Genomic DNA, 112,497 nt, shown 5'->3' with positions numbered 1-112,497 from the left:
ACATCACGGCGACGCACGAACATCACCGTTTCAGGCTTAAGCCCCGGACGGTAAACCAGAACAGACTCCGGCTCTTCCCAACCCGTCAGATAGAAAAGATTTGAGTCCTGTCGGTAAGGAAAATGACAATCATGGTTACGAATATATTCCGGATGGGAAGTCACCACCAAAGCAGCCCCTGGGATCTGCTCGCCGGCTTTTCTTCTTCTTTCGGCAAAGATGTTCATGTCATACGTGGGTTTTCTGCTCATAAAAATTCTCCTAAAGACCCCATTTACGCGTCAGGCTCTTCAACTGTTTGGCTGCGGCATCCGCACCTTTGTTCATGATTTCCCGACGCTTTTCAAAATCCATAATACCATAACCGGACGTATCAAGTGAAATGACCGTATCAACTCCCGGCAAAGGCTTATTATACAGTCCCGCCACTTCACTCCATAATACGTTGTCTGTAGCCTGAGCATCCAAGGTGAACGGCTTAGATCCGCCCGGTGACTGCAGAACATTGACGAAGACGATGTAATTCGCCCCCTTCTGGCGCAGATAATTGGCCAAAGAAGTGATGTCGCGGATGCCGGAAACGCTGTTCTGATACGGCTTAAAGAACGGCGGATACGCCATGCACAGATACATCAACTGGTCGATGCTTCCGCGGTTCATCAGGTAAACCTGATTCTTCTTCAGATTGTAAGACGGACATGCGAACGGTACTTTAAAGTCCTCGATTTTGGCGCGATTAAATGCGACCCCGACAAAGTCCTTCAACACTGTCACGTCGTTGTTTTTGTTTACCCCACCCAGCAAGGACTTCTTTAACACCTCTTCGTCCTTGAGCTTGAACATCTGCCACTCAACTTCGTTGGCAAGTTCCTTATTTGCATACAGGGCTGCCATTGGTGACCCAAACTCGACACCGCCAATGGCGTAAACTGGAACTTTGGCTCTTTGCAACTCATGCAAGAACCCGATATGAGCGTAGGTCTTTGCGCCTCCCGCCCCCAGGATCACACCGATCTTGGGCATTGTGGGAATCACAGGAGCCGGAGGTGGCGGCGGAGTGATCTCTGTCACCTCTTCTTCATCTGTTTCCATCGGTGGGGGTGTTCCGATATTTTCACGTTCCTGAGGACGCTGCTGCTGAGGAGACACAGGACGGGTTTGTGGCGTGGAGGGTGGCGTTCCCTTACGAACGTCCTCGCGAGTTCTGATGCTCTGACAACTTGCCAGGAAGAGAAACAGCAACAGCCAGCTAGATTTTTTTTGCGTAAATAAAGAACTCATTATTTCCGTCCTTTCCCTGAATCGGAGATGGGAAGTAGTCGAGAACCTTAAATCCATTTTCAGAACAAAGAGCTTTTATTCTGGTCTCGACCTCTGCATACAAAGAAACATCTTTGACTATACCCCCCTTTGAAAGGCCGTCAACGCCGACCTCAAATTGGGGCTTTACCAGACTTAAAAGACAGCCTTCAGTCTTAAGAAAGCCTGCCAGTTCCGGTACGATCAATGCGATTGAAATGAAAGAAACATCCATCACCACCAGATCAAATTTTTCTGGCGGCGTGGCCTTCAGGACTTGGTCGTCCCGGGAAAGATTTCGGGCGTTGATTCCTTCGATCACCTGCAAACGGGAATCCTTCAGAAGTTGCGGATGTACCTGCCCATGCCCTACATCCACACCCAGAACCTTTTCTGCCCCCTGCTGCAAAAGACAGTCAGTGAAACCACCTGTGGAGATTCCCACATCCAGAACTTTGAGGCCCTTCGGAGATTTCCCCACATGAGCCAACGCACCTTCCAACTTAAGCCCCCCACGGGAGACAAAGCGATTGGCCGGTCCGGACTCCACCGTGATCAGACCCACCTGCGCCGCAGTGACTGCATAACTGGATTTTTTGAGAATCTTTTTTTGCGAATTTTCAGAAAGATAAACTTGTCCCGCCTCGATCAGTTCCTGTGCATGAGTGCGCGACTGCGCCAGACCCTTTTCAACAAGATAAAGATCCAAGCGCACTTTTTCTGACATAGAACTACACCTGACGATTTTGATTGAAGCTGATAAGGAATTCCAACATGGGCGCATCCGCAGAAACCTTGCGAAGCTCTGCCAGTGTCGATGCACTAAGATCCTTCAGATAAGTCTTGGTTCCCTCCAGGCCCAAAATGCCCGTGAAACTACGCAAGTCCTGTCCCTTTTCACCGTGATCCAGCACATCGTCAGCCACTTGGAAGGCCAATCCCAAACCTTCTCCGAACTTTTTCAAGCTTTCGATATCAGTTGGCTTGGCTCCGGCAATCACAGCGGCCCCCTCGACTGCGACACGGATCAAAGCCCCTGTCTTCAGACGATGCAGATGGGTTAGCTCTTCCAATGACATCTGTTTGTCACCGGCGCGTAGATCAATGGCCTGGCCACCCACCATACCACGGATGCCTGCCGCAGATGAAAGCAGTCGGCCCAGTTGAGCCACCAGGAAACTATTATCAGCGTAGCCTTCAGCAATCAGCATAAAGGCCTCGGTCAAAAGAGCATCCCCGGCAAGCAAGGCAAAGTCCTCACCATAGACCTTATGATTCGTTGGCTTGCCTCGGCGCATGTCATCGTTATCCATGCATGGAAGGTCATCATGAAGCAGAGAATAAGTATGAACCAGTTCCACCGCTGCGGCGAAGGGAAGAATTTTTTCTTTGTTGGCACCGAAAAGCTCTCCCACCAGCAATGATAAAACCGGACGGAAGCGCTTGCCACCATTGGTGGCAGAATAAAGCATGGATTTGCGCAATTCAGCGATGGCCGCTCCCTCGGGAAGCTCCATCTCAGACAGATACTTTTCCACAAACTGATTTACAGTTTCAGTGCGTGCCGCTATTTCCTGTTCAATCTGAATTGCCAAATCCAAGATTAGTTCTCCTCAGCGGTGAAATCAGATGTCACCGGCTGACCGTCTGCGCCCACCGACATCAAAAGTTTCACTTTGGATTCAGCTTCGTTCAGACGCTGATGACATTCGCGGGAAAGCTTTACACCTTCTTCGAAAAGTTTCAGTGATTCTTCCAGGGCCAAGTCGCCCTTTTCCATTTTCTGAACGATCTCTTCCAGACGTCCCAGCTTTTTCTCGAAATCCATTTATTCCCCTTTCACGCTGTCAACAACAGCGGTCAGTGAGCCCTGAGCCAGACGGATATCCAAAAGATCACCCTTTTTAACCTGGTCAGACGATTTAATAACAACACTATCCTTGGTCACGATGGAATAGCCCCGCTCCACCACCTTCAGCGGACTGAGACTGTCGAGCATCCCCATCACTTTACCCATACGGGCCTTTTTTCGCTCAATAGAGAACAGCAACGCCTTTTCTGTGCGTGCCTTCAGATATTCCAGATCCTTTTTCTTTTCCTGGATCAGGTCCTGCGGACTTCCCAACTTTTCATTGAGCAGTTCCACCTTGTGGCGACGCTCTGCCAGGCGCCGGTTCATCGCAAACTCCAGACGGTTCAAAAGATCGTCGTTGCGCAATTCCAAATCCTGAAGGCGGCGCTGAGGATCCACCAATCGCTTTGAAAGACCCGTCATCTTTTCACGCAGATACTTCATCTTTTTTTCAAAAGAAAGTTTCAGCATGCGTTCCAAAGAAACCACTTTGTTGGCAAGCTCCCCGGAACTTTTTGCCACAAGCTCTGCTGCCGCCGACGGGGTCGGTGCACGCAGATCCGCGACAAAGTCAGCAATCGTAAAATCAATTTCGTGACCCACGGCCGAGATCACCGGAACCGGGCTGGCAGCAATCAGACGCGCCAGCTTTTCGTCGTTGAAGCACCACATGTCTTCGATCGAACCGCCTCCGCGTCCAACAATGACCACATCCACACCCGGAAGGGCGGTGGCCTTCTTAAAGGCTTCACAAATCTGTGGAGCAGCGGCTTCCCCCTGAACAATCGTCGGCACGACTGTGACCAGAATTGATTTAGCTCGACGGGAAAGTACATTCAGGATGTCCCGAATGGCCGCCCCGGTCGGAGATGTCACAATCGCAATATGCCTTGGGAAGGTTGGAATGGGTCTTTTTTTAGATGTATCAAATAGCCCTTCCGCTTTTAATTTCATCTTCAGCTGCTCGAAGGCTTTCTGCAAAGCCCCAGCACCCACAGGCTCCATCATCTCGCACATGAGTTGATAGTTTCCACGTGGTTCATACACCGTGATACGGCCGCGCACGATCACTTCCATGCCGTCGGTCGGCTTGAACTTCAGACGCGCATTGTGACCGCGGAACATCACCGCCGTAATCTGAGATTTAGAATCTTTTAAGCTGAAATAAAAGTGCCCCGACGTGTGCGCTTTGAAGTTGGAGACTTCACCCTTCACCCACACGGTCCCGATCTGACCCTCGAGAAGCTGTTTGACATAGATATTGAGCTGCTCAACAGAAAGCACGGAAGGTTCATTGCTTTTCGTCAATAGATCCGCAGCCCCCAGATTAGCCTGGGCGGAAATATCTGCTTTACGAAGAGCCTGATTAGGAGTGTCCGACATGGGAGCAGAGGCTAATGCCCTGCCCTGCCAGTGTCAATACTTCGGGAGTCAATACATTGAGAGTCAATTGCGCACTAAAGGGAGGAGTACCAGACGTTCTGCACAGACCACAGTCCGCCGACAAAAAAGCAGATCCACGCCAGGGATTTGTGCTTCGTGATATTGGCGTAGGCCTGCCCCAGGCGCTCCTGTCCGATCCTTGCCAGGACGGGGTTCTCCAACACAACAACCATCAGGAGTCCATAGAAAAAAACCACAAATGGAAAAATAAAATCTAACTTTTCTGGCGTCATAAGCAATTTATCGGAGCTTTGCCAGAAAGTAAGAGTCCGGTTTGATTGACGGCTTTAAAAGACCTGATAGAATAGTCTTCAGAAGGGTTCGACGGCGTAAAGCTCTATCGAAAATAAACCTTACAAGCATATTTTTGGGAACTGTCCCTGACAATGGTGAGCAAGCTCAGCTCGTACTGAGAAGCCTAAAGTTGTTATCATGGTTACCCACCTTAGCTAAAACAGGTTTACTTTTTCAGAGTGGCCTTCGAGCCTTTTTTTATTTGTCTCATTTCAAGACAGTCCTGCAAAAAACTTCTGCAATTTTGTCATAATTTACTCTAAGAAATCATCGGCTTCATCGTTCAGGCTCCCGCCCGTAAGTCCGATAAGTTTCTTATGAAATTAAGCCGGACTCTGGCCGCTCTTCTGTGCGGTTGTTCTCTACTTCTATCTGGTTGTGGCAATGGCAATGGCTTTGAGGGCCGTGACGACTCTTCGTCGTCAGAACCCGCCTCCAACGAACCCCCTTATTATGGCAAACCCACTGAAATCGACAATGCTGCGGCAATCACAGTCACGGCACCGGCGATCTTCCGCTATCGGGGTTTGAGTTTTAGCCCCGGGGCCAGCACCAATGGCTTAACCGGTGTTGTAAACGAAGGAATGCCCATCGCCTTTGCAGAGTTTCATATCTATGATGAAGCCGGCACACGCATCCAGCAGGGCGAAACCACAACCGACGGTCTGGCTGTTTTCAAGATTCCAAAAACAGAAGGCACCTACACTTTAAAAGTGTATTCCCGCGCTCAGAACGCCTATCTGAATGTCAGCATTCTGAATGACATCTACGCCAACAGCCCGCACTTTGCCGCGCGCACCTTCACTGTCACGGCCTCTGACATCACCAACGGGACCAAGGATCTGACCTCTACTCCCGTCATTGCCGAAGCCGATGAAAACTTGTATCCAGGCATTGAAGGCGGCGCTTTCAATATCATGTATAATATCCTGCTTGCGAACGAATACATCCGCCGCAACATCAATAAAAACGTTCTAGAAAGTGGCGTCCCTTCTACAGACCCCAATAAATGGTGGGTGGCTGAAAAAGTGACCGTCTACTGGAAAGCCGGATTTAATCCGTATTCCTATTTCGGCTCCAACTCACCCCTGTCGTTCTATTCACCTGGAGACCGAAAGCTCTTTATCTTAGGGGGCGTCAGCGGTGACGTGAAATCCTCTGACACGGATCATTTCGATGACTCGGTGATTTTGCACGAATACGGTCACTTCCTGGAGGACGTCTATGGGAACTCAGCGTCTCCTGGCGGCTCGCACAACGGAAACTTCGTCATTGATGCGCGCTTGGCGTGGAGTGAAGGCTGGGCCAACTACCTGCAGGCAGCTGTTCTGACGGGTGCCGATGCTGCAAGCCTTGGAGTTGACGAAAGCCGCGTCCCCGATCAGGTTCGCTATCACTATTACGTCGATACCTATGGTTACAAGGGCAACGCCAAATCCGGCGTCAGCATTTCGTTCAACCTTTGGGAAAATGGCGCGACGGCTTCTATGGACAGCACAGCCACCGACCTTGAAGGCACAGGAACATTCCGTGAGGTGTCCGTCTCAAGAACTCTTTATAAAACCACACGCAAGAACGATGCAATTTATTCGGGCATCAAAACCGGTGCGGGTATCGCTTTTGCTGATATCTGGAAAACGTTCTCGGGTGAAGACACTCTTGGCCACAGGAAAAACAACAACCCGGTGGCCACAAGCCTTGTGAATACAGCTTTGTATCCAATCCCCAATTTCGGTCTGTTTAACAACCTGCTTTCCCGCAACATCGCCGCTAATGCCAAATGGGATACCATTTTGGATGAGGAAAAACAGAGCAAGACCACCAAAGACTATGCGTACTACCTCAGTGCGACCGGAGGCTCCTGCCCAACAACGTTCACTGTCGGCACACCCGAGACCAGTTTGGGTGGCCTGGCGAGATCTCACCAGCAGGTCAATAATGACTTCTACCTCTTCTATTATGACGGCAGCGGTGGAAGCATCTCTATGAACTTCTCAAGCAGCAAGCTGAATTTGGATCTGATCCTTTACAAAAAAGACTACGTCTATTTCGAAGACACTCATTGGTACGCCGGCTATTCATCTTCGTATATCGCGCGACAAAGCCGTTCTGCAAGTGCCACGACAGAAACCGTCAGCTTAAGCGGGTTGTCCGCTGGCTATTACATCATCAATGTGAAAATCAACGCCTATAACAAGGTCAATTCAGACCTGAATGCCCCTGCCACTTACACCCTGACAAGAAATGGAGTCACCCCACTATGCGGAAGCGAAAGATAATCTTCACCGCGGCCTTTATGACCTTGGCTTTGGGAGCCTCCCTGTTTTCATTTTCTGGAAACTCTGAAGAGCGCAGTCCCGCGGCAGCAAGCAAAACAAGCTGGAGACCTCTTCCCATCGGAAAACATCTGGCCGCATTCCACGTAGAGCTAAAAACTGAGAACGAGATACCGGAAGATGCTGACGATGAAGTCTCTTTGGTCGCACGCATATTAGTCAATCAGGACCTGCAAAGTGATTTCACTTACTCCTGGAGTCTTCCCGAAGGAGTGTCTGTGGTTGAGGGGGAAGTGTCGGATTCTTTGGCCAACGTCAAAGCCGGACAAGTCGTGGAGCTGAAGTTGACTGTTGTGGGTTTCTCGAAAGAAAAACAGAAAATGATCTCTTTGGGAGTTAAGGCCCGTGCCGGCAATGAAATCTTGGGAAATTCCGCCTTGATCGTCAGCCGCTCGGAAGACACCCTGGAAGCGGAAGCCCCGGAACTTCGACGTTCTGCCGAAGCTCAACTGGGAAGTGACGTTTTCAAACGTCGGAGAAAATAAAAAAGGACCCGTCAGGGTCCTTTTTCTTTACAGCGGAATCACTTCGATTTCCGGATTAAACTGATCTCTCAGAATACCCTCGATAGCCATCAAGGTTCCGGACGTGGCACTTGGGCAAGTCCCACAGGCGCCCTGATAGAAGACATAAAGTTTATTGTCTTCGTATTTCACCACATCCAAGTCCCCACCATCACCCTGCAAGCCCGGACGGACCGTGTGATCCAGAATCTCTTCGATCTGCTGAACCTCTGGTGACAGACTTGCACGACGCAATTTCTTTTCATCCATCTGTGTCTGGTTCGGATTATGCGCCGGCATGCGAGTTTGAATCACGGAGCAGACATTTCGTTGAATCTCTTCAGGGTCTGCATCAAAGTTGTGAGTGATCGTGATCACATTCTGGAAGAAGTGAACCTGACGAACACCTTCAACTTGAAACAACGCGGATGCCAGCAGGCTTTGATCAGCCTCTTTTGCGTCAGCATAGGTCGCCTTGCCCTCTGTCAGGACTGGACGATCCAATACAAACTTCCACGCGTTGGGATTTGGGGTCGCTTGAATACGGATGAGTACATCTTGGGTGCTCATAACAACATCTCCCGGGCCTTTGCCACGGCTTTAACTAAAGCATCAATATCTTCATGATTATTATAAACTGAGAACGAAGCGCGAACTGTTCCTGGGACTCCCAATCGAGCCATCAGAGGCTGGGTGCAATGGTGACCCGCGCGAACAGCAACACCTTCCTGATCCAGAATCTGAGCCACATCCGAATGATGAGCCCCCTTCAGATTGAAGGAAAGGATCGCCCCTTTGTTGGAAGATGTTCCAAAGACCTTCACATCAGGAATCGCCAGCAGTTTTTCAGTCGCTGACTTTAGGATTTCCATTTCATAGGCATGGATCTTATCCAGACCGATCTTTTCAACAAAATCCAAAGCGGCATGCAAACCCACAGCCCCTTCCACATGCGGTGTTCCTGCTTCAAAGCGAGTGGGAACATCATTGAACGTGGTCTTTTCAATGGTGACTTTGGAAATCATGCTGCCGCCACCTTGATACGGAGGCATCTGATCCAGAATCGCTTTCTTGCCATAGACAGCACCGAAGCCGAAGGGACCAAAAAGCTTGTGCGCAGAAAAAACGAAGAAGTCACAGTCCATATCCTGCACATTCACCGGAAGCTGGGACACAATCTGGGCGCCATCCACCAGAACCTTGGCTCCAGCCTCATGCGCCAGACGAGTCAAAAGCTTCACATCGGTGTTTGTTCCCAACACATTAGAGGAAGCGGTGAAAGCCACAAGTTTTGTTTTGGCGGAAAGCTTGCTCTTGAAATCCTCAAGATTCAGCTCTCCGTTGTCGTGAATGTCCGCCGCCACGACCTTGGCGCCTACTTTTTCTGCAACCATCTGCCAAGGCACGATGTTCCCGTGATGCTCCATCACGGTGATCAAAATCTCATCCCCGGCCTTCAGGTTCGAAAGCCCCCAGGAGTTAGCCACTAGGTTCACGCCCTCAGTGGTTCCACGGACGAAGATGATCTCTTCAGATTGGGAAGCCCCCAGGAAATCCGCCACCTTCTGGCGAGCAGCCTCAAAATGCCCCGTCGCCACATCACCGAGGTAATGCGCTCCACGGTGCACGTTGGAGGTCTCATAAGAATAAAAATGCGAAATACGATCAATCACGGACTGGGGCTTTAATGTTGTCGCCCCGCTGTCCAGATAAACCAGCTTCTTGCCATGAACCAATTGGGTCAAAGCCGGAAACTGACTGCGAACACTTGCAAATAACTCTTCTAAATTGCCCATAACACTTACCGATTCAGGCTGAGGTGACTGAACGCCTCATCCAAATGGCGAGACAACCAGGTCTGGATGTTCTCGTCGGAAATTTTATAAATCACTTCAGAAAGGAAGCCGTAACTTAACATTGGAATCGCTTTGTCTTTCGGAATCGCTCGGGATTGCAGATAGAACAGCTCTTCGCGGTTCAACTGACCCACGGTCGATCCGTGCGCCGCCTTCACATCGTCAGCATAGATCTCCAAACAAGGCTTGCTGTCGGCTTCGGCTTTGGTGCTTAAAAGCAGGTTATTGTTCAACTGGGCGGAGTTGGCTTTCTGTGCACCTTTTTCGATCAGCACCTTGCCACAGAAGACCGCCTTGGATTCACCATCCAAAATGCCCTTGTACAATTGATTGGTGTTGCACTCGCCCACGTGGTGATCGATCAAAGACGTGTTATCCACATGCTGAGATCCACGAACTGCGTATACGCCCAGGATTTCAGAGTTGGAACCCGGACCCTTCAGCACAACATCCAAAGAATGACGGGACAAAGCAGCCCCTGTTGCCAAAGCCAGACTTTCCAAATTCGCATTCTTTTCAACCAAGATGCGTGTGCGACCGATGTTGAAGGCCTTTTCACTTTCAGCCTGCACGCGCACATAAATAACTTTTGCACTGTCGGCGATATGCAGATCAAAGACGGAATTCACAAAATAGACGGCATCCTGAAGACCATAATGGCTTTCAAGAATTTTCACCGAGGATCTTGCACCGACCTCCAGACGAATGCGGGGATGAACCATCAGGTTGCTGCCGCCCTCATTGGAAGTGAAGAAAACAAAATTCACAGGTTTTTCCACAGACGTTTCCTTTGCAATAGAAACGTCCAAAGCCTTCGTCAGGTAAGCACCGTTCAGAGCATCAAAGGCGTCGTCAAACTGCTCAGGGTACTGATGAGCCTCGCTCAACGCTATTCCGGCTGGAAGTTCTGCCGACAAGGTCTTATTCAAAACACCGTTGAAGAACACCACGTTGGTAAAATCAGAATTCAGGCGCGCCTTAATCTGCAGCAGAGTTTCATGGCTGGGCTCAAAAGAGCTCGTCGCCGAAGCGAAGGCGCCTTCACCGATCGCCTTCACACTGGTGTAGTGCCAGTCTTCATCTTTGCGGGTCGGTAGGCCCTTGTTCAGAGCGTAGTCATAACCCGCCTGACGGAAGGTGGCCAAAGCCCCTTGCGCCGGATGTGCCTGACTAAATCTGTCGTAAGTAGATAGCAAGTTCATAGTTTTTATTCCTACCGCCGACTAGTTGATCAACCAGTCGTAGCCTTTTTCTTCCAGTTTCAGAGCCAAAGAGCTGTCACCTGTTTCGATGATTTTGCCGTTCACAAGAACGTGAACGAAGTCCGGCTTGATATAATCCAAAAGTCTTTGATAGTGAGTCACCAGCACAATCGCGTTGTCCTTGCGGCGAAGCTTGTTCACGCCATCTGAAACCACACGAAGGGCGTCGATATCCAGACCGGAATCTGTTTCATCCAACAATGCCAAACGCGGAGACAATACCGCCATCTGCAGGATCTCATTTTTCTTTTTCTCACCACCAGAGAAGCCTGTGTTCACCGGACGATCCAGATACTCAGGCTTCATGCTGACAAGTTTCATTTTCTGGTAAAGGAATTCACGGAACTCCCCTTCCGGCATAGGCTCAGAACCCTGATGGGCCAACACAGAGTTGAAAGCCGTGTGCAGGAACGTGAAGTTGGAAACGCCCGGAACTTCGATCGGATACTGGAAGGCCAGGAAGATGCCTTCTTTGGCTCTTTCATCCGGTTCCAAATCCAGCAAGTTGGCCATTTGGAAGTTCACTTCATATTTCACTTCGCCTGCGGTCACTTCATACGCCGGGTGTCCCGCCAACACTTTGGAAAGTGTGGATTTACCAGAACCATTCGGCCCCATGATCGCGTGAACTTCACCTGCTTTCACAGTCAGGTTCAGACCCTTCAGGATTTCTTTTTCTTCAACTCGTGCGTGGAGGTTTTTAATTTCTAACATTTTTCTTTACCTTTATTGCTACTTCAGTTTCGCCGCCCCCAGGGCGACTGCACTCTGTGCGCTTCGCGCACTTAGCCGACAGAATTTTCCAGTTTCATTTCAATCAATTTCACTGCTTCGACAGAGAACTCCAAAGGAAGCTCTTTGAAGACTTCCTTACAGAAGCCGTTCACCAGCATTGAAATGGTCTTTTCCATATCCAGACCGCGGGACTGAAGATAGAAGATCTGATCTTCGCTGATTCGGGAAGTCGTCGCTTCGTGTTCAATCGTCGCTGTTTTGTTTTTTACTTCAATATACGGATAAGTGTGCGCACTGCTTTGATCACCCACCAGCATGGAGTCACACTGGGAATAGTTGCGCGCATTTTCCGCTGACGGCAGAATCTTCACCTGACCGCGATAGGCGTTGGAAGACTTGTCCGTGGAAATACCCTTGGAAATGATCGTGCTCTTGGTGTTTTTACCAATATGGATCATCTTCGTTCCGGTATCGGCCTGCATCAGATCGTGAGTCAGAGCCACAGAGTAGAAAGCCCCCTCAGAGCCTTCGCCCTGCAAGATGCAGCTTGGATACTTCCAAGTGATCGCAGAACCGGACTCCACCTGAGTCCATGAAATCTTGGAGTACTTACCCAACGCTTTTCCACGTTTGGTTACAAAGTTATAGATACCACCACGGCCTTCTTTATCGCCCGTGTACCAGTTCTGCACAGTAGAGTATTTGATTTCGGCATTGTCCAACGCCACCAGCTCCACCACGGCCGCATGAAGCTGATTTTCATCACGCTGAGGCGCCGTGCAGCCCTCAAGGTAATTCACATAACCGCCCTCATCACAAACCAGCAGCGTTCTTTCAAACTGACCGGTGTCTTTGGCGTTGATACGGAAGTAAGTGGAAAGATCAATCGGGCAACGAACCCCTTTCGGGATGTAGCAGAAAGAGCCATCCGTGAAGACCGCCGCATTCAAAGCGGCATAGTAGTTGTCCGTGTGAGGAACCACTGAGCCCAGATATTTTTTCACCAGCTCCGGATGCTTTTGAATCGCCTCAGAGATAGAGCAGAAGATCACACCAGCTTTATCCAAAACCTCGGTGTGAGTGGTCCCCACAGAGACAGAGTCAAAAACCACATCCACGGCAATGCCCGAGATGCGCTTTTGTTCTGTCAAAGGGATGCCCAGCTTTTCAAAAGTCTTGATCAGTTCCGGATCCAGATCATCCAAAGATTTTGGTTTTTCCGATTCATCTTTGGCTTTCTTTGGCGCGGAATAGTAACGAATCGCCTGAAAATCAACTGGCGGATAAGACACGTGCGCCCAGGTTGGTTCGACCATTGTCAGCCAGTGGCGATAAGCCTTCAGGCGGTATTCCAGCATCCACTCGGGTTCATTCTTTTTGGAAGAGATCAAACGGATGATGTCTTCGTTCAAACCCAGGGCGACCTGATCTGTTTCAATGTCGGTTGTGAAACCGTATTTGTATTCGTAACTTTCCAAAGGGTTGTTGGAATTTTTGTTGTTATCCATGAGCCACCACCTCTGTGGATTTTTTTGCTGGCATAGCCACTCTTCCTACCAATAATTCTTTCAGGCTCAGGCTCTTGTAGAATTCCGTAAGTCTGTGATTTAAATCTGTGATCGGGGATACAATGTTGCAGGTTCCTTGAATCTCACAAGGAGCTTCCTTGTGCAGGCACTTCACCAAGGCCGTCGGACCTTCAATGACTTCCACTAGGTCATGGATGGAAACTTTCGCCAGATCCTTGGTGATCTGATAGCCGCCATTGGCTCCGTATTCGGCGCGCAAAATTCCGCCCTTCTGGGCCATTTGCTGCATCACACGAGCTGTCGCATCAAACGGGGTATGAAATGCGTCAGACACTTCCTTGGCCGTTGTGAGCTCGCCGGGCATTTTTTGGCTCATATACTTTAAAGCCATCAAAGCGTATTCAAGCTTGCGGTTGATTTTATTCATAAAAAGCTTCCTTCTGCGGACACTGTATGGCCTTCTATCTAATAGAAAGCCAATTGAAAAACAAGGCGAAATACGCCTAATTTTAGCGTATTTAAGATCATGACAGGATTCTTTCCTTCGGTTTTGAAAAAATGTGCTGATTTCAAAGTCTTAGGGTGCTATACGAAGGTCCTATGAGAATCCTTTTCATTACCGTCTGCAGCTTTCTAGTCCTTGGTGTTCTTCTTCTGATGGCCCGTATTTGGGGCGATGCTCAGAACTATCCCGTCTATGAACACGCCTTCTTTTCTGGCCCCGCTCCCATTGTGATCGTTAAAGCCGACACCTTGGATAAGGTTCAAGAGGCAATTAAGCTGAAACCCGACGTGGCGATCTGGGCTGACGTTCGTCTTTCCCGCGACAAAGTGCCTTTCATTTTGCCCCCTTCCCGGGATGCTGAATTCCTGAAAATGAAAGAGGCGGAACAAAAAGCCAACCCCACCACGCCCATCATGATCGGCAGCAAGTTGTCAGAGTACCCGTGGGAGCAGATCAACGAATTTTACAAAACAACACCGGCGCTGAAAGAGTACTATGAGCAGTTCCCACAAACACGTTTTGTGTTGAACATTGTGGATAACGTGCACGACGTACATTCCGCCGTCGTGGAGGCGATCGACGGTCTGTCTGCGAAATCACGCACCATGATTCAAAGCGATGCCCTGGTCGTCATGACCTCTGTAAAAGAGTTAAAACCAGAGTGGGTGTACGGAACCAGCACACCGGATATTATGAGAATGCTCACTTTTGATTCTCTATATATATTGTCATCCACGCAGTTTAAAGGAGACGTTTTCGTTGCCCCGTTCACGCTGATGAAAAGACCGGCTTTCAACGACGACATCATCACAGAGATGCGCCGTCGCAACAAAAGAATCTTCCTGGGTCCCATCGAAACTACCGAACAATTTGCTGAGGCGAGTCGCCACAAGGCAGATGGCCTGATCACAGAGAATCTTCCAGAATTGCTCCAGCTTCTCAACCAAGGTCCTGTTCAATAGGTTGATCCCAATTGCATTTGGGCATATCTTTTTAGCTGACTGTTTGAAAAGCTGTCAGCCGGAGGTCTAGATATGTCCGCATTTAATTTCATCAACGTGGCGCAAGCCGCACCCTCTGTTTCGGTGAACACCAGCTCCATCGATGCAATCGCACAAGCCAGCCCTGTCGTTCAACTGACTTTGTTAATGTTGATCGTGATGTCCATCTTCTGTTGGGCCATTGGTTATTCCAAGTTCGTCACTTTCAAAAACATGAAGCAGTCCGACGAGCTTTTCATGAGCAAGTTCTGGAAAGTGAATTCATTGGACACTCTTTTTGAAGACATCGATCAATATAAAGATTCTTCTATCGCTCGCGTGTTTAAAGCCGCTTATCTGGAGATGAAAAAGATCTCTGAATCCCCCCTGCTTTCTAAAACCGAAGGGGAAAAGCCGATTCTGTCGGGCATCGACAACCTTGAGCGCGTGTTGAACAAAGCCACAGAAAGTGAAGTCTCCAAACTGGAATCCCGTCTGACAGTTCTGGCGACCACGGGCTCCACCGGTCCTTTTATCGGACTGTTTGGAACTGTTTGGGGAATCATGGGTTCCTTCCACAAGATCGGTCAGACCGGAACTGCCAGCTTGGCGGTTGTGGCTCCGGGGATTTCTGAAGCCCTGATTGCGACTGCAATTGGTTTGGCAACAGCGATTCCGGCGGTCGTTCTTTACAACAACTTTATTTCTAAAATCCGCAAGCAGGAGATCGCCCTGAACAACTTCAGCGCCGACTTCCTGAACATTGTGAAGCGTAACTTCTTTCAAGGAAACTAGATCATGGGAATGAGTGGCGGCGGCGGAAAAAGCCGGGCGACATTAAGTGAAATCAATATCACGCCCCTTGTGGACGTGATGCTGGTTTTGCTGATCATGTTCATGGTAACGACTCCTTTGATGCAACAAGGGATTGAGGTGGATCTGCCGAAGACCTCCTCTTCCGGTGTTGAAGTGAATGAAGAGCCTTTTGTTTTGGTGATCAATTCCGACCAGAAAATGACCATCGCCAAACAAAAGATCGCCATGAACGAACTTCGTCCGAAACTAAAAGCGATCTTCGAACATAAAAAGAATAAACAGGTGTACATCCAGGCAGACCGCAAAGTGGATTATGGCTTCGTCGCGGAAGCCATGGCCGAAGTGCGTGCCGCCGGGATCTTTAACATTGGCTTGATCACACAACCAAAAGACCAGTGAACTACTTAGAAGAACACGAACAGCAGAAAAACGACGAACAAGTGACCCGCGGCATAGGGATCTCCTTTGCCCTGCATGCGCTTGTTATTTCCATCTTCACTCTGAAGACCGTGTTCTTTACGCCCGAGACCATTGATTTCACCCAGGCTGTGCGTGTGGATATGGTGGGCCTTCCTGATAAGACACCTCCGAAGGATCTGTCAGCTCCCGCCAAGGAAAATCCCAAGCCGGCTCTTCCTGATAAAGAACCTGCCAAGGAAAAACCCGCAGAAAAGCCACCTGAAAAAGTGGCCGAAAAGAAACCTGAAACCAAACCAGAGCCCGTGAAACTTCCTCCGGCCAAAGCCAAAGAAGAAGGTATCAATCTGGAAAAGGTGAAGGCCAAACAGCAAAATGCCCTGGAAAAACTCAAAGCCATGGCTGCCCTTGAAAAGATCAAGGAAGACGTGGCAGAGGAAAAGAAGAAGGTCGCCGCCAATGCCGGAACTGGAAAAGCCGACACCGGCAGTGCGCCGATCAAAGGCAATGTCGTGTCACCTGGCAGCTCGCTGACGGGAATCGCGAAACTTCAGAATGACAGCTATATTTCTGATTTGGATCGTCACATCAAACAGAACTGGACAATTCCAGAGTGGCTGGCCAAGAAGGACTACAAAGCCCAGGTGCGTCTGTTTATTGATTCGCGTGGTAATATTTTGGGCAGAAAAATTGTTAAATCCAGTGGCAATCCCAGCTACGATGAAGAAGTGTTAGCAACCATTGATCGTTCGGCGCCTTTCCCGGCTCCACCGGAAAAGTTGATCGCCGTATTCTCTGTGGATGGAATCCTGATTGGATTCCCGGAATAACTAGGAGGACATCATGATGAAGCAGATTTTGGCCTTGATTCTGGTTTTAGGCCTGTCACCCCTTATCTCTCATGCGCAATCCAACGGCATCTATATTAAACTGGGTGAAGCGCGCACAAAAAAAAGTCTGATGGCTTTTCCGCCACTGCAATACTCCGGATCCCCATCGACGGCTTCCCGCAATCAAGGTGTGGGCATTGAGATCTTCAACACGATCACCAATGACTTGAGTGTTTCCTCTTACTTCCAGTTCATCAATCAAAGTGCGTTTCTTGAGGACACGGCCAAGACGGGATTGATGCCGGCTCCGGGTCTGCCTAATGGATTTAAATTTCAAAGCTGGTCCTCCATCGGTGCCGATTTCCTGATTCGCGCAGGCTATTCCGTTGTCGGCAACGAAGTGACTTTAGAAACCTACACTTACCATGTCCCTCGCGCTGCTCTGGTTTTGGGGAAAAAATATAAAGGCCCTGTTTCCAGCGCCCGTCGTATTGCTCACACGTTCTCTAACGATGTTCTAAAAGCCCTGACCGGCGAAGAAGGGCCATTCCTGTCCCGCGTGGTTGTTTCCAGCGACCGTGCTGGCGGTCAGAGCAAAGAGATCTTTGTGATGGACTGGGATGGCGCCAATGCCGAACAGGTTTCCCGTCACCGCAGTATTTCGATTTCTCCAGCCTGGTCACCGGATGGTAAGAAGATTGCTTACACCTCTTACGTAAAACGTGTTGGCGCTAAATTCAGAAACGCCGACATGCTGTTGCTGGATCTGACGACAGGTAAAAGATCTTTGATCTCCTACCGTCAGGGCATCAACTCCGGGGCGTCCTTCTCTCCGGATGGTCGCAATATCTATCTGACAATTTCCCAAGGCACAAATCCTGACATCTATAAAATGACTCTGGATGGAACCCTGGTTGGCAAGATCACCAACGGTCCTTCCGGCGCCCTGAATGTAGAGCCGAATGTTTCTAATTCCGGCCAATTGGCGTTTTCTTCGGACCGCGCTGGCCGTCCAATGATTTACACGGCCAATGCCGATGGATCGGGCCTGAAACGTATCACCTTTGCAGGCGTGTTTAATTCTTCTCCGTCATGGTCTCCTGATGGAAAGAAGATCGCCTTTGCCGGTCAAAGCGATAACAACTTCGATATCTTCGTAATGAATGCCGACGGCACCGGGATGATTCGCCTGACTTCCGCAAAAAAAGCCAACGGCAAGATGGCCAGCAACGAGGACCCTTCGTTCTCTCCAGATGGCCGTTTTGTGATGTACACTTCCAACCGCACCGGCAAGAATCAGATTTATATCTCGACTGTGGACGGTACGGAAGAACGCCGCGTGACCAACGACAATTACAACTACTTCAAACCGAAGTGGTCACGTAACATTGACTAACACATCCCTTGAAGATCAACTAAGACAGGAGCGCAACGAGATCTGGTCTCGTTACGCTCTGGCCGCCAAAGAGGACTCTCTTCCACCCGATCAAATCTGCCATCAGTGGAGCGAAGCCTCAGACCTTCTTCTTCGCCAAGCCTTTTCGACTTGTTTTCAGGATCAAAAAGTTGCTTTGTTCGCTCTGGGAAAACTGGGTTCTTCCGAACTGAATTTAAGTTCGGACGTGGATCTTTTGATTGTCAGCCAGGATGACTCCGTCAACGCCTTGCCCGGCCTTCGCCGCTTTCAAAAAATTCTTTCAGAAAGAACGGCGCTGGGTTTTGTCTTTCGCGTGGATTTTGATCTTCGCCCCGGTGGCAAACAAGGCCCCCTGATTCCAACTCTGGATCAATTCAAGGACTACTACGGAAACTATGGCGAAACCTGGGAACGACTGGCCTTTGTCCGCCTGCGGGCTCTGGCTGGTGAGGAGTCCCTGCAGCAGGACGTGATCAATTTCGCTCACAAGTTTTCCTTCCGCAAACATCTGGATTTCACTTTGCTGGAAGATCTGAAGACTTTGCGCTCAAAAATACAAGTCCACTACTGGGGCCGATCGCAGCACGATGTTTTCGACCTGAAGTTGGGTGTCGGGGGTATTCGCGATGTGGAACTTTTCACCCACGCCCTGCAGGTCATCCACGGCGGTCGGGACACCGGCTTGCAGGTCCGCGGGACAACCGAGGCTCTGTTGCTGCTGGAGATGAAAGAGCTTTTGCCAAAGGAAGAGTCTCAGTTCTTGCGCAGTCATTATTGGAATTTGCGCCGTCTGGAAAACTATGTTCAGGCCCAGAACGATGAACAGACTCATTTGCTCAGAACCGACGACAGCCATCCCCAGTTTATCCAAACGGCTTTAGCAACCTTGCGCTTTGATATGCTTCGTTGTGATTCCATCGTGAAGAGCCTTCTGGGTGAGGCCCCGCGCGAAAGCTCTCTGGAAGACGAGCTGAAGGGGGCAGGCCTTCCCGATGAGGATCTGAAAGAACTTTGGACTGAGATTTTGGATCAGGAGGTTTTGTCCCGCAACAAGGGACGTGATGAGCTGTCACGTAAGGCCTTTCTTGCTGCCTTCTTTGATACATTGAAAGAACAAAAGGGTGACTTGCGCCGTGGTCTTTTACTTTTAAAAGATTTCATCCGGGGCACGCGTGCCAAAGCAAGCTTCTTCAGCCTGCTGCTGCGGGAAAAAAATCTGATGCAGGAGCTGGCGTGGCTGTTTGGACACTCTCCGTATCTTTCACGAATTTTGTGCAACCGGCCCGAGTTGCTGGACAGTTTTGTCTATCGCTCACAGAACACTCCCTCGGATGATCTGGGTTCTTTGCTGGAGGAACTGGCGGAAAAGAAGCTTCTGTCGGAAGTCATCAATGGTAGTGAATACCTGCGTGAAAAGAATCTGGCGCAACTGACTCAGAACCTGACCTCCACGGCGGATTCCATTGTCAACACACTGCTGACCGCTTTGAAGAAAGACTTTCCTTCGGATCTTCGTGTTCTGGCTTTGGGCAAATGGGGTGGCCGCGAACTGGGTTTTCGCAGCGATCTGGATTTTATTTTCGTTCTCAACCATCAGCCTGGGGAGGCGGACTTCAAGCTGGCCAAGCGATTCATCACCCGTCTGACAGAAAGTCATCGCGGTGGGAATATCTACTCCATTGATATGCGTCTGCGCCCCTCAGGCAAAGCAGGCCCCTTGATCATTCACGAAGATGATCTGCGCACTTACCTGCAATCCGAAGCCGCCGCCTGGGAAAGACAGGCTTACTTGAAAGCGCGTTGGGTTGATGACAACTCCCCGATGACAAAGGACTTTGTTCAGCGCGGCCTTTCCTCTGACGAACTTCTTGAGCTTGATCGCATTCGACAGCAGTTGATCTCAACCGGATCAGACCTCAGCTTGAAATACAGTGAAGGAGGATTGGTTGATCTGGAACTGGCGGCCCAGACTTTCCTTCTGCAAAAGAAACAAACTCCTGCGGCCACAGCGACCGAGCACTTCTTGTTAGCGATGGGCCCTCGGGGCAGCCTTCTGAGTAGAAATTATGACCGGATGCGGCAGATTGAACAGATGCTTCAGCTGGTTGCGTCAGAGTCACTTTCTGAACTGAAGCTAAATCATGAGTCCTTTCATGCGCTTGCCTTGGCGCTTCATACGAGTCCGTCCGAACTTTTCAAAGAGGCCCAAAGCCTTCTTTCGCAGAATATCGCCATTTTGAAGGAACTTGACCCTCGCAGGCTGCCTCACTAATAGTGAAGGAGTTGGACAAAAGTCAGGAGACAATAATGTCGAAGAATATCGATGTTAAAAAGGTATTTTGGATCTACCTTTTTGCATTCTTGCTGGCAGCTTTTAGCTTCCGTGCAGATGCCAAGACCGATTCCAAGGCAAAGACTACGAAGAAGGGAAAAGACATGATCGCAGTATTTGAAACAAATAAAGGAACTTTCAAAGTTAAACTATTTAACGACAAAGCTCCTAAGACCGTTGAAAACTTCGTAGGTTTGGCTGAAGGCACTAAAGAGTGGACTGATCCTAAAACTGGCGAAAAAGTAAAAAAACCTTTCTATAATGGTCTTACTTTCCACCGTGTGATCAAAGATTTCATGATTCAAGGTGGTTGCCCACTTGGAACTGGTACTGGTGGCCCAGGCTACCGCTTTGAAGATGAGTTCCCGGCTGGCGCTCCAAAGCACGACAAACCAGGCATCCTTTCCATGGCGAACGCGGGTCCTAACACAAATGGTTCCCAGTTCTTCGTAACAACTGTTCCAACTCCTTGGTTGGATGGCCGTCACACTGTATTCGGTGAAGTTGTTGAAGGTATGGACGTTGTAAAATCCATCGAAAACTCCAAAACAGGAGCTATGGATCGTCCGGCTGAACCGATTGTTATCAAAACTGTGACAATCCAGAAGTAATCTGAATTAAATAATTTAAAACTAAAAAGCCCGGTGGAAACACCGGGCTTTTTTTATGTTAACTGTTGAGTTTCAAAGATAGCTTAAAGTTCTAAGGTTTCTTCCCGCAGAATTGTTCCGCCTGGATCCAGTAAGCCGGGGAGCAATAGTCCTCCCACTGGTTGTTCTTATTTGTGGAATACGCATAGAACCAAGTCAGCTTGTCACTCTGATTCTTGAAATGAACTTGATGAGGCATTTCCATCGGTTGTTTACCGTTAACAAGATAACACCAGCCGTAAACACGCATCTCTGTATCAGAAACGACCTCGATGCTGTCTAATCCGATGGGGCTATTCAGGATCGAATTCAAACCTTCTTCGGAACCCACATAGGGGATCTTATTGGCATTAAAGATTTCAAGACTGACAGCGCCCACGGACTTCTGCAGATCCGCTTCGTAGACCCCTTCATAGACCGGCTTATTGTCACAAGCCCCGAAGATCCTCCAGGAAACCGCCTGGGCATTGAAAGAAAAAAGCAGCGCTAAAGAAAGAACTATGTATTTCATCATGGCCCTCCTCTACCGCATTCTGATTGCGGATGCACTACCAAAAAACGGGTTGCCCCCTATAAAGGGTCACCCCGCCGAATCTATTAGGAGTTTTCCTTGCGGACTTCTTCCATATCGATTTCTTTGGCTTTGACAATAATCTGCTCAAAGATCTCTTCAGGAAGGGCACCCGGCTGACTGAAGATGATGTCACTTTCCTTGATCACCATCAGCGTTGGGATAGATTTAATCTGAAACTTATCAGCCAGCTCCACTTCGGCTTCTGTGTCGATCTTGCCAAAAATCACATCCGGATGCTTGGCTGCAACAGATTCAAAGATCGGCGCAAATCGACGGCAAGGCCCACACCATGCCGCCCAGAAATCCAGAACGATCATATTATTATTTTCAACAATTTCCTGAATATTGGATTTAGTAACTTCGATAGTCGCCATACAATTCCCCTTAACGACGTAGGTCCATGATTGTGTGCACTCAGGTAAAAGCTTTGATGTTCTTCTATAAATAGGCAACGATTTAATAAAAACAACGGGAGGCTTCATGAAAAAAATTATCGTTTCTCTTCTTATGCTTGCTGGGTCCCAGGCTTTTGCTGCCGGTGATGCCGGTTGCGGTCTTGGCAGCATGATCATTCAGAAAAACTCCAAAGGTCTGCAGCTTTTGGCAATGACCACGAACTCATTCCTATTCACTCAGCCCCTGGGCATCACTTCCGGAACTTCCGGATGCTCTTCCCGCGGCTTGGTTATGGCCGACAAAGAAGTGCAATACTTCGTGGAAGTGAATCAAGAAGAACTTTCCCGTGAGATGGCACAAGGTCACGGCGAAAAACTGGCGACTTTGGCACAAATGAAGGGTTGCCAGAATGAGGCTTCCCAAAAAGCATTCAGCACTTTCGCTCAGTCCTCTTATTCCCGCATCCTTCCGACGGCAAACACCTCGGCAGCTGATATGGTTCAGAACCTGAATAGCGAACTTTCCGGCCAGAAGGAACTTGTTCAGCTGTGCCATGGTTCCTAATTGTCCTTTTGCTTGCGGCCCCACTGACAACGTGGGGCTTTTCTGCCGAGCGCACTGAATCCTATATCCAACAAGCCCGGTCACTCCAAATCTGGGAGGATCCTCAATGGCTTCGCCTGGGACACTATCGCAAATCCTGGGGACGTTATCAGTCTGCCATTGAGGGCGACTTTTTCCTTTCATCCCGGGGCTCGCAAGATCCCAAGGACGAACTGCTGCAAACTCTGAAAGTTCTTTTCAGCCCTTCAAGCTCTGCCAAACATCCACAGTGCCGATATCGGGCTCGCACTCTTTGGTTGAAAAGCAGATTGGATATTGCCAGCGACGACATTCTTGCCTGCCATGAACAATCTGAGTGGAAAAAGATTCTGAATGCCGAAGAGCTGTATATTGTCTTTGCCTCCAGCGATCTCACCAGTGCCGGCTCCAGCTTCGGGCATACCTTTTTACGGGCTCACAATCCCAAAAATACCAAAGAGCGTGAGTTATTGGACTATGGAATCAACTATGCCGCCCTGACCGGCCAAGACAATGGCGCTTTGTTCGCTCTCAAGGGTCTTTTTGGATTTTATCCGGGTGCTTACTCCATGCTGCCGTACTATCAAAAAATCCGGGAATACACGAATCTGGAAGGCCGCAGTCTTTGGGAATATAAGCTCAAGCTCACCCCCGCCCAGGTCGACTTTTTGATCGATCATCTTCTGGAACTGGAAGGAAGCTATTCGCCCTATTATTTTTTGACCGACAACTGCTCTCAGCAGATTCTGGAGCTTATTGAGGTCGCTGTGCCCGAGCGGGATCTCACATCTTCGTTTCGGGATGCCACCATTCCGCTGGACACCCTGAAAGTGCTGCGTGATCAATGGCTCTTGGAGGGCGAACGCGCCCGACCATCATTGCAGGCCTACTGGCAGGCCCACTACAGAAATCTGAATGCCGCTGAAAAGCAAGTTGTTCGTGATCTCGTACACGCGGGACACAGCAGGGAGCTGCAAAAGCTGCCCTCTGCACCACAAGCCTCGGCTCTGGAAGCAACGCTCAGCTATTTGGCGGTTAAAGAATACCGTGATCAAAAGGAATACAAGGATCTTAAGTATCAGCTCTCGGTGCAACGGGCAAAACTTGGCAACGTCACCGAACCCGTGGTGCTGGGAACCCCGAAGTCCCCTTTGCTGAGTCCTGATTCGCAAGCCTACTATCTTTCCGTGGGTAGCCTGGATGAAAAAAATTTTGTATCTTTTAAATATCGTCGGGCCTTTCATGACCTTCTGTCTGACGACAGCGGGCTATCGCCGTTTTCACATTTGGAAGTCCTGGGTGTCGAGTTTCGCTATGAAACTGCAGCAGAACGATTGGATCTGGAGCAGTTAACCTTGCTTAAAATATTTAACTCACCCCCCGTCACTGAGTTTGAATCCCCTTGGACCTGGCGCTTGGATCTGGGAACCCAACCCAAGCTGGATCCTTATCTGCGCTGGGCTGTGGGATATTCACTGGATCTTCCACTGAAAAACTTCTCGCGCGCCAGTCTGCTTCTGGTGAATGACAACTTCCATCTTGGCAGTATCCCCCATCCGCTTGTGGGTGTTGAAGCTCTGTTCATGAGCAAGTGGAACAGCGGACTTCGCTCCGTGATTTCCGCGCGAATTTTACAGAACACCCGCACTGGCGAGGGACTCGGTGTGGGCTCGGCCGGAGTGTCCTGGGGCGGTCGCAGTCTTGAGTATCGTTTTGAGACAGAGCTTTACAACCGGGTTCCTCTGGTCAAGGCCTCTGTCATCTTTTAGACAGAGCGGTGCCCAGATACGACCTCGTCGCGCTTTGATACAAGCAGCATGCCATTTAATTGATATAGAAGGGTCCAAAGCTTGCTTCCTAGGATCTTGAGGTCTTTTCACCTCAAGGAGACGCTATGAAGTGGTTTTCTAAAATCCTGACCGCAATTGCTACGATCAATATGGTGCTGGCACCTGTGGCCCACGCCGTTGACTGGTCAGAAAAAGAAAAAGCACAACTGTCACAGTATCGCGACTTCCTTGAGCCCATGGGTTACACGCTTCACGTGGACAAAGAATCCAAAAAAGCCCAGGTCTATGACAAAAACACCAAAAAACTGGCGATGGAAATTCCTTTTGGCGAGGAAACTCATCTGCGTAAATTCTCTCCGAAATCCATGAATAAGATGATGATGGATGAAATGGTCCGCATCAAAAATGCCTCTAAAGCTTCCTTGTCCCACACGGTCAGGAATCTTCCGACTGAGTCTGCGATGTTCTTTATGGCTATGGGTGCTGTGGTGGCCGGTCAACTGATCACAAACTACTCGCAAAATCCCGTGGCCATGCAGCAGCACATTCAGCATCAGCTGTCTCCAATGGGTGTGTTTGGCTTCTTTGTCTTCATGTATTCCCAAGGTCTGACTTCGAACTTGCTGTCCATGTACATCAAAAATCCAAAGTTCCATCATATGATTCCGTACCTGGGGATGACCGTCGGTGCGTTCCTTCAGACCTATCTGTCGTCTGTAATTGCTGATCCCAATGTCAAAGCCTGCGCCAAATCCATGATGGGTGGAAAAATCAGTGATGCCGAAAAAGCCAATATTGACGCTGATCCATGCGGCAAGGCTTACGAGTATCTGGTGGTAAAAAAGAAGATCTGGGAATACGCGCCGGGCATCGCCTCCATGCTGATTTCCTCGGGCGTCGCGGCCTTGGGTCAGGCTCTTCTGACAAAAGTTGTTCTGCGTGTGACGGGTGTGGATATCGCGCTTTGGCTGGCTCCAGGCTCTATGCAGGTGAAGGGTCTTCGCCTACTTCTGGTAAAGGGCCTGCAAATTTCAGCTTTCGTTGCCTTGGACATGTGGTTCAACCGTCATGTCACCTTCGCTTGGAAGAATATCTTTGACGGTGCTGACTTCCACGACATGAACAAAGACATGGTCACTCAAGTTAACACCTTGAAAGCCGCCAAATGGAACAGCTCCAGTGAAGATTTGACCAAAGGCATGAAGCACTTCCATCAAAAGATGATGGACTGGCGCATGATCAATATGTCTGAAGTTTACGAAGCACACCACAACTGGTCCGAAGCTTTGAAACAGATGACGAGCATGTTTAACAGCAGCTATTCCTTCTATAGTGCTTTTGTTAATGAGATCCGCAACGCTCGATTCAACCAGTCAGCAGTCAAACCCCTGCTGATGGATACACCCCTGAACGGAGTGACTCCGCTTGATATGGCTGAAGGCCGTGAGGATTTATACCTGACGCATCCTAAGTTTGTGGAAGGCATGCAGATGGACACTGTGGCCGAAGCTGCGATCAAGGCGGAAGCTCTGGTCAAAGCCGACAAACTTAAATACTTCCCAGCACGCCAGAAGAAAACCGTGAACGATATCATCGCGGGTCTGGCCTCTGGCGATCGCGACACCATCGGCAAAGCCCTGAAGACCCTCAATGATGAAATGCGCGTGGCTGCGATGAGCACTGCCAGTCCCTATGGATACTATCACCTGCTGGCCGAAATCCGCAGCCTGATGGGTGCGCCGGAACCGATTCTTGAAAAAGGACGTGGCTTTGGCTTGGCCTTTGAGCGCTCCAGTGAAGGTGAAAGCCTGAAAGGTACAAACTACTATCGACGTGTGGGGATCTTCGCCACTCCGAAAATCACCGACTTCCTGGTCATGCAGATGGTCTGCGGGCCGGATGCTGAAATGGGAGAAAAAGTCATTAAAACCCCTCGTATCGCCGGTGCGCACACGGGCTTCCCTTCTGTCTTCCTGCCTCCACGCTTGGCCGATACTAACGACGAATTCGACGAGTGCTTCGGTATCACCCAAGGCACGACGGCGGCTCGTATCTATGGTCACCCAGTTCGCGCGGACAGCGGGAAGCAGTACAAAGGCTTCGTCGAATATTTGGTGCAGGAAGCTCGTCCCAATGTTGTGGGAACACCTTCTGAAACCAACTTCCCTCAGTGGTGGAACAAAACAACAGAATCACAAATGCAAGCCGCATTTAATGAGTTTGCAAAAAGCTATGATGAAATCGTGATCAAGATGGTGCGCAAGATCTTCAACTTAAAACGCAGCAGCTTCAACCGTGGTCCGATCTCTAACGGAATTATGAATGCCGTATTCCAGGAAGAAAGAACCTATCTGGCGTTGCTGCAGGAACTGCTGCAACCATCGGCAAAGTTCAGTCTTGATTTTGAGTCTCTGATCACGACAACCCCCACTCACCCGGCGCTGCGTGCAGTGGAAACCCAGTTCATCGTGCTGAACAACCTGTTGAAGAAGATCGAGATCAAAAAAGTCGACGGCCGCGAAGTGGTTCAATCGCCTCTTGAGAACTATCAGCTGGAAGAACAAGTGGCTAATATCCAAACGGCGCTGGCCTCTGTGGCAACATTGTTGGGAGTTGGTGATGCCGAAGGTGGAGCCGCAGTTCAACTGAACAAACAACAGCGCGACGTTGCTGTTCAGGCCTTGGAGCATCTTCAGTCTTTGGCTTCTGAAGTGATGATGTACGGATCCATGGCCAATGCCGTGAGCTGGGATAAAATCCGCAACATCAAGCGTCTCAATATGGAACAGCAGAAGTTTAATAACGAGGTTCAGGCCAAGATCTCTCAATTGAGAGGCATGGCTTTGCCGGCGGCACCCTAACTGGTACGGCCTTTGAATTATAGGTAGTTGAAACAATTAAATTAAATAGGTTGCGTCCGAGGGCAGAGAGAACCCAAAAACGGAGCCGCCTGTATAGTGTGTAAACACAGGAGAGAGAGCATGAAAAAGGCATTTATTATCGGAATGGCAGTCTTGGTTACAAGCATGTCTGTTTCTTTCGCCCACGCGGCACCTGCGGCAAAAGCCCCACGTGAGGTGTTGGTGGAATACGCAAAACAGGTGAAAGAGGCGGCTTTCGGAAAATCCCGAACCTCCAAGGGTTTGGATGCACAAAAGCTTAAGTCTGCTCAAGACAGCATCATCAATGAACTGAATCTTTCCGCAGGTAAAAACACAAGCCTGGCGATAGCTCTCAAAGCTGATCCAGCGAAATCCGCTCAGCGCCTGGACAATCTGGCAACAATCGTGGCTGCTAAAAAGATGGCTGCTGAAATTAGCAAAAGAGACTCCGCCGAAGGTCAGTCTATCGACGCGGCTGCAACAGCTTCCGCGACCTTCATGTCAAACTCTCACTTGACGGGGGCTCGCAGATCCGCAAAAGAGCTTTCCACTGCGGAACTGACTGAAACCACAGCCGCATTAACCCGCATGGAAACTTTGACGGATTCTATCCTGACTCGCTTCTCGAAAGCAGAAAGAGACTCTTACACTCAGATCCTGAAACGTCATGACGAGATTGTTGAATCCGCTCAAAAAGGCACTTCTGAAGAAGCTTTCGTTCAGGCTATCATGGAAGTTAAGGGCGTGGATAAAGCCAAGGCTCTTGAGTTGGTTCGCAAACTTAAAGAGTGCGTGTAGTTTAGAAAAAGAATTACTTTCTCCGAAAAGCCAAGGTCGTGCCCTTGGCTTTTTTTATTTTATGGGCATCAGATATCCAGTTTGGAGCTGTCGGTAACAATAAATATTTCGATACGACGATTCATGGCGCGGTGTTCATCCGTATCGTTGGGGACCACAGGTTTCTGATCTCCGTAAGACAGTGCCACAAAGCGCTTGGGGTCCATCTTGTGATACTTCACAAGATAGCGAACCACGGCAGAAGCCCTTCCCCCAGCCAGTTCCCAGTTCGATGGAAAGCTGTTGTCCGCTATTGGAATATCATCTGTATGACCTTCCACAATGATGCGCTTTTGATTGGTCTTCAGAACTTCTGCCACCTTGTCCAGAGATTCCAAAGATGACATTTTCAACTTTGCAGATCCTTCAGGAAAGAACGTGGAAGCCGCCAAGGCGATCCGCACCCCCACAGCATCGTGATAGACGTCTTGGATGGCTTTCTTTTTCTGCTCTTTATCCATGGACTTTTCCAGAGATCTTTCCACATAGTCCTCTGTCTCGCGAGGTCCCCCTTTTTTGGGGAAATTCCCGACGGGCATTTCAAGTTCGGCCATCAAAGCACCGATGCTGTCAGACGAATCACCATCTGATCCACCCCGACCCACCAAATGCAGATTCAGCTTGATGGAGTCTTCAAACTCTTTTTGCTTTTCTTCGTTCGAAGTTGAAGTGGCATACATCACGACAAAGAAAGCAAATAGCAGTGTGATAAAATCAGCATAAGAGACCAGCCATCTCTCGTGATTTTCATGCTCCTGATGTTTTTTATGCTTCTTTGCCATGCGCACAGGCCTACTTCTGATTGCTTTCAAGATAGGCGTACAGCTTTTGTTCCAAAACGACAGGATTCATCCCGCTTCCAACCAGCAGGCCGCCTTCCAGCACCATCATTTTTTCCCGGGTCAATGCCTGCACCCGACGCTTAAGTTTGTTTCCCAAAGGAAGGAACAAAAGATTGGCCGAACTCACCCCATACACAGTGGCCACAAACGCCACCGCAATCCCCGCACCGAGCTTGCTGGTGTCTGTCAGGTTCCCCATCACGTGAATCAACCCCAGAACCGCCCCAATGATCCCGATTGTCGGAGCAAAACCGCCCGCATCGATCCAGATCTTGGCACCGCCCAGAAGTTCTTCTTCCTCAGTTTCAATTTGGGTTTCAAAGATATCGCGAATTGTCTGGGCATCAACCCCATCGACGACATTTCTAAGAATTCCCTTCAGCAAGGGATCTTGAATCGTGTTCAGACGGGATTCCAAAGCCAGCAAAGACTCTTTTTTAACGAATCGTGCACAGTCGACAATTTCATTCAATCGTGTTTTGATCTGACTGTCTTCTTCACGGAAAGCTGTTTTGGCCAGCTGTAAACCTGTCTTCAGATCCTTCTCAGAGCTTGAAACCATCACAGCTCCAACAGTTCCCGCCAAGACGATAATAAATGCTGTTAGCTGCATCAGCGAACTGACGTGCCCGCCCTCCAGAAGGTTTCCAAGCAAAATCCCACCAAAACCAACCAGAAGACCTAACCATGTTGCTTTGTCCATAGACAGAAGTGTGCCACAGGGGATCACATCTGACACTTGGACCTCACGAAGACCTAGACTTTCTGCGGGCGAAAAATTAGGGTACATTCACTCTGATGCTCGACTATATTGTTTCTCTCGATAAGAGCCTTTTTGTATTGGTGAATTCACACTGGACGGCCGCTTGGGCGGATCAGTTCTTCCCGTTCATCACAGACCTTCACAAGACAGATTTCTTTAAATTTGTTCTGGTCCCCCTGATCCTGGCGATCTTTATGTGGCGGCGCGGTTGGAAGAGGGGTTTGATTATCTTCTTCTTTGCCGTCCTTTCAGTTTCCGCCTCGGATGGCTTTGGCAACTGGGCCTTTAAAAAAACGGTGCAGCGTCCCCGACCGGCAAACACACAGAATCTGGAAGTTCAGGTTCGTGCGCCCTTTGGTGGCTATAGCTTTGTTTCCAATCACGCGACCAATATGTATAGCTTTGCCAGTTTTACCTCGGCCATTTTCCCTCCGGCCACCATCCCTCTGTACACCCTGGCCACCGTGGTCGCCTACAGCCGCGTTTATAATGGAGTTCACTTCCCGGCCGATGTGGTCTGCGGCGGCCTGCTGGGAATGATCTTTGGGCTGTTGTTTGCCCGCCTTTGCAAATTCACCCTCGCACGCATCAACTCTGAAGGAACAGCCACGACATGAAAAAAGTATTAGTCACCGGAGCCAACGGATTTCTTGGAAGCTGGGTCACCCGCGCCCTGGTCGCCGAAGGTCATGATGTCTATGCCCTGGTTCGCGCCAAAAGTGATCTCTCTGAGCTGGAAGGTGTTAACTGCAAGTACATTCATGGAGATGTAACGGATGTTCATTCTCTGCTGGAAGCCGTCAAAGGCATGGACACCGTTTTTCATCTGGCGGGCGTCATCGCCTACAAAAAGTCCCAGCGTGCCCAGATGGAAAAGGTCAACGTGGAAGGCACCGCCAACGTGATTGCCGTTTGCCGCGAGCACCATGTGCGTCGTTTGGTTTACCTTTCTTCGGTGGTCGCTATCGGAGCCGGATACACTCCAGATCAGATTCTTAATGAGGAGTCCCCTTACAATATTGCCGAGTTGGATCTGGGGTACTTCCAGACCAAACATCAGGCCGAGATTTTGGTGCGTGAAGCGTGCAAAAAGAATGAAATTGATGCCGTTATTCTGAATCCCTCCACGATCTATGGTCGCGGCGACGCCAAAAAAGGCAGTCGGAAAATGCAGATCAAGGTTGCCCAGGGTCGTTTGAAATTCTACACCTCCGGCGGCGTCAATGTGGTCGCGGCTGAAGACGTTGTGGCTGGCATTTTAAGCGCTTGGAAAAAGGGGCGCACCGGCGAACGTTATATCCTGGCGGGTGAAAATATTCTCATCAAAGACCTTTTCGCTATGATCGCCCAGGAGGCTGGAGTAAAACCGCCCCAACATCAGCTTCCCAGCCCACTGCTTCATACAGTCGGCGCCATTGGCGATTTCATGGAGAAGATGGGCCTGAAGGGTCCGCTCAGCCGTGAAAATGCCTACACAGCCACGATGTATCACTGGTTTGATTCTGGCAAAGCTCAACGTGAGCTGGATTTCAAACCCAGACCGGCACGGGAAGCCATTCACAATTCAGTTCAGTGGATGAAAGATCACGGATTGGTTCGTAAATAAAGGGCGCATGAAACAGGTTTTCTTTTTCTTTCTAGGAGTTTTTTGCCTGATGGCTTTGGCCTTTGCAGCCCTGTGGACTTGGCTGCCAAGCCAAAGTGAAATCAAGGGTTGCCTGGTCACACGCATGTACCAAGTGGAACTGTGCCCGGGCTCAAAAAATTACGTACCGCTGAAACACATTGCCCCTATTCTGCAAAAGACCATCATCCTGACTGAGGATTCAAACTTTTATAATCACAAGGGCTTTGACTGGGATGCGATAGAAAAGAACGCCAAAGAAGGCTGGGAAACCGGGGTCTTCAAACGCGGTGGCTCGACCATCACTCAGCAGCTTGCCAAGAACATGTTCCTAACCAAGGATCGTACCTTTATCCGTAAAGGCCTTGAAGCCATCATCACCGATCGTATCGAACACACACTGACTAAAAAAGAGATTCTGGAAAGATACCTGAACGTTGTCGAGTTCGGGAAAGACATCTACGGAGTCAAAGCCGCAGCGAAATACTATTTCAAAAAATCCCCGGCGGAGCTGACTGTTGTGGAATCAGCCTTCCTGGCTATGGTGCTGCCAAATCCGGTGAAATATTCCATGTCTTATTACCGCAAGGAGCTGACACCTTTTGCGCGCAAAAGACTCAGCCGCATCGTCGAGGATCTGTACCGCTATCACCGTATTTCTGAAGAGGAATACAATGTGGCCATCGCGCAAGTGGCGTATTTCTTCCAACCGGAACCGCCACCAGAAGAAATCTTTGCTGAAGGCGAAGAAGTTCCCACCCTGCAGGAGCTGGAGAACATGGAGTCCCAGGAACAAATGGACCTGGGTGAGGAGAGCGAATGAAGATTGTTTCTGCCTGCCTTTCCGGCGTTCATTGTCGTTATGACTGCAAAGCACAAACCCGTTCGTCTATTGAAGAAATGGTCCAAAACGGCGATGCCATTCCGGTCTGTCCAGAACAGCTAGGCGGACTTCCGACACCCCGTCCTCCGGCAGAACGTATCGGCGACAGGGTTTTAACCAATCAGGGCGTTGATGTGACCGCGGAATATCAGAGAGGCGCACAGGAAGCCTTGCGCATCGCCCAGTTGGCAGGTGCCACTGAAGCTTTGCTTAAATCAAAATCTCCCATGTGTGGATACGGCAAGATCTATGATGGCACCTTTAGCGGAAATCAGAAGGACGGCGACGGTGTCTTTGCCGAGCTTCTAAAGAAGCATGGAATCAAAGTCACCCCGATTGATTAAGACTATTTCAAAAGTTTTTTGCGAATTCTAAAGAACGAAATGTTCATGCAGATCCAGGTTGCAAGCAACAGCACCAGTATATGCACACCGATCCAAAGTACCGGGCCTTGATGCAAGATCCCGCGCACTGCCGCCACGGCATGAGTCAGCGGAAACAGATAAGCGACATAGCGAAGACCCATCGGCAATTGTTCCAGTGGGAAGTAAGTCCCGCTCAAAAGACTCATCGGCACGATCAAACCGGACGTGGAATATATGAACGAATCATAGTTTCGCGCAAAGGATGTGAAAATCATCCCGATACAGGAAAACAGTGCGCTCAGCAGGAACAACACCGGCAACGCTAGCAGAATGCGATAGGACTCTACCAGTCCAAAGAACATCGCCACAATCGTGACACCGATCACCCCAAAGAAACCTTTGCTGGCAGCCCATAAAAGCTCGCCACCAACGATTTCCTCCGGCCCCACACGAGTCAGCATGATCGTCGCATAAGTTTTCTGATGGGTCAGCTTTGTGTAGTTTCCGTAAGTTCCTTCAAAGAACGCCACCATCATCGCCGTCGAAGACAGTAAGGCCGGGAAGAAGAACTCAATATAGGACATTCCCCCCATATTATTTACGAAAGCCCCAAGCCCGAAACCGATTGCGCCCAGATAGATCACCGGCTCCAGCACAATCCAGAACAGGGACACCAGCCACGTTTTTTTAAAATAAAGGAAATTGCGGGACCAGACTTTCAAAGCCCCGTCGTTCATCTTCGGGATAGAGAAGTAATCTTTAAACTTCATTACTCATCCCTCAACTGATGACCCGCTAACTTCAGGAACACATCGTTCAGGGTCGGTTTACGAATATAGATTTTGTCACTGGCTATAAGGTCCACCACACGGCGGCCCTCTTGATTCTCTTTTACCAGAACCGACACAGTGTCTTTAATAACTTGATAAGAGAAGCCCTCGGCCCGCAAACGGCCCAGATAATAGTTCAAATCCACCGGATTGGTGTCGAACTCAACAACCTCTTTGCCAATCAACTCACGAATCAGTTCGCGAGGTTTTCCCACAGTCAAAATACGGCCGTCATCAATGATCGCCACGCGATCACACATCTGTTCGGCTTCTTCCATATAGTGAGTGGTCAAAACCAACGTGCTTTTTTCAGACTTTAAATGTTTGAAGAAGTCCCAGATCCAGATTCGCGCCTGCGGATCCAAACCTGTGGTTGGCTCATCCAGGAAAACCACTTCCGGGGAATTAATAAGACCGCGGGCAATGGCCAGACGGCGCTTCATACCCCCGCTCAATGTTTCCACAGAGCGGTCCTGATATTCTTCCAGCTTCATCAGACGCAGCAAAGCCTGCGCGCGCAGATCCGCCTCAGCAGAAGGTATATTGTGGAAGCTGGCGTAGACACGAAGATTTTCAAGAACTGTGAAGTCAGGATCAAGGCCGTCCTCTTGCGGGACGACCCCTATGCGAGATTTGATCTCGCGGTAATTTTTCTTAACGTTCAGGCCGAGAACATAAAGTTCCCCGCTTGTAACCAGGGCTGAGCAATACATCATCTTCATCGTAGTTGATTTGCCAGCCCCGTTAGGACCCAGAAGTCCAAAACATTCGCCCTTGTAAATTTCAAGATTGATTCCATCCACGGCGACCTTGTCGTCGTATTTTTTCGTCAGATCTTTAATTTCAATGGCGACGTTCGTACTCATTATTCCTTCGCTGCTCTTGCACGTTTGTGTGGATCAAGTTCACGCAAACGAAGACGGATATGCTTCGGCGTAACTTCGATCAACTCAGAGTCCTTGATCCATTCCATCGCTTTTTCCAAAGTGAATTTTTTCACCGGAACCAGGCGTATAGCTTCATCAGAACCCGAAGCACGTACGTTTGACAATTTCTTTTCGCGTGTGATGTTTACTTCTAGATCATTTTCCTTGGCGTGTTCGCCAACAATCATGCCTTCGTACACTTCATCACCGTGTTCAACCATCATGATGCCGCGCTCTTGCAAGTTCCAGATTGCGTACGCAGTTGCCATACCTTTACGGTCAGAGATCATCGCACCATTCAAGCGGTGTTCAATCTCACCACGGTAGTCATCCCATCCGTCGAACTGAGTGTTCAACAAACCAGTACCACGAGTGTCAGTCAGGAAGTCTGAACGGTAACCGATCAAACCGCGAGAAGGGATACGGAACTCAAGACGAGTACGTCCGGAACCTTTCTGAACCATGTTGGTCATCACACCTTTACGGCGACCCAACTTCTCAGTCACAGCGCCCACGTAAGCATCTTCGATATCGATAACCGCAATCTCCATCGGCTCCAATTTTTTACCGTTTTCTTCTTTGAAGACAACAGTCGGCTTGGAAACCAGAAGTTCGAAGTTTTCACGGCGCATTTGCTCGATCAATACACCCAATTGCAATTCACCACGGCCGATGACTTTGAAAGCATCTGTGGAATCTGTTTTTTCAACACGGATCGCAACGTTGTACAAAAGTTCTCTTTCCAAACGCTCCAGGATCTTACGGGAAGTCACGTTCTTACCGTCCATACCAGCGAAAGGACCGTTATTTACAGAGAACACCATGCCCACAGTTGGCTCTTCAACACGGATACGCTCCAAAGGACGCGGATCGGTTGCGGAAGTGATGGTATCACCAATGGTGAAGTCTTCCATACCTGCAATAACAGCCATGTCACCCGCACCAATTTCCTGGGCCGGAACCTGAGAGTTCACTTTGTACTGGAACAAGGCAGAGACTTTTACTTTCTTCTGACCATTGGCCTGAACGCAAAGAACCTCGTCACCCACTTTGATAGATCCTGCGCGAACACGACCGATCGCCAAACGACCTACGTAGTCACTGTAAGAGATATTGGAAACCATTACTTGCAATGGATGATTTTCTTCGATTTTCGGAGGTGGAACCAGATTTACGATAGCATCGTAAAGAACTTCCAAAGAACCTGTATTTACATTTGGATCCAGGGTCGCCATACCTTCACGGGCAATAGCGTAGATGGTATGGAAATCACACTGTTCTTCAGTTGCATCAAGATCAATGAACAGGTCGAACAATTCGTTGTGAACTTCCTGAATACGAGCATCGGCACGGTCGATCTTGTTGATACAAACGATAACCTTTTTGCCACCCTCAAGAGCCTTTTTCAATACGAAGCGGGTTTGTGGCAACGGGCCTTCAGAAGCATCACAAAGAAGGATACAACCATCAACCATGTTCAAGATACGCTCAACTTCACCACCGAAGTCACTGTGCCCCGGAGTATCAACGATATTAACCTTGATATCTTTGTACATGAAAGACGCGTTCTTCGCCGCGATCGTGATACCACGCTCTCTTTCAAGATCCATGGAGTCCATCAAACGGTCTTCAACTTGCTCGTTGTCACGGAAAGTACCGGCTTTTTTGATCAACTGATCTACCAGGGTTGTCTTTCCGTGGTCGACGTGTGCGATGATAGCGATATTTCTAATTTTCTTTGGATCTTGAATCATATTTACCCTTCGTTATTGAAACTCTTAAAAACAAAACATTTAAACTTAAACTAAAATCAAATACGGCTTCGTCAACTTTACGTTAAGTTAGCCGTGACCACCCATCAGGAATTCTTCTTCGCTGGTGTCTTCTTGCTCTACATTACCGATCCCAGCGAAAAACTCATTCGCTAGTGCCATGATTTCGTCATTGCTTTTGGATTGGAAAAGATTCTTTCGAAACTGAGCGGCTCCAGAATAACCTGTTGAGAACCAAGCTGCAAACTTTCTGAGCTGGATCCCGGTAATGTGCTCATCACAATGCGCCACAATCTCTTTCTGAAGACCTTGGAAAAGACTCACATAATCTCTCTTCACGTCTTTAACCGCCTCACCTCGCCACAAGGACAGGGCGTCCATAAAGATAAACGGATTTTTAAGGCAGCCTCGCCCAATCATGACACCGTCACAGCCGGACTGTTGCAGCCTTAGGTTGGCCTGGCGAGGAGTGAGGATGTCTCCGTTTCCAAGAATGGGAATCTTGGTATTGGCCTTCACTTCTGCGATAAAGTCCCAATCCGCAAGTCCAGTATAGGCCTGGGCCCGAGTGCGTCCATGGATCGCCACCCAGGAAACGCCTTCGTTATAAGCGATGTTGCAGATCTCGGTGGCATTGCGGGAGTTGGCATCCCAACCCGTGCGAATCTTGATGGTCAGTGGAATTTTGATGGCCGCCTTTACGGTCGACACCATCTTTTGAACCGCAGCCGGGTCTTTCAAGATTGCAGAACCCGCGCCCTTCTTGACGACTTTGGGAACCGGACAGCCAAAGTTCAAATCCACAAAGTCACAACCATCGGCTTCGGCCACTTGGGCCGCTCGAGCTACGATTTCAGGCTCTTCACCGAACAACTGAATCCCGATCGGACGCTGGGATTCATCAAAGCTCATCAACTTCATCGTGCGTTCAGATTTGTACTCGATGCCGCTGGCACTGACCAACTCAGTGACAACAACACTGGCATCTAGTTTTTTGATAAAGGTGCGGAAAGCGTGATCCGTGATCCCGGCCATAGGGGCCAGAACAAAGGGATTTGTCTTTAAGGCTTCAACTGGATTCATAAGTCCGAGCGGTATATCAAATCCGCCCGGCAATAGATAGAGAATAATTAAAAGAAATCGCTAACTTATATGTTTTCCTTACCCTTTTACAAAGCCCCCTCCCAGGGAATGTGAGAAGGCTCCAGATATGAAACCATAAGTATCTGATATCACTAGAAATGGTTCGAACTCACAACCAGGTCACCCTTCCGTCAGTTTGGCGAGGCGCTTTGGGTGGCTGGTGGTCCGGGTAACCACAAACCATAGCGCAAAGAAGTTCCAGCTCCCCCCTTTGGTATTCCGGCAACTGATCCACACCCAGGAATTTATCCACATCCTCTTTGATTTCCAGTGGGGCTCCCATCGTGCAAGAGCCCAAACCTTCCACCAGACAGGCCAAATTCATGTTTTCCACAGCCATATACACAGAGCCAATGCTGGTGTGATAGCGCTCTTCAGAATCATTGTGGGAATACGCAAAAATAATCACCGGCGCATCCCCCAAAGTGTAAAAAAATCTTTCTGTAAATTGATAAAGCGACGGCTTCAATCGCTGCTGCAAAATATCCTTAATCCCCAGCCAGGATTTCTGAGAGTACTGCAAATACTCATCGCGTTTTTTGCCGGTCACAACAAAGAAACGCCAGTTCTGACGATTCTTGCCGGAGGGGGCTTGCATTCCCGCAGCCAAAATTCTTTCGATCACCTCTTTGGGTACAGCATCGGGTTTATACTTACGAATCGAGGTTCGTGATTCCAACAACTTGTAAAATTCATTCTTTTCCATTCGCAACTCCTCTCATGCCGCAGTGTTTATGCAAAAGGTACCAGGTACCTTCTAGGCCATTTCCTCGCTGCCTGCCTCGATAAAGCAAGAATGCAGGCGACGAATCGCCTCGGGACCCTGCTCATCAGAAACCAGGAAGCAGAAGTTGTGCTTGCTGGCGCCAAGGCAGATCATGCGCACGTTGATATCTGAAATGGCCTTGAAGATCTTTTCTCCCAAGCCGGCGGTGTGGTTGATATTGTTTCCGATCAAAGAAATCAGGGCCAGATTTTCTTCCACTTGAACATCGGCAATCTGGGAAAGATCCGCGATCAGTTTTTTATTCAGCAACGTGGAATCGTCCAGCGTCACACTGACGGAAATTTCCGACGTCGTGATCGCATCAATACTGACTTTGTGGTCATTGAAGATTTTAAAGATCTGAAACAGGAATCCATGGGCGTAAAGCATTTCCGGAGTGGACAGTGTCACGAGCACCTGTTTTTTTCTAAGTGCCATAGCGCGAATCAGCGGATGATCCTCGACATCCTTGCGCACCCAGGTCCCACGCGCCTCTGCATCAAAGCTGGAGCCGACAAAGACCGGAATGTTTTTACGAATGGCCGGAAGCAATGTCGCCGGATGCAGGATCTTTGCTCCGAAAGTTGCAAGTTCGGATGCTTCTTTGAAAGAAATTTCGCTGATGGGTTGTGCTTTTGGACACAGGCGTGGGTCCGTCGTCGCAATCCCCGCCACATCTGTCCATATCTCCAGAATGTCCGCTGACACACCTTCAGCCAGAATTGCAGCCGAATAGTCACTGCCTCCGCGCCCCAGCGTTGTGGTATTACCCTCTTCTGTCATGCCGATATAACCCTGAGTGCAGACCACCCGTTGACCTTCACGCAAGAAAGATAGGTGCTTTTGTGCCAAGGCCGCCACTTCCGCGGTCAAAGGTTTTGCCTTGCCAAAAGAATCATCGGTGCGAAGAACTTTGCGCACATCCAAAAGCTCTGCGGTCTTTTCAGAATTATGTTTTTTCAAGACCTGCGACATGGCCTGGGTAAAGAGCAAAGAGGACATGCGCTCCCCCAAACTCACCAACGTATCCAGAGCTTTGACCGAGCAGTCCTTCAGCAAATGAATACCTTTGGCCAAAGAGCTCATTTCTTCAAACAAAGTCTCCAGCAGCTTCACTGAGTCTACCGGCAAATGCAGATCCCCGGCAATTTTAAGATGCCGCTCCTGAATCTTGGTAAGAATTTTTTCAGCATCCGGCCAGCTCTGTGTTTCAGCGGTTTTTCCCAGGGCGATCAGATCATTGGTTGTTCCGGAAGTTGCCGATACCACCACCAGACTTGATCCTTGGCGATAGCTGACCTCGGCACTGCGAAGCATACAGTCGGCATCTCCCATGGAAGTGCCACCAAACTTGGAAACTACGAGCTTTGCCACATTCACTCCTTGGCCCTTAGGCCAGGGAATATCCTAATGCGGTTAGGGTTTTTCATTCAACGACTTTTATGGCAGACTTTTTTTATGACTTCGACGGCCTCTGATTCTGCATTTAAGAAAAAAGAAATCCTGCTTATGGGCGCCCTGGCCCTGATTGCCATGGCCCTGACTGTGGTGGCTGTCGTTCCCTCTTTGCGCAGTAAAGTGAAGGACGCTTTCATCAGCACCAATCGCAAGATTGTGGCCAAAGTCGACGGAACCTTGGGTAAAAATGGACCTAAAGTAGTTATTCTAAAAATTCAAAGTGGCAGTGCTCTTTCCCTGGAAGTCTATCAATCCGAAGAACAGGGCGGGCTGACCTTATTAAGCAAGCTTCCACTGTATGAAACCCGGGACGGCTTCGTGCTGGTTCAGGGAAATGCGACCAATCTGGCTTTGGTGGATGTCGATAAGGATGGAACTTTAGAGATCGTGGCACCAACCTATGATGAACAGATGGTGCCTCGTTTGAATATCTTCCGCTTTAATTCAGACACCCGCTCCTTCGATCGAGTATCTGCTCCAGCGAACTTTGAACCTTAGTTTTTGCCGGGAGTTGGCGGGCGTTTCTGCAGGTCGCGCCAGGATTTTCCTTCACGCGCTTTACGATCCAACTGGAACTTCTGAACCGCTCTTTGGTGGCCTTTGTAATCTTCAGAGAACACGTGTGTTCCATCGTTCTGACTGACAAAGAACAGATACTGACTTTCCTGCGGTTTCACCGCCGCCAGCAGTGCCTCACGGCCCGGATTGGCAATCGGCCCTGGTGGCAAACCCGGAATCACATAGGTGTTGTAACGAGTTGGGGTCAGCAGATCTTCTCGCGTAATATTGATGACAATCTTACCCAGCTTTTCTGCCTTTCCGTATATAACAGTCGGGTCTGTTTGCAGGCGCATTTTTTTTGCCATACGGTTGTGAAAGACCGAAGAAATCAAAGGGCGTTCTTCCGGCGCACCGGTCTCTTTTTCAATGATACTGGCCAAAGTCACAACTTGATGGCGGGTCAGGAACTTCACTTCCGCCTGAGGAAGAACCTCGTTGTACACATATAAGAATCTTTTTACCATATTGCTGATCAAAGCCTTGGTGTCTGTGTACTTGGTCAGCATATAGGTTTCCGGGAACAGATAACCTTCCAGGCTGTCCACCTTTTCGCCCAGCAAAGACTGAATCAATTGCGGATCGCGAGTCAAACGCATGAAATCCGCTGCCGTGCCGAAGCCCTGCTTTTCATAAAGGTCCGCGATTTCGTAGGTGCTCAACCCCTCGCTGACTGTAAAGCTGCGGGCGATGCTTTTTCCAGAGGTGATGGTTTCCAGCACCTCGGAAGGGGTCATGTTCGTGCGAAGCAAATATTCACCGACTTTGATTTTGGAGCGTTCCCCTTTAAATCGAGCATACAGATTGAAGAAGGTTGCGTTCTTCACAAGACCTTTTTCTTCAAGCTCTTTGGCAATGGTGGCAAATCCTTTACCGGGTGTGACTTCGTATACCACATCCATCGCGGTGTCGCTGGGACGGGAATGCGAAAACTCATACGCCAGGAAAGCCACACCACCGCCCACTGAGGCCAGCAGAATCACCACCGCCAGAACCAAAACCAAAATCGTCTTTTTCATTACTTCATATCCAAATTCATGCCCGGCAAGATTTTTGTCGGATCAAATGGAGTTGCATCCTCAAGACTTGCCACAGGCACCGTGCAATACTGAATTGCAAAATGCGCTGACGGACGGTCATTGCCGGATTTACCCATTCCACCAAACGGCAAGCGAGAACTTGAACCATTGGTTGTGCGATTCCAGTTCAGAAGGCCGACGCGTGCTTTATGCAAAGCCTGATCGTAAAGCTCTTTGTTTTTAGAGAAGAGTGCCATCACCAGTCCGTAACCCGAGGAATTCACAATGTTCATGGTCTCATCAAAGTTGTCACTTTGATAGATCGCCACATTCGGGCCAAAGATTTCACTTTTTTGATAAACACTGTTTGGATCAAATTTGTTCACCAAGTGAATGGATGGAGTCACATAGTAACCCTTGTGCTTCAGATCCAGCGCCTTACCGCGCATCAGGCTTTCACAGTTCTCGCGATTGGCGATTTCCTGGAAGCGGATGTATTTTTCCACCGCAGCCGCATTGATCAATGGACCCATGAACGTGTTTTCCGTCCAGTGACCGATCGTTAGTTTCTTGGCTGCCTGATAGAATCTTTCCGTGAACTCATCGGCAATCTTCGGATGCAAGATTATACGACTGGTACAGGAACAGCGCTGACCGGCGGTCATATAAGAGCCCACAAGGCTTTCGTAAATCGCCTTGTCCATGTCTGCATCATCCCAAACGACCGTGGCATTCTTACCGCCCATCTCCAGCGCCAGGATTTTCCAGTAATGATTCAAGGTCTCTTGCTTGATCTTCAGTCCCACTTCGTAAGAACCCGTGAACAGAACACCGTCCACATGTTCACTTGCCACCAAACGGCCGCCCGCTGCGCCATCACCCTGTACAAGGTTGAATACACCCGGCGGGAACTGAGCTTTTTCAAACATTTCGGCCATGAACTGACCCACGGCGGGCGTCTGCTCAGAAGGTTTAAACACAACCGTGTTCCCCGCAATCAAAGCCGGAATGATATGCCCGTTGGGCAGATGCGCCGGGAAGTTGAAAGGACCTATGACCGCCATCACTCCACGAGAACGATAGCGGATCACCCCTTCCACCTGCGGAAGAGCATTGGCAATACGTTCTTCAGCAACAAGCTTCAAAGAATGATTCAAGGTAATGTCGATCTTGGCACCCAGGGCTTTGGCTTCAGTCAAGGCCTCCCAGGTCGGTTTCCCTGTCTCACGGGAAATGATCTGCGCCATTTGTTCGGCGTGAGTGTCATACATTTCTTTCAGACGAAGCAGATAGCCACGACGCTCATCCATCGTCAGCATGGACCAAGGCATGTAGGCCTTCTTCGCGGCAACACAGGCCTCATCAATGTGATCGTGCTTAAACGGCACCGTCATGACCGTGTCGTTCAGATCGGCAGGGCTGATGTCTTTGAACTCGCCGTCCCCTTTGGTTACCGGAACAAAACGTCCATTGATAAAGTCACCTTTGTAATTGATTGGAAAGATGGTGGTGCTCATTTTCTATTTTCCTCTATTGTAATTAAACGGAGACATATAAACTTCTTCACCCAGCTCCACGCCCAGGAGTTGGCGCACTTTCGGAGCCAGAGCCACTTCATGACCGCGAACATCTGCGGAAGCCAAAGAAGCACGGAACTCTTCACTGGTTGTGGCAACCAAGCCCTGCTCTTTGTAAGCGGCATCTTTAAATTCTGTGACCGTCAGACGTCGGCCTTGTGTGATAGGCAGAATCTGGGACACATTTGCGCCATAATGAGGACCGCCGTCGAAAGGGTCCACTTCGTCCAGATAACTAAAACCAATGCTTTCCAAAAGATGCTGGGCCGGTTTTGTGGCTTCACCGACACGCCCCAGAACCAAACGGGCCTTAGCATCCAGAAGGCACAAATAGATGTCATCCTGCGGGAACAGACTTTCAATAAACTCTTTGTGCGACTGGCTTAGAAGATCCGCTTCTTGATAAGGAAGACCGGTGAATCGGCGGCCCAGAGCCTCCCAGAATTCACTGCGCCCTTCATCCGTCAGCGGCGGCGTCAGTTCACACAGAACTCGATCCTCGAACCGTTCCGGATAAAGTCCCATGTACAGGAAACGCGCCAGACTGATTTGTTTACCCAGCTTTTCGGGACGACGGCGATAGGTTTTATCAACAAGAAGTCCTCCGATTTCTGTTGGACCGTCAAAATCCAGCTGAAAGCGCAAAACTTGATGAATAAAGCCCACTCCCAAATCCTGAGAGAAGTGATCGCGTTTAAAGATCTTAAAATAGCTGTGAGGAACTTCTTCGTTTCCGTGCTTTGCCAGCACCAAAGAACTTCCCACTACCAGTTTTTCTTCCACGTCTTCAAGAACAAACAGATACTCGGACTGTGTTTTGGTCAACTTGCCGGCGAAAGACTGCTCACTGCGATCAATCTTTTCGCCAATCACTTTTTTATCACCCGGCAGGTTCAAAAGATTAAACTGCTTTGCCAGATCCACCAGTTGACTCAAATCATCGTGTCGCACCGGTCGCACTATAAAACTCATAGACAAAACCTTTCGATGACTCGTTTATAAAATTCAATGGCCTTGTGCAGATCCTCAATCGCCACATGCTCTTGCGGAGTGTGCACATTGCCCTCCCGTCGCCCCGGACCGAAGCAAATGCATTCAATACCCACGCGGGTAAAGATGCTGGCTTCGTTAGTTGAAGCTTGAGTGATGGGTTTGTCATCCAAACCCATATCCCGCAGCTCATCCAGGCACCCCTTCGCCAAAATGGAAGTCACTTCGGTGCGGAAGGGTTTTTTGTAATCATTCACTCGGAACATCGCCCCGTTGGCTTCGCACACTTCACGCAGACGATTCATCCAGCCCTCGTAGATTTCGTGCGTGATCACCGGAGGAATACGGCACGAACCGGAAATCTGGATGTCTGTTTCATTGGTGCGAATCAATCCGATGTTCAACGTCGGTGTGCTTGGATAGAAGTCCTCATCCCTGTATTTCAGGAACTCCTGTTCCAGAGCTTTTACCGCCCGATAGATATTGGCAATCTTACGGGAAATTGGCTCTGAAATCGGCGTCACCATGTCAATCTCCAAGAACGCGTGACTGGGAACGGTGTTAAAATTAATGCCGCCGTCCATTTCCATGACATTGACCGAATCCGGCAACATCATCAGATATTCAAACATTTTGGCAATCGCACTTTCACCCAAATGTGGCATCGAAGAATGCGCCGCCTTGCCGCGGAACATCTTTGATTGCGTCGAGGTGCTCTCGCGCAGGTTGTGCTCCTCACGATAGCGCATCTCCTCGTCCGAGAAAGGCACATGGATTTCCACACTTGCAAAACCCTTGGCGGCATTGATCACGCGCAGATCACTGGGCTCCCCAATCAGAGCCATTTTTGCAGAGATCTTGTTTTTGCGAATCAGCTTCAGCGCCCCCTGCATCCCGGATTCTTCCCCGAAAGTTCCCACCAGGACAGGCGGCAGGCGCCACGCGCGATTTTTTCCAAAAGAAGCCAGCGCCTCCAGTTTGCACAGGAAGTCCAGCTTCACATCCGCTGCACCCAAGCCATAGATTTTTCCATCTATGATATGAGCATCAAAAGGATTGGCTCCAGTTTCCGTCCACAAAGCAAACGGCCCCGGGTCCACCGTATCCAGATGTGTCTGCAACAAAAATTCGCCGCTGGGTCTTTCCGCCGAAGGCCGGGCAATCACATTGGCCTGCTCAAGCTCCCCCACGACTTCTTCCTGTTCCTCCACGTGCAATCCGCGCTGACGGCAGAAAGCCGCCACCCACTTGGATAATTCACGATTGCCGTGAGTGGGTGTGCTATCAATTGCAATCAGCTGGCGGCAGGCTTCAATGAAGTCCAACTAGACTCCTTCAAGCAAAGTTTTTTCGATCGCTTTAAGTGCGATGTCGATGTCAGCATCTTCGATGATAGCTGGCACCAGGAAGCGCGCGCGAACCGGATCTTTACCACATGGGAAGGCAATAACCCCGTTGTGGAAAAGTTTGTTCAAAAACGCATTCACACTTTCTTTTTTTCCGTCATGCGGAGTGAAGGCAATCATCAGACCCATACCGCCGGCATCCTGAGCGATGCCTTTGCAGGATGTTTCATTCAGGCGATTGATGCCATCGATAAAACGTCTGTGAATTTGGTTGATGCGACCCTGAGGCCCCAGGAAGCCTTCGCCCAGCATATCCAGCATTTCCATACCCGCGCTTAAAGACGGAGTGGAGCCCGAGAACGTCCCGGCGATCAAACCTGGTTTTGGATTGTAGTCTTCAGTGTAAAGAGTCGCACCCACTTGCGCGGTCTTTGCGATCGTGCAGATGTCTATGTACTGACCGATATCCAAAGTTTCAAATGCAAAGTATTCACCCGTGCGCGTGAAGGTCTGAACTTCATCAGCCCAGATCGCGATATTTTTGGACTTACAGAAGTCCAGAAGTGGGATGAAGAATTCACGAGGAGCCGCCTGATAACCGCCCTCACCCAACATTGGTTCAAAACCGAAGACAGAGATATTGCCTTCATGTTTTGCCACGTGTTCTTTCATCACGTTTAATGCTTTTTCGCCGGATTTTGGATCACGTTTGTCATAGAACGGCACGCGCAGAACTTCGTGATATTCAGGCAAACCCTGCTTGTAGGCCGGGTTGTCAGTCACTTCAGCCATCATTGTGGAACGACCTGCAAACGCATCCTTAAAGCCCATCACAAAACGCGCTGGAGAATTTTTTTGACGGGAAAGCTTCAGAGCGTTTTCGTTGGCCATCGTCCCGCAAGTGGCGATCCAAGCGTACTTCAAGCGACTTTTCTTGCTGGCCAGCTTTACGATCTTTTCTGTGAACAAGCGGTATTCATTGTTAGGCTGCAAGTTTCCTTGAGTCAGAATGTCAGCCAAAGAACCACGAACAGCAGCAGCGATCACGCGTGGGTGAGAATGTCCCATCAAGTGAATGCCGATACCATTGATCAAATCCAATTTGATGCTGCCATCTTCAAGCTCAACATAAGGGCCACGACCGGCACCAGTCCCCATGTATGGATAGTGCAAGGGACGTCCGCGGAACTGACCAGCCAGATCGACTTTTTGTTTTCCAGAATCCTTAAATTCATCCAGAGGAGCGCGAATGCCAGTGATCTGGGCGTTCAGCTTTCCAACTTCGCCAACAAGATCCTGAATCATGGATTTGATTTTATCGGATTGCTGTATCTGATGACCTACAAGAGAACTCATAATACCTTTCGCGGGTCCAAGATGACCGGACCCATTGTTTTTTTGAAATGCCCGTCTAGTTTACTCCCGGGTCAGGACTAAGACAAGCCACGCCCTAGACATGAAGAGACTTTTATCTGTAAACTTTGAAAGCTATGTCGAACTTAAAAATGCTCTCTGTGTTCTTTCTTTTTCTGATTTTGCCCTCTCTGGGCGCGGCGCAATCTGAAAGCTCTGCAGACCTTTTTCAACAGGGGACTCAGTTTTACGTAGCCAAAGACTACACAAAGGCACAGGAAAGTTTCACAAAAGCTCTTGAAAATGACCCACACAATGCGACAATTCTGACGAATCTGGCTTTGACGGAGTTCCACCTGGATCACAAGCCTTTGTCCGTCGGCCTTTTGCGCAAAGCCTTGCACACGGAACCAGAACTTCCCACGGCTGTGGCTGGACTAAAGTTTGTTCTGTCACAAATGCAGATTCGCGAAGTGCCTCGCCAAATCGAAACCTATGAGACGTTGCGTGTGAATCTGCTGCAACCCGTCCCGTTAACGGCCTATCTTGTTCTTTCCACTCTGCTTTTCTTTGCTGCGGGCTGGCTTCTATTGTCCTATGCCGGCCGCCGTCGCCGCGCCCTGCTAGAGGAAAAGGCTCTGCCCGGATTCCCGACAATCGCGGCCCTTCTGACCTTGGGTTTTGTGATATTTACAGGGCTTCTGGCTTTGAAAATTTATGACTCTTCCATTCTTCGTGGCACCATCATCGAAGAGAAAGTCGCATTACAAACCGCCCCAGGTGAAAATCAGGTCGCTATCCTGGATTTATTCGGCGGCATGGAAGTTATTGCGCACACCACCCAGGGGGACTGGGTGCAAGTCACTTATCCGGGATCACTTACCGGCTGGATTAAAAAATCCTCACTGCTTTTGACGCGTTGACAGCTGGACCTTGGTCAAAATATGATTTACCTCTATGTTGAAAACGCTCCGAGTCATAGTCATTCTCGCGGCTGTGGGAACTCTTGTTTCCTGTGCCTCCACTGAAAAGAACTCCAATACGCCGGAGGGGGCTTTCGCCATTGCGGAAGAGTACGACAAGTCTGAGCGTTTTGAAGAGGCCATCCGTCGCTACACCGAAGTAAAAAACAAGTTCCCATACAGCAACTTCGCGACAAAAGCAGAACTGGCGATCGCGGATGTTTACTACAAACAAGAATCCTACGCTGAAGCGCAAGTGTCCTATCAGATGTTTAAAGAGCTCCACCCGACAGTTCCCAATGCTGATTATGTGCAGTTCCGCATCGGCATGAGCTACTTCAATCAGCTGCCTTCCACGATTGATCGTGATTTATCTTTGGCCAATGACACGATCCTTAATCTGTCTGATTTGATTAAGAAATATCCAAACTCTGAGTACGTCACGGAAGCCAAAGAAAAGCGCACGGCTGCAATCAAAATGCTGGCTGAAAAAGAAGAGTACATCGCGGACTTCTACTTCAAACGCAAAATCTTCGACAGTGCCCTGGGCCGCTATGAAGGTCTTTACAACAACTTCCGCGGACTGGGTTTTGATGCCAAAGCCCTTTCTCGTGCCAGCATTGCCGCCCACAGAATCGGCGATACGGCGAAAGCCAAAAAGTATGAAGAGATTCTGGCTCGTGACTTCCCTGGAACTCGCGAACTGAAGGCCGCTGAAAAGGAGCTTGAGTAATGAACGCTCTTCATGACGACATGCTATCTGAAGCCCGTGGATATTTTATCAACGGCAACTACAAGATGGCCGAGCCGATTCTGAATCAAATGCTTCTGCAAAACACCCGCAACCCGGAAGTTTATCAGATGCTGGCAACGATCTTTTACGACAAAGGCCAGTTCAGCAAGGCGATCAAAACGTTCCGTCGCGCTCTGGAAATTGACCCAACTTACACCGATGCCAGCGTGGGTCTGTCCATTATTTTGAACGATCTGGGCAAATACGATGAGGGCAAACAGGTTTTCCTGGATGCTCAATCCCAGCTGGAAAAGAAATCCGGCAAACAAGATCCGTTTGTGGACGAAAAAATCGCCTCCAAACACGAAGAATTGGCGGATCTTTACTATCAGTACAAACGCTACAACGAAGCTCTTGAACAGCTTTTGAAAGCGCAGAAGCTTTCCAGCAGAAAAGCTGAAATCACCATGCGTATTGCCGAAGTTCACGTTCAGTTGGGCCAGGCGGATCGCGCGGTGAAGGATCTCAAGGCCCTGATCCGTGAATACCCACACCTTATTCCAGCTCGCCTAAAGCTTGGGGCGATCTACTACAATTCAAACAATATTGCTGAAGCGACCGAACAGTGGGAGAATATCCTCATTCGGGATCCACAACACCCCGAGGCTTTGCGCTATTTGAAAATGGCTCAAGCTGCTGGCATCACTTCCATCGATTTGTAGAGGCACAACATGGCACAACTTAAAGATCAAATGGTCCCTTTCCTGACAAGCGAAGAAATCTCTGAACTTGTTTCCAACCTGGCTTCCCAAATCGAAGCTGATTACGAAGGAAAGGATGTTGTGTTTATCTGCCCACTGCGCGGCTCCATTCACTTCACTGCGGATCTGATGCGTAAAGTGGATCTGCCTCAGCAGGTGGATTTCGTGCATGTTCAGGCAGTTGAACGTGGTGGCGCGATTAAAATCGTTAAAGACATCTCTGTAAATATCGCTGGCAAACATGTGATCGTGGTTGAAGAAATCATCGACACCGGTCGCACACTGAGCTTCCTGCGAAGCCGTCTGTTTGCTTCCGCTCCGGCATCCTTGAAAATCGTGACCCTGCTGGATAAGCCTGCTCGCCGTGAACTGCCAATCAAAGCTGACTATATCGGTAAAACAATTGAAGACCGCTATGTCGTTGGTTACGGCATGGATTCAGAAGAACTTGGCAGAAATTACCCTGATATTTACGCTCTGAAGAACTAAGATTCGACCTGCATGGGAATCCTCATGCAGGGTCCTTTGACCCTCTCGACAACCAGGTCCTGACTAGGACACTACGACGTTGACGACGAAAAGAATAACTACACAAAAAGCATAGAGAAAAACAAGGTGCTTAGGCATGCTGAGAAGTCTCCTAAGGCCCAATCTATTCAGTCTTAGGACCTTCGTCAATACAGGACCCCAACAAAGGTTCAGATTTCTGACCTAGGTCGTGCGGCGGCCAAGCCTCGCGAAAGCCCCACGCACAAAGAAAACCCGGACCTTCGACCAAGTGTCGTTCAATTTCAAGCTTCCGATTCCGTCTAAGTTTTCGACAGGAGTGGGGCTTAAGTCTTTCAGAGAGCAGAATCTCATTCTGAGGCAAAGACAAAATAAGCTTCTGTAATCTGTCCTCTAAAGAGAATCCCAAAATTATCCGATATTCTGACTAAGGAGGAATATCCATGAAAAAGTTTAAGAACTTTTCTAAGAAGCTATTGAAAAATGAGGCCGGCCAAGGTGCGACGGAATACATCCTTTTGTTGGTGGTTGTTGTAGCCCTTGTTGTGCTCTTTAAAGACAAAATTAAGACCACAATGGACGGCAAACTTGGAGAACTCTCCGAAAAGATTTCCGGCTTCCAAGGGGAATAAGTTCGCCTGAACTCTCTGCTTTTTAGCTGGGAAAAAGGGGGACCCAATGACTATTGAATACGTGCTTTTAATATTTGCCACCTTCTTCTTTATCCTGAAGGGGTTCATGACTGTTCCGGCAAAGGCCTTTAAAGAATCAGGGCCTCGGTTGGGAGCACGCGTGGAACAACAGCTCATGACAGGAGCGGGATTTAAGCCTCAGGGTGGCAATCACATTGGTTGGGTGGGTGAATGATGAAAAAGACTCTTGGTAACAACAAGGGCCAATTTCTTATCGAATCCGTCCTGCTGATGACTTTCATGGTGGGAGCGCTGGTGTGGGCCACTGGTCAACTGCGAGAGAATAAGTATCTTGCAAAGATGATCTCCGGCCCATGGCAGAAGGTTTCCGGCATGATCGAGGCTGGCGTATGGGATACGCCAGACAAGGCTAAAAGCAAACATCCCAACCAATTGAATCGTTCTTTGACTGTCGAGCCAGAGTAAAGATTCAAAGAGGAAAGAATGGGCGAAACCAAGCGCTTTGCAAAAACCTTACGAAATGAACGCGGGATGATTTCCGCTGAATTCATTTTCGCCATCGTGATTTCGGTGGGGCTTTGCATTGTCTTTTTCGCACTGAACTTCACTCTATCCATGGCTGAAGTGGCGCAGTATATCGCCTTTTCCGCCTCACGAGCCCATGCTGCGGCTCACGTCGATCAAACCAAACAGGAACAAATGGGCAAAGAAAAATACCTTGCCCTGATCAACAATCCCGTCCTGAAGCCTCTTTTCAATAAGGCTGACGGTGGTTGGTTCCAACTCTCTCCACAACTTGAAATTCGCGGCGGTGGCGCCGGGGATAACTTTGCCGATGAATACAAGGGCGAAGAAGGCCGCGTGCCGCAAGTGGGAGTCCGCTTTGATTTCAAACCAAAACTGCTAAGTCTGAAGATCGCTTTCCTGGGATCCACCAGCGAGGACGATTCGGGCTTTTCCGCCAAAATCACCGGGTTCCTGATCCGCGAACCCACCCGGCAGGAATGCTGGGAAGGTCAGATTAAAAAGCGCTATTCCGCTCTTCTGGATCTGGATCCAAGATATAAGGAACTTGGCGGCAATACGGGTGATTACATCCCGATGGAGGATAACGGATGCTGAAGAAGCAAAAGCGTAAATCCTCTTTAAAGAATGAAGAAGGGATGGCTGTTCTGGAGCTCATCCCTATTATCATTGTTATCGTGCTGCTGGTGAACTTCTCGCTGGGGTTCTTCGGGGCCATTCATACGGGAATTTTGAATTCCATCGCATCCCGAAACTATGCTTTTGAAACTTTCCGCAACCGATCGAATCTGAATTATCTCAGCGCGATCAGTTCGGACCCAAACACACTGAAGTACACCTATAACAAAATAGGCATGCGTGTTCACGGGACCTTGTCGGAAAACGCCAAAGGACAGGACTGGATTGCCAGCGCCCGTCTGATTGACTTCTTCACGTTCCAAAAACGAGCGGCCGAAGTCACTGGCAACACCAAGGCTGAGCACGAAAAGGTTCGCAATCTTCCGGGAGGAAGAAACGAGGGTGTCGCAGTGAACCCTATTTGGGTGAAAACAACTTACGGAATCTGCCTTAACGCCGGATGCACGGGCACATAAGAGAAGTGGGACTTTATGGGATCAAACGAAACTAGAAATTTATGGCTTTCGATCGCAGCAGGGGTTTTCGCCACCTTCCTTCTCTATAGTTACTCTCAAGAGAAGAAAGCCGAATACGACAAGCGCTTTGGTTCCACCAAACGTGTGGTTGTGGCGAAGGAAGATATCGCCGAAATGCAAACCGTCTATGACACCATGGTCGAAACCAAAGAGCTTCCGGCCGACTTCATTCAGCCCGATGCTATCACCGTGCCTGATGAAATTATCGGAAACGTGGCCGCAGTGCCTATTCGTAAAGGTCAGATGATCGTCAAGAACAACCTTCTGACCCCGGGACCGGACACAGGGATTTCTCTGCAAGTTGCGCCAAGCAAACGTGCCGTGACTATTCCGGTGGATGAAGTCCGCGGTGTGGCTAAGCTGATTCGCCCAGGTGATCGAATTGACATCTATGCGGCCGTTGATTCCGGTAAAGGGGTCAATCAGCGCCGTGAAGTATTCACAATGATGAATGACGTCGTTGTTCTGGCAACAGGTGTCAGTGTTGTGAATAACATTCCACGCATGTTTGAGCTGGATTCCACCGGGAAGAACCTGACTCAGATCGCACTGACTGGGGACACCAAGTACACCACCATCACGGTCGAAGCAACACCCAAGGAAGCCCAAGATCTGTTCTATATTCTTTCGACTGCACCAGGGAATCTGTTCATGGCTTTGAGAAATCCAAGCGACAGAACAATTCCGCCTCGTATGCCAAGCTCCACTTCGGACAGCGTACTGGGCAAACCGGTTGTATCCATGGATGCGCCAGCCGCGCCTGCCATTGTGATGCCACCACGACCCATGCCACCAGTTCAACAACAGCGAGTTGCGCCTCCACCAGCACAAAGACCACGCGCCAACGGATTTCAAACTTTGTAATGGGTCTGATTTAGGGGAAGTAAGGGGGATTTATGAGACGTAAAAATCTGATTGCAGGAGGACTGCTAAGTTTATTCCTGCTCAGTGGAACCATCGCCTGGGCCCAGGAAGAACTGGAAGCCGCGCCCACTTCATCCACTTCGGGTGAAGAGGGAATCTATCGTTCTCGTAAGTTCATCAATCTGACCCTGGGTATCGAGCAGGATGAGAAGCTTCCCCCGCTTCCTGACAGTATCGAATTCAAGGGTGACTTCCGCCGAATTGTGACCGCCTCTTACGCCAAAGACCTCAATATCATGCGCTTCACACCAAAAAGTGAAGGCTTTGCCACTTTGACCATTCACGACAAACGCAATGGCAAGATCGTGGCCGAGTTCCGCATCGACGTCAAAAAAAGCAAGCTCGACAAAGTGGTCCGCGAAATGCGCGCCCTGCTGGGTGATATCGAAGGTATCAATATCAAAATCGTCAACAACCGCGTGGTGGTCGATGGTCAGATTCTTTTGCCAAAAGATCTGGCGCGTATCTATAACGTCGTCCAGCAGTTCGGGGATCAGGCCTCTTCTTTGGTGACCCTGAGTCCTCTGGCACAAAAGAAAATTGCGGAATTCATTGCCCGCGACATCAACAATCCTGAAATTGAGGTCCGCGCAGTGAATGAAAAAATCATTCTGCAGGGCTGGGCCAATTCGGATGAAGAATCCAAACGCGCCGAAATCATCGCCAAAACCTATCTGCCTGACATCGTGATCGAAGCTGCAGAAGAAAAAGGTGTGATCAAAAAACGTAAGCCCGCCAACGATGGCGTGATCAATCTGATCCAAATCAAAGCGGCCCCTGCGGCAGCCCCTGCCAAGATGATCCAGCTGGTGGTTCACTACGTGGAGCTGAACAAAGACTATTCCAAGGCCTTCAAGTTCCAGTTCACTCCGGAATTGGGGGATAACTCCACGATGACATTCCAGACCGGCGGAGATTCTCCAGGTGGTGTGATCAGCTCCATCACTGGAACGGTTTCCAATCTTTTGCCTAAACTGAACTGGGCCAAACAACACGGTCATGCCCGCGTCCTGGAAAGCACCAGTCTGATTGTGGAAGACGGCAAAAAAGGTGAAATCAAACAAGTCACCAATCAGCCGTATCCAGTGATTGGCAAAGACGGCACTCAAGGAACGGCCTTTGCCGAAGTTGGTATTGTGACTTCGATCACACCACGACTGCTGGGCGAAAAATCCGGAAGTGTTGCGATGGAGATGGCCTTCAAAGTGTCCAGTCTTTTGGGGAACACACCCAGCGGTGCTCCCATCACCAGCGCCAACGAAATGACGTCCTCGGTGACGGTGCGTGACCGCCAAAGTGCTGCCGTGGGGGGATTGATTCGTAACTCGACCTCGACTGGGTACAATCGTCCAGCGGGGCAAAAGAATCCGATCATCAGTTTGTATGCATCCAAAGATTTCGTGAAACAACAAAGCCAGTTCGTGGTCTTTGTCACACCGATAGTGAAAACTTCTGCGAGTGCTGGTGCCGAGCAAATTAAGAAGAAGTTCCGTTTACGCGATTAAGGTCTCGTAAACGGACCTCCCGTTTCAGCCGATAGGAAAGCTGGAGGTCTGTTTTGGCTATCAATCCTAATTGTAATCTCATCGCAGTGGTGGGCGGCAAAGGCGGCGTCGGTAAATCCGTATTCGCAGCCAATTTCGCCTGCACCATCATGAACGAACTCCGCAGTCAGGTTCTTTTGATTGATGCTGATGCCAAGAGCGTCGGCGATCAAAACGTTATCATGGGTCTGAAACCACAAAAGACCCTGAAAGAACTGGCTAACTTCCAAGGCTCTTTAAATTCTCAGCCGATGAACACTCTTGTGACCATGCACCAGTCCGGCCTGGCTTATCTGGGCGCGGTTCGCGGACCGGAAGAAAGTTTGAACATCTCTCCGGATCTTCTGGGAAAACTATTGGATTTCTTTGGCCGGGCCTTTAAGTATGTCGTCGTGGACGTGGGAACAGATCTGGGTCCCGCACAGATGGCAGTTTTGCAGGAAGCCACCGCCATTATGATCGTCACAACTCCCGAAGTTCTGGTGGTGACTCAAACTCAACGCCTGGTGAACGAGCTTTTGTCAGCGACTTTCCCTAAAGACATGTTCCAGTTGGTGATCAACAAAGCGTCCCCGACGGGTCTGTCACCACAGACGATTTCCAATCAGTTGCAGCTTCCCTTCCTGGGAATCATTCCACAGGATGAGGCCACATCCATGATGTCGCTGCAAAAGTACACCCCATTTGTGATCTCTGCCCCGAAAGCGCCGATCACAGCGGCGTATTATGACGTTGCCCGAAAACTGACTGGCGGTGTTTTACAACGACTTAAAACAACAGCGCGTCCGAAACCAACACCTCCGCCCGCGGCGTCGGCCGATGGGGGTTCCGCCCTTGCCGTTCAAGGGATGGACGCCAGAACTCTTCTTAAGATTCGTATCCACAATGAACTGATTCGTACTGTGGATCTGAAGAAGCTTTTGGTCGACACCAAACAAGATGAAAACAAAGAAAAAGAAGTCCGCGAAAAAACCAAACGCGAAATCACCCTGATCGTGGACCGTGAAGCTCCGGATCTTGCTCGTGAAGAGCGTTCCAAGATCATCAAAGAGGTCCTGGAAGAAGCCCTGGGCCTGGGTCCCCTGGAGGATCTGCTGGCCGACGGCGACGTCACCGAGATCATGGTGAATGGATTTAAAAAAATCTTCGTCGAAAAAAGCGGTAAAGTGCAGCTAAGCCCTGTGACCTTTACCTCCAACGATCACTTGCGCCGTATCATCGAGCGTATCGTGACACCTCTGGGTCGTCAGATCAATGACTCAACCCCTTACGTCGATGCCCGCTTGAAAGACGGTTCGCGTGTGAACGCCGTGATTGAGCCTTTGGCGATCGACGGCCCTGCGCTGACCATTCGTAAGTTTAAAAAGGGCGGTATCACCGCTGACAAGTATATTTCCTATGGAAGTATCACCAAGAACATGATCGACTTCCTGCGCATCTGCGTGGAAAACGGTCTGAATGTCGTGATTTCTGGTGGTACCGGTTCAGGTAAAACCTCTTTGCTGAATATGTTGTCTTCGTACATTCCGTCCAACGAACGTGTGATCACGGTCGAGGACGCGGCCGAGTTGCAACTGCAACAGGAGCACGTTGTGCGTCTGGAAACCCGTCCGGCTTCCATGGAAGGCTCCAACGCTGTTCACATCCGGGATCTTATCAAGAATGCCCTGCGTATGCGTCCGGACCGCATCATCGTCGGTGAGTGCCGTGACGGTGCCGCTTTGGATATGTTGCAGGCCATGAATACCGGTCACGATGGTTCCATGACCACGACTCACGCCAACTCTCCTCGCGAGTGTATTGCGCGTCTGGAAACACTTTGTATGATGTCCGGAATGGATCTACCGGTCCGTGCGATTCGTGAACAGATTGCCGGCGCGGTGAATCTGATTGTGCAGATCTCCCGTCTGTCGGATGGTAGTCGTAAGATCCTTAGCATCACCGAAGTTGCCGGCATGCAGGGTGACGTCGTGACTCTGGCGGAAATCTTCCGCTTTAAAGAAACCGGCTATGACAAAAACAGAAAGATTCAGGGCGTGTTCCAGGCAACTGGTACCATTCCAAGTTTCATTCAAAAGTTGAGTGATAAAGGTGTTGTGATTCCTCGCGAGATCTTCGCCAACGATCCGAATGCGGGCAACCCTGCAGCGGCGGCACCTGCGCAAAACAAACCACCCATCCCGGCAGCCATGGCACCAAAGATGCCCGGCATCGCTCCGGTGAAGAAGTCAGGATAGAGTATGAGCTTCCTGTTTAACGAATGGATCATGATTCCTCTGTTTGGCCTTTGCGTCTTCGTCATTGTCATCGCCTGGGCGGACAAGGCGATTTCGTGGCTGCACCAACGCAGTCTGGGTAAACGCGACGAAGTCATGCGTCTGCTTCGTATAATGGGAATGGAAGTCGATGAAAAGAAAGTCACGATACTGATTCTGATGATGAGCTTCGGTTTGGGAGCTTTGGCCTTTTTGATTTTCTGGCCCAATGTTCTTATTGGTTTCATCTTCGGCGCTTCTATCACTGTGGCCGGTTGGCAGCTTCCACTGTTGCTGGTTCGCTTGATTTATGAAAAACGCTGCGCCAAATTCGTCGACCAGATGGTCGACGGACTGACCATCATGGCCAACGGTATCAAGGCCGGATCCAACCCGCAGGAATCCATGAAGCGCGTGGTAGAGATCATGGGAAATCCCATGAGTCAGGAATTCGCACAGGTACTGTATCAGATGCAAGTTGGTGACAGCTTCGAAAGTGCACTGAACGATCTGGGCAACCGCATTCCACGTCCCGATGTCCAGATGTTTGTGACCTCCATCAACATCCTGAAAGAAACCGGTGGTAATCTGGCAGAAACTTTCCAGACCATCGTACTGGTCGTGCGCGAAAGACAAAAGGTAGAGAAAAAAATTCAGGCTCTGACCGCTCAGGGTCTTATGCAGGGAATTATCGTCACCCTGATTCCGTTTATCTTGATGGTTGTATTCACCGTTATCGATCCCACCTTCATCAAACCAATGTTTAGCACAACCTTAGGTCTAGTGTTGCTCGTGGCAATGCTGGGTCTGCAAATTATCGGTGGCGTGCTCATTAAAAAGCTTGTTACCATTAAAGTGTAGTTTGTCAGCTTCAAGGAAGAGGTATCGATAATGAAGAAAGTATTCTTGGCGTTCGCCTTTCTTTTTTCAGCACAGGCGTTCGCGCTTGTTGACATGAAAAATGCCAACTACTCCAACACCTGGATTGATATGGACGTTCCAGGCAGCGGGTATGATCTGAAGATTGTTCGCACTTACAACAGCCGTTCTCTTTTCAATGGTATGTTCGGCTTTGGCTGGTGCTCAGACTTCGAAACCGCGATGGAAGTCACCGCTGAAGGTAACATCAAAGTCAAAGAATGTGGCGGCGGTTTGGAAGTTACCTTCTCGCCTCGCGAAATCACACGCAAAGAGGTTGAAGGCACCATCAATCAGATCATCAACAAGATGAAGGCCGAAAAGAAGGTGGGCCTGACTGAAGCGGCCATCACAAACCTGAAGGCTCAGCTTTTGGAAGACGACAGCCTTCGTTCGGATTATGCCAACCACTACAAAATCACAGTTCCGGTAAAAGAAGGAACGAAGTTCTACGCCAACGGTCGTGAGGTTGAGCACTTCATCTTTAATAAGACCTACTATACTCGCAATCTTCCCGATGGCAGCGCTCAGCGCTTCAATCCTCAAGGGAAGCTGACTCACATTTATGATAAGAACAACAACTTCCTGAAGTTTGATTACGACAAGGACTCTATTGCCACCATTCAAGATAACAATGGCCGTCGTTTGAGCTTCAAATACTATCAAAACAAGAAAGTTAAATCGATCACGGGCCCCAATGGCTTGATGGCTGAATACAAGTTTGCAAATCTGGATGATCTAGCGTCCGTTAAGAACGCCTGGTTGAAGACTTACAACTACGAGTACGACGAACTACACAATCTGACCAGAGCCACTTGGCCTGATAAGTCCTTCATTGCTATCAAGTATGACAAGAAGAATGACTGGGTGATCGCCTTCGCTGACCGCGACAAGTGCGTTGAGTCCTATAGCTATGAATTTTCTCAAAATGATCCAAAAAATCACTACTGGTCCACAGTGAAAAAGACCTGTGGCAAAGAGGTGGTTGCGGATAATAAATACGAATTCTGGCACCAACAGCGCCCTGATGGCCAATACTTCCTTCAGCGTGTGATGACCACGGTGAGCGGTAACGTGACTGATATCACTTATCACGAGGTCTTCGGCAAACCCGTTTCCATTCGTCGTAATGCGGATCGTATCTCTTATGAATACTATCCAGATGGCCTGGTGAAGGTTAAAGCGGCGCCGAACGTGAAAATGGCGTTTGAGTACGATCCTAAGTTCAAAAAGGTCAGCTCTGTGACCAGCACGTATTTTAATGAGAAAGGTGCCAAGGCTGCGGTTAAAGCGACTCAGTTCAAATACGATGGCAAAGGGAATCTAGCTTACGCACAAAACAGTGACGGGCAGAAAATTAATATGACCTACGATGCCCGTGGCCGTATTGCAACCATTACAGATCAGGCCAAAAAAGTCGTTAAAATCGAGTACGAGGAACGTTACGGAAAACCTTCTGTAGTTACCCGTCCCGGTTTGGGAACTATTGTGGTAAGCTATAAACAGAACGGTGAAATCAACAAAGTTGACAGTAAAGAGGGGCCTTCAGTGGCAATGCAAGTTGCAAGTACTTTTAACAACCTCTTGGACATCATTGCCCCCGCAACAGCGGAACTGTATCTCTAAGGAGAAGGTGATTATATGAAAAGACTTTTGGTTCTTTCCATTATGCTGGCCCTGGGCTCCTCCTTTGTAGGTGCAACTTCCTTTGCCCAGGAAGACGACTCCAAACGCGCTGTAAACCCAGGAGACGACCCTAATGAGGCTCGTTCTTCTGAGCCCACAGAAAGCAGTGTGTCTGCCACAGGTATCTGTCGTGAGTGTATCGCCCGCCGCTTTGGCTCTGGCGCTGGTTACGGCAGTCGTCCGATGGACAACACAAACAGCAGAATCAGTCCGTTCTCCGAAGGCAAAGGTGGCGCTTCCGGCGGTAACGGCTCTGAATCCGGAGTCAAAGGGACCCGCTAATTCTGTCTAGATTCTTAACACTCGCCTTACACAAAAGGGCTTTGGTCATCCAAAGCCCTTTATTTTTTCCCTGAAACCTGCCTCTTTGTCTCATCCTGATACAAAAAACCTGGCACACGCGATGCAATAGCCTTCATTGAGCTGTTAATTAAGTATTTATGGCGAGAGCTATAAGTTTAAAGGAGTATCTTATGAAGAAAATCGTGAAAGCTACAATCGCAGTTTCTTTGATGGTCTTTGCATCCGCTGCAATGGCAAATCCAAAGTGCTCTCACAGAGTTGCTTCTGCTTCGAACGACCTTTTCAAAAACACCAATCCAGTTCGTGTGGCAAAAGCAGATACGAAATCTGGTAAAGAAACAACAGTTCGCGGTACTCGCTAAGACTGTTGAGTTGAATATGCCCCCTAGGGAGAGTGACTACCCCCCCTTACGGTCGCTCTCCCTTCCCCTTTTTTCAGAGGACTAGCGAATCGCTTTTTCGTGAGCGCCTTCCTGGAAACCATCGACTGTGCTGGCCACGCCATCACTCAAACCACGGCCCAAATTACGCAAGGCCATTGCGCCCCCCGCAGCAGCACTCTGAATGTATTGAGAAACAGTTGAGCGTTGCAACCAGCGGAAAGCGTGGGACTCAACCGATGCGCCCCCAACCTTTACCTGCATAAGCACAATCATCAGTGACGTGAAAGCCAGGCATTTAGTTACAAACTTAAGTTCTTCCATGAGTGGATTCTCCCAGATGCGGTAATACTTTTGAAATCTCTTTTAAAATTTGGTCTTTGTTAAAGGGCTTTGTCAGATAAGAGTCAAAGCCAGCTTCATAAGCCTTCTGCACAAGCTCTTCCTGATCAATCGTCGAACAACCAATGATTTTGATCGAGGGATGCAGTTCTTTCAGAATCTTCGCCGTCTCGATGCCATTGCGAAGTGGCATCACCATATCCAGAAAAACCAGATCGGGCAGGGTTGATTGCACCAACTCAACAGCTTCATCCCCGTTGGCAGCCTCGCCCACGCAAACGCCTCCGTTTGAAACAACGATATTTTTTATGAGTTCTCTTAGAAAGGCGGCATCATCGACAACGGCGAAACGTATCTTCATGATGCCAGTATAAGATCTTGGACCGAATTTGATGAGCGGATTCTAGTGACCCCAACGATAGCCCAGAGAGAGCATATAAAAGGCATTCGTGACACTGACATTGTTCGGAGTCAAACCTGTACTTGGGTCGGGGATGCCTGCTGTGCCGTCAAAGACATTTCGTTCAACACTGGCACCCAGATTCCAGATCATCTGACTTTCTCGGGTGAACTTCCATTCTCCGCCGACATCCAAACCAATGCGCACACTTTCTTCCGAGGCTCCGGACTGAATCGCCACACCCGTTTCAGATTCAGAATGCTGCAGACGCGGGAAGAAGGATCCCCCCACTGTCCAGGCATAGTCCGCTGAAGTGGGAATGCGCCCCTTCAAACCCAGGCCCAAACCCTGCGTTTTCAACCGGGCACGTGACGTATTGTCACTTGGAACCGTCATTTTGCTGTCACTTAAAAGAACAGAAAACTCGAGCGAATTCGCCTTGCGAGAAACGCCAAAGAACTTGCGGAAGTTCACACCCACATCGACCATTTCAAACCTGGCAGGGATGCGTGACTGATCCGCTGTGACCGAATCCACGTCCGCCGCAAAAGAGAACAAGATACGACCGCTGACGCCAATCAAAGGCGTGAACCACACGTTGGCGCGAATATTCAGAGCATTAAAGAAACTTTGATAGTCGCGGAATCCATAGTTGGACTGGGAGTCGTTGTAAGCCACCACTGGCATCACTTCCAACTCCAGACGATTTTTACGAATATCATCCGGATGAATCTGTTCGCGATAGAATTCATAGATTCTTCCGGCTTTATTAGAGAACAAACTTTCTGCCTGTTCCCCGATACCAGGCTCCTGGACTTCAGACGAGTCCTCAGTATCCACGACTTTTTCCACAGCTGGCTTGGCCGACACCGCCGGAGCCGTCGTCGTCACCACTTGATTCTCTTCTGCTTTCTTCCGGGCCTCTGCTTCTTTCCGAGCCTTCTCTTCGGCTTCCAGCTCACTGGTCTTCAACGTGCGCACGGCAACACCGTCAGAGTCCGTGACCACCGGTGCTGTTTCGGAAGCGGGATTTCGTTTGTTGGATTTTCGCACTTCATAGCGTCCTGAAGAAAAGCCTTCCAGACCCACTTGGGCCGAGGACTCAAAGGTCAAAGAAAAGAGCGCTGCAAAAATCAAAAAAGAAATTGAAGACTTCATAAGAAATCTTTCGGCTCTCGGTCCGAATTACTTGACCTCAAATTGACCTGTTTTCAGAGGCAGGGCAGAATAAAAACATGAAATCATTCTTGCTGAGTTCTTTCTTTGTCGCGTCCTGTTTCATTTCAATCTGCTCGACAGCACAGGCCCAGACCAATGCCCAGAATGTCTATATCAGCGCCGCAGACCAAGATCTTGCAATCAAGTCCATCGTGCTTGTTCCGACCACTGACAACGTGGGCGGTATTTATGCCAGGCCCGCGGAAGAAGAACTGCGCAGTCTTTTGAATGACGACAAACAATGGTCGTTGTCCAACTTTCCCAAAGATCTAAAAATTAAGTCCGAAACATTGGATGAAAACCCCACGGATGTGCAGAAGATTCTGCAAAGCACGCAAAGTGAAGCGGCCCTGACCTCGAAAATCATTCGCGGTCCCCGCGGGATTTCCATCACACTGACACTGTTTGTGGGACGCGAGGGCCTGCCTTTGCTGCAAGAGTCTTTGAGCGACTATAAAGGCTTTGAAACCGCCGAGATTCGCAATGAAGTACGCCGCCTTTTTGAAAGCCTAAAATACCGCATGCCTTTTCGTGCCACAATCCTGAGCCGTCGCGGCCAGCAGGTGACTTTGAATCTGGGAAGCAATTATGGACTGAAACCTGACAGTCGCGTGTCAGTTGTTCAGATCATCAAAGTCAACCGGCACCCCAAACTGAACTTCATGATCAGCACTGAGAAGGAAGTTCTGGGCCGCGTGAAATTATTTAAGGTGGAACCGTACTTGAGTTTCGGTTACATCGAAATGGAAAAGGATCCGGGAGTGATCTCTGTTGGATCCAAAGTCATGCCCGATGAGTTTGTGAAATACTCTACGCCCGTCACAACACCCTCCGGGAAAATTCTTCAGGATATCAGCACACGTCCTGATAAAGACGTCGCCTTCGGGGAAGACCCTCAGGAATGGCTGCCAACAATGCCACCTCAGTTTGGAAAAATTGAACTGATGGCAGGACTTGGCAATTACACCCAGAACACAAGCCTGGTGACCGCCGGATCAGTCAGTGGCAGTAACAACTTGACCCCCAATATTCTGGTGCGGGGTGAGTTGTGGCTGAATCCCGAGTGGTATGTCGGTGTTCAACTGCGACAATCTGTGTTTTCGATCGACAACAACCTGACAGGCTCATCCCCGGGATCTTTGAATATGTCTGTCGGGCAGTATGGAGTTGCCGCCGGATACAACTTCCTTCTGACCAGTGACTTCTTTGGTCCCAAGCTGCAGGTGGGTGCCGGATATAACACAACAAAGTTCTCAGTCGACAACAGCACTCCGACTGCCTTTACAACAATGGACTACAGTGGCTTTCTGATCAGTCTTGCTGGCCAGTTCCCACTTTCTGAAGAACTTCCGGTGGATATCGGGGGAAGGTTTGATTTTTATATGAATCCCAATGTCAGTGAAAGCAAAGACAGCGGGTCCTCTTCTGACAGCAAGATTAATTCGTTCAGCTTCTTCGTGGACTATCGAATGAAGACAAGATTTAAAATCCGCGGTGAGTTGATGCTGGAAAATTATAGCACCGATTTCTCTGGGGCGGGTCAGCGGGTTGATCCGGCAACCAGTACCAGTCATAAGATGACCACCTTGTTCGGTGGGGTTCAGTATCTGTTCTAGTAGATATCTTTAGAAAGTGAAACTCTCTGCGACAAGTCCGGAGGGTATCTCGTGAGCTTTAATAAAAAAGCCTGGGCTATAAGCCCAGGCTTTTTGTTTTTTTCGTGGAACCCGCCTTCGCTGATGGCTTCGGCGGGTGTAATCGCTTAGCCGGGGGCTAAGCTGATTACATCATACCGCCCATGCCACCCATGCCGCCATGGTCAGGCATTGCAGGAGCTGCGGATTCTTTCTTAGGTGCTTCAGCGATCATGGTCTCTGTAGTCAGCATCAAAGAAGAAACGGAAGCCGCGTTAGTCAAAGCACAACGAACAACTTTAACTGGATCGATAACACCGTCTTTGATCAGGTCAGTGTATTCGTCAGAGTATGCGTTGAAGCCCCAAGTAACGGACTTGTTCTGAAGGATACGATCCAAAACGATCGCGCCATCCAAACCAGCGTTCGCCGCGATTTGACGGATAGGCTCTTCACAAGCACGTTTGATGATAGTCGCGCCGAATTGTTCTTCTTCAGCGAACTTGGATTTGTCGATTTTTGTAGAAGCGCGAAGCAAAGCAGTACCACCACCAGCTACGATACCTTCTTCAACCGCTGCGCGAGTCGCGTTCAAAGCGTCTTCTACGCGGTGTTTTTTCTCTTTCATTTCAACTTCAGAAGGAGCACCAACGTGGATAACAGCTACGCCGCCAGCCAATTTAGCCAAACGCTCTTTCAGTTTTTCTTTGTCGTAGTCAGAAGAAGTCTCTTCGATTTGAGCTTTGATCTGAGCAACACGGCCATTGATGTCGTTCTTTTTACCAGCGCCATCGATGATTGTTGTGTTGTCTTTATCTACAACGATGCGTTTTGCGATACCCAGGTCAGCAACAGTTGCCGCCTCAAGTTTCAAACCAACATCTTCAGAGATCACTTTCGCGCCAGTCAGGATCGCGATGTCTTCAAGCATAGCTTTACGACGGTCACCGAAGCCTGGAGCTTTAACAGCAGCGATATGAAGAGTGCCGCGCAATTTATTAACAACCAAAGTTGCCAATGCTTCGCCTTCAACGTCTTCAGCGATGATCAACAACTGACGACCTTGCTTAGCAACGCCTTCAAGAATACCGATCATGTCTTTCATGGAAGAGATTTTTTTGTCGTAAACAAGAACGTAAGCGTTCTCAAGAACTGCTTCCATTCTTTCTGCGTTAGTTACGAAGTATGGAGACAGGTAACCACGGTCGAATTGCATACCTTCAACTACAGTCACTTCCGTTTTTGCAGTTTTGGATTCTTCGATAGTGATAACGCCTTCACGGCCTACTTTATCCATAGCATCTGCCAACATCTGACCGATTTCTTTGTCATTGTTTGCAGAAATAGCACCAACTTGAGCTACTTCGTTGGAACCTTTTACTGGTTTGGACATGGATTTCAATTCGTCGATAACGATTGCTACTGCTTTATCGATACCACGCTTGATGGACATTGGGTTGTGACCAGCGGAAACAAGTTTCGCGCCTTCACGGTAGATCGCTTGAGCCAAAACTGTTGCAGTTGTTGTACCGTCACCAGCTTCATCGTTGGTTTTGGAAGCAACTTCCTTAACCATCTGAGCGCCCATGTTTTCGAATTTGTTTTCAAGTTCGATTTCTTTCGCAACAGTCACACCGTCTTTAGTGATCAGTGGAGAGCCGAAAGATTTATCGATAACAACGTTGCGACCTTTAGGTCCCAAAGTTACTTTTACTGCGTTCGCCAAAGTGTTCACACCTTTAAGGATGTGTGTACGAGCGTCTTCTGAGAATGTAATTACCTTACTCATGATTTTCTCCGTTCAAATCTGATTCACTCCAGCTTTGCTGGAGTAGACATTAAAAATAAAATTAGTTGAATACGCCCAGGATGTCTTCTTCGCGCATCATTAGATATTCAGCGCCATCCAGTTTCAATTCTGTTCCAGCGTATTTGCCGAAAAGAACTTTATCGCCAACTTTAACTTCCAAAGGCAAAACTTTGCCATCTTCAGTCACGCGACCTTTACCTGTAGCGATGATTTCACCTTTTTGTGGTTTTTCTTTTGCAGTGTCAGGAATGAAAAGACCGCCAGCGGTTTTTTCTTCTTCCGCCATTCTGCGAACTAGAATTCTGTCATGAAGTGGACGAACGCCAATTTCGTTCTTAGCCATACTATGCCTCCGTTTTAAGTAAATCTAACGAAAGCTAATATGAATCGCCTCTGAAAAGAGTCAAGGTCGGGTGCTGCAAAAACTTGCTCACATCTCAATGACGCACCCTTTAAAGATTATAATTTTATAAGAATTTCCGCAGGCTTATTTAATGCCGTCTTTTGACAAGTTATTCGCGCTCACAGGCAGATCTGCCGACTGCGCCCCAAAAACAGAGTTCGCATAGGCCGTCATCAGCTCCGCCACCTCTTCCGGGGACAGCTTGCCAGCCACTTCATTAAAGGCCGTCTTTTTATCCTGAATCTTGGTAAGGTAACCCACGAAGTAGTCCGTCACGGACAGGTCTTTGGCAACTTCCAGATCATAGATTTCTTCACGAAGTTCCCTTTCCAACTTTTCCACGGACATATCCTGAGTCGAAACTGCCTCCAGCCCCGCTTTATGGGCCATGTTAGGATCGGTCCCGTTTGCCAAACTGCGACCCACGGATTTTTTAAGATCGATCTGCGCCTTCAAAGTCATGACCTTGCTTTGCGCGGCCTGAACTCGTTCCGTTTTCCATTCACGATAGCTCTTAACCTCGGCGCCCGCTTTCATGGTGAAAGCTGTAAAGCCCCAAAAGGCGATCAGTGGGAGATATTTAATAAGGCGCATGGGTCCTCCAGCAGACGTCCGATAATTCCAAAGTCCCCTTATTACAAAGGGTGTGCCCGCTGGAAGATGGCTCATTTGCAATATAAGCGATTTGAACCCCGAATTATGGCCCAATTGGGTCACTTTGAGACAAATAAGGCTTTACAGGAAATTGATACAAAAAGACCCCGAAAAAAGGCTCCCCATGGATTTACAGCGCCTTGGAAAACTTAAGAAGGTCTCTTTGCAAGGTCTGCGCTTTTTTATCAACAGACTTAGAGAAGTTCGGATTCGCCATTCTGAAAACCACAACTGCCATGATAAAGCCGGACTTGTCTTTATAACTCTGAGCCAGCTCACGCTTGGCCTTCAGCAGCTCCTCATCTTTCTGCAGGGTCGCGATCAGCTCGTTGGCTTTTGTTTCTTTCAGAAGGTCTTTGGCCGACTTCACACCCTGATCACGCAGCTTCAACTCCTCAAAGAAGGACTTCAGATACTTTGTTTCCTGCTCAGTGACAGCTTTCCCCACCGCTACAGCCGGGCCCTTCGCGCCTTTGATGTAATCCACCACCGCGGCTACGGGTTTAGCACCCTCGCCCCAGTCAAAACTTCCATAACCTTCCGGATACAAAAGCTGGATCAGACCAAAGAATCCGACCAGGGGTTTTTCCTGGGCGCTTTCTTCAAGTTCTTCCCTGTTGAATTCAAACTTTCCCGATTTTAGTTCTGGCAACAGCAAGGCGCTGGTCAGAGCCATTTCAAATCGGAAGCCTTTTTCCAAAAAGGCCGAGGCACTCCATCCCTGGATCTGACGCTTAAGTTCGGCAAGTTTTGTGCGATCATCGTCGCTCATGTTTTCCTTGGAAAGTTTTGCCATTTCCGCCAGCGTTTCCTTGAGCATCTGCATACCGATCTGACCTGCGATCACCGGCATTTCACAATTGCCAAAGTTCCACCAAAGATTCGCCAGCTTCAGACTTTGTTCCCAGGATTTTGCAGCCACGGCATCATGATTTAGCTTTTTCGCTGTCTCTAACAGGCCCGTCATTGGCAGCAATCCCGAGGGGGCTGTCGCATGGAACGCTGAGCAGGTGACAAAGTCCCCTTCATTCGCCAGCGCCAGCAACGCTTGCGCGGGATTTTCAGTGGACAGGGCCTTTTCCATGCGCAGATAAAGATCCTTGTCATGAGTGGCAGGAATTTCAAATTTTGCAGCTCTGGTCAGATGAGAATTAATACCTGCCACAGAGTCCTGAAAAGATGGGGTCGAAGCAATAACTTGGACGGGAAGAATCAAGGCACTGAAAATCCAAAACCTCATGACAACTCCTTTTCAGAGTTTCATGCTATCGACTTCCGTTTTGTTGCTCAAAGTGCAATTTGCAGGAGGTCCAGCTGACTTGGGTGGCAAAATCGGGGACACAGTGGATGATCAGATTCTGTCAGAGGCAAAATAAAAAAACCAAGCCTTGAGGACTTGGTTTTCTTAATCACATTTATTTGAAAATAAATGGCTCAGAAGGAGGGACTCGAACCCCCGACCCAGCGGTTAACAGCCGCTTGCTCTACCGACTGAGCTACTTCTGAACTCGGTGAAGGGCTAAATTAGCGGCTTTGGCCCATTCTTGTCAAACAGAAATAATCTTAAGGGGCTGCAAGCCTATCTAAAGCCTTGGAAAGCATTGGCGAACTAAAAGGCATCCCTTTAACGCGGAAAACCGGCTTTCCAGCCACCCCCTCCAGGATCACGATCTCGGATTCGGCGATCCCGTGGGCCGCCAAAACCTTTTGATAAGAGCTTTCCTCGATCCCTTCGCTGGAAAAAGCCCCCATCATGATTTCGCACACCGCGCTGACGTCAGCGGGAACCTCTAAAGTTCGGAGCAGAGTGCCCTCGTTTGTGAATACATCCACTTTGGTGGTCTTTTCCGGACACCAGTTATAAGGGCGATAGTCGCTGCCAATCAAAAGGCCCAAGGCGCTTTGCGGATCCGAAAGTTTATCGGCCACATCCCCGGTGTTAAGGGCCCGAATCGCATATAGAACCCCGACCAAGGCAATCAGCATCATTGATATTTTTAGAAAAAATGAGATTTTCATCGCTCAAATTTAACTCGGCGAGTTGAAACTAGCTAGCTATAACATGGGAGGCTATTGCACGGATTGTGGCTGAAGCAGGTCTTCCAGAAAGAAGGCCGCCAGTTCCGACCGTCCTGCCAGGCCTGACTTGGAATAGATCGCAATCGACTGAACGCGCGCCGTTTTTTCGGTGGTATGGCGGATCTCGGCGATCTCTTTGAGCGAAAGCCCTTTTAGTAACAACAAAGCCACTTCTTTTTCGGCCTGAGACAGATTCCACTTGGAAAGCTGCAGATCAATGGATTTAGAAAGACCTTCGATATATTTCTGAGCTTCTGTTTTCCAGTCCTGGGCTTCTTGTTTAAGTTTGGCATTTTCACTTAATGAGTCCGACAGTTTGTGCTGCAGATTGAACGAGTCCTTCAGGACATAAAAAATCCCAAACAGGGCCGCCAACCCGGCCCCGCCTTCAACCAGAACATGCCAAACCGCCACACCTTCCTGGGAATCTGTGACTAAATCAATGGCGACCATCAGGGCCACTGTGGCAAGCACAACAATAAGGACTGCACGCTCTTTGTGGTTCATGATTGCATCCTATAAGGAAACTTCTCAGTCGTCATCACCCTCGTACTGTGTTTCAGCCTCACCCATCTGCAGCGTTTGACCAAACAAAGATAGAGTCCGCTTCTGAGAGTCGAAGTTTTTAGCCAGATACAATCCGCCTGAGACCACCAGGGCCAGCAACAACACCGCGGCGAATCCACGCGAGGACGGAATGGCTTCGCCGGATTCATCCAGCTCTTTTTTCCCGTCGATCATGCTCAGCGCAATTCCATCTTGATGACGGAGCGAGTGCAAAACCACACCAGCCACATGCAGTGCCGCCACCACGATGAAGGTGTTGGCCATAAACTCATGAATGTCCTCGAAGGTTTCCTTGCTGCCAGTGCTCATAAGATAACCGGTGATGGCCAACCCCAGCGCCAAAACAAACATGGTCACGGCCGCCCAGCTTGAAGCCGGGTTGTGTCCCGACCAACGTTTTTTGGATCCTGACAGAATACCCCAGAAATAATCTTTCAGATCAAGAGGGTTCAGGCTAAAGCCCGTGAATTTAGCGTGTTTTGATCCGACAACACCCCAAAGCAGTCTCCACACCACCAGGCCCCCCAATAGCAAGCCCGCCAGCATGTGATAACTAAAGGTCACAGCCTCGTCATCGACAGTCTTAGCTATGATAAATGACATCAAAAATAAGCCAGAAAACAACCAGTGGAAAAGTCGCGTGGGCAGATCATAGATTAAAGCTGATCTCATTTTGAACCTCCTAAAGGAAATAGTGCCTTTGACACCTCTAAACTCGTCTCTTTTGCAGGCTACGTCCATTGGGCAAAAGGTCTATTGTGCCTTTAATCAAGCACTTAGGCCTTTCAGACCATTCCCAATTTTCAAATAATAGCGATACTGAGTCCAAGTGATTGGGAATAATCCCAGCTCAAAAGGAGAAAAAACATGAAACATCTTATTCTAACCCTGCTACTCGTGAGCGCTGCTTCCTCTGCCTATGCCAAGAAAGAGTGCACGACGGAACCTAAAGAAAAATGGATGACCGAAGAGGCCTTTAAGAAAAAGGTCGAGGCCGAGGGCTACAAGATTTCAAAATTCAAACAACCCGGCACATGCTACGAAATCTATGGCACCAATAAAGACGGCAAAAAGGTAGAGATCTACTTCAACCCCGTGGATGGATCGATCGTGAAATCAAAATAGCCGAAAAACGAACGGTCTTAGCGAGGCTGGGTAGAAATTGCGCTACGCATTAAATAATCATGTCAGGGGAATTGAAAAGAGAAAAAATGGTGCACTCGAGAGGATTCGAACCTCTGACCACATGATTCGTAGTCATGTACTCTATCCAGCTGAGCTACGAGTGCACTGTGAAAGAGAAGTATAGATAGACTGCGGCCAGGGAAAAATCAAGCATTCTTGATAAAATTACAAAAATGGTCCGGCCAAGTCCTTGATTAAAGCACCCGGCTATGGCACTTTGAATCCTCAGTCGAAATAAACCGACCGCGGAAAGGTGGGTGAGTGGCTGAAACCAAGCGTTTGCTAAACGCTCGTACACTCAAAAGGTGTACCGCGGGTTCAAATCCCGCCCTTTCCGCCATTTTATTCCCATAAAATTTGTCTCTTAGGCGCTTGTACTATCTATCAAGCTTCGAAAATAGGGTCTTCAGCAACGCTGTCGTTAGTTGATCCTTGCTGTGCTGTTCGAACGGGATATTTACAACCGTTTCGCCGTGGTCTACGCCCTCTAGGCGAATGAAGTCGGCGGAACCAATTTTAGAGCTTTCAAACGGAACCATGCCATCGCTGGAGTCATAGGGCCCCTTGAAAGACGTGCGGATCACACATTGACCCAGAACAACTTTAAAGCAGCCTGTCGCGATGATATTGACGGCCGGAGTGAACAAACTGCTGTGGCCATTCACGACGCCCCCAACGGTGATTATCGGAACTCGTTGAGTCAACTCCTGAATAATCATTCGGTTTTCAGTCATAAACTGTCTGCGAACGGCAGTGCTCAAATAATGTATGGTGTCTGGAGAGGTGTTGAAGTACGGAATGATCGGTCGCAGCCATTTATGTAAATGCAATGGCCCTTCAAAGTAAACATCAGCCACTGGGGAACCTTGAAATGGACTTTGTAAAAAAATGATTCCCGCGATCACACTTTGATGGCCGGGAAAACTCACTAACTCTTCTAGCAAGGCCAGCCCACCCAACGAATGGGTAACAAACAAAGCCCTTCTTTGCTCCGACCGCGACACGGTAAGAGCATGACGAATGTTGGCTCTGATCTCTGCAACAGACTGTGAAGAACTGGAAAGACGTTGAACCTTCAAGCCGTAATGGTTCTGAAGTAGTTTTTGCTGAGCTTCAAAATATTCCCCCGTCAAACGAGAAAACGTGATCGAGGATCGTTCATCACCATCCAGGAAGGACTCAGACAAGATACCCGGCACTAGATAGATATCATAAGCCCTAAGGCCTTCTTGCTCCTGCGCACTTAACGATGGCTGGCTCTTTAAAACAGTGTAAAAGGTGGAGGTAAGGTCGGCAGCAAAGGCACCAAGGCTCAGAGTGAGCCCGACAGCCGCAAAAAGAATGTGTATAATATACCGCTGAACCATATTGCTCACCTTGCAAGTCATGCCAAGGATGAAACTTTCCAAATTCAGCCTTAGTACAGCTTGGAAAGCTCCATGGAGTATTTGCCCGGGGCGTATTCACTCATGCGCTTTTTATACAAGTCCTGGAAGAACTTATCCTTTGCTGCGTAGTTCGCGTAAGGATAAATCGCGATGCCTCCGCGCGGAGTGAATTCACCTATAACTTCGATGTACTTCGGTTTCATCAACTTCACCAGATCATCACAGATCGTCTGCACGCAATCTTCATGGAAGTCCCCGTGGTTGCGGAAACTGAAAAGGTACAGCTTTAAAGATTTGGATTCGACCATCTTCTTGTCAGCGATGTAATTCACAAAAATCTTGGCGAAATCCGGCTGACGGGTTTTGGGGCACAACGAGGTGAACTCCGTGCACACAAAAGTCGTCCAGGCAATCTTGCCGGGATTTTTATTGTCGAAGGCTTCTAACACCTCCGGCGCATAGGTTTCTGGATACTTGGTTTGATTTTCACCCAAAGCAAAGTCGGCCAGTTCTTTTGAGTCTCTTCCAGTTTTCTTTTTCATAATGCAGCCTTTTTAGAGGAAGTTCCCCGGTTTAGCAAATCCTACTTTTTTGACTTCCCTGACTTCTTCGAGCTTGGCGTTCGAGTGCCATCACAGGATAGTTCTTTTGTGAGTATCATTCCCGAATCCAGATCCGGATGCAGAGGATCTGGCACGCGTTCTTTGATATCCTCGCGAAGGAAGCGCGCTGAATATGGCGACTCAGGGCCTAAAAGTTTTTTAACTTCCTCATCAGAAAGAAGCGACTGCACCACGCCACGAGTGTCCTTCACCGGGGCCATCATCTTCGCCTTTAAGAGCACAGCTTTGTTTTCATAAACCTGGGCCGCCGCCTCAAGATCGACCGGCAAAGACAGGGTGATTTCGCTCATCGAGCCTTCGTACAACTTCAACACAAATTTACCATCGGATTTTTTGACGACTCCGGTAATATCGTATTCACCGCATTTGAAGCTCTCTTGCGCAAAGGATTTCACAGAAAAGCCCAGCATCACAGATATTAACAAAGTTTTCCACATTCTAGATTTCATAATTTAAAGTCCCTGCATGGATTCGGTGCTTTGGATTCTTTTGAATAATGAGCGTAAAGAGCCTCGTAAATCTTTCTTTCCGCGTGGCCGACCTTTTCCGCCTTCCAGTAAAGATCATCAGCCTGCTTTGCGTAGGAGGCCGCAGCTGCCTTCCATTTTTTGAAGTCCTCTCGTTTTACAAACTTCTCATAGGCCCGAAGTTCCGCCTTGATGGCCGGAGACGGGTTGGAGGCCGCTTGTTTTTTTACTTCCTCGTAGCCGAAATCAAATTGAGTCATTGTTCCACAGTAATTCATCTTCGGCACCAGCTCGAAGCACACCTCTTGGTCGTATTTACTCTGGGCACGATGAGCTGCCAACGCCTGATTGCGGGCCGATTCATAGGTCTTAATTGCCTGCTGAAGCTGAGCCTTGGCTTGATCCACATCCGGCAGTCCCGCCAAGGCACGAATACCTGACAGTCGTCCATATGATTCCTTAATGTCTTTGAGCTCTCTTGCAAGTTTCACATACGATGCATTTGTCAGATTGCAGGCTTCCGCCTTCTTGCCTTTTTCAGCCCAGGTATCCAAGGAACTTCTTTCTCTCATGGAATCAGAAAGAAAGGCTGTGGCCTGGTAGGTTTTTCTGCCTGCCTCTGTGGAAATCTGCGGTGTCCCTGGAGACAAACCCGCCGGCGAAGATCTGGCCCCCAGAAAGGCATACTCTAAATTTCCTCCGGCCCTCAAATTGCCCGCAATCGAAGATCCCGTCGTATTATAGCCCACATTGGAAGATGCAGCCGAGATCACACATGTTTTATCTGTGCCCAACTTTAAGGTGGCCCCGGAATGGCAGCTAAAATCCATGATCGCAAGTTTGACGCCTTTTTTTTCTGCCAGATCACGAAGAGCTTTCAGACGATCCATGTTGAAAGTGCCATTTTTTGATGACACCGCATGAGTTTCAAAAGGAGGAGCCGCCTCCAGCCCATGGGTCGCCACACTGATCATCAGCTGATCACCCTTTTTCAGTTCGCCTTTTTGAATCTTCCGCTTAAACAATTCGATTTGTTTGTTCAGATTGTCGGTCGTTGCAGGGATATTTTTTCCGCCGCCGGCTTGTTTGGCCAAAGCTTCCGTTGTCTTGTGGCCACCGTTAAACACCACGGTGGGCTTCCACCCGGCGCTTTTGGAAAACGTGCCCAAGTTCTTAAGTGTCTCATCAAAGATTGTGGTTGCGCCCTCGGGTTCTCCGCCCCCGCCTAAAACCAGAATCTCTTTCTTTGCCCAAGCCGCATCTGCCAGGAACACCATTAAAGCAGCGGTATAGATCCATTTACTCAACATTACTCGCACCCACGTATTTTGCTAACCAATAGGCATAAAGATAGTCCACTCCGGATTCCTCTTCACCCTTGACATGTGAAATCTGATAACCAAAAGCCGTGTCCTTCCAGACAAAGTTGCTGGCAAAGGCCTGCAGCTCAAAGATCGGATAGTTGTAAAGCCCTTGATAGAAATAATCGATCGGGGGTTCTGGCTTCTTCAAAGCCTTCCAGAACAACCTTGGAATCGGTGACATGCACCAATCAGGTCGCAGGGAATGGTCGATGCTGACATTCAAGTTAGGACGGGGATAGGGGATCTCTCGCAAACCCCAACTTGCCTGCTTTAAGGATTCGGCAAATTTCGCATCACTGCTTTCTGAACGGAAGTTTCCTCCGCGCGTTCCATGCTTGTAAGCAAAGCCGTAAGCCACCAGTGTTTGCAGGTGTCTTTGTGCGGGCGCGTAAGTCACCCATGCATCCATCAGGCGCTCGCGCAATTGATCGCGAATTTTTGTCTGCCCCAACAGATCGGCAATCGTAATATCGGTGATATCACCCACCAGCCCTAAGTTAATCCCACTCCAGTCGGCAGATCCATGCCAATAGAAAGTGGTGTCGAAGCTAAATCCACTGAGTTTCGTTTTAGTTTTGCCATAATATCCGATGTACTGTTCTTTGAAGGCGGGATCATTGGTCAGCCATGCCGCCAACCCCAAAGCCGCCGCTTTGTTCTGTGGTTTATCCCAGACGACCTGCAGGTCAATCAGCTTGCGAGAATAAGATTTTAAATCTCGCCACAGCTCCACTTCAGATTTGGGCAGCACCAGTCCTGCCCAAAGGAATCCATGTGTGATTCCTTTGACCATGTCGTTGTTGCCACCTTCTTGCCACATCAGATGCTGGAACTTGCCTTTGCCCTGGTGCCACCTGGAATCGGGAAGTCCTTTGGCCGGATTATAGATCGCAAGCGTTCTGGCAAACTGCTGCGGATCTCCGGTTATTTCCATCAGTGTCATCAAGCCGCGTAGGGTGCGTTTGATGTTATCCAACGCCTCAACTTCTTTGGTTAGCTGATAGCGCATTGCCTGAGACCCCAGATACATTCCCGTCCACAGCGCAGCATCCCCGTGAAGATTGAAAGCAACCAAGCGCCCCTGCTCATCAATCTGGGAGGGAGTTACAATCCCGGCTTCATTGATATGAAAGTCCCGTGCATTTCGATCATAGCTGCGGGCCTTTTCTTCTAAAGTCGGTGCATAGGCGTTTCGTTTCACAACGGCTTCAGTGATGCTGATGTCGTCCACGATCTTATTGGCAACGCGAATTATATCCTTGTTGCGACGATAGAATTCAAAATCCGTTGGATCAAAGACGATAAAAGGATTTTCATCCTTGTACTCTTTTCTGTTCTTGTAAGACTTCACCAAAGGGTCTTTTTCATAGCCAATGTCTTTCTTAAAGACATTGATTACTCCACGCACAACCAGGGGAATCTTAGGGCCCTTGGCGCCGATCAGTTGCCTTTGATTCACCCAGAGAGGTTTGGATTCAAGCTCCCTTTTTGTCGTAATCCACTCGGTATAGCTTGAAACTTTCTTATCCGCATAGGACGTCGCCAGCCCATTGGGGGTGACGGTGTAACGGGACACCACATTAATAGTATTGCTGAAGTCCGAAGGATCCCGCTTCAGGTCGCCCAAACGAGTGATGAAGTCGGCTTGCTTCAGATCATAAGAGATCGTCAGACTTTCGCCTGTGGCAACGGCTTTTCCAGTCCAGACTTCCTGAACTTTCAAGCCATCGAAGAAATAGTTGATATAGGTGACCATTCGGACAACGTCGTAGGTCCCGTCGTGAGACTTACGCAGTTCCAACTCTCCATTGTACGGACCCCGCGTAGACGAGGTGCCTTGTAAAAACCAAATACCCTCCATCCCCCCATTAGCTTGTAATGAGGCGATATCTCTAGGGATTTGTTTTTCCTTATGCTGACAAGATACGGCGGAAAAAACGCTCAAAAACAGAAAAAGGAATGAAAGTGCTTTCATTCCTTTATTCTCTCTAAGAAGACTTCCGGGCAGGAGTCCTGAACTATTTCTTGGGCTTTAGTAGGGGATTTTGTCGGACTTGCTGTCCCACTCTTTAAAGACCTCAAGGGCTTCCGCATGAGCACATTGGATCATGGGAACTTTACGGTCTTTAATATCTTTAGGGATTTCCTGATAAAGGAAGTCATCGTCAAAATTGATCTCGGCTGCGTCTTTACGTGTATTTCCATAGTAAATCTTAGAAATACGCGCCCAGTAAATTGCTGATAAGCACATCGGGCAAGGTTCGCAGCTAGTATAAATCTCAGCACCCGCCAGTTCAAAGCTATTGCTTTTCGCACAGGCATCGCGAATCGCAGATACTTCTGCATGGGCTGTGGGATCGTTAGAGGAAGTGACCTTATTCCAGCCTTCGCCAATAATCTTTCCATCCTTAACAATAACTGCCCCAAAAGGGCCGCCCGCACCCGCGTGCATATTGTTCCTGGAAAGTTCGATGGCTCTTAACATAAATTCTTTGTTCATAGGTCGACGAATTTATGGGGCCGCATGAACTTAGTCAAGTTGAGGTTGGGGGCTTCAGGTCAATATAATCCTCATACGAGGGTGCGACCGAGCCCCCGAAAATCAAAGGGGGGCTCATGAAAATTGCGTTCCAAAGGTGAATCCGACAACTCAGATACCTTTATTTAGTATGAGGGAATCGTCAGTCTTTGCATTCTATGGAAGTCGATATAAGTCTCAACCGCTGCAATCTCTTGAGCCGTGGCTGGGACCTCATAAATACTCACCGGCAACGTCTTGCCACCAAACTTAACGCCCGTTACTTCGTTGTCTGAGCCGTACACCAATTCCACCGCAACTCCGGGGCGTTGTACTTGCGTCAGAACATCGTCTTCTGACCACTTAAATTCAATTTTTGTTTTGTCAGGTTTTAGCGCAAAGATAAGTCGATCATTTCCGTCATAGCCAAAAGAATAAGCTTCCAGCGATGCTACTTTGCCCAGAACCACCAATTCAATCTCTGCCTTCACCACCAAGTCCCGAGTATCCCCAGTCTTGTAGCTATAACGTCTGACCTCAAAAGGGTTCTCTACAGAAATAATATGACCTTTGGAGTTTCTTTTGATTGTTGTGGCGATTTGATTTTCTCCGCGATGTTCCACAACCTTGACCACATTGTCGCCCTCATAGACGTATTCTCGCTTCACGCCGCTTTCATCATAGTCTGCGGCAACGATGCGGCTGTTATCCAATGCGTAGGTGTAAGCATAGGCGCGCTCAATCTTGACCCCATCAGGACAGTCCTTCTTCACAGTCACGGCATAACGAGGCGGCTTTCGAGAGTTGTCCAATTTATAAGAATAAAATTCTTTGCAGATCTCCGTTCCGCTGACAGATTGAACCCAATCACTATTATTATAAGATATCGTGACAGACTTTTCTCCTGGCCATTTTGCGCCAATCATATTGTGTTTTTTGTCGTACTCATATGTATAAGTGTTACCCCAGGCGTTCTTCGCTTCGACAAGATTATCGGCGACATAAGAGTACTGCCCAATGGTCACCGGCTTGATATCTTTGCCTTTGGCGTTGAGCTGGAATTGGATAAGGGAAATATTTCCCTGGGAATTTGAAAGTATGCTGACCAAGCGCCCACCGCTGTCAGTAATCTCGGAAGGGACACCTTTACTATTATACTTTACCTGAATGAAGAGCTTTCCCTTGCGGATTTCGACAAGAGCTCCTTCAGAATTAAAGGTCTCTATAGTTCCATCGGGCAAAGTTCGTTTGTAGACTGAGTCCACCTTTTTAACTATTCCATCAGACGCCAGGGCCCCTTTAAACTGTGAACCTTCGGCTTTAAATACGGCCACACGTCCATCACCACAGTAGTTTATCTCAAGAAGATCTTCGCTTCTCTTCAGGTTTGTTTCTAAGCCTGTGCACCAGCCATAACCAAACCACCCACGATGATTGGAGCGGCTATGATAAGTCCTGACAAGACTTAGCCTAAGATCCATCCCACGCCCTTCGAAGTCAGTCCATGAATGCACGAAAGAACCGGTGGACGTATCGACAACTGCGGACGCTGAACAGGTTACAATAAGAACAAAAACAAAAGCGAAAAATCTAAACATCATCAATCCTTTGATGTTTAGATTATCACCTCAGTAAATTGGTCCTGCCAAAAGTTTTTTTTAGACACCGACCGAGGTATGAATATATTCTAGTTTACATAAGGTGGTTAAAAATGTGTCGACTTCTGCTTGCTCTTTTAATTCTGACTCCATCGACTTTATTGGCTGATCCTAATCTGCAATCTTATAAAAATGCCGGAGAATGTTCCCCATTGGAAAAAGCAAATAATTGCTTCTACTGCCCAGAGCAAAAGAAGTTTATTGCATTGGGGACAAGCTCAGAAGACGCAACACCCAAAGACAGTGACTACGAGTTCGTAGATCCCTCAGCACCTACATCCGAAATGGATGGCACCAGATAATGAAAAAAGTTGTCCTGCTATTGGCTCTTACTTTGACGGTACAAAGTGTGCCTATGGAAGCCATTGCAATGGCGAAGGCTTTAAGTTTCTTTTCCACACTTGGCTCAAACATAAAGGGGCTTTTCGGAAAAGCCCTGGGCACCTCGAGCTCGTGTACTGACTGTGCCGCTCAATATCGCGGACCGAAGCCGCCCGAAGGATCGGGCCTTCCCGTATGGGCCGAGCACCCAGATGGTGAAAAATGGACTCAGTACACCATGGAGGCCATCGAAAAAGAGGGACTGGCAAATCTAAACCCAAAAGATGCTGCTTATTACTGCCCGAATTGGAAAAGTCTAACGTTGGCCGAACGCAAGAACTTTTGGCTGAACATGGTTTCAAAAATGGCCGAAATAGAGAGTGTTTTAAATCCGTCGATGGTTCACCATGACAAAGGTGCGGCGGCAGGCCAGGAAAGCAACGGCCTATTGGCGATGTCGACCACTCAATGTAGCTACTTGAAATCCAGAGCAGACACACTGGACCCCCAAAAGAATCTTCGGTGTGGGGTGTACACAATGAAGTATTGGTTGGTACACACCAATGCCATCGGTGGGCATGACGGAATCAAAGGGCTTGGAGGTAACTGGCAGATATTTGTACCTAACCCCATCTATGATCGCGATTGGACCTTCGCCAGTCAGAAAGCCTTGAAAAAGCACCTGCGTTCCCTGCCATATTGTAAAAAACCGGGAGATGCAGATTGAAGTCAGTTCCAAGACATGTCCTGCTTATTCTGTTCATCGGAGTTGCATCGAATTTGTTCACTCCTGAAAGCTCCTCTGCGATGTCAAAGGCCTTGAATCTTTTCTCAATGGCAGGTTCTAAGATAGGGTCCTTTTTTTCCGGCCGCTTTGGTTCTGGCAGCTCTTGCACAAACTGCGAATCAAGCTATGACGGACCTAAGCCACCTTTGGGTACGGCCTTGCCGGTTTGGCACTATCATGACAAAGGCCAAACATGGTCCACCTACACACTTGAAGCCATTGATCGAGAGGGCCTGGCCAACTACAATCCGAAAGATGCCACGAGCTATTGCCCCAACTGGAATAATTTAACTCTCAGTCAACGACGCGCCTTCTGGCTTCAGTTCGCATCGAAACTGTCAGAAATTGAAAGTGGCTTTAGATCCACGGCTACATATATGGAACATTTTGGGGTTAGCAGCAATGGACTCTTCAGCATGTCTAAAGGTGATTCTTGTGGCTTATTAAAAACCACAGCAGACACCTTTAACGACAAGAAAAACATTGATTGCGCGATCAAGACGATGCGAATGTATTTGGACTCTTCACCCTATATTGGAACAGGTAGTAATCGTGGATTGGGTCGATATTGGCAGCCACTAATTGACAACCCCAAAAGGTTGGTCGCGCAGACGAGGGCGAATAAAAGGGCGATTCTGAACTATACGCGCTCGTTGCCTTACTGTCGAGCGCAGTAGATCTTCGCCGGAGCCCCGTTGCAGAACCGCTCCAGCAGCACAAGCTAGTTTCCTAAGAAGGGGCCAATGAAGTCTTTCACTTTAACATAGTCAAGATTGGTAATTACCGCACGCTGGGTGCATAAAGGCAATCGGTCGTCGATAAACATCTCTCCTACTGACGTTCCTATCAAATACGGTTTGCCATCTCTGAGAACGAAGACAGGTCCTCCGGAATCACCTCCACAGACATTCTCTTCAGCCGTCCCACGAACCTCTAAGCTGTTGTGCAGGATGCCTGCCAATGGAAGAAAAACTGATTTGAGATATGTTGGTTTTGTTCGAGGATTAATAGAACTAAGACCATATCCCAAAATAAGAAGTCTTTCGCCTAGCTCCAGTGATTGAAAGTCTTTAAATATTTTGGCTGGTACGAAGGGAGCAGGAGCATCCTTGGCAATTGTAACCACTGCAATATCATGGGGTGCTCCCCTGCGAAAAGCAACCTCTGCTGAATAGTCAGGATGGATCTTTACCTCGGACGTCGCCCATACGGTAATATTAGATGGAACAGAAATATCAGCTCCAAATGCGACAACAGTCTTTAGCTTATCGTAATCAACTCCATCATTACCATCAACGCAATGTGCAGCAGTTAGAATAGCCCTCTTGGATATAAGGACGCCAGAGCACCGAGACTCATGAACAATCTTGCCGTTCTTATAAAGTCCTATTACAATATAAACCGTAGAACGTGCTGCCAAAGAAGCTGCGTCCTCTCTGATCCCACCTATAATACTTCCGTTAGTGTCTTCAAAACTAATGCTCTCGTGAGGAGCTTCATTACAGCCCAGAAATAAAATCAGACTCAAGGATATTACAATTTTTTTCATAGAAGAGTCCTAAGCTCACTGTTGAATATACGGCGCAATGAAGTCTTTCACATAGTCAAGACGGGTAATTACAATTCGTTGAGTACATCGGGGCAACCTGTCGTCTTTAATCATTTCGCCCACTAGAGTTCCCACAAGATAGTAATTACCATTTTTATTAGCGAAGATCGGTCCACCCGAATCACCTCCGCAGGTATTTTCTTCCGAAGTTCCACGAAGCTCCAAGCTGTTGTGTGATATGCCCGCAAGAGGAAGCGAAACTGATTTTAAGTTCTTTGCTAGTTCCCAAGGCTCTACGGATGAAAGACCGTATCCTAGGACGAGCAGATTTTCACCAAGCTCAAGCAATCGATAATCGGTAAGTATCTGTGCCGGTACGAAGGGGAAGGGGGCATCCTTGGCAATTGTAACCACCGCAATATCACGGGGTGCTCTCCTGCCAAAAGCAACTTCTGCTGAATAGTCAGGATGGATCTTTACCCCGGACGTCGCCCACACAGTAATATTGGACGGGACAGAAATGTCAGCACCAAACGCCACATAGATCTGCATTTTTTCGTATTCTACCTCAACGGCACCATCAACACAGTGTGCTGCAGTTAGAATAGCCCTCTTGGATATAAGAACTCCTGAACATCTGGCTTCTTGAACAGGCCTACCGTTTTTATAGTACGCCAAGCCTACATAAACCGTTGATCGAGCCGGGATAGACATCGGATCTATTCTAGTTCCGCCTATAATACTTCCGTTAGTGCCTTCAAAACTGATGCCCTCTTGACGAGCTTCATTACAGCCCAGAAATAAAATCAGACTCAAGGATATTACAATTTTTTTCATCACAAATTCTCCGAATCCGCTCTATATACACAAAACTTAGTGCTGTTTAAAGTGACAACTGATTTAAACGATTTTCAGTGAACTATTTATAGACATGAATCAATTGAAAACAGAACCTTGTAAAAACGAAATGTTTATAAACCTCTTAGGCAGAACAGGTGTCATGCCGATAGGTAGAGCATGAAGTATGAACGAACACTTCTTCTGTCGGCGCTCCTTTCCAATGCCGTTTTTATTTTTTCAAATGTTGCCCTTGGTAGTCAGCAATGCGTGAAAGAGTGTGATCAGAGGGTCTTGCAGTATGATGATATACAGCGAAGACAAGATGAGTTTAGGTTGTGCTATCGACTCTGTTCAATGGAAGAGGATAATCCGTCGGAGTCTCAAGGAGAAAATCAGATAGTCTATCCCCCTCAGATGCCATATAAATCGGATGAAACCTCTGGTTTCCTTAAGGAAGTAGTCGACCCTTCCGACGACGAAAAATCAAAAGCCACCGGCGAAAAGGATGACGATAAAGATGAAGACTCAGGCGCCAACGCCCCAGCCGAAAGCGCAGATACTCAATGCTTGGAAAACTTCGACGCCGAGGTGAATGCATGCGAGCAGGCAACATTAAAAGCCGCTAGTTCGTGTGACGAAAACAACTCCGCCATGAGCAACGTTGCAAACATGGCCGCCCAATTGACATTATATGCTGGTCAGAAAAGTGCCATGGGGATTCGGGAGAGTTGCACTAAAATGGCCAACCTGGCAAAGGCAGCTAATGCAGCTCTTATGTCTTATCGTCTTTTGTGTGGGAATGCGATCACCACTTGTTCAACAGCCTGCTCAGCACAGCTCACCCCCAAGTGCAACAACGGAGCGGAATCTGCACGCCTAGCCGGTGAAGCCCGAACCGCAATGGCCGGAAACCTATCTTCCTGCCAGGGATTTTCCTCAAAAATGGGTCAGGCATCTGCAGCCGCACAAAACTATTCCGAAATGCACGCGAACTCACAGTCCTGCGCCCTGCTTACCAACGGGGCGGCAGCGACTGCAGAAATCTGCTCAACCTACCCGGACTATCCCGGATGCGCAAACCTGCCTAAAATGGACTGCAACAATCCAGAGATGGCAGAACAAACCGTCTGCATATGCAGCAAAACACCGACGAATCCCATTTGCAAAAGGCAGGCAGACAACCAAGTTGATCTACCCTCTAACATAAATTCAACCGCAAGGCTAAAACCGCAGGTACAGGCAACGCCGCTAAGAGACGAAAAGAAGCCGCACATTATCACTGCATGGCCGACCTCTTCAGGAGGAGAGGAGCCCGTTGATGGGCAGCAAGGGCAGGGTGCAAACCTCTCTTCGCCACATCTGCAGCCCGGCTTGATTAAACGACTGAAGGCGAAGAACTCCAAGGAGCCTGCGGTTCTAAGTGGGTTCTACGGTGGCGGCGCTGCGTCCGCCGATAAACGTTACGAAAAGCTTCAGATGGAAGAAAACTCAAAGACGGTCGAAAAGCAGAATGTCCCCACAGTTGCTGCGCGCAATCCTGACTTGGCAAGATTTCTTCCTGGGGGACAACACTATCAAAATAGATTCAGAGGTATTGCCGGTTCAACCGAGTCCATAGGCATAGACGGTATCACCGGCCCCAATAGTAATATCTGGAAAAAGATTCAGAATAGATACAGGTCTTTGCAGGACTCGTTACATCCTTAAAAGATCTAATCCTTCTCTGGGAAAACCGGTTGCCAAGATTTACTTTCCGCTGACTTTTGCAGGGCCTCAATATACTTGTTATCGATTTCCTCAAGTTTGACCTCATAAAGCTCGGCCTTCGGAATATTCCTGTCTTTGAAATAGAACTCAACTTTTCCTTTATTGAAGTTGCGGAACTTAACCGCGTCCACAGACTTCATACTTTCCAAGCTATTCATTGTCGGGCGAGTGCCGCCTGTTGAGCCTGAGCCAGTGCCTCCCGCCCAAGTCACAGAAACAAAAATCATGGTCATAAGAAATAAAAATGCCGCTTTCATACTATTCACCTTTCTTTCCATTCTTTGAAGGCACAGGACGAGTCACTTCTGTCATCGCGAAATTAAAGCCCACAAGCATATCTTTCTCGGTATTAGTTAATGCGGCCTCTTTGTTGGCCTGGGTGATTAAAATCTGAAGGCCCGTAGCAAATTTATGATAAATTTCCTCTGTCCATAGATAGGTACCAGTAGCTTGAGTGTTAATGACTTCGGGATTATTTCGTATCAATTGGCCTAGCTCTGTTGAAAACAGATACTGGGCTGAAAGACTGTCCAGGTGTGAAAGATAGTCATCAAAGTCGATATCAACAGAAATATATCGACCATCTGAGTCTTTGAGCAGCATTCCAAATTCGTGAAGATTCTGAAGGGCGAAATCCACGTCTTCGCATTCTGCCCAGCTCAGACGATTGAGAACCCACTCAGTTCGAGGTTCAAATCCGTTCAGCTCAACCAGACCCAAAATCGAACGCATAAGAAGTGACTCTGCCACCTCACGAACATGCTCTTCCTTAAAGGTCACTGACCCCAATCCCTTCAACGTGGTTCTTGGCGACCCCAGAACCGTATTTGCAAGGGCATAATTTTTTACGTACATGATTGCTCCTTATTTATTAAGCGTTTCTTCCATTTTTTTTCGAATTTTTGAAACCTCGTAAGACTTAGTCCCTTTGGATAAAGCCAACAGATGTTCGATTGCATTTCTTCTTTTATTCTTCGGCAGCAGCTCCAGAAGTCGGTCAACGTCCGTACTTTCTGAATCTTCCTGAAGACCCGACGCCTTGTTGATCTCTTTATGCAGAACAGCCGCAAGATCAATTTTCAAACAAGCCAGAATCGCCGTGAAGGTGGTTAGCTTGATGTCCGTTTTTTCGCTTAGAAAGCGACTTAGTGTGGCCTCGGTGATATCGGACTGATGGGCAATATCTTTCTGCAGTCTTCCTGCAAAGTGAATGGCCCTGTTAAGCTGTGTTGCAATTGAACTTTGCTTCATTTGAGTCCTTTGTTCTGTCAGCAAATTAGACAGGGCCAACATTTTTCGCCTTGCTATGCCTTTATAATCTAAACAAACAGGTTTTGATGTTTTCCGAAGTCTTCTGCAATAGCTAGAGCAAGCGTCATACCGCTTCTTCTAAGCTCAGAAACAGATACTATTATCGAACTTCGGACACCCTGTTTGCTGATTGGACCAAATTATACTGGCGTATAATCTTTTGTAGCTCGCTTTATTTGATTGAGGTTCGATACACGCTTGAAGGAGTCTCTTGATATAAAAATGAATACGAAATATTACAAAAACAACATGCTGTTCTAAAGCGAGAACCTTTGCCTTAGAAAAGGTCCATTACATTTTTCGTCGGAGGATGAAATGGACAAGAAGATGCGCGTAATTTCGTTTGTGGCTATAGCAGCCGTAGCCACCGCCTGCAGTAGATCGAACAACTCGGGTACTTTAACTCTGAAATCAGCGTCTGCCCTAACAGAGTCTGAGGTCAAACCATCCGATCTTACGCTGGATCAATATAATTCAATTACCATTACAAAAGAGCCTTCGAAGGTGGAGTTGAATGGCGTACTTCAAGATGGCACCGCTAATAATATAGCTATCGTTGGAACTGAGGTCGTTCTGGATGCGGATGAACAACCGTTTAAGATCTACAAATCCACCATGACTTCTGACCCAAAGTACGTCAATTCAGTTTATACATTAAAAGTTGATGCAAAAAGAATCATAGTAAGAAATAAGCTCCACTTGCCGCATACAAGTATTACATTAAATGCTGAACAAATTGTCTTCGAAGAAAACGGCGCTATCAGCACTACACCAGAAGATTTAGGTCCCGTTCTAGAGCCACTCAATAAACGAACCAAGGGTATTGATGGCAACGAAGGTTATAAGGGCAGTCATATCCAAATCGCCGCAAACGAGATTATCACTCACGGCGATAAGAGCATGAAAAGACTTATTGCGGAAGGTGGCAAGGGACAAGATGCCGGTGGTGGCCGCTCTGGCACTGACGGCGTCAGCATTCCAGCTTTTGAATCCATAATTGAAACGGGAATATCTTATGGCGTCGTTTATCGCGAGGCTCTGCATGAATCACCCACTTGTAACCCGGAAATTGTTAGAACCAAAGAAGAAGTCCTGCGACGCGCTGGAGGAAAGAACTGCGTTGGGGGACAGAGAACGCCTGCCCGAGGCGCACAGCAATGGCCTTCTGACGGGGGCGATGCGGTACCCGGTGGTCATCCAGGAGCTGGAGGTCAGGGAGGTACTGTGATCGTTGTGGCAAATATGATTAACGGTGAACGTGTGACTGGTTCAGCTTTAGACACAATTGCCAGCGTTGCGCCAGGGAAGTCTGGCAAGGCGGCAGGCGTGTATAAAGGTGGAAAAGCCGGATCACCTCAATACGCTGCGATGTGGGGAGTACAGGACAACTTCACAGTCAATCCCAGATATGTACTCATCAAAAACAAGGCCACACAGAACGGGAAAGATGCCGTCTCTCCAACGTCTCCCCTTAAAGCGGCAAGCTTCGGAACAGCGACGGCCGAGTCCCTTCCTCGCTTAACACACTCCGAGGCATTCTATAAATCTCGTCTTAAACTAATTCGCGACAGATATATCGCAAAAAACTTCACCTTTGTAAAAAAAGTTCTCGAAGAGGACCTTTCAAGCATGCGCGGTCTTTCAAAAGAGTACTCCAGTCACTATCTTGAAGTTGGGGCCCGATATGCGCTTCTGCTGAATCGAATCAACCTGCAACAGGATTACTTTGGCCGTTCCTACAAAGAGGCGCCATTGTACACCTTGGACTTCGGACTAACACAGCTTGATTCAGAGATTGATATGGCACTAACAAACTACTATCTGACGGCGAAGATTCTTGATTTGCTGGACAAAAAGCAACTTAGCCGCAATCACCTGGCGGTATTAGTCCAACAGCAAAACAAGATTATCAACGCAGAGTCCGACAAGCAAAACATCAGAATTTCCTCTATCAACGAGCTCGAAGGCATGCGAATCAGCCTCAAGAATAACGAGGCCGCTTATGATCGTTTGTTGTTAAATCTGAATAAACAAATTGAAGAACAAGCAAAGAATAATGTCGCCAGAAAACATCAATGGGACTCCTTAAGGCAGAACATTAAAGTATTGGCGTCTCTATCCAAAGTGATCCCGGCAGGGCAGCCGACCTTGGCCGCCGCTGGAACGGTGATGGACTATCTTGCCGATGTTCCGACTTCCGGCAGCGTTGCGGACTACATCGCCTACGGAGCAAAAGCCAAAGCCGACTGGGAGAAGGCATTTTCCAAAGAGAATTTGACTAAATCTCGCTCCAGTTTCGATGCTCTGCTAAATAAAATGAAGATTTCAAATCTTGAAGACAAAAGCCTTCAGGAAAAAATCGATTATCTTAACAAGCTTAAAGAAGAAGTGACTCCTGTCTTTGAAAAGATGACTGAAATCAGCAAAGGCTTCACTGGAGCTGTCGTCCCTGAGGACGAGCTGCAACAAGAGATTGAGAGAATCAAGAATTCCGACCAGTTCTTTAAAGCTGCTGCTGCAGATCTAGAGAGAATTGTTAAACAAAGAGCAGAGGTGTACCACAAACTGCAGGAGACTTTGCAAGATATCGCCAACTCCTCTGCCTTGATCGAGCAATCCATCGCTTTGTCACTGGTTGCTCAGGATAAATATCTGGCATTGGCGAACTTGGGGGATTCGACACTGCGGAACCTTGTTCAGTCAATTCAAGATACGTCGACAGAAAGACTTCTCTATGTCTACAACGAGGTGATCAAAGCTTATGAATATACAACGTTAGAGCCTCTTCCACAGTCATCACATTTTGAACTTTTGAAAGAAAAAACTATGGAATTGGCTTCTGCATCTGAGTCACTAGAAGAATCCGTTCGTCTTATGAAGAGTTTTTATATGTCTTTCATACATAAAATAGTTTTATCCCTGGACAACAAGTTCCACAGCGCCTCACCGACGATGCTTGTGCGCAAAGATGCGGTTTATGTCGAGTTAAATGAAAAGCAGATTCTAGATCTCAACACTTTTGGATCAACGAAAATTCATTTAAACAAAGAGTTTTTTGGTGGTCACCAGAAGAACCTACGGATCGCAGATATTGAACTTGAACAAACTCGCTTTGGCGAAAACCTTTCCGGTACAGGAAGTGTTCAGAAGACATTCCTAGAGGTCTCTCACGGAGGGGCGGGCACCTTAGAAGGGGCTGACGGGTCAATTCATAACTTTACATATCGTACTACAAACCGTTTGCATACCTGGGGTTCGTCTTATCAGTTTATAGGGAGCGATATGATTAGTTCGCGTCTTATTCGCGACGAGTCAGTAAAAGGAATTTTGGGCTTACTCTTGCGCGACAGAACAAACGTTCTGCTGTATTCCCCAATCTTTTCTCAACCAGCTGCTCTAGCGACTTTCGATCTTGTTAAACGAGATCAGGGCGGCTCGTTTCCTTTGAAGTCTTTAAGAATTAAGCTGGTTTATACATTCTTCTAAAAAGGACATGGTTATGAAGTACTTGGTATTATTTATCTCTTTAGCAGTTGCCTTTCTGGCGCAACCAACACTTGCAAACAACGAGGGCCTCTTGTTTGAAGGCTGTGTTTCTTCAGGGCAGCAAAACTACTATTACGGCCTTAGCAGATCGGCCATTTCATGCAAGGATCTCAAAAGCCTCAAGGATGGTCTTCAGATCGTGAACATGGCGATTCTGCCCGCTACGGTCGCACTACGCACACCTGGTGTTCGCGAATCTTTGTCTTTAGAATTGGCAGCATTGGGTCTTTCATTTGCCAACCCCGCAGTATTAACCATCACAGTGGTCGGCGCAGTCGGCGTTGCTTCACTTTATTTTGTTGTTAAACGAAAGGCTGACGACTGTGCTAAAGAAGATCGTGAACTGCTTAAACGACAACTATTGGATGAGATAGAGCGACGGCACGGACTTTACAGTCCGGCGAACGTAGATCTTCGAGTGATTGCGAACTAAACATAGTGGTATATAACTTGCACCTTGTTTAGCGCCTAAAGTAATAACGATTTTAAGGATCCATGACATGAAATATTCAGAAAATAAATCCGACAAGCCTGTAATTTTGTTAACGCTTGCGGCAATGCTTACTGCATTTGTACTATCAGGATGCAATTCAGATAGTGTCGAAAAGTACGAAGAAGCCAAACCAATATATACAACGCCCTCCTATAAAGTGTGTACATCTCGCGAACTTACTGAATTGCCTGCAGAAAATGAAGAACTGTATAAAGTCTATGAAGATTGGACTTACGGAGATGGCATATACTTTTATGTCTATGGACCGGTCAATGGGTTCGGGCCTGCAAAAGTAGTCTCAGAAACACTGCCCAAAGCAGCAATACTCATGAATCGCCACATGACGGCTTTTGACAACTGTAACGAAATCTTCAGCTGTGCTGTGGAAAGAGAAGCTGATATGCCCCCGAATAGAAAAAAGGTAGAACAGGCTTGTCTGTACTCGTCTCGTGCAGTCAGTGCATATATCTCTGATGTTCACACCATTCTTCATAATAATATGAAACAAAGTCCCTATGATATCGAACGAGGAAGGCCCACCCCTGCTGAAACATGCAAGCTTGTCGGTCAAAAAGATAAATATGGCGGCATTCAGGTAGCTGGCACCAGTTCGTATATTGAAGTCGTTCTCACCAAAGGAATCGAATCACTCGATACAATGACAGATCAAAGCAATGCGGAAAGCTTTAAAAGCGAACTAAAAACACTTTGTGGTCACTACCGACAAATTGACTACTGTGGATTAAATAAAAAAGAAGTTTATGAAGCCTGCGAGAAAGCCTTTGGCACAAACCAACAATAGGAGAAACTGATGAAACTACCCAATATTACCAATATGTCACGTGCCGCACTTTTTCTTTGCACTGCTGTTTTGCTTTCAAACTGCACAAGTCTTCAGTCTCACTCTGGGGGAGCTGTCACTACAAGCGGTCAAAGAGTACAAGCGGAATCCACCAAGGTGGCAATTCTGAATCTAGCTTCTATGAATGAAGCGGCTCTGCAAGATATCCGAGTTTATAAGAAGCTTCATGCACAATGCCCTGATGGAAAAATCACTGACGTCGAAACTACAATGTGGAAAAGAGACTGGATCCTGTTCCAAACTTACAACATTGATGCAACGGCCACCTGTGCAAAGTAAGTTTTAGATTTCTCCGGCGTCAACGGGTGTCTAAGGACTGCACACCTGTTACGCCAAGTTTGCCCTTTTAGACCCTAAATGTGAATAAATTTACAAAGGAAGTGTCACAGATCTTGAAGTAAGACCTGGGTATGAAACGAGCCCTTCCTTTTTCAATACTCATGCTTTCGGGGACTTTTGCGCTGGGCGCAGATATCTCTTTCCAGGATCTGTTTTATTTAAGGTCAAAGCCTTCTTTTTCCGCCTCTGACACCAAAAGCGTTGTTGGGACTATCGGAACTGGGGATCGGGCTGAGTTACTTGAATCCGCGCGCACCCCGGGAGGCCATCTTGGAATCAAAATTCGTATCAAAACGGGACGTCATGCAGGCAAGGAGTCCTGGGTCTACTATGACTTAAAAAGACCGAACATCACTATCACAGAGAACGGCCGCAAACTAAGCCCGGCAGAGATAGCTAAGTTCACAGCAGCCAATGCATCACCAGCTACTCCCCCGGCTGCTAAAAAGAGCGAGTCAGAAGCAAGATACGCCAATGACTGCCCCAGCTGTCGTGCGCCTGAGCAGCCTTCTCCGGTAACTGAAATCCAAAGGCCCCTGGCGGCCCAATACTCCCCGGCGTTTTTAGGGGCTTTAAAAACGATGGCTGTGATGTATCAATCCTGCGACGCGATCTCGAAGCCTGCCTATACATATCAGACAAGTATCGATGGATATCTTTCCTACCGTTCTGCTCGGGGAAATATGGGACATTCCTACAAGATTAGAACCATCCCCAATGCAAATCAGACCAAACTGGTCCGAAGCCATTACTATATTGATCAGAATGGCCCCGATAACAGTCAGTGCCGCGATATGCGCAAGGCTCCACCAATATACACTTATGGAGGCTGGCCATCTATCAGCGGTAGCAATATCAATATCTTGCAAACTCACTCCACAAGAGGCGCTCCGTTCACGGGCCTTGATTGTTCATCGTTCGTGTCGACTGCCCTGTCCGCGGCCGGCCTTTCTTTGACTCCTTATGCGAAAACAGCTTCAAACACTGCTACTTCCACTGAGTACGCTTCATTTACGTCAAGAAACTCTTGCTTTAGTGCCCCGACTTTTACTAAAGACGAGACGTTAAAATCCGGCGATGTTCTAGCTTGGTCAGGACACGTCTTTATGATCGACCGGGTCGGCGAAGATCCTTTTGGACTAAATCGTCTGATGGGCATTGGCTATCGTTTTAAATCGACACGCGACTGCGATAATCTGCCAAGTGACTTTGCAAAGTATCTTAACTTCGACATCATCCAGAGCGCTGGACTTGGAAGTCTTGCCATTTCCAGAGTTCAAGCAAAGCAATATATTTCCATGTCAGGACTGGCGGGAAAAATACGTCCCCTTGCGATTGCAGCTTGTAAGACAAAGGTGACTGGCGGTGTTCTGCCTTTGTCTTTTATGAGGACATCAAATCTGATTCGCCACAAAGGTAACACCAAGCCCGGATGCACCATGAGCAAAAAAGCTAATTTAGTCGGCGAACAATGTGTCGCCAGATGCACTTAGGAGAAATCATGAGAGCGATATTACTTTCATTCATTTTACTATTCACTGTACAATCGCAGGGCCTCACTGAAGCAGACTGTGCCAACATGAAGCCATCCACAATAGCCAAGCAGTTTGTCACCGCAATCAGACTAGGCGCTATGGGAGGCTTTGGCAGCAATGCATGCCTTGAAAAAGCACAGAGCCTTAATATTCAGCTTGTGTCTGAAACCTATGAAGGCTCCAGCCAAATCACCCTTTCAGGAAGGGATAAGGTGCGAATCGTGAATATCGTCAACGAAGACGACGAGAAGTTTACGGTTATCTATGAGCTCACCAAAGGGGATAAGAAAATCCCAGGCGAATTCAGTTTCTTTAAAAACAACAGGTTTATCGACCCAGATTCTGTGCACACATTTAAATGTGCCGTCATCGCTGAAGAACCCTCTGTGCGATTTATCGACGAACGATGTCTGGACTGACTCGCCTAAGGGTGCAGAGAATCCTGAACGACTTTATACCTGTTTTGAATCTTTCTCCAGATGCTGCTGTGAGGGCCGGTAAGCTACTTTCAAATAGCACCTCTATTACACAAGCACTCCATATATTTGAGTACCGGCCAGCCCGGGAACTGTATAGATTTTAGACAATCCAACACGATAGGCTTTTTAACTGATATCGTATGTAAGGATTGCCCGTTAGAATACTGACAGTGGAAGATTGTGAACAAAACACTTATAAGTTTGGACTATGAAAAGCAGAAAATCGAAATCCTTTTTTCTAATGCTTCTAGCCTTCGTTCTTTTGAGCGGGGCTGGATGTGCGTTTAAAAAAGATGATCCGAAGAAGGCAACATCTGCAGCACCCACCGCAGAAGACGTTGCTGATGAGCTTGAGCGCAAAAAAAATGAACAGCTTCAGAAGGAAACAATTGCTGCTGAGGATTTTACTTTCGAAATCCTCGAGGATGAGGCTCCAAATCACTATTTCGTCAGAGTTAGCTTTCAAGAGATAAACGGCGTTACTGTTCATGTTGATATGAACGATTCCACATTAGAGTTAAAACCAAATGCGCCCACATTACTTTCGGTTCTTGGGGGAGATCAGCTTTCGTTCAAAGTCACAGCGTATAACAGCAATGGGGTCATGGTCTTGAGCACCAGAAAGAATCTGCAAGTTCCGACTGATCTTGTCGTTACTCGGACACTATCTCTAAATAAAGATACGAATTGGAACCTTGGAAGATTGTACTTTGATCCCAATGCGGTTCTAAAAACAAACGGATATTTGCTGTCAATTGAGGCACAGAAGATAATGGCGGCGGCAAACTCACAAATTGTTACTCTTAATTCTAATGAAGTATGGACCACGCCAAGTACCAAACAAGGCGGATCTATTTCCATCAGGGCAAAAGAAGCCGCAGGTTATTTGATGATCAATATGACTGGGGCCAAAGGGAAAAATGGCCGCTCTGGTTTAGAAATTGAAAACCTCATTGGTATCCGCAAAGCCACCGATGGTTACGACGGTAATGACGGCGAATGGGATGGCGACGAAGACTGCACAGAGGATCGTTATTCAGGCCGGACACGCTGTGGCATCATTGATCTTCGCTGTGTAAGTCAGCCAACAAATGGCGAAGACGGTGAGGATGGTCCCAATGGAGCCGACGGAGAAAATGGATCCGACGGTGGCGACACCGGCAATCTGTTCGTTCAAATCGACAATCACGTTAATTTCACGCTGAAAATGTTGCTGAAGCCCGGCATGGGCGGACTTGGGGGGCAAGGAGCCCCTGGAAAAGCAGGCGGCAAAGGTGGTAAGGCAGGATCCCTGGATGACCAGAGAGTCTGTAAGCCAGCAGCCAATGGAAAAGACGGAGCCCCAGGCAAACCAGGCCGCGCCGGACAAACCGGCAAGCCAGGGAAAGTTGGGACTATTGAATTAAATGGTTTGAAGAACGCGATTATTGAGTAATTGACCTGAAGCTATATTCTATCGTTCAAGCCAAGTAAGGGTTTGCTTTTCATAGAAGCTGCGATCTAGAAGTTGTTTTGCGTCAACCCACCCATCATCGTTTTCATTTTGCCAAGACTGTCCCCATGAATTCTGAACCTGAACAGCGTCGTAGCACTCTTTTGTGGTTTTACCGGCGTTGACTTTACAAACCCGTCTATATCCCTTAATTACAACCTCATGGCCAAAACCAGTAATCGTACCAGATGCATTTTTTGCTTCATTGCATTCTTTTATGCTCTTTACGGTAAGAGGCTCTTGGGTGCAAAAGGCAAAAGCCATGGGTCTTTTGTTTGCAAGGTTCTTTTTGATCATGGCGAGCATCTGATTGTAGTCTGATTTTTCACCGACTTGTGGGTATGTTTTTAGGCCCCAGCCACCATTCAACTCTATGGCATCCCTCCATTCCCAGCATTTTTCAGGAACTAAAAGAGTGTCCAAGAACTTATTGTAGGTATCTTGCGCGAAGGCTTGTAAAATTTCTTGGTTTGAAGTCTTAAGATTGAACTGGTCTTTCAGCTCTTGCGACTTTGCTGTCGCGTATTCCAATCCACAGGCAACACATTCTTTAGATTTCTTCTTATAGGTCTCATAGCTATCTTGAAATTTTTTCCACATAGCTAATTCAATTTTTTGCGCTTCATTGGGATCCTTTGTTTTAGCAACTAGATGATCAAAAGGGGCACAGGACTCTCTAGCGTTGTGCTGAGTATTTTTTGCATTATAAAGAGCCAGGGCGGCGCTTCCCCCCTCCTTTAGTCCCTCATAGCTGTAGCGATCTCTGCTATCTTTATCTTCGCTTAGATTAACACTGAATCGCGCTAAATCTATAGGTGACACCTTTTGATCATCTGACATTGAAGCGCAGTCAGTCCCCTGTTTGTTGGCACAATTTGCCTCATCAAACAATACGGATGCTGCAAAAGCATAACAGATTCCAAAGGAATCCTGACTACGTACTCTTGGCATGTTTGTGAGCTGCGCCTGTGTTCCTGGCTCGACAACATACTGAAACTTAAATGGATTTAAACCATCCGCCGCAAAAATATTCTGAGAAATAAATAGGAAGAATGGAAGAAACAACTTCACAACAAAGCCCCCGCTACTTTTTGAAATGCTTATAGTACAAAGACCAGGAATCAATCATCGAACCATCAGAGAAGACGCAGTAGTCATACTCGTTCTTCTTTGCATCCAAGACGATTCGGTTGTTCGCATTATAATCGTGGCAGTATCGAGCTGCCGGATTGCCAACAACACCAACTCCGGGTGTGGGGGTTAGTGTCTTTTTATTCAAGACAGCATCCCAAGCCTGACATTTCATTTTTCCAGATTTGAGACAGTCTTTAGAAATAGTGACGCCATCTTTTTCGATAACATTGAGCGGTTTATAAGTTTTTGTACCACTGTCATAAAATCTAAGGCCCAGATCCGCAGCTGTCGCTAATTCGCCACTCAAAAAGAGTAAGCCTATAAACATAAGTATTCTCATAATTATATGTTGTTCCAGCCAGACACACTTAGGAAGAGCCCCCGCGAAAACTGGGCCGAAGCCCAGCTGTTTGCTTAACTATAAACCATTATTAGGTTTTTACCGAATAGTCTTACGTGAAGATACTAATCACCCTGCTTTATCTCTTTCCAAACCTGTGGGCACAAGCACCACAACGCTCACTATTGGATCCGCAAAAAATTATCTATAATCCAGAAAGTGACCGTATTGGCCGCTTTGTTGTATCTTACAAGGATTATGAAGACATACGCATTGATAGTGATCTAGATGGTCAGATCGACTACTGGTACCTACGTAAAGGTTCATTTGAGATAAATATAAAGTTCAAAGCCGGTCGTCCTTACAACTTTGATGTCAAACATGTAGGAGACAAGCTTGTCAGTCTAGCGAACTACAGATGGGGCGACTCTAAGTTTATATTACAAAAGACTTCTCAGCGTGCTCCGATCCTGATGAACCTCAACGAAGACCAGGCAAAATGCCAAATAGATGCAATAAGAAAGAAAATAATATCGTTCGGCAAAAGCATCGAAGATCATGCACTGCAGACAGTTGTTGCAGATAAACTAATAGCCAAAGATTGTGAGCAGGTCTTGCCTAGAGTACGTCTAGCGCAACTGCAAAAGAAACTATATTTCGCAGTAAAGAACTCCTTGGTAAATGATTCAGAAGACAGTATTGGTAGTTGTCTGAACAAACCCAATTTCGCCGAGATATACGACAAAAAATTCAAATCTGGCATTCCTGCTGATCTAATCGCAGCCCGCTTTCAGCTTCAGGCCATGCAACTTGCTCATCAAGCAGAAGACCATTCACCATTAATTACTTGCGAGCCAGCAAAGGGGCAAAAGAGTCCTTTGACCACATCGGAGAAGCGAAAGATTCATCTTGATGCACAGGCTTACAAAGAGAAAAACTCTGTACCCAACGTTGAAGATATAGAACACGAACTTCTGCATCGCTCGGGCCTGGAGTCCGAAGAGCAGGTGGAAGCTGTTGTCTCTGTATGTAAGCAGATTTCAGAAAATAAGTTCGATATGGGCCTGAAGTCCGTCAGGGGAAATACAGACGATGCTGCAAGCCAGGCTACCAAAGATCAAAGCGGTAAAGCGTCAGCCGACACTAAAGCTGCATTAGAAACCAGAGCTCCAGCTTCTGATTCAGGTGGGAAATCCGGTCTCGAGGTAGCGAAGCCATCTTCTCCGCCAGCGGCAAATAGTCCGTCTTCGAGTTCCACTCCAGCCGCTAATGGGAATCAGATTGCGGCCTCTCAGGCTTCTGCAAACATTCCCAAGGAAATGACCTTGGCTCAGTCTGGAATCCCAGATTCACCAACATTGTCGAAATCGATTACAAGTCCGTCTCCAGCAACAGAAGCTGGGTCTCAGCAAGCGTTGGTTCAATCAGCTTCAGAAAGTAGCGGCGTTCTGCGCATGGCAAATAACTTAGTTGGTGCGATGAACACACGAGCGGGAGCCACCGACAAAATGGCCTCTGCAGAATCCAACATCACAAATTCGGAGGTTTCCGCCAAAAGCTCGGGCACTGCAAAAAGCTCCGATAGCAATAAAGCAAAGTCCAATCCGTTCGCCGCTCTGTCTCGAGACAAAGTGAGTTCCAACGAAAGAATTGTCGAACAGATCACCCTTGACGGCAACCAGGCCCCCGGCTCCCCTCCGGCGCCTTCATCCTCTCGCGCAGTTAGTGCCAATCGACCTGGCCAGGCAGCAGCAGGGCAAAGCAACACACCGTTTGAGCAAAGTGAGGTGGCAAGAGGTGCCTCTGCATCAGGAGCCAGATCTTCAGGCGACACTGGGGCCAGCTTTAACTCCACAGCACCGGCTATGGGCGGAGGGTTGGGAGGCTCTCCCTCGAGATCTCCCGCGGCCGTAAAGCCTTCCATTGCGGCAAAGACACGATCTGCAAATAGGAATCCAAACGGCTTAGCACCCTCGCAGCAAGCCTCTTCCACTGTTACCCGGGAAGAGGTTGTCACGTACATTTCAAACAGCAGCTATCAGGCGACAAAAGAGAAGTTGCAAAAGCCGGACTTTAGAAAACAACTGGAAACTCAAAAAATCACAGTTCTTGACCTCTACGGTAATACCGTAGGTGCGCCCAAAGGCGAAGTCATCTTCCTTGACCAAGGAGATAAATTTGTTCGCCAAAAATAATGGTCGCAGATCTGTCGTCATTTCAATCGTCGCAGTGTTCTGGCTGGGATATGTCATTGCCAGCTCCACTCAGTTCTTTTTTGACGTAAAAAGCGCCACTGAAAATGAAATTCTAAAACGACAACAGCAGATGCAATTTGTTCAGGAAAGCTTTATCCCAGCAGTGCTTTCCGAGAACCGCAGTCTTCTTAAGGACCGCCTGGAAGCAGCCCGGAAGATTCACATGCTGGATTTCTATATTTTACAAAAAGATCGCGAAGTCTTGGAATGGTACAACAACTTCAACAATCTTGCTGGGATCAATGCGGACTATCAGGTTTTCAATCAGGTCTTACAAAATGATCAACTGGCTTTCCGGACTGTCAAGTTGATGGACTATCGCTTTACCGTGGGCGTCCTACAAGACAAGAAGAACATCATGTTGCAAACAGCTCTAAACATGAAAGGTCAAATTATTCAGGATATTCTTATCGTGACCCTTCTGGCTGGCCTTATTGTCTATATCTTCCTCAAAGATATTTTAAGTCTAACCAAAATCCTTTCTACACGCGATCGCTCGAAGCTTGCTTCAGTAAAGTCCCTCTCCAAAGAAGGCCAGACACTTCTTAAGGCCACACAAAGCTATGAAAGCACAAAACAGTATCTCGAGCATGAAAACCGATACTATTCCGACTCCCTGACACCTGCGATCTTGCACGAAATGAAGTCCGGCCAGAAGGCCCCTTATGCATTCCAAAGCACGATGATCCGCGTAGATCTGAACGGCTATACGCAGATTTTTTTGGAAAAGAAAGACGAATACGTCACTGACATCATGAATGCTTACTTCATTCAGGCGCGCGAACTGATTGAACGCTATAACGGTTTGATCTATCAGTACGTCGGCGATGAAATCGTCTTTCACATCAAAGAAGGCCCCCAGAACTCCCAGGCCATGGCCCTGGCCTGCCTGCGCAGTGTCTTTAAAACCGCTCAAGATATTGAGGACTCTTTGCCTGCGGGCGCCGATCACTGCTTTAAGGTCAAAGGCAGTTTTGTCTTGGGCAAAATTCGCTTCGTAAATCAAGACTCAGGCTTTGCCCTCAGTGGATTGCCTTTGATCGAATCTGCACGACTTCTCAGTCAGGTGGACGACAAAGCTTCCAGCTCTGCCACCTTCTATGCAGAGGCCTCCGAGTCTCTGAAGGAACTTTGTACGATTTCTGACACCAAAGAAACTCTGCTCAAGGGTTTTTCGAAGCCGTCGACTTTGTATCGCGCCAAAGAGTTCACCAGCATCGAGAAGGCTCTTGCTGCCGATATCACCTTGCTGACCTACTTCCGCAGCGATGAAGATCTTTGTTATGCTTATAAGTTCCTGACCCAAGAACTTGGGGCAGGGAAGGACAGCACCTTCTTCACAGCCTTCAATATTCTAAAGACATTTAAACTAAAAATGAGCACAGAGGCGCAGGCTGATGGCTTTACGCGGTTCCTTTCTGACATTTTGAAACTCAACCAAGAACAAAAAGCCAACGACAAGGTTCTTTCGGCCGTGATTTCTTTAGCTTCGAACTTTGTTCCTGCTTACCTGGTGAAAGAAAATCTGCTTGAACAACTGGGTGTCTGCCTTGAACACAAAGATCCCCGCGTGCAGGCCAATGCGATTATCGTGTTAGGGGATCTAGCAAAAGATATCGCCTTCCTGCGCCGTTTTGTTTATTCCAAAAACAATCGTGTTTCGGCGGATGCCCTGTTAGTCAGTGGTAAAAGAGATCTAGATAAAGAACTGACCGAAAAGCTGAAAGAGTATCTGGATTCCAAGAATCCACTCTTCCAAGCCAGTGGTCGCTTTGTGGTTAAATCATTGGGCGAGCACTATAAGAGCTCAGATCCCATTTTCTATGAAACCAATCCGCATCTGAAAGAGCTTCTGACGAAGCTGAGTGCTTAGGCTTTTTTCTTTTTAAGCTTACTGGAAATCCACGGCCAAACCATCGGGATCAAAGACACCCCAATCACGCCGAAGATCACAATGTGGAAGTTCTGCTTCACCACCGGAAGATTCCCGAAGAAGTGACCTGCCAGAACAAAGCTCCAAACCCACGCAAAAGCACCCGCAACGTTATAAATAACGAACTTGCGATACTGCATTTCACCGATACCCGCCACGAACGGTGCAAAAGTACGAACAATCGGAGCAAAACGGGCCGCCACAATCGTGAAAGCTCCCCAACGCTCATAGAACGCGTGAGTTTGATCCAGATATTCTTTTTTAAAGAAGCGCGAATTGGATTCAAAGACCTTCGGCCCCAGATACTTTCCGATATGATAGTTGACCGTATCCCCCAAGATGCCGGCAATGGTCAGGCTGATCAGAATCACCCACAGATTCAAACCACCTTCCACAACAGTGAAGGCACCCAGTGCAAACAGCAGGGAATCCCCCGGAAGGAACGGCGTCACGACAAGGCCCGTTTCAGCAAAGATGATCAGGAACAAAATCACATACAGCCACGGTCCGAAAAACACGATCCATTCGGCAATATGTTTATCAAGATGAAGGATGATATCGACAAGTTCCATCATAGGGACCCCCGGAAGGAAAAGAGGAATGCTCCAGAAACACAAAAACCGCCTTGTGGGCGGTTTATGATGGCGGAGAGTGAGGGATTCGAACCCTCGAGCCCCGCGAAGGGCTGCCAGTTTTCAAGACTGGTGTATTCAACCGCTCTACCAACTCTCCGTCGACCGTTTTATGGGTTTTGACGAGAGTATTCAAGCAGTTGTTTCCATGACGCAGCACAAGGTCGGGGCCTCATGCTACTTGGAAGGAAAGACCTACTTTCTGATTTCGGTACGGCCGCCCATATAAGGCTGCAAGGCCTTTGGAATGCCCACGGAACCGTCTTCGCGCTGGTAGTTTTCTAGGATCGCCACCAAAGTTCTTCCCACGGCCAGGGCAGAGCCGTTCAGCGTGTGAACGAACTGAGGTTTGCCACCGGCACTGCGGAAGCGGATGTTCGCACGACGAGCCTGGAAGTCCTCGAAGTTAGAGCAAGAGCTGATCTCACGATACGCATTCTGGCCCGGCAACCAAACTTCCAGATCATAAGTTTTCGCGGATCCAAAGCCCATGTCCCCGGTGCACAGAAGCACACGGCGGAACGGCAGCTCCAAATCAATTAAGATCTGCTCTGCATGGGATGTCAAAGCCTCATGAACTTCGTGGGATTTGTCCGGATGAGCAAATACCATCAACTCAACCTTGTCGAACTGGTGCTGACGAATCAGACCTTTGGTGTCGCGACCTGCAGACCCCGCTTCAGAACGGAAGCACGGAGAATAAGCACAGAAGCTTTGAGGCAGATCTTTTTCATCGAGGATTTCGTTATTGTAGTAGTTCGTCACCGGTACTTCCGCCGTTGGAATCAGATACAGGTCAGAACCTTCCAGATGGAAAACGTCCTCTTTGAATTTTGGGAAGTTCCCAGTGCCCAACAAGCTGTTGCTGTTCACCATGAACGGAGGAATCATTTCGGTGTAACCATGTTTCATGGAGTGTTTGTCCATCATGAACTGGATCAACGCGCGCTCCATTTGCGCCGCCGCCCCCTTCAGGAAGGCAAAACGAGTGCCCGTGGTTTTACCCGCACGCTCGAAATCAATGATGTTCAGCGCTTCACCCAGTTCCCAGTGTTCTTTGGCTTTGAAAGCAAACTTGGTCGGAGTGCCAACAACTTTGATCTCTTTATTGTCTTTTTCAGAAGAACCCACCGGAACAGAAGAATGCGGCTTGTTCGGAATCACCAATGCCAGGTTTGTCACCTGTTGATCGGCTTCTGCAGCCTTGGCTTCAAGGTCTTTCACCTGAGTTTTCAACACGTCCACTTCTGCCAAAATTGCAGAAGCGTCGCCGCCTTCGCGTTTGATTTTGCCAATCTCGCCACTGAGTTTGTTTTGATTGGCCTTGGCCGTCTCGGCGAGAGTGATAAGCTCTTTGCGCTTTTTATTGAGCTCCATGATCTGCTCAAGCACTTCTGTGGAAGCCCCACGATTTACAAGCCCTTGCTTGTACTCATCATAGTAAGAGGTCCCGTTCTCAGCTTTCTTTTCCAGAAGTTTAATATCAATCATCTCAATTTCCTTTTCCAAAAACAGATCTCAACAATCAAATCGCTCTACCACTTTAAAGGTTGGTCAAAAGTGTTTGAGCGCAAGGCGGAGGGCTTTCCCGCAGCGGAGGCGTGCTCTATGCACGTCGGAGCGAGGACAATGCCCGACAACGCAGTCGATCGGGCACTTTTCACCAGCCGGCCATTAAGGGGCAACAAGTATATACATTCTTAGCAACATCACGACAAGGACGCAGATCAGGTCAAAAATTAAAATCTGACCGATGCTCCAGTTCGCCAGAATCTTCATCAGCGCAGCAACAACCACAACCATTACGAACAACAAGGCGAATGTGCCATAGCCCATCAGCTCTTGTCCGATCAGCGCCAAGGTCAAACCCAGAACAAGCCCGGTCACCAAGCGCAGTAAAATATGAAACAGTGAGATTGTGGATGACTTAACACCCTCTTGAGCGCTGCTTGCCAGCCCCCGCATTTTGTCGCCGATTCCCATGGCTTAGATTCCTCCGTTGTCCGTCCTTAGTTGCCAAGTCTCATCATTTTCGCTTCTATTTCAGCACGATCTAATGCGTTTGGCGAGAGTCCCAAATATTTATTATAAGCTTGCGCCGCAGAGCGAGTATCGCCCTTCATCTCATAGATGGCACCCTGTTCACGATAGATTTCGGCATAACCACTTTCCCGGGCGGAGGCCAGGGCAAGCATGTCCTCTGCCACATCCAGGGAGCCGGACTGACGATAACACTGGGCTGACTTGACATAGATGTCCGCCCCTTGAGGACGAAGCTTCATGGCCGTGGAATACTCGGCCGCACACTCCGCATACTGACGACGTGCTGTAAATACTTCGGCCGCCAGAATGTAAGAATCTGCCACATTGGGATTTAATTTCTTTTCAGCCTTCGCCGCCTCCAAGGCCGTGGCAAAATCCCCCGATGAAAAAGCCGCCTTACCAATATAGTAGTGCGTTCGCGGATAGTTTGGATTCAACCTTTGAACACGTTTGAATTGCTGGATGGCTTCCTCGAAACGACTGGTTTCCAGATACAATTTCCCGGCCTGGAACAAAGCTTCCCCATCGGTAGGGTCCAAAACCGCCGCACTTAAGAAGGCCTTCAAAGCCCGGTCATTTAAGCCCAGGGCCTTTTCACTTTCACCCAACCCCAGCCACGCTTTTTTGCTGCGAGGATCGGCTTCGGTGGCGCGCTCATAAATCTCTTTCGCCTGGCTGTAACGGTCTTCTGACTTGTAAACTTCTGCTAGAGCGATTCGGTAGTCCATAGTGTAGGAGAATCGTTTGATCAGCTCGTTCAGATAGGTGATTCCCGAATCCACCCCATTGGTCTGCGCCAGCATCTTGGCATAGGTGATTTGTGCTTCAGGGTTGGTGGCATCAATTTCCACTGCCTTGGTCGCATAACGAATGGCATCTTTGGCGGCGTTTTCCTTGCGCTCAATTTCTTTTTTATTAATAGGAACTATCGACCGTGCCAGCAATCCGTTGGCTTTGGATAAAAGAATGAAAGTCTCAATATCCCCATCATAGGCTTTCGCTGCACGCAGGGCATAGTTGATGGTCCCCACCATATTGTTTTTACGGAACTCCAGCTGCGCTAATCCCCTCAGAACTTCATAGTTGTTCGGCGCAATCCGCATGGCATTGGTCAGAATCTGCAAAGCCCCGACAAAGTCAAAACGTTGGGACATGTAATCGGCCTGCAAGACATAGGCTGATACCAACTTTGGTTCCGCCTTGATGGATTTGTTCAGCCACTCGATGGCCTCAAAACTTTGATTCAGTTGCCACAGGGCTTTGGCTGCCTTCATTGCGGCGGTTCCGTTTTTCGGGTCCGCTTCAAATGCCGCTTTGAATTCAGCCTGCGCCGCCAGGAAGTCCCCTTGGCGCACGTACTGATCCCCCAAATACAGCAGTTCATTGTTTCGGCCTTTTTCACCTTTGATCTTGTCACTACCACCCAGACGAATCACCAATTGGCGAAGTTCGCCGTTATTGGGATTTAACGCAAAGGCCTTCTGGGCAATATCCAGGGCTTTCTTTTTCTCTCCGCGCAGAACGAAGATTTCTGCCAAGGCACCATAACCTTCGGCTTCGATCAACGACGGAATGCGACCTTTCGATTCCAATGCCGCGTTCAGAAGAGCGTAGGCCGTATCGGATTTTTTAAAGCCTTTATACTCCACCAAACCAGCAGCCACTTTGGCTTCCTTGTGTTTGGGGTTTTTTGCCAGCACATTGCGAAGGATGGTCGCCGATGATGTAAAGTCACCTTGCTGGTAAAGGACTTCCGCCAGTGCCACCTGGGGATCCAGCCATTTTTCCCAAAGCTGAGTGGCCTTTTCAAAATAGGGGACGGCATTCATATAGTCTTTTTCACCCGCCAGAAGCTCAGCTTTAAAGCTGTACAAAACAGGCAACAGCGAGAAAGGTTCTGAACTTTCCAAAGTGGCTTCAATGGCTCCTTTGGCTTCCTTGTAACGTCCCGCCGTCATCAGCTTCACAGCTTCACAGACTTGTCCGAACGGACTGATCACATTCAAGGCCCGCGTGGCCTGAGTCACCGACGCTATCGTACGGACATCCTGTGCGTCCTGAACCGCAAAAGGCCACAGCTCATAATACACCACGCACAACAAAGCACGCACCTCGATGTTCATCGGCGCACCTTCGATAATGCTCACCAGTTTATTCTGAGCCGATACGTAAGATTCAAACGTGTCCTGCTCCATTGCAAAAAGGGCTTCGTTCAATTTTTCTTTCACAGCCTGATCCGACAAAGCCGAACCTGCTTTTCCAGGAGCTAACAGGTGAATCTTCGAACCATCCGCCGGCCCCGTATCCCACAACAACCACACGCCCAGCACAATAACCACAGCCAGAATCAGAGCGGGGATCTTGAGAGATTTTTGCAGCTCTCCTTTTTCCATGTTCTTCACATTGGAAAGCTCAATAACGGATTCTTTGTCCCCACCGGAGGGCACAGAGGCAATCTTTGCTGCCGGAGGAACGTAAGCCGGGGTGTCCAACACATCAATTTGCTGCAAAAGCGGCTTTGGATTCGGTGAGGGATTGATACTGTGTTCTGTGCTGGTTTCTGTTTTCGGTTTTGCAGGCTTCGGAGCCTGAATGATGACCGTTTCCGCTTCCATCTTCTGGGCTTTTTTGGGATCGACATCAACGATGCCTTCCAAAGCCTCCAGAAGTTTGTCATAGAAGGCTGGTTCCTTGGAAATTAACGTCCACTGACCATCAGGCAAGCGCGAGATCATCTCCTGACCGGAAAACACACCCTCACCAATCATGCGAAGAATGGCTTCCGTCGAGTAAGGTCCCTTGACCTGACCCTTCCTAGTTTTAACAACCCAAGTTACCTGTATGCGTGACATAGACACTTGATTATATTGTGGTTTTTAACAAAGAACTATGTCCCCGAAAGGACCGTCTAAAGGTCTGTGCTTTAGTCAAGGAACTGGTTCCAGAATAGAACCTAAAACCCATAATGGAATTACCCCTGGTTCCGAATTGAGATTGGCGACCTCTTTAATCGGATCTCAAATCGAATTTAAGGCACTTTGGCGACTGTCTCATATTGGCACAGCCTTTGCTGTATAAGACATCGTTAGATCGTGATTTGGGGAGTTTAATAGTGATCCGAAACGCATTGATAGCAGTTTACATCTTGGTAGTTCTCGCGATTTCCGCAGTGGCTCGCGCGGGTGTACTTCCAAACAATGCATTAGGTGAAGAGGCCGGTGTTTCCGACCTTCAAAATTATAACTTCAAAACTCACACTGGCGAAGTTGTGGCTTTGGCTGACGGCACCCTTGTTTTGGCAATGGCTGATCAGCAGACTTTCTTCGTATTGAAGTCACAGTTCGACCTAACACCTTATATTGGTTCTAAAGTTATGATGAGCGGTATTGAACTTGAGCATCAACTTGCTCCCAACTTCGAACTTGAAACTGTGGACCCCCTCCCTGGTTTCGGTTTTGGGAACAAAACGGTCGTCTTCTTTGTGTTTGGTATCAGCGAAGCTACTTTGTAGTTTCATGTCATTAAGTCTCAGCCCCATCCCCTCCGCGGGCTGAGACTGTTCTTTTTTCTCTTAAAAAGGCCTACGGATCCCCCTCCTTGTAGGCCTTTTTCTTTTTTAAAATACCACTAGAAAACTTCGGATCTCCTTGATTGATTCAAGGAGCTTAGAGTTACTGTCGCTGAAAAAACAAAAGCCCTGATTTCTCAGGGCTTTTTTATTATTCAATTCTTTTGATCTTCGCACCCAGAGAAGACAGCTTGTCTTCCAGCTTTTCGTATCCGCGATCCAGGTGATAGATGCGGCTGACAACAGTCTCTCCCGAAGCCACAAGGCCCGCAAGAACCAACGAGGCACTGGCACGCAAGTCGGTGGCCATCACCGGTGCTCCCGTCAATTGACCCGGTCTGCCACGCACAACAGCTACGCGGGTTTTCGGAGTGATATCTGCACCCAACCGAGAAAGCTCCGTCACGTGCATGAAGCGATTTTCAAAGACCGTTTCAGTGATCACACTGGTTCCGTGAGCCACAGTCATCAAAGCCATGAACTGCGCCTGAAGATCTGTCGGGAACAGCGGGTGAGGAGCTGTCGTCACATCCACAGCTTCCCATTTTTCACATGGGAATACTGTCATGGAATCAGCCGTTGTTTCGATTTTGAAACCTGCTTCACGCATTTTCAAAATCAAAGCTTCCAAATGAGCCGGCACACACTTGGTCACAGTCACTTGACCTTTCGTGATCGCGCCTGCAATCAACAGGGTTCCTGCTTCAATACGATCAGGCATGATGGCGTGTTTTGCGGGCTTTAGTTGCTCAACACCTTCGATGCGAATCACGCTGGTTCCATGGCCTGTGATCTTTGCGCCCATTTTGTTCAGGTACTCAGCAAGATCCACGATCTCTGGCTCTTTCGCAGCATTTTCAAGAATGGTCACGCCCTTTGCCAAAGTCGCCGCCATCATCACGTTTTCGGTTCCGCCGACAGTCACTGTTTCAAACAGGAATGTCGAACCTTGAAGCTTCGGAGATCCTGCATGAACGTAACCTTCTTTTTGCGTGATAGTGGCACCCAACGCTTTGAAACCATCCAAGTGCAAATCAATGGGACGACTTCCGATGGCACATCCACCCGGCTGGGAAACAACCGCCTCACCGTATTTGGCCAACATGGGGCCCATACACAGGAAACTTGCGCGCATTTTGCGAACTAGATCATAAGATGCTTCAAAGGAAGAGGGTTTGTTCACGGTTACGTGAAATTCGTCGCCCACCCATTTTGTCTCACAACCCAGGCTGTTCAGTAACTCAGAAGTGGATTCGATATCCTTTAGCTTCGGCATGTTTGTGAAAACGTGTGTGCCTTCTGCCAGAAGAGTTGAAAATAGAATTGGAAGAGCAGCGTTCTTCGCACCACTCGTCGCGACAGTACCTTTTAGTGGGCCATTGCCCGTAACGACCATTTTATCCATGTGTTTCTCCGCGGATGACTCTATCATGCCCAGAAAGATCTTTGATGACACTGATTTCGTTAAATATTTTTAAGCTTTCAAAGGACTGCTTCATCGCCGCCCCCTGGCCCATTCCCATTTCCATCAGCATCAATCCGGGTTTCTTCAGGTAGGGGGCAAAAGCTGCCGACCATGCCTTTAATAGTGCCAAACCATCTTCTTCCGCATAAAGCGCGGAATTGGGTTCATATTTCTTTACGTTTTCTTCAACTTGGGGGTCATTGGGAGCAATGTAAGGCGGGTTGGAAACCAAAACGTCAATCTGGTCTTTGCCAGTGAAGTCCCTGTAAGCCGACATAATTCTATCCACATTGCTGGCATCACAGTTCAGGAACTGAACCCGGTCTGCCACACCCAGGGCTTCAGCGTTTCTTTGCGCTGTTTCCACGGCTCCGGCAGAAAGATCCACGGCGACAAGTTTTGCCAGCGGATATTCCTTTAAAAGACTCAACCCAATGCAACCCGAGCCACAGCCAAGATCGACAAAACCCCAGGGTTGATCCTTATCTTGCGCCCACGCCAGAACATCTTCCACAATATGCTCTGTTTCCGGGCGCGGAATCAGGACGTTTGAGTTCACTTCAAAACGGTGGCCGAAAAAATCACGATAGCCCAAAATATAAGCCACGGGCTCTCCGGCCGCGCGACGGCGAACCAATTCACGCAAGACGGCCAGCTCTTCTTCTTTCATGGGCTGATCAAATCGCAGATACAATTGAATGCGTTCCAGCTTCAGCCCGTGGGCCAAAAGCAGTTCCGCATCCAAACGTGGAGTATCGATTTTTTTATCTTTGAAGAAAGCTGTGGTTTTATCGAGTATTTCTTTTAGTTTCATTCATTAAGCAGAGACTTGTTTTTTAAGTGCCTCTGCCTGGAAGTTAGCAATGAGTGGATCAATCAGCAACTCAAATGAACCGCTCATCACCTGATCCAACTGGTGGATCGTCAAACCAATACGATGATCCGTGATGCGAGTCTGCGGGAAATTGTAAGTGCGAATGCGCTCTGAACGATCCCCGGTCCCGATTTGCTCCAAACGAACGTCGGATGCTTCTTTGCGGGCTTTTTCGTCTTCGATCTGCTGCAATTTTGCGTAAAGGATCTGGAAAGCACGCTCACGGTTGGTGGATTGTGACTTTCCTTCCTGACATTTTACGTCGATCCCGGTCGGCAAGTGCACGACGCGAACTGCGGATTCCGTTCTATTTACCGACTGACCGCCGGAGCCTTGGGAACGCATGGTTTCAATGCGAACATCAGACATCGGGATCTTGATTTCAGAAACTTCCACCTCTGGAATCACCGCTACAGTGACAGTGGAGGTGTGGATACGGCCCGCAGCTTCGGTCTTTGGAACACGCTGCACGCGATGAACACCGGATTCATACTTCATTTTACTGAAAACAGAATCCCCGGTGATGCTGGCGATAATCTCTTTCGCTCCTCCGGCGTTACCTTCAGAGAAAGAAATCATTTCCACCTTCCAGCCCTGGGAAGCGGCATAGTGAACATAGCCACGGAAAAGTTCATCAGCAAAAAGGGCTGCTTCGTCCCCGCCGGCACCCGCACGAATCTCAAGAATCGTATTCTTGTCATCGTTTGGATCTTTCGGGATCAATGCCACCTTCAACTGGTGCTCAAGCTCTGGAAGCTCGGCTTCCAGCTCTTTCACTTCCTCGCGGATCAGCTCGCGCATTTCTGAGTCTTGTTCTGCCGTCAGAAGTTCTTTGCTGGCTTTCAGATTTTCAGTCTTCTTTTTATAGTCGCGATAAACCAGAACAATCTTTTCCAGATTGCCCAGTTCCTTCATCAAAGCCCGATACTGCGTCTGATTAGAGGCAATATCCGGTCTTTGAAGAGCCATATTGACTTCTTCGTAACGAGATTCAACTGCGTCTAACTTCGAGAACATGAAGAGCTCCTGCTCATGCTGAGATGGAAAATGACTGTGGCTGAAAACGAAAATGCGGCTCGAACTTTGAACCGCATTTCATACAAGAACGTCCCCCGAACGGAGGTCTGAAATTTACTTCTTGCCGTAACGTTTTTTGAAACGATCGATACGACCTTCAGTATCCATCACACGTTGCTTACCAGTGAAGAACGGGTGAGATGCAGAAGAGATCTCAACTTTGATTAGTGGATATTCTTTACCGTCTTCCCATTTAACAGTTTCGTTAGAGTGAAGAGTAGATGTTCCCAAGAAACTGAAGTCGCAAGAGATATCTTTAAATACAACAGTATTTACTTTTGGGTGTAGGTTTTGTTTCATGACCTGATTCCTTCTAAATAATTTAACCTATGGGTCTTAAGCTGTAAGGATGTAACATACTGACCACCCTGTGTCGAGCATAAATCGCTGATTTTATTGGCATCTTCAGAGGCCCACAGGGGGTCTGGTAGTTTTAATAAAACTTAGATATTTCAAGCACTTAATTAACCTATTTCCCGAGTTTAATAGGATTATCGTGTTTTTCGAGACAGGGCAAATCAGGACCTTGGAACCACGAGGGTCGCCCTTGTATTTTACCTCAAAGCCCCGGGGATCGTTGAGCTCCACCTCCGAAGCCACCTACTCTTGATGGACCTACAAGGAGGTATTCCATGAAGTTTTTGGTCCCGTTCGCGGCCGTCCTGACCCTGTCTCATGTGGCTTCAGCAGAAAGCATCTACTGCACCTTCACTGAACCTTTTATTTCTGTGTCCTATAATTCTGATACAAATAAAGTCAAAGTCGAGTCCCCGGATCAGGGAACCCTGGAGGTCCCAGGCAAAGTGACTTTTGATAAAGGTGGCATCATCACAATCACCAGCGAAGGCATCAGCCACCGACTTGTGATAGACACCACCAAAGAAGGCTCTGATGGCATGTCTGATTTCGTCTATCCTTTTGAAGGCGTGATTGATGACAGCCTCTATGGCGGCTGCGAAACAGACGCTTTAAAAAAGACCGAACCCACTCCGGAACCTCAGCCTCAACCGGAACCGCAACCCGAACCAGAGCCAGAACCAGAACCCCAACCTAATCCTTAAAAACAAAAAGGGAGTCTTGCGACTCCCTTTTTTCTTCAATTTTCCAATCTCTAATTTCCAGGGCTAAGCAATGCTTAGCCTGGTCCGGACATGGCTTTCAAGAAGTCCGTATTGGTTTTTGTGCCTTCCACTTTGTCGATCAGGAATTCCATCGCATCGACAACGTTCATAGGTGCCAATACTTTTCTCAGGATCCACAGACGATTCAGATCAGCTTTATCAACCAACAAATCTTCCTTACGAGTGCCGGACTTATTGATGTCCATGCAAGGGAAGATACGTTTTTCCATCAGCTTGCGATCCAAGTGGATCTCGGCGTTACCAGTACCTTTAAACTCCTCGAAGATAACCTCGTCCATACGGGAACCCGTATCGATCAAAGCTGTCGCGATAATAGTCAAAGATCCGCCTTCTTCGATGTTACGAGCCGCACCGAAGAAACGTTTTGGTTTATGAAGGGCGTTGGAATCCACACCACCAGACAGGATTTTACCGGATGGAGGAACAACGGTGTTGTATGCACGCGCCAGACGAGTGATGGAATCCAGCAGGATCACCACGTCGTGTTTGTGCTCAACCAGACGTTTTGCTTTTTCAATAACCATCTCTGCAACCTGAACGTGACGAGTTGGTGGCTCATCGAACGTGGACGATACAACTTCACCTTTTACAGTACGTTGCATGTCAGTCACCTCTTCCGGACGCTCATCGATCAGAAGAACGATCAATTTTACTTCCGGATGATTGTGCGTGATCGCATTGGCAATTTGTTGCATCAAAACAGTTTTACCTGTTCTTGGTGGCGCCACGATCAAAGCACGCTGACCTTTACCCAGCGGAGCCATCAGATCCACAACACGCGTTGTGTATTCGCCAGGGCTGTGTTCCAGCTTCAGGCGCTCGTTTGGATAAAGCGGCGTTAAGTTGTCGAAAAGGATTTTGTCCTTGCCGTTTTCAGTGGTCTCGAAGTTCAAAGAGTCCACTTTCAATAGTGCAAAGTAACGTTCGCCATCTTTTGGTGGGCGGACAGTTCCTGTGACCGTGTCACCGGTTCTTAGGCCGAAGCGACGGATCTGGGATGGAGAAACGTAGATATCATCCGGACCCGGAAGATAGTTGTAGTCCGGTGAACGAAGGAAGCCGTAACCGTCGGGAAGGATTTCCAGAACGCCAGAACCATAAATGTCCTGACCCAGTTTCGCGGCACGTTTCAGAATTTCGAAGATCATATCCTGACGGCGAAGACCGGCAGCGTTTTCGATTTTCAGTTTATTTGCAAGCTCTGTCAGCTGCGTGATGTTTTTTGATTTCAAGTCCTTGGAGGACAACCAGCTCTTTTCCTCATCGGTCAAAGAGATGTCGGCCAAATCCACATCCTGCGTTTGTGCCGGTTGTGTGGAGTGAGCGTCGTCAGCCATTGGTTGGCCTTCGTCGCGATTGCGATCGCCTCTGAAGTCGCGGCGTTGATTGGCGTTACGGTCATGACGATGACCCCCGCGATCACCCCTGTCCCCACGGTCGTTGCGGTCGTTGCGATCACCACGATCATTACGATCATTACGATCATTACGATCACGGTTGTCACGATTGTGTGGGCGGAATTCACGGCGTTGATTGTTTTGCTGGGGTCTGTCTTGGCGCGCTTCTGGAGCGGCAGCTTGTTGAGCAGCTGCAGGAGGTGGTGTGGTGGCAGAAGTGGCTGGGGCGGCTGGTGCCGCTTCAACTGCAGGGGCTGGAGATGCCTCTGCAGGAGTCGGAATCGAGGTGTCTTCAGACGCACTCTTTGTTGTACGAGTACGTTTTTTTACCACCTCAACGCCTTGTTGATCTTTAGGTTCAGACAAACAAATTCTCCTTGTAGGATTTTAATCAGAAAAAAGAGCGATAATTAAATGGGAGCAGATCCGATTGGATTTGTGCTTACGTTATGAACACACTGTCCTAGAGGCGCCCCCTGCTTGTCAACCGGAAAACCTGTTCCAAACTGAAACGAAGGCCTCAGAAAACAGAAATATGTTCATGATGTCTTAAGCTTAGACGATTTTTCAGTTTTATAAAAATGAAGCTATTTCAGGTGTTTAAATATGAGCCTGAGACGTCCAGTTTTCAAAAAATTAACCTAATTTTTTAAAAATGGGGTTCTTGGGCTATTAATTTTTGGTTTGTAATACCGAAAGGATAGTATCCAAGATTTAAGCACAAGGAGTCTAACGTGGAGGACACTTATAAAGTTCCGGCACCAAGAACCCCTCTTAACCTAGAGGTCTCTTTCAAGCGTAATTACGCGCGCGAAGAAACTAAAGGCACGCTTAAGAATATCAGCATCACTGGAGCCTTTTTGGAGTTTGAGGGCGGAGAAGTTCGCGCCAATGAAAAATTAAACCTGGTCATCGTCGTGGCCGGTCGTGAAAGAAAAATCGCGGCCCATGTCATCTGGACCAACTCCGTGGGGGTCGGCGTAAAGTTTATGCCGGTCAATAACCGCGATGTTCAGATTGTGGACGACCTGATCTATTTCGTGGAGAACTCACGCAACGACCGTCGTTCCGTGATGGATACTATCTTCAAAAAAGTCGGCTGATCACAAAGTCACAGATACAAAAACAAAAAGAGCGAGTATGAACTCGCTCTTTTTTATTTTCCACCGACCCCGGATTAAGTTCCGACGTGAGTGTTGTCCATAGCTTGTTGTTCAAGCTCTTTTTGTTTTCTTTTCTTTCTCATCACAATCAGCACAGCCAAACCTGCCGCTGCCAGACCCACAACAGCCAAAGCCATTGTTGTGTCATTATCCATTCCCGTTGGGGCCTCTTCGGCCACTTGTGGAGCCGGAGGATTGATGGCTTC

113 protein-coding genes, 4 tRNA genes and 1 other RNA gene (2 of these 118 only partly in view) are annotated in these 112,497 nt (G+C 48.3%); 53 read left to right on the top strand and 65 right to left on the bottom strand.

Features of this window, described 5'->3' with window-relative positions; translation table 11 throughout:
• The 7 genes from ACZ5ZZ_RS00875 to ACZ5ZZ_RS00845 form a co-directional block, all read right to left on the bottom strand.
• A protein-coding gene (locus ACZ5ZZ_RS00875) for an aminopeptidase P family protein (protein WP_464140827.1) crosses the window boundary here: on the bottom strand, positions 1-251 show its start. 1,072 nt of this gene lie to the left of the window's left edge; 251 of the gene's 1,323 nt are visible here — the first part of the coding sequence; its start codon is at positions 249-251; its stop codon lies beyond the left edge, outside the window.
• 10 nt (positions 252-261) lie between these two features.
• The gene (locus ACZ5ZZ_RS00870; protein ID WP_464140825.1) at positions 262-1,281 is read right to left on the bottom strand and encodes a patatin-like phospholipase family protein; all 1,020 of its coding nucleotides are present in this window, start codon (positions 1,279-1,281) and stop codon (positions 262-264) included.
• Positions 1,250-2,026 carry a TlyA family RNA methyltransferase gene (locus tag ACZ5ZZ_RS00865; protein ID WP_464140823.1) on the bottom strand — a complete coding sequence of 259 codons (777 nt, stop codon included), beginning with the start codon at positions 2,024-2,026 and terminating at the stop codon, positions 1,250-1,252. The genes ACZ5ZZ_RS00870 and ACZ5ZZ_RS00865 overlap by 32 nt, the downstream gene beginning before the upstream one ends.
• A gap of 4 nt (positions 2,027-2,030) precedes the next feature.
• Entirely contained in the window at positions 2,031-2,900 is an 870-nt protein-coding gene (locus ACZ5ZZ_RS00860) for a polyprenyl synthetase family protein (protein ID WP_464140821.1), read from the bottom strand.
• Between the two features lie 2 nt (positions 2,901-2,902).
• Positions 2,903-3,127 carry an exodeoxyribonuclease VII small subunit gene (locus ACZ5ZZ_RS00855; protein WP_464119489.1) on the bottom strand — a complete coding sequence of 75 codons (225 nt, stop codon included), beginning with the start codon at positions 3,125-3,127 and terminating at the stop codon, positions 2,903-2,905.
• Entirely contained in the window at positions 3,128-4,534 is a 1,407-nt protein-coding gene (gene xseA / locus ACZ5ZZ_RS00850; protein WP_464140818.1) for an exodeoxyribonuclease VII large subunit, read from the bottom strand.
• 74 nt (positions 4,535-4,608) lie between these two features.
• On the bottom strand, positions 4,609-4,827 hold the full coding sequence (locus ACZ5ZZ_RS00845) for a hypothetical protein (protein ID WP_464140817.1): 219 nt from the start codon (positions 4,825-4,827) through the stop codon (positions 4,609-4,611).
• An 80-nt stretch (positions 4,828-4,907) separates the two neighbouring features.
• On the opposite strand from ACZ5ZZ_RS00845, the gene ssrS reads away from it, so the two are divergent.
• The 3 genes from ssrS (at position 4,908) to ACZ5ZZ_RS00830 (ending at position 7,709) form a co-directional block, all read left to right on the top strand.
• A non-coding RNA gene (gene ssrS / locus ACZ5ZZ_RS00840) (6S RNA) lies at positions 4,908-5,087 on the top strand.
• 118 nt (positions 5,088-5,205) lie between these two features.
• Positions 5,206-7,167: a hypothetical protein gene (locus tag ACZ5ZZ_RS00835; RefSeq protein WP_464140816.1), complete on the top strand. Its 1,962-nt coding sequence runs from the start codon at positions 5,206-5,208 to the stop codon at positions 7,165-7,167.
• On the top strand, positions 7,149-7,709 hold the full coding sequence (locus tag ACZ5ZZ_RS00830; RefSeq protein WP_464140814.1) for a hypothetical protein: 561 nt from the start codon (positions 7,149-7,151) through the stop codon (positions 7,707-7,709). Before ACZ5ZZ_RS00835 ends, ACZ5ZZ_RS00830 begins: the two co-directional genes overlap by 19 nt.
• Positions 7,710-7,736: 27 nt before the next feature.
• Here the strand turns inward: ACZ5ZZ_RS00830 and ACZ5ZZ_RS00825 are convergent, their stop codons facing one another.
• The 6 genes from ACZ5ZZ_RS00825 to ACZ5ZZ_RS00800 form a co-directional block, all read right to left on the bottom strand.
• The gene (locus ACZ5ZZ_RS00825) at positions 7,737-8,297 is read right to left on the bottom strand and encodes a NifU family protein (RefSeq protein WP_464119482.1); all 561 of its coding nucleotides are present in this window, start codon (positions 8,295-8,297) and stop codon (positions 7,737-7,739) included.
• Positions 8,294-9,523: an aminotransferase class V-fold PLP-dependent enzyme gene (locus tag ACZ5ZZ_RS00820; RefSeq protein WP_464140812.1), complete on the bottom strand. Its 1,230-nt coding sequence runs from the start codon at positions 9,521-9,523 to the stop codon at positions 8,294-8,296. The genes ACZ5ZZ_RS00825 and ACZ5ZZ_RS00820 overlap by 4 nt, the downstream gene beginning before the upstream one ends.
• Positions 9,524-9,528: 5 nt before the next feature.
• Positions 9,529-10,785 (bottom strand): Fe-S cluster assembly protein SufD, encoded by a 1,257-nt coding sequence (gene sufD, locus ACZ5ZZ_RS00815; protein ID WP_464140811.1) that lies wholly within the window; start codon positions 10,783-10,785, stop codon positions 9,529-9,531.
• Between the two features lie 21 nt (positions 10,786-10,806).
• Entirely contained in the window at positions 10,807-11,559 is a 753-nt protein-coding gene (gene sufC, locus ACZ5ZZ_RS00810; RefSeq protein ID WP_464132773.1) for a Fe-S cluster assembly ATPase SufC, read from the bottom strand.
• 71 nt (positions 11,560-11,630) lie between these two features.
• The gene (sufB, locus tag ACZ5ZZ_RS00805) at positions 11,631-13,088 is read right to left on the bottom strand and encodes a Fe-S cluster assembly protein SufB (protein ID WP_464140809.1); all 1,458 of its coding nucleotides are present in this window, start codon (positions 13,086-13,088) and stop codon (positions 11,631-11,633) included.
• Positions 13,081-13,536 (bottom strand): RrF2 family transcriptional regulator, encoded by a 456-nt coding sequence (locus ACZ5ZZ_RS00800; protein WP_464119472.1) that lies wholly within the window; start codon positions 13,534-13,536, stop codon positions 13,081-13,083. The genes sufB and ACZ5ZZ_RS00800 overlap by 8 nt, the downstream gene beginning before the upstream one ends.
• Before the next feature lie 173 nt (positions 13,537-13,709).
• Here ACZ5ZZ_RS00800 and ACZ5ZZ_RS00795 point away from each other — a divergent pair, with 173 nt between their 5' ends.
• From ACZ5ZZ_RS00795 to ACZ5ZZ_RS00765, 7 genes are all read left to right on the top strand, one after another.
• Entirely contained in the window at positions 13,710-14,576 is an 867-nt protein-coding gene (locus ACZ5ZZ_RS00795; protein WP_464140808.1) for a hypothetical protein, read from the top strand.
• Between the two features lie 72 nt (positions 14,577-14,648).
• Positions 14,649-15,389, top strand: a complete 741-nt coding sequence (tolQ, locus tag ACZ5ZZ_RS00790; RefSeq protein ID WP_464140807.1) for a protein TolQ — start codon at positions 14,649-14,651, stop codon at positions 15,387-15,389.
• A gap of 3 nt (positions 15,390-15,392) precedes the next feature.
• Positions 15,393-15,809 (top strand): ExbD/TolR family protein, encoded by a 417-nt coding sequence (locus tag ACZ5ZZ_RS00785; protein ID WP_464119467.1) that lies wholly within the window; start codon positions 15,393-15,395, stop codon positions 15,807-15,809.
• Positions 15,806-16,657 (top strand): cell envelope integrity protein TolA, encoded by an 852-nt coding sequence (gene tolA, locus ACZ5ZZ_RS00780; RefSeq protein WP_464140805.1) that lies wholly within the window; start codon positions 15,806-15,808, stop codon positions 16,655-16,657. The genes ACZ5ZZ_RS00785 and tolA overlap by 4 nt, the downstream gene beginning before the upstream one ends.
• Positions 16,658-16,670: 13 nt before the next feature.
• Complete coding sequence (locus tag ACZ5ZZ_RS00775; RefSeq protein WP_464119463.1) at positions 16,671-18,053, top strand: translocation protein TolB; 1,383 nt, start codon at positions 16,671-16,673, stop codon at positions 18,051-18,053.
• Positions 18,046-20,346 carry a [protein-PII] uridylyltransferase family protein gene (locus ACZ5ZZ_RS00770; protein WP_464140804.1) on the top strand — a complete coding sequence of 767 codons (2,301 nt, stop codon included), beginning with the start codon at positions 18,046-18,048 and terminating at the stop codon, positions 20,344-20,346. Before ACZ5ZZ_RS00775 ends, ACZ5ZZ_RS00770 begins: the two co-directional genes overlap by 8 nt.
• A 35-nt stretch (positions 20,347-20,381) precedes the next feature.
• Complete coding sequence (locus ACZ5ZZ_RS00765; protein WP_464119460.1) at positions 20,382-21,017, top strand: peptidylprolyl isomerase; 636 nt, start codon at positions 20,382-20,384, stop codon at positions 21,015-21,017.
• A gap of 91 nt (positions 21,018-21,108) precedes the next feature.
• Here the strand turns inward: ACZ5ZZ_RS00765 and ACZ5ZZ_RS00760 are convergent, their stop codons facing one another.
• Together ACZ5ZZ_RS00760 and trxA are read right to left on the bottom strand one after the other, a co-directional pair.
• On the bottom strand, positions 21,109-21,570 hold the full coding sequence (locus ACZ5ZZ_RS00760) for a DUF4430 domain-containing protein (protein WP_464119458.1): 462 nt from the start codon (positions 21,568-21,570) through the stop codon (positions 21,109-21,111).
• Between the two features lie 83 nt (positions 21,571-21,653).
• A complete protein-coding gene (gene trxA, locus ACZ5ZZ_RS00755) occupies positions 21,654-22,004 on the bottom strand; it encodes a thioredoxin (RefSeq protein ID WP_464119456.1) in 351 nt (116 codons plus the stop codon).
• 106 nt (positions 22,005-22,110) lie between these two features.
• On the opposite strand from trxA, the gene ACZ5ZZ_RS00750 reads away from it, so the two are divergent.
• The 4 genes from ACZ5ZZ_RS00750 to ACZ5ZZ_RS00735 all read left to right on the top strand — a co-directional run bounded on the left by ACZ5ZZ_RS00750 (position 22,111) and on the right by ACZ5ZZ_RS00735 (position 28,078).
• A complete protein-coding gene (locus ACZ5ZZ_RS00750; RefSeq protein ID WP_464140802.1) occupies positions 22,111-22,590 on the top strand; it encodes a DUF3015 family protein in 480 nt (159 codons plus the stop codon).
• Entirely contained in the window at positions 22,575-24,377 is a 1,803-nt protein-coding gene (locus ACZ5ZZ_RS00745) for an Lnb N-terminal periplasmic domain-containing protein (protein ID WP_464140800.1), read from the top strand. Before ACZ5ZZ_RS00750 ends, ACZ5ZZ_RS00745 begins: the two co-directional genes overlap by 16 nt.
• Before the next feature lie 125 nt (positions 24,378-24,502).
• The gene (locus ACZ5ZZ_RS00740) at positions 24,503-27,259 is read left to right on the top strand and encodes a hypothetical protein (RefSeq protein WP_464140799.1); all 2,757 of its coding nucleotides are present in this window, start codon (positions 24,503-24,505) and stop codon (positions 27,257-27,259) included.
• 120 nt (positions 27,260-27,379) lie between these two features.
• Positions 27,380-28,078, top strand: a complete 699-nt coding sequence (locus ACZ5ZZ_RS00735; protein WP_464132753.1) for a hypothetical protein — start codon at positions 27,380-27,382, stop codon at positions 28,076-28,078.
• A 68-nt stretch (positions 28,079-28,146) separates the two neighbouring features.
• On the opposite strand, the gene ACZ5ZZ_RS00730 is transcribed toward ACZ5ZZ_RS00735, so the two are convergent.
• Both ACZ5ZZ_RS00730 and ACZ5ZZ_RS00725 read right to left on the bottom strand, forming a co-directional pair.
• Positions 28,147-28,899: an OmpA family protein gene (locus ACZ5ZZ_RS00730; RefSeq protein ID WP_464132751.1), complete on the bottom strand. Its 753-nt coding sequence runs from the start codon at positions 28,897-28,899 to the stop codon at positions 28,147-28,149.
• A gap of 10 nt (positions 28,900-28,909) precedes the next feature.
• Complete coding sequence (locus tag ACZ5ZZ_RS00725; RefSeq protein WP_464140797.1) at positions 28,910-29,662, bottom strand: flagellar motor protein; 753 nt, start codon at positions 29,660-29,662, stop codon at positions 28,910-28,912.
• A gap of 95 nt (positions 29,663-29,757) precedes the next feature.
• Here ACZ5ZZ_RS00725 and ACZ5ZZ_RS00720 point away from each other — a divergent pair, with 95 nt between their 5' ends.
• Genes ACZ5ZZ_RS00720 through ACZ5ZZ_RS00705 form a run of 4 tightly spaced genes read left to right on the top strand, consistent with a single transcriptional unit; the run spans position 29,758 to position 32,573 of the window.
• Complete coding sequence (locus tag ACZ5ZZ_RS00720; protein WP_464132749.1) at positions 29,758-30,339, top strand: phosphatase PAP2 family protein; 582 nt, start codon at positions 29,758-29,760, stop codon at positions 30,337-30,339.
• Positions 30,336-31,328, top strand: coding sequence for an SDR family oxidoreductase (locus ACZ5ZZ_RS00715; RefSeq protein ID WP_464119440.1), 993 nt, complete (start codon positions 30,336-30,338; stop codon positions 31,326-31,328). The genes ACZ5ZZ_RS00720 and ACZ5ZZ_RS00715 overlap by 4 nt, the downstream gene beginning before the upstream one ends.
• A 7-nt stretch (positions 31,329-31,335) precedes the next feature.
• Complete coding sequence (gene mtgA / locus ACZ5ZZ_RS00710) at positions 31,336-32,169, top strand: monofunctional biosynthetic peptidoglycan transglycosylase (protein ID WP_464119438.1); 834 nt, start codon at positions 31,336-31,338, stop codon at positions 32,167-32,169.
• Complete coding sequence (locus ACZ5ZZ_RS00705) at positions 32,166-32,573, top strand: 2-thiouracil desulfurase family protein (protein WP_464140796.1); 408 nt, start codon at positions 32,166-32,168, stop codon at positions 32,571-32,573. Before mtgA ends, ACZ5ZZ_RS00705 begins: the two co-directional genes overlap by 4 nt.
• A 2-nt stretch (positions 32,574-32,575) precedes the next feature.
• Here ACZ5ZZ_RS00705 and ACZ5ZZ_RS00700 read toward each other — a convergent pair whose 3' ends face one another.
• The 6 genes from ACZ5ZZ_RS00700 to lysC form a co-directional block, all read right to left on the bottom strand.
• Positions 32,576-33,364, bottom strand: a complete 789-nt coding sequence (locus tag ACZ5ZZ_RS00700) for an ABC transporter permease (protein ID WP_464119434.1) — start codon at positions 33,362-33,364, stop codon at positions 32,576-32,578.
• Positions 33,364-34,290 carry an ABC transporter ATP-binding protein gene (locus ACZ5ZZ_RS00695; protein WP_262554895.1) on the bottom strand — a complete coding sequence of 309 codons (927 nt, stop codon included), beginning with the start codon at positions 34,288-34,290 and terminating at the stop codon, positions 33,364-33,366. Before ACZ5ZZ_RS00695 ends, ACZ5ZZ_RS00700 begins: the two co-directional genes overlap by 1 nt.
• On the bottom strand, positions 34,290-36,104 hold the full coding sequence (typA, locus tag ACZ5ZZ_RS00690) for a translational GTPase TypA (RefSeq protein WP_464119432.1): 1,815 nt from the start codon (positions 36,102-36,104) through the stop codon (positions 34,290-34,292). The genes ACZ5ZZ_RS00695 and typA overlap by 1 nt, the downstream gene beginning before the upstream one ends.
• A gap of 87 nt (positions 36,105-36,191) precedes the next feature.
• Positions 36,192-37,205, bottom strand: coding sequence for a tRNA dihydrouridine synthase DusB (dusB, locus tag ACZ5ZZ_RS00685; protein ID WP_464119430.1), 1,014 nt, complete (start codon positions 37,203-37,205; stop codon positions 36,192-36,194).
• Between the two features lie 169 nt (positions 37,206-37,374).
• Positions 37,375-37,971, bottom strand: coding sequence for a nitroreductase family protein (locus ACZ5ZZ_RS00680; protein ID WP_464119428.1), 597 nt, complete (start codon positions 37,969-37,971; stop codon positions 37,375-37,377).
• A gap of 51 nt (positions 37,972-38,022) precedes the next feature.
• On the bottom strand, positions 38,023-39,405 hold the full coding sequence (lysC, locus tag ACZ5ZZ_RS00675) for a lysine-sensitive aspartokinase 3 (protein ID WP_464140794.1): 1,383 nt from the start codon (positions 39,403-39,405) through the stop codon (positions 38,023-38,025).
• A gap of 84 nt (positions 39,406-39,489) precedes the next feature.
• On the opposite strand from lysC, the gene ACZ5ZZ_RS00670 reads away from it, so the two are divergent.
• Entirely contained in the window at positions 39,490-39,987 is a 498-nt protein-coding gene (locus tag ACZ5ZZ_RS00670) for a hypothetical protein (RefSeq protein ID WP_464140791.1), read from the top strand.
• On the opposite strand, the gene mltG is transcribed toward ACZ5ZZ_RS00670, so the two are convergent.
• The 5 genes from mltG to ACZ5ZZ_RS00645 are packed head-to-tail and all read right to left on the bottom strand — an operon-like array spanning position 39,984 to position 46,335.
• Positions 39,984-41,066: an endolytic transglycosylase MltG gene (gene mltG, locus ACZ5ZZ_RS00665; protein ID WP_464140790.1), complete on the bottom strand. Its 1,083-nt coding sequence runs from the start codon at positions 41,064-41,066 to the stop codon at positions 39,984-39,986. The genes ACZ5ZZ_RS00670 and mltG overlap by 4 nt on opposite strands.
• Positions 41,066-42,583, bottom strand: a complete 1,518-nt coding sequence (locus tag ACZ5ZZ_RS00660; protein ID WP_464140787.1) for a succinylglutamate-semialdehyde dehydrogenase — start codon at positions 42,581-42,583, stop codon at positions 41,066-41,068. Before ACZ5ZZ_RS00660 ends, mltG begins: the two co-directional genes overlap by 1 nt.
• Before the next feature lie 3 nt (positions 42,584-42,586).
• Positions 42,587-43,615, bottom strand: coding sequence for an arginine N-succinyltransferase (locus ACZ5ZZ_RS00655; RefSeq protein WP_464119418.1), 1,029 nt, complete (start codon positions 43,613-43,615; stop codon positions 42,587-42,589).
• Positions 43,612-44,958, bottom strand: coding sequence for a M20 family metallopeptidase (locus ACZ5ZZ_RS00650; RefSeq protein WP_464140785.1), 1,347 nt, complete (start codon positions 44,956-44,958; stop codon positions 43,612-43,614). The genes ACZ5ZZ_RS00655 and ACZ5ZZ_RS00650 overlap by 4 nt, the downstream gene beginning before the upstream one ends.
• On the bottom strand, positions 44,959-46,335 hold the full coding sequence (locus tag ACZ5ZZ_RS00645) for an aminotransferase class III-fold pyridoxal phosphate-dependent enzyme (protein ID WP_464119414.1): 1,377 nt from the start codon (positions 46,333-46,335) through the stop codon (positions 44,959-44,961).
• A 134-nt stretch (positions 46,336-46,469) separates the two neighbouring features.
• Between ACZ5ZZ_RS00645 and ACZ5ZZ_RS00640 the strand changes: the two genes are divergently transcribed.
• The 16 genes from ACZ5ZZ_RS00640 (at position 46,470) to ACZ5ZZ_RS00565 (ending at position 59,619) form a co-directional block, all read left to right on the top strand.
• Positions 46,470-47,255 carry a hypothetical protein gene (locus tag ACZ5ZZ_RS00640; RefSeq protein WP_464140784.1) on the top strand — a complete coding sequence of 262 codons (786 nt, stop codon included), beginning with the start codon at positions 46,470-46,472 and terminating at the stop codon, positions 47,253-47,255.
• Between the two features lie 34 nt (positions 47,256-47,289).
• A complete protein-coding gene (locus ACZ5ZZ_RS00635) occupies positions 47,290-48,027 on the top strand; it encodes an outer membrane protein assembly factor BamD (protein WP_464119410.1) in 738 nt (245 codons plus the stop codon).
• Positions 48,027-48,749 (top strand): tetratricopeptide repeat protein, encoded by a 723-nt coding sequence (locus ACZ5ZZ_RS00630; protein ID WP_262554921.1) that lies wholly within the window; start codon positions 48,027-48,029, stop codon positions 48,747-48,749. Before ACZ5ZZ_RS00635 ends, ACZ5ZZ_RS00630 begins: the two co-directional genes overlap by 1 nt.
• Before the next feature lie 9 nt (positions 48,750-48,758).
• Positions 48,759-49,277: a hypoxanthine phosphoribosyltransferase gene (hpt, locus tag ACZ5ZZ_RS00625; RefSeq protein WP_464119408.1), complete on the top strand. Its 519-nt coding sequence runs from the start codon at positions 48,759-48,761 to the stop codon at positions 49,275-49,277.
• A 461-nt stretch (positions 49,278-49,738) separates the two neighbouring features.
• Complete coding sequence (locus tag ACZ5ZZ_RS00620) at positions 49,739-49,927, top strand: Flp1 family type IVb pilin (protein ID WP_464119406.1); 189 nt, start codon at positions 49,739-49,741, stop codon at positions 49,925-49,927.
• Between the two features lie 46 nt (positions 49,928-49,973).
• Entirely contained in the window at positions 49,974-50,162 is a 189-nt protein-coding gene (locus ACZ5ZZ_RS00615; RefSeq protein WP_262554936.1) for a hypothetical protein, read from the top strand.
• Positions 50,159-50,413 carry a hypothetical protein gene (locus tag ACZ5ZZ_RS00610; RefSeq protein WP_464119403.1) on the top strand — a complete coding sequence of 85 codons (255 nt, stop codon included), beginning with the start codon at positions 50,159-50,161 and terminating at the stop codon, positions 50,411-50,413. The genes ACZ5ZZ_RS00615 and ACZ5ZZ_RS00610 overlap by 4 nt, the downstream gene beginning before the upstream one ends.
• Positions 50,414-50,431: 18 nt before the next feature.
• The gene (locus ACZ5ZZ_RS00605; RefSeq protein ID WP_464119401.1) at positions 50,432-51,070 is read left to right on the top strand and encodes a hypothetical protein; all 639 of its coding nucleotides are present in this window, start codon (positions 50,432-50,434) and stop codon (positions 51,068-51,070) included.
• On the top strand, positions 51,064-51,567 hold the full coding sequence (locus tag ACZ5ZZ_RS00600) for a hypothetical protein (protein ID WP_464119399.1): 504 nt from the start codon (positions 51,064-51,066) through the stop codon (positions 51,565-51,567). Before ACZ5ZZ_RS00605 ends, ACZ5ZZ_RS00600 begins: the two co-directional genes overlap by 7 nt.
• 15 nt (positions 51,568-51,582) lie before the next feature.
• Positions 51,583-52,491 carry a Flp pilus assembly protein CpaB gene (gene cpaB / locus ACZ5ZZ_RS00595; RefSeq protein WP_464119397.1) on the top strand — a complete coding sequence of 303 codons (909 nt, stop codon included), beginning with the start codon at positions 51,583-51,585 and terminating at the stop codon, positions 52,489-52,491.
• A 32-nt stretch (positions 52,492-52,523) separates the two neighbouring features.
• Entirely contained in the window at positions 52,524-54,056 is a 1,533-nt protein-coding gene (locus tag ACZ5ZZ_RS00590; RefSeq protein ID WP_464119395.1) for a BON domain-containing protein, read from the top strand.
• 53 nt (positions 54,057-54,109) lie between these two features.
• Complete coding sequence (locus ACZ5ZZ_RS00585) at positions 54,110-56,332, top strand: ATPase, T2SS/T4P/T4SS family (protein WP_464132734.1); 2,223 nt, start codon at positions 54,110-54,112, stop codon at positions 56,330-56,332.
• A 3-nt stretch (positions 56,333-56,335) separates the two neighbouring features.
• Positions 56,336-57,211 (top strand): type II secretion system F family protein, encoded by an 876-nt coding sequence (locus tag ACZ5ZZ_RS00580; protein ID WP_464132732.1) that lies wholly within the window; start codon positions 56,336-56,338, stop codon positions 57,209-57,211.
• Between the two features lie 30 nt (positions 57,212-57,241).
• A complete protein-coding gene (locus ACZ5ZZ_RS00575; protein ID WP_464132730.1) occupies positions 57,242-58,894 on the top strand; it encodes a DUF6531 domain-containing protein in 1,653 nt (550 codons plus the stop codon).
• Between the two features lie 15 nt (positions 58,895-58,909).
• Positions 58,910-59,236: a hit locus gene (locus ACZ5ZZ_RS00570; RefSeq protein WP_464132729.1), complete on the top strand. Its 327-nt coding sequence runs from the start codon at positions 58,910-58,912 to the stop codon at positions 59,234-59,236.
• 191 nt (positions 59,237-59,427) lie between these two features.
• Complete coding sequence (locus ACZ5ZZ_RS00565) at positions 59,428-59,619, top strand: hypothetical protein (RefSeq protein ID WP_464132727.1); 192 nt, start codon at positions 59,428-59,430, stop codon at positions 59,617-59,619.
• A gap of 81 nt (positions 59,620-59,700) precedes the next feature.
• Here ACZ5ZZ_RS00565 and ACZ5ZZ_RS00560 read toward each other — a convergent pair whose 3' ends face one another.
• Genes ACZ5ZZ_RS00560 through ACZ5ZZ_RS00550 form a run of 3 tightly spaced genes read right to left on the bottom strand, consistent with a single transcriptional unit; the run spans position 59,701 to position 61,537 of the window.
• Positions 59,701-59,961 carry a hypothetical protein gene (locus ACZ5ZZ_RS00560; protein WP_464132724.1) on the bottom strand — a complete coding sequence of 87 codons (261 nt, stop codon included), beginning with the start codon at positions 59,959-59,961 and terminating at the stop codon, positions 59,701-59,703.
• Complete coding sequence (locus ACZ5ZZ_RS00555) at positions 59,948-60,340, bottom strand: response regulator (RefSeq protein WP_464140782.1); 393 nt, start codon at positions 60,338-60,340, stop codon at positions 59,948-59,950. Before ACZ5ZZ_RS00555 ends, ACZ5ZZ_RS00560 begins: the two co-directional genes overlap by 14 nt.
• A 42-nt stretch (positions 60,341-60,382) precedes the next feature.
• A complete protein-coding gene (locus ACZ5ZZ_RS00550) occupies positions 60,383-61,537 on the bottom strand; it encodes a hypothetical protein (protein ID WP_464140781.1) in 1,155 nt (384 codons plus the stop codon).
• 77 nt (positions 61,538-61,614) lie between these two features.
• On the opposite strand from ACZ5ZZ_RS00550, the gene ACZ5ZZ_RS00545 reads away from it, so the two are divergent.
• Positions 61,615-63,213, top strand: coding sequence for a hypothetical protein (locus ACZ5ZZ_RS00545; RefSeq protein WP_464132718.1), 1,599 nt, complete (start codon positions 61,615-61,617; stop codon positions 63,211-63,213).
• A 166-nt stretch (positions 63,214-63,379) separates the two neighbouring features.
• Here ACZ5ZZ_RS00545 and groL read toward each other — a convergent pair whose 3' ends face one another.
• From groL to ACZ5ZZ_RS00505, 8 genes are all read right to left on the bottom strand, one after another.
• Positions 63,380-65,020, bottom strand: coding sequence for a chaperonin GroEL (gene groL / locus ACZ5ZZ_RS00540; RefSeq protein ID WP_464119386.1), 1,641 nt, complete (start codon positions 65,018-65,020; stop codon positions 63,380-63,382).
• 61 nt (positions 65,021-65,081) lie between these two features.
• Entirely contained in the window at positions 65,082-65,369 is a 288-nt protein-coding gene (groES, locus tag ACZ5ZZ_RS00535) for a co-chaperone GroES (RefSeq protein ID WP_316963679.1), read from the bottom strand.
• A gap of 159 nt (positions 65,370-65,528) precedes the next feature.
• Positions 65,529-66,038 carry a hypothetical protein gene (locus ACZ5ZZ_RS00530; protein ID WP_464119384.1) on the bottom strand — a complete coding sequence of 170 codons (510 nt, stop codon included), beginning with the start codon at positions 66,036-66,038 and terminating at the stop codon, positions 65,529-65,531.
• A gap of 190 nt (positions 66,039-66,228) precedes the next feature.
• Positions 66,229-67,338, bottom strand: coding sequence for a hypothetical protein (locus ACZ5ZZ_RS00525; protein ID WP_464140779.1), 1,110 nt, complete (start codon positions 67,336-67,338; stop codon positions 66,229-66,231).
• 190 nt (positions 67,339-67,528) lie between these two features.
• Positions 67,529-67,604 (bottom strand) — tRNA-Asn (locus ACZ5ZZ_RS00520).
• A 57-nt stretch (positions 67,605-67,661) separates the two neighbouring features.
• Positions 67,662-68,117, bottom strand: coding sequence for a hypothetical protein (locus ACZ5ZZ_RS00515; protein WP_464140777.1), 456 nt, complete (start codon positions 68,115-68,117; stop codon positions 67,662-67,664).
• Between the two features lie 51 nt (positions 68,118-68,168).
• On the bottom strand, positions 68,169-68,684 hold the full coding sequence (locus ACZ5ZZ_RS00510; RefSeq protein ID WP_464119292.1) for a helix-turn-helix transcriptional regulator: 516 nt from the start codon (positions 68,682-68,684) through the stop codon (positions 68,169-68,171).
• Between the two features lie 24 nt (positions 68,685-68,708).
• Positions 68,709-69,416: a cytochrome b/b6 domain-containing protein gene (locus ACZ5ZZ_RS00505; RefSeq protein ID WP_464119291.1), complete on the bottom strand. Its 708-nt coding sequence runs from the start codon at positions 69,414-69,416 to the stop codon at positions 68,709-68,711.
• Between the two features lie 195 nt (positions 69,417-69,611).
• On the opposite strand from ACZ5ZZ_RS00505, the gene ACZ5ZZ_RS00500 reads away from it, so the two are divergent.
• Positions 69,612-69,869, top strand: coding sequence for a PepSY domain-containing protein (locus ACZ5ZZ_RS00500; protein WP_464119290.1), 258 nt, complete (start codon positions 69,612-69,614; stop codon positions 69,867-69,869).
• Between the two features lie 87 nt (positions 69,870-69,956).
• Here ACZ5ZZ_RS00500 and ACZ5ZZ_RS00495 read toward each other — a convergent pair.
• Positions 69,957-70,033: transfer RNA gene (locus tag ACZ5ZZ_RS00495), tRNA-Arg, on the bottom strand.
• A gap of 143 nt (positions 70,034-70,176) precedes the next feature.
• Here ACZ5ZZ_RS00495 and ACZ5ZZ_RS00490 point away from each other — a divergent pair.
• Positions 70,177-70,269: transfer RNA gene (locus ACZ5ZZ_RS00490), tRNA-Ser, on the top strand.
• A 37-nt stretch (positions 70,270-70,306) separates the two neighbouring features.
• Here the strand turns inward: ACZ5ZZ_RS00490 and ACZ5ZZ_RS00485 are convergent.
• The 7 genes from ACZ5ZZ_RS00485 to ACZ5ZZ_RS00455 all read right to left on the bottom strand — a co-directional run bounded on the left by ACZ5ZZ_RS00485 (position 70,307) and on the right by ACZ5ZZ_RS00455 (position 77,890).
• Positions 70,307-71,296, bottom strand: coding sequence for a hypothetical protein (locus ACZ5ZZ_RS00485; RefSeq protein WP_464140776.1), 990 nt, complete (start codon positions 71,294-71,296; stop codon positions 70,307-70,309).
• A gap of 50 nt (positions 71,297-71,346) precedes the next feature.
• On the bottom strand, positions 71,347-71,859 hold the full coding sequence (queF, locus tag ACZ5ZZ_RS00480; protein ID WP_464119278.1) for a preQ(1) synthase: 513 nt from the start codon (positions 71,857-71,859) through the stop codon (positions 71,347-71,349).
• A 41-nt stretch (positions 71,860-71,900) separates the two neighbouring features.
• Complete coding sequence (locus ACZ5ZZ_RS00475) at positions 71,901-72,389, bottom strand: hypothetical protein (protein ID WP_464119276.1); 489 nt, start codon at positions 72,387-72,389, stop codon at positions 71,901-71,903.
• Entirely contained in the window at positions 72,386-73,717 is a 1,332-nt protein-coding gene (locus tag ACZ5ZZ_RS00470; RefSeq protein WP_464140775.1) for a hypothetical protein, read from the bottom strand. The genes ACZ5ZZ_RS00475 and ACZ5ZZ_RS00470 overlap by 4 nt, the downstream gene beginning before the upstream one ends.
• Positions 73,707-75,572: a hypothetical protein gene (locus ACZ5ZZ_RS00465; RefSeq protein WP_464140773.1), complete on the bottom strand. Its 1,866-nt coding sequence runs from the start codon at positions 75,570-75,572 to the stop codon at positions 73,707-73,709. Before ACZ5ZZ_RS00465 ends, ACZ5ZZ_RS00470 begins: the two co-directional genes overlap by 11 nt.
• 231 nt (positions 75,573-75,803) lie before the next feature.
• On the bottom strand, positions 75,804-76,271 hold the full coding sequence (locus tag ACZ5ZZ_RS00460; protein ID WP_464132708.1) for a nucleoside deaminase: 468 nt from the start codon (positions 76,269-76,271) through the stop codon (positions 75,804-75,806).
• 164 nt (positions 76,272-76,435) lie between these two features.
• Positions 76,436-77,890 (bottom strand): DUF6531 domain-containing protein, encoded by a 1,455-nt coding sequence (locus ACZ5ZZ_RS00455; RefSeq protein ID WP_464140771.1) that lies wholly within the window; start codon positions 77,888-77,890, stop codon positions 76,436-76,438.
• Between the two features lie 358 nt (positions 77,891-78,248).
• Between ACZ5ZZ_RS00455 and ACZ5ZZ_RS00450 the strand changes: the two genes are divergently transcribed.
• Together ACZ5ZZ_RS00450 and ACZ5ZZ_RS00445 are read left to right on the top strand one after the other, a co-directional pair.
• Positions 78,249-78,995 (top strand): hypothetical protein, encoded by a 747-nt coding sequence (locus tag ACZ5ZZ_RS00450; RefSeq protein WP_464140770.1) that lies wholly within the window; start codon positions 78,249-78,251, stop codon positions 78,993-78,995.
• Positions 78,992-79,732, top strand: a complete 741-nt coding sequence (locus ACZ5ZZ_RS00445; protein WP_464132701.1) for a hypothetical protein — start codon at positions 78,992-78,994, stop codon at positions 79,730-79,732. Before ACZ5ZZ_RS00450 ends, ACZ5ZZ_RS00445 begins: the two co-directional genes overlap by 4 nt.
• 44 nt (positions 79,733-79,776) lie before the next feature.
• Here the strand turns inward: ACZ5ZZ_RS00445 and ACZ5ZZ_RS00440 are convergent, their stop codons facing one another.
• Together ACZ5ZZ_RS00440 and ACZ5ZZ_RS00435 are read right to left on the bottom strand one after the other, a co-directional pair.
• Positions 79,777-80,604, bottom strand: a complete 828-nt coding sequence (locus ACZ5ZZ_RS00440) for a S1 family peptidase (protein ID WP_464140768.1) — start codon at positions 80,602-80,604, stop codon at positions 79,777-79,779.
• 15 nt (positions 80,605-80,619) lie between these two features.
• Entirely contained in the window at positions 80,620-81,441 is an 822-nt protein-coding gene (locus ACZ5ZZ_RS00435) for a S1 family peptidase (RefSeq protein ID WP_464140766.1), read from the bottom strand.
• A gap of 180 nt (positions 81,442-81,621) precedes the next feature.
• Between ACZ5ZZ_RS00435 and ACZ5ZZ_RS00430 the strand changes: the two genes are divergently transcribed.
• Positions 81,622-83,151: a hypothetical protein gene (locus ACZ5ZZ_RS00430; RefSeq protein WP_464140763.1), complete on the top strand. Its 1,530-nt coding sequence runs from the start codon at positions 81,622-81,624 to the stop codon at positions 83,149-83,151.
• A gap of 5 nt (positions 83,152-83,156) precedes the next feature.
• On the opposite strand, the gene ACZ5ZZ_RS00425 is transcribed toward ACZ5ZZ_RS00430, so the two are convergent.
• From ACZ5ZZ_RS00425 to ACZ5ZZ_RS00415, 3 genes are read right to left on the bottom strand one after another with little or no spacing between them, the layout of a single operon-like run.
• On the bottom strand, positions 83,157-83,468 hold the full coding sequence (locus tag ACZ5ZZ_RS00425; RefSeq protein WP_464119257.1) for a hypothetical protein: 312 nt from the start codon (positions 83,466-83,468) through the stop codon (positions 83,157-83,159).
• Between the two features lies 1 nt (position 83,469).
• Complete coding sequence (locus ACZ5ZZ_RS00420) at positions 83,470-84,066, bottom strand: hypothetical protein (RefSeq protein ID WP_464140761.1); 597 nt, start codon at positions 84,064-84,066, stop codon at positions 83,470-83,472.
• Between the two features lie 9 nt (positions 84,067-84,075).
• Positions 84,076-84,462, bottom strand: coding sequence for a helix-turn-helix domain-containing protein (locus ACZ5ZZ_RS00415; RefSeq protein WP_464119253.1), 387 nt, complete (start codon positions 84,460-84,462; stop codon positions 84,076-84,078).
• 375 nt (positions 84,463-84,837) lie between these two features.
• Here ACZ5ZZ_RS00415 and ACZ5ZZ_RS00410 point away from each other — a divergent pair, with 375 nt between their 5' ends.
• The 7 genes from ACZ5ZZ_RS00410 to ACZ5ZZ_RS00380 all read left to right on the top strand — a co-directional run bounded on the left by ACZ5ZZ_RS00410 (position 84,838) and on the right by ACZ5ZZ_RS00380 (position 93,211).
• A complete protein-coding gene (locus ACZ5ZZ_RS00410; protein ID WP_464140759.1) occupies positions 84,838-88,008 on the top strand; it encodes a hypothetical protein in 3,171 nt (1,056 codons plus the stop codon).
• A gap of 13 nt (positions 88,009-88,021) precedes the next feature.
• Positions 88,022-88,501: a hypothetical protein gene (locus ACZ5ZZ_RS00405; protein WP_464140757.1), complete on the top strand. Its 480-nt coding sequence runs from the start codon at positions 88,022-88,024 to the stop codon at positions 88,499-88,501.
• Positions 88,502-88,568: 67 nt separating this feature from the next.
• Complete coding sequence (locus ACZ5ZZ_RS00400) at positions 88,569-89,363, top strand: hypothetical protein (RefSeq protein WP_464140755.1); 795 nt, start codon at positions 88,569-88,571, stop codon at positions 89,361-89,363.
• A 9-nt stretch (positions 89,364-89,372) separates the two neighbouring features.
• On the top strand, positions 89,373-89,702 hold the full coding sequence (locus tag ACZ5ZZ_RS00395; protein ID WP_464140752.1) for a hypothetical protein: 330 nt from the start codon (positions 89,373-89,375) through the stop codon (positions 89,700-89,702).
• Between the two features lie 131 nt (positions 89,703-89,833).
• On the top strand, positions 89,834-91,255 hold the full coding sequence (locus tag ACZ5ZZ_RS00390; protein WP_464140749.1) for a hypothetical protein: 1,422 nt from the start codon (positions 89,834-89,836) through the stop codon (positions 91,253-91,255).
• An 8-nt stretch (positions 91,256-91,263) separates the two neighbouring features.
• The gene (locus ACZ5ZZ_RS00385) at positions 91,264-91,716 is read left to right on the top strand and encodes a hypothetical protein (protein WP_464140748.1); all 453 of its coding nucleotides are present in this window, start codon (positions 91,264-91,266) and stop codon (positions 91,714-91,716) included.
• Between the two features lie 268 nt (positions 91,717-91,984).
• Positions 91,985-93,211: a hypothetical protein gene (locus ACZ5ZZ_RS00380; RefSeq protein ID WP_464140747.1), complete on the top strand. Its 1,227-nt coding sequence runs from the start codon at positions 91,985-91,987 to the stop codon at positions 93,209-93,211.
• Between the two features lie 18 nt (positions 93,212-93,229).
• Here the strand turns inward: ACZ5ZZ_RS00380 and ACZ5ZZ_RS00375 are convergent, their stop codons facing one another.
• Together ACZ5ZZ_RS00375 and ACZ5ZZ_RS00370 are read right to left on the bottom strand one after the other, a co-directional pair.
• The gene (locus ACZ5ZZ_RS00375) at positions 93,230-94,339 is read right to left on the bottom strand and encodes a C1 family peptidase (protein ID WP_464140745.1); all 1,110 of its coding nucleotides are present in this window, start codon (positions 94,337-94,339) and stop codon (positions 93,230-93,232) included.
• A 13-nt stretch (positions 94,340-94,352) separates the two neighbouring features.
• Complete coding sequence (locus ACZ5ZZ_RS00370) at positions 94,353-94,709, bottom strand: DUF333 domain-containing protein (protein WP_464140743.1); 357 nt, start codon at positions 94,707-94,709, stop codon at positions 94,353-94,355.
• Positions 94,710-94,858: 149 nt separating this feature from the next.
• Here ACZ5ZZ_RS00370 and ACZ5ZZ_RS00365 point away from each other — a divergent pair, with 149 nt between their 5' ends.
• Both ACZ5ZZ_RS00365 and ACZ5ZZ_RS00360 read left to right on the top strand, forming a co-directional pair.
• Complete coding sequence (locus tag ACZ5ZZ_RS00365) at positions 94,859-96,937, top strand: DUF5585 domain-containing protein (protein WP_464140741.1); 2,079 nt, start codon at positions 94,859-94,861, stop codon at positions 96,935-96,937.
• Positions 96,921-98,870 (top strand): adenylate cyclase, encoded by a 1,950-nt coding sequence (locus ACZ5ZZ_RS00360; RefSeq protein WP_464132675.1) that lies wholly within the window; start codon positions 96,921-96,923, stop codon positions 98,868-98,870. The genes ACZ5ZZ_RS00365 and ACZ5ZZ_RS00360 overlap by 17 nt, the downstream gene beginning before the upstream one ends.
• Here ACZ5ZZ_RS00360 and ACZ5ZZ_RS00355 read toward each other — a convergent pair.
• The 5 genes from ACZ5ZZ_RS00355 to ACZ5ZZ_RS00335 all read right to left on the bottom strand — a co-directional run bounded on the left by ACZ5ZZ_RS00355 (position 98,867) and on the right by ACZ5ZZ_RS00335 (position 104,457).
• Entirely contained in the window at positions 98,867-99,502 is a 636-nt protein-coding gene (locus tag ACZ5ZZ_RS00355) for a DedA family protein (RefSeq protein WP_464142395.1), read from the bottom strand. The two genes, ACZ5ZZ_RS00360 and ACZ5ZZ_RS00355, sit on opposite strands and share 4 nt — an antisense overlap.
• A gap of 70 nt (positions 99,503-99,572) precedes the next feature.
• Positions 99,573-99,662 (bottom strand) — tRNA-Ser (locus ACZ5ZZ_RS00350).
• 95 nt (positions 99,663-99,757) lie between these two features.
• Entirely contained in the window at positions 99,758-101,053 is a 1,296-nt protein-coding gene (gene serS, locus ACZ5ZZ_RS00345; RefSeq protein ID WP_464140738.1) for a serine--tRNA ligase, read from the bottom strand.
• Positions 101,054-101,236: 183 nt separating this feature from the next.
• Positions 101,237-101,545 (bottom strand): hypothetical protein, encoded by a 309-nt coding sequence (locus ACZ5ZZ_RS00340; RefSeq protein ID WP_347359458.1) that lies wholly within the window; start codon positions 101,543-101,545, stop codon positions 101,237-101,239.
• Positions 101,546-101,571: 26 nt separating this feature from the next.
• Entirely contained in the window at positions 101,572-104,457 is a 2,886-nt protein-coding gene (locus tag ACZ5ZZ_RS00335) for a tetratricopeptide repeat protein (protein WP_464132671.1), read from the bottom strand.
• Between the two features lie 260 nt (positions 104,458-104,717).
• Between ACZ5ZZ_RS00335 and ACZ5ZZ_RS00330 the strand changes: the two genes are divergently transcribed.
• Positions 104,718-105,116 carry a hypothetical protein gene (locus ACZ5ZZ_RS00330; protein WP_464119232.1) on the top strand — a complete coding sequence of 133 codons (399 nt, stop codon included), beginning with the start codon at positions 104,718-104,720 and terminating at the stop codon, positions 105,114-105,116.
• A gap of 208 nt (positions 105,117-105,324) precedes the next feature.
• On the opposite strand, the gene murA is transcribed toward ACZ5ZZ_RS00330, so the two are convergent.
• From murA to ACZ5ZZ_RS00310, 4 genes are all read right to left on the bottom strand, one after another.
• On the bottom strand, positions 105,325-106,578 hold the full coding sequence (gene murA / locus ACZ5ZZ_RS00325) for a UDP-N-acetylglucosamine 1-carboxyvinyltransferase (RefSeq protein ID WP_464119230.1): 1,254 nt from the start codon (positions 106,576-106,578) through the stop codon (positions 105,325-105,327).
• Positions 106,571-107,452 carry a peptide chain release factor N(5)-glutamine methyltransferase gene (gene prmC, locus ACZ5ZZ_RS00320; RefSeq protein WP_464119229.1) on the bottom strand — a complete coding sequence of 294 codons (882 nt, stop codon included), beginning with the start codon at positions 107,450-107,452 and terminating at the stop codon, positions 106,571-106,573. Before prmC ends, murA begins: the two co-directional genes overlap by 8 nt.
• Positions 107,453-107,455: 3 nt before the next feature.
• Complete coding sequence (gene prfA / locus ACZ5ZZ_RS00315; RefSeq protein WP_464132667.1) at positions 107,456-108,529, bottom strand: peptide chain release factor 1; 1,074 nt, start codon at positions 108,527-108,529, stop codon at positions 107,456-107,458.
• 114 nt (positions 108,530-108,643) lie between these two features.
• Positions 108,644-108,889, bottom strand: a complete 246-nt coding sequence (locus tag ACZ5ZZ_RS00310) for a type B 50S ribosomal protein L31 (RefSeq protein WP_063205867.1) — start codon at positions 108,887-108,889, stop codon at positions 108,644-108,646.
• Positions 108,890-109,221: 332 nt separating this feature from the next.
• Here ACZ5ZZ_RS00310 and ACZ5ZZ_RS00305 point away from each other — a divergent pair, with 332 nt between their 5' ends.
• Positions 109,222-109,650, top strand: a complete 429-nt coding sequence (locus ACZ5ZZ_RS00305; protein ID WP_464132665.1) for a hypothetical protein — start codon at positions 109,222-109,224, stop codon at positions 109,648-109,650.
• Between the two features lie 74 nt (positions 109,651-109,724).
• On the opposite strand, the gene rho is transcribed toward ACZ5ZZ_RS00305, so the two are convergent.
• Positions 109,725-111,494, bottom strand: coding sequence for a transcription termination factor Rho (rho, locus tag ACZ5ZZ_RS00300; RefSeq protein ID WP_464140735.1), 1,770 nt, complete (start codon positions 111,492-111,494; stop codon positions 109,725-109,727).
• A gap of 368 nt (positions 111,495-111,862) precedes the next feature.
• Here rho and ACZ5ZZ_RS00295 point away from each other — a divergent pair, with 368 nt between their 5' ends.
• Positions 111,863-112,231: a PilZ domain-containing protein gene (locus tag ACZ5ZZ_RS00295; protein WP_464132661.1), complete on the top strand. Its 369-nt coding sequence runs from the start codon at positions 111,863-111,865 to the stop codon at positions 112,229-112,231.
• Between the two features lie 74 nt (positions 112,232-112,305).
• On the opposite strand, the gene ACZ5ZZ_RS00290 is transcribed toward ACZ5ZZ_RS00295, so the two are convergent.
• Positions 112,306-112,497 carry the end of an LPXTG cell wall anchor domain-containing protein gene (locus ACZ5ZZ_RS00290; protein ID WP_464132658.1) on the bottom strand. It continues 1,170 nt past the right edge of the window, so only the last 192 of its 1,362 coding nucleotides appear in the window; its start codon lies beyond the right edge, outside the window; it ends in the stop codon at positions 112,306-112,308.

Source organism: Bdellovibrio sp. HM001, assembly GCF_055397275.1.
This window is presented reverse-complemented; position numbering and strand designations above follow the sequence as displayed.

What these genes read in the sequence shown, in the direction of transcription:
- ACZ5ZZ_RS00870 (WP_464140825.1), bottom strand. Translation starts at nt 1,281, where the DNA reads ATGAGTTCTTTATTTACGCAAAAAAAATCTAGCTGGCTGTTGCTGTTT.
- ACZ5ZZ_RS00865 (WP_464140823.1), bottom strand. Translation starts at nt 2,026, where the DNA reads ATGTCAGAAAAAGTGCGCTTGGATCTTTATCTTGTTGAAAAGGGTCTG.
- ACZ5ZZ_RS00855 (WP_464119489.1), bottom strand. Translation starts at nt 3,127, where the DNA reads ATGGATTTCGAGAAAAAGCTGGGACGTCTGGAAGAGATCGTTCAGAAA.
- xseA (WP_464140818.1), bottom strand. Translation starts at nt 4,534, where the DNA reads ATGTCGGACACTCCTAATCAGGCTCTTCGTAAAGCAGATATTTCCGCC.
- ACZ5ZZ_RS00845 (WP_464140817.1), bottom strand. Translation starts at nt 4,827, where the DNA reads ATGACGCCAGAAAAGTTAGATTTTATTTTTCCATTTGTGGTTTTTTTC.
- ACZ5ZZ_RS00835 (WP_464140816.1), top strand. Translation starts at nt 5,206, where the DNA reads ATGAAATTAAGCCGGACTCTGGCCGCTCTTCTGTGCGGTTGTTCTCTA.
- ACZ5ZZ_RS00830 (WP_464140814.1), top strand. Translation starts at nt 7,149, where the DNA reads ATGCGGAAGCGAAAGATAATCTTCACCGCGGCCTTTATGACCTTGGCT.
- ACZ5ZZ_RS00825 (WP_464119482.1), bottom strand. Translation starts at nt 8,297, where the DNA reads ATGAGCACCCAAGATGTACTCATCCGTATTCAAGCGACCCCAAATCCC.
- ACZ5ZZ_RS00820 (WP_464140812.1), bottom strand. Translation starts at nt 9,523, where the DNA reads ATGGGCAATTTAGAAGAGTTATTTGCAAGTGTTCGCAGTCAGTTTCCG.
- sufD (WP_464140811.1), bottom strand. Translation starts at nt 10,785, where the DNA reads ATGAACTTGCTATCTACTTACGACAGATTTAGTCAGGCACATCCGGCG.
- sufC (WP_464132773.1), bottom strand. Translation starts at nt 11,559, where the DNA reads ATGTTAGAAATTAAAAACCTCCACGCACGAGTTGAAGAAAAAGAAATC.
- sufB (WP_464140809.1), bottom strand. Translation starts at nt 13,088, where the DNA reads ATGGATAACAACAAAAATTCCAACAACCCTTTGGAAAGTTACGAATAC.
- ACZ5ZZ_RS00800 (WP_464119472.1), bottom strand. Translation starts at nt 13,536, where the DNA reads ATGAATAAAATCAACCGCAAGCTTGAATACGCTTTGATGGCTTTAAAG.
- ACZ5ZZ_RS00795 (WP_464140808.1), top strand. Translation starts at nt 13,710, where the DNA reads ATGAGAATCCTTTTCATTACCGTCTGCAGCTTTCTAGTCCTTGGTGTT.
- tolQ (WP_464140807.1), top strand. Translation starts at nt 14,649, where the DNA reads ATGTCCGCATTTAATTTCATCAACGTGGCGCAAGCCGCACCCTCTGTT.
- ACZ5ZZ_RS00785 (WP_464119467.1), top strand. Translation starts at nt 15,393, where the DNA reads ATGGGAATGAGTGGCGGCGGCGGAAAAAGCCGGGCGACATTAAGTGAA.
- ACZ5ZZ_RS00775 (WP_464119463.1), top strand. Translation starts at nt 16,671, where the DNA reads ATGATGAAGCAGATTTTGGCCTTGATTCTGGTTTTAGGCCTGTCACCC.
- ACZ5ZZ_RS00765 (WP_464119460.1), top strand. Translation starts at nt 20,382, where the DNA reads ATGTCGAAGAATATCGATGTTAAAAAGGTATTTTGGATCTACCTTTTT.
- ACZ5ZZ_RS00760 (WP_464119458.1), bottom strand. Translation starts at nt 21,570, where the DNA reads ATGATGAAATACATAGTTCTTTCTTTAGCGCTGCTTTTTTCTTTCAAT.
- trxA (WP_464119456.1), bottom strand. Translation starts at nt 22,004, where the DNA reads ATGGCGACTATCGAAGTTACTAAATCCAATATTCAGGAAATTGTTGAA.
- ACZ5ZZ_RS00750 (WP_464140802.1), top strand. Translation starts at nt 22,111, where the DNA reads ATGAAAAAAATTATCGTTTCTCTTCTTATGCTTGCTGGGTCCCAGGCT.
- ACZ5ZZ_RS00740 (WP_464140799.1), top strand. Translation starts at nt 24,503, where the DNA reads ATGAAGTGGTTTTCTAAAATCCTGACCGCAATTGCTACGATCAATATG.
- ACZ5ZZ_RS00735 (WP_464132753.1), top strand. Translation starts at nt 27,380, where the DNA reads ATGAAAAAGGCATTTATTATCGGAATGGCAGTCTTGGTTACAAGCATG.
- ACZ5ZZ_RS00730 (WP_464132751.1), bottom strand. Translation starts at nt 28,899, where the DNA reads ATGGCAAAGAAGCATAAAAAACATCAGGAGCATGAAAATCACGAGAGA.
- ACZ5ZZ_RS00725 (WP_464140797.1), bottom strand. Translation starts at nt 29,662, where the DNA reads ATGGACAAAGCAACATGGTTAGGTCTTCTGGTTGGTTTTGGTGGGATT.
- ACZ5ZZ_RS00720 (WP_464132749.1), top strand. Translation starts at nt 29,758, where the DNA reads ATGCTCGACTATATTGTTTCTCTCGATAAGAGCCTTTTTGTATTGGTG.
- ACZ5ZZ_RS00715 (WP_464119440.1), top strand. Translation starts at nt 30,336, where the DNA reads ATGAAAAAAGTATTAGTCACCGGAGCCAACGGATTTCTTGGAAGCTGG.
- mtgA (WP_464119438.1), top strand. Translation starts at nt 31,336, where the DNA reads ATGAAACAGGTTTTCTTTTTCTTTCTAGGAGTTTTTTGCCTGATGGCT.
- ACZ5ZZ_RS00705 (WP_464140796.1), top strand. Translation starts at nt 32,166, where the DNA reads ATGAAGATTGTTTCTGCCTGCCTTTCCGGCGTTCATTGTCGTTATGAC.
- ACZ5ZZ_RS00700 (WP_464119434.1), bottom strand. Translation starts at nt 33,364, where the DNA reads ATGAAGTTTAAAGATTACTTCTCTATCCCGAAGATGAACGACGGGGCT.
- ACZ5ZZ_RS00695 (WP_262554895.1), bottom strand. Translation starts at nt 34,290, where the DNA reads ATGAGTACGAACGTCGCCATTGAAATTAAAGATCTGACGAAAAAATAC.
- typA (WP_464119432.1), bottom strand. Translation starts at nt 36,104, where the DNA reads ATGATTCAAGATCCAAAGAAAATTAGAAATATCGCTATCATCGCACAC.
- dusB (WP_464119430.1), bottom strand. Translation starts at nt 37,205, where the DNA reads ATGAATCCAGTTGAAGCCTTAAAGACAAATCCCTTTGTTCTGGCCCCT.
- ACZ5ZZ_RS00680 (WP_464119428.1), bottom strand. Translation starts at nt 37,971, where the DNA reads ATGGAAAAGAATGAATTTTACAAGTTGTTGGAATCACGAACCTCGATT.
- ACZ5ZZ_RS00670 (WP_464140791.1), top strand. Translation starts at nt 39,490, where the DNA reads ATGACTTCGACGGCCTCTGATTCTGCATTTAAGAAAAAAGAAATCCTG.
- mltG (WP_464140790.1), bottom strand. Translation starts at nt 41,066, where the DNA reads ATGAAAAAGACGATTTTGGTTTTGGTTCTGGCGGTGGTGATTCTGCTG.
- ACZ5ZZ_RS00660 (WP_464140787.1), bottom strand. Translation starts at nt 42,583, where the DNA reads ATGAGCACCACCATCTTTCCAATCAATTACAAAGGTGACTTTATCAAT.
- ACZ5ZZ_RS00655 (WP_464119418.1), bottom strand. Translation starts at nt 43,615, where the DNA reads ATGAGTTTTATAGTGCGACCGGTGCGACACGATGATTTGAGTCAACTG.
- ACZ5ZZ_RS00645 (WP_464119414.1), bottom strand. Translation starts at nt 46,335, where the DNA reads ATGAGTTCTCTTGTAGGTCATCAGATACAGCAATCCGATAAAATCAAA.
- ACZ5ZZ_RS00640 (WP_464140784.1), top strand. Translation starts at nt 46,470, where the DNA reads ATGTCGAACTTAAAAATGCTCTCTGTGTTCTTTCTTTTTCTGATTTTG.
- ACZ5ZZ_RS00635 (WP_464119410.1), top strand. Translation starts at nt 47,290, where the DNA reads ATGTTGAAAACGCTCCGAGTCATAGTCATTCTCGCGGCTGTGGGAACT.
- ACZ5ZZ_RS00630 (WP_262554921.1), top strand. Translation starts at nt 48,027, where the DNA reads ATGAACGCTCTTCATGACGACATGCTATCTGAAGCCCGTGGATATTTT.
- hpt (WP_464119408.1), top strand. Translation starts at nt 48,759, where the DNA reads ATGGCACAACTTAAAGATCAAATGGTCCCTTTCCTGACAAGCGAAGAA.
- ACZ5ZZ_RS00620 (WP_464119406.1), top strand. Translation starts at nt 49,739, where the DNA reads ATGAAAAAGTTTAAGAACTTTTCTAAGAAGCTATTGAAAAATGAGGCC.
- ACZ5ZZ_RS00615 (WP_262554936.1), top strand. Translation starts at nt 49,974, where the DNA reads ATGACTATTGAATACGTGCTTTTAATATTTGCCACCTTCTTCTTTATC.
- ACZ5ZZ_RS00610 (WP_464119403.1), top strand. Translation starts at nt 50,159, where the DNA reads ATGATGAAAAAGACTCTTGGTAACAACAAGGGCCAATTTCTTATCGAA.
- ACZ5ZZ_RS00605 (WP_464119401.1), top strand. Translation starts at nt 50,432, where the DNA reads ATGGGCGAAACCAAGCGCTTTGCAAAAACCTTACGAAATGAACGCGGG.
- ACZ5ZZ_RS00600 (WP_464119399.1), top strand. Translation starts at nt 51,064, where the DNA reads ATGCTGAAGAAGCAAAAGCGTAAATCCTCTTTAAAGAATGAAGAAGGG.
- cpaB (WP_464119397.1), top strand. Translation starts at nt 51,583, where the DNA reads ATGGGATCAAACGAAACTAGAAATTTATGGCTTTCGATCGCAGCAGGG.
- ACZ5ZZ_RS00590 (WP_464119395.1), top strand. Translation starts at nt 52,524, where the DNA reads ATGAGACGTAAAAATCTGATTGCAGGAGGACTGCTAAGTTTATTCCTG.
- ACZ5ZZ_RS00580 (WP_464132732.1), top strand. Translation starts at nt 56,336, where the DNA reads ATGAGCTTCCTGTTTAACGAATGGATCATGATTCCTCTGTTTGGCCTT.
- ACZ5ZZ_RS00575 (WP_464132730.1), top strand. Translation starts at nt 57,242, where the DNA reads ATGAAGAAAGTATTCTTGGCGTTCGCCTTTCTTTTTTCAGCACAGGCG.
- ACZ5ZZ_RS00570 (WP_464132729.1), top strand. Translation starts at nt 58,910, where the DNA reads ATGAAAAGACTTTTGGTTCTTTCCATTATGCTGGCCCTGGGCTCCTCC.
- ACZ5ZZ_RS00565 (WP_464132727.1), top strand. Translation starts at nt 59,428, where the DNA reads ATGAAGAAAATCGTGAAAGCTACAATCGCAGTTTCTTTGATGGTCTTT.
- ACZ5ZZ_RS00560 (WP_464132724.1), bottom strand. Translation starts at nt 59,961, where the DNA reads ATGGAAGAACTTAAGTTTGTAACTAAATGCCTGGCTTTCACGTCACTG.
- ACZ5ZZ_RS00555 (WP_464140782.1), bottom strand. Translation starts at nt 60,340, where the DNA reads ATGAAGATACGTTTCGCCGTTGTCGATGATGCCGCCTTTCTAAGAGAA.
- ACZ5ZZ_RS00550 (WP_464140781.1), bottom strand. Translation starts at nt 61,537, where the DNA reads ATGAAGTCTTCAATTTCTTTTTTGATTTTTGCAGCGCTCTTTTCTTTG.
- ACZ5ZZ_RS00545 (WP_464132718.1), top strand. Translation starts at nt 61,615, where the DNA reads ATGAAATCATTCTTGCTGAGTTCTTTCTTTGTCGCGTCCTGTTTCATT.
- groL (WP_464119386.1), bottom strand. Translation starts at nt 65,020, where the DNA reads ATGAGTAAGGTAATTACATTCTCAGAAGACGCTCGTACACACATCCTT.
- ACZ5ZZ_RS00530 (WP_464119384.1), bottom strand. Translation starts at nt 66,038, where the DNA reads ATGCGCCTTATTAAATATCTCCCACTGATCGCCTTTTGGGGCTTTACA.
- ACZ5ZZ_RS00525 (WP_464140779.1), bottom strand. Translation starts at nt 67,338, where the DNA reads ATGAGGTTTTGGATTTTCAGTGCCTTGATTCTTCCCGTCCAAGTTATT.
- ACZ5ZZ_RS00515 (WP_464140777.1), bottom strand. Translation starts at nt 68,117, where the DNA reads ATGAAAATCTCATTTTTTCTAAAAATATCAATGATGCTGATTGCCTTG.
- ACZ5ZZ_RS00510 (WP_464119292.1), bottom strand. Translation starts at nt 68,684, where the DNA reads ATGAACCACAAAGAGCGTGCAGTCCTTATTGTTGTGCTTGCCACAGTG.
- ACZ5ZZ_RS00505 (WP_464119291.1), bottom strand. Translation starts at nt 69,416, where the DNA reads ATGAGATCAGCTTTAATCTATGATCTGCCCACGCGACTTTTCCACTGG.
- ACZ5ZZ_RS00500 (WP_464119290.1), top strand. Translation starts at nt 69,612, where the DNA reads ATGAAACATCTTATTCTAACCCTGCTACTCGTGAGCGCTGCTTCCTCT.
- ACZ5ZZ_RS00485 (WP_464140776.1), bottom strand. Translation starts at nt 71,296, where the DNA reads ATGGTTCAGCGGTATATTATACACATTCTTTTTGCGGCTGTCGGGCTC.
- queF (WP_464119278.1), bottom strand. Translation starts at nt 71,859, where the DNA reads ATGAAAAAGAAAACTGGAAGAGACTCAAAAGAACTGGCCGACTTTGCT.
- ACZ5ZZ_RS00475 (WP_464119276.1), bottom strand. Translation starts at nt 72,389, where the DNA reads ATGAAATCTAGAATGTGGAAAACTTTGTTAATATCTGTGATGCTGGGC.
- ACZ5ZZ_RS00470 (WP_464140775.1), bottom strand. Translation starts at nt 73,717, where the DNA reads ATGTTGAGTAAATGGATCTATACCGCTGCTTTAATGGTGTTCCTGGCA.
- ACZ5ZZ_RS00460 (WP_464132708.1), bottom strand. Translation starts at nt 76,271, where the DNA reads ATGAACAAAGAATTTATGTTAAGAGCCATCGAACTTTCCAGGAACAAT.
- ACZ5ZZ_RS00455 (WP_464140771.1), bottom strand. Translation starts at nt 77,890, where the DNA reads ATGATGTTTAGATTTTTCGCTTTTGTTTTTGTTCTTATTGTAACCTGT.
- ACZ5ZZ_RS00450 (WP_464140770.1), top strand. Translation starts at nt 78,249, where the DNA reads ATGAAAAAAGTTGTCCTGCTATTGGCTCTTACTTTGACGGTACAAAGT.
- ACZ5ZZ_RS00440 (WP_464140768.1), bottom strand. Translation starts at nt 80,604, where the DNA reads ATGAAAAAAATTGTAATATCCTTGAGTCTGATTTTATTTCTGGGCTGT.
- ACZ5ZZ_RS00435 (WP_464140766.1), bottom strand. Translation starts at nt 81,441, where the DNA reads ATGAAAAAAATTGTAATATCCTTGAGTCTGATTTTATTTCTGGGCTGT.
- ACZ5ZZ_RS00430 (WP_464140763.1), top strand. Translation starts at nt 81,622, where the DNA reads ATGAAGTATGAACGAACACTTCTTCTGTCGGCGCTCCTTTCCAATGCC.
- ACZ5ZZ_RS00425 (WP_464119257.1), bottom strand. Translation starts at nt 83,468, where the DNA reads ATGAAAGCGGCATTTTTATTTCTTATGACCATGATTTTTGTTTCTGTG.
- ACZ5ZZ_RS00420 (WP_464140761.1), bottom strand. Translation starts at nt 84,066, where the DNA reads ATGTACGTAAAAAATTATGCCCTTGCAAATACGGTTCTGGGGTCGCCA.
- ACZ5ZZ_RS00415 (WP_464119253.1), bottom strand. Translation starts at nt 84,462, where the DNA reads ATGAAGCAAAGTTCAATTGCAACACAGCTTAACAGGGCCATTCACTTT.
- ACZ5ZZ_RS00410 (WP_464140759.1), top strand. Translation starts at nt 84,838, where the DNA reads ATGGACAAGAAGATGCGCGTAATTTCGTTTGTGGCTATAGCAGCCGTA.
- ACZ5ZZ_RS00405 (WP_464140757.1), top strand. Translation starts at nt 88,022, where the DNA reads ATGAAGTACTTGGTATTATTTATCTCTTTAGCAGTTGCCTTTCTGGCG.
- ACZ5ZZ_RS00400 (WP_464140755.1), top strand. Translation starts at nt 88,569, where the DNA reads ATGAAATATTCAGAAAATAAATCCGACAAGCCTGTAATTTTGTTAACG.
- ACZ5ZZ_RS00395 (WP_464140752.1), top strand. Translation starts at nt 89,373, where the DNA reads ATGAAACTACCCAATATTACCAATATGTCACGTGCCGCACTTTTTCTT.
- ACZ5ZZ_RS00390 (WP_464140749.1), top strand. Translation starts at nt 89,834, where the DNA reads ATGAAACGAGCCCTTCCTTTTTCAATACTCATGCTTTCGGGGACTTTT.
- ACZ5ZZ_RS00385 (WP_464140748.1), top strand. Translation starts at nt 91,264, where the DNA reads ATGAGAGCGATATTACTTTCATTCATTTTACTATTCACTGTACAATCG.
- ACZ5ZZ_RS00380 (WP_464140747.1), top strand. Translation starts at nt 91,985, where the DNA reads ATGAAAAGCAGAAAATCGAAATCCTTTTTTCTAATGCTTCTAGCCTTC.
- ACZ5ZZ_RS00355 (WP_464142395.1), bottom strand. Translation starts at nt 99,502, where the DNA reads ATGGAACTTGTCGATATCATCCTTCATCTTGATAAACATATTGCCGAA.
- serS (WP_464140738.1), bottom strand. Translation starts at nt 101,053, where the DNA reads ATGATTGATATTAAACTTCTGGAAAAGAAAGCTGAGAACGGGACCTCT.
- ACZ5ZZ_RS00340 (WP_347359458.1), bottom strand. Translation starts at nt 101,545, where the DNA reads ATGGGAATCGGCGACAAAATGCGGGGGCTGGCAAGCAGCGCTCAAGAG.
- ACZ5ZZ_RS00335 (WP_464132671.1), bottom strand. Translation starts at nt 104,457, where the DNA reads ATGTCACGCATACAGGTAACTTGGGTTGTTAAAACTAGGAAGGGTCAG.
- murA (WP_464119230.1), bottom strand. Translation starts at nt 106,578, where the DNA reads ATGGATAAAATGGTCGTTACGGGCAATGGCCCACTAAAAGGTACTGTC.
- prmC (WP_464119229.1), bottom strand. Translation starts at nt 107,452, where the DNA reads ATGAAACTAAAAGAAATACTCGATAAAACCACAGCTTTCTTCAAAGAT.
- prfA (WP_464132667.1), bottom strand. Translation starts at nt 108,529, where the DNA reads ATGTTCTCGAAGTTAGACGCAGTTGAATCTCGTTACGAAGAAGTCAAT.
- ACZ5ZZ_RS00310 (WP_063205867.1), bottom strand. Translation starts at nt 108,889, where the DNA reads ATGAAACAAAACCTACACCCAAAAGTAAATACTGTTGTATTTAAAGAT.
- ACZ5ZZ_RS00305 (WP_464132665.1), top strand. Translation starts at nt 109,222, where the DNA reads ATGAAGTTTTTGGTCCCGTTCGCGGCCGTCCTGACCCTGTCTCATGTG.